Annotated in this window: 84 protein-coding genes, 7 pseudogenes and 1 riboswitch (1 of these 92 running past the window's edge); of the genes and pseudogenes, 20 read left to right on the top strand and 71 right to left on the bottom strand. The window is 41.8% G+C overall.

The genetic code is table 11. From position 1 onward, the window contains the following. From STRCR_RS05695 to rexB, 11 genes are all read right to left on the bottom strand, one after another. Positions 1–474, bottom strand: the beginning of a protein-coding gene (locus STRCR_RS05695; protein ID WP_040804502.1) for a GBS Bsp-like repeat-containing protein. 2,094 nt of this gene lie to the left of the window's left edge; 474 of the gene's 2,568 nt are visible here — the first part of the coding sequence; the start codon lies at positions 472–474; its stop codon lies beyond the left edge, outside the window. Between the two features lie 323 nt (positions 475–797). Further along, the gene (gene lepA, locus STRCR_RS05690; protein ID WP_004229897.1) at positions 798–2,630 is read right to left on the bottom strand and encodes a translation elongation factor 4; all 1,833 of its coding nucleotides are present in this window, start codon (positions 2,628–2,630) and stop codon (positions 798–800) included. Positions 2,631–2,955: 325 nt separating this feature from the next. Then, the gene (gene ndk / locus STRCR_RS05685; protein WP_004229878.1) at positions 2,956–3,372 is read right to left on the bottom strand and encodes a nucleoside-diphosphate kinase; all 417 of its coding nucleotides are present in this window, start codon (positions 3,370–3,372) and stop codon (positions 2,956–2,958) included. Positions 3,373–3,517: 145 nt separating this feature from the next. Further along, positions 3,518–4,180 carry a TIGR01906 family membrane protein gene (locus tag STRCR_RS05680; RefSeq protein ID WP_004228935.1) on the bottom strand — a complete coding sequence of 221 codons (663 nt, stop codon included), beginning with the start codon at positions 4,178–4,180 and terminating at the stop codon, positions 3,518–3,520. Next, complete coding sequence (locus STRCR_RS05675) at positions 4,181–4,945, bottom strand: TIGR01457 family HAD-type hydrolase (RefSeq protein ID WP_004226992.1); 765 nt, start codon at positions 4,943–4,945, stop codon at positions 4,181–4,183. It abuts the gene before it with no gap. Positions 4,946–5,226: 281 nt separating this feature from the next. After that, positions 5,227–5,964, bottom strand: a complete 738-nt coding sequence (locus STRCR_RS05670; protein ID WP_004227045.1) for an acyl-ACP thioesterase domain-containing protein — start codon at positions 5,962–5,964, stop codon at positions 5,227–5,229. A gap of 289 nt (positions 5,965–6,253) precedes the next feature. Continuing rightward, a complete protein-coding gene (hemW, locus tag STRCR_RS05665; protein ID WP_004229312.1) occupies positions 6,254–7,387 on the bottom strand; it encodes a radical SAM family heme chaperone HemW in 1,134 nt (377 codons plus the stop codon). Between the two features lie 286 nt (positions 7,388–7,673). Then, complete coding sequence (gtfB, locus tag STRCR_RS05660; protein WP_004227461.1) at positions 7,674–9,485, bottom strand: accessory Sec system glycosylation chaperone GtfB; 1,812 nt, start codon at positions 9,483–9,485, stop codon at positions 7,674–7,676. Beyond that, positions 9,482–10,990, bottom strand: coding sequence for an accessory Sec system glycosyltransferase GtfA (gene gtfA / locus STRCR_RS05655; RefSeq protein WP_004226152.1), 1,509 nt, complete (start codon positions 10,988–10,990; stop codon positions 9,482–9,484). The genes gtfB and gtfA overlap by 4 nt, the downstream gene beginning before the upstream one ends. A 784-nt stretch (positions 10,991–11,774) precedes the next feature. Next, on the bottom strand, positions 11,775–15,464 hold the full coding sequence (gene addA, locus STRCR_RS05645) for a helicase-exonuclease AddAB subunit AddA (protein ID WP_004227635.1): 3,690 nt from the start codon (positions 15,462–15,464) through the stop codon (positions 11,775–11,777). After that, positions 15,464–18,811, bottom strand: coding sequence for an ATP-dependent nuclease subunit B (gene rexB / locus STRCR_RS05640; protein ID WP_003048820.1), 3,348 nt, complete (start codon positions 18,809–18,811; stop codon positions 15,464–15,466). The genes addA and rexB overlap by 1 nt, the downstream gene beginning before the upstream one ends. 497 nt (positions 18,812–19,308) lie before the next feature. On the opposite strand from rexB, the gene STRCR_RS12520 reads away from it, so the two are divergent. Next, entirely contained in the window at positions 19,309–20,757 is a 1,449-nt protein-coding gene (locus STRCR_RS12520) for a GbpC/Spa domain-containing protein (RefSeq protein ID WP_004229332.1), read from the top strand. Positions 20,758–20,791: 34 nt separating this feature from the next. Beyond that, positions 20,792–23,119, top strand: a pseudogene (locus tag STRCR_RS12515) (SspB-related isopeptide-forming adhesin); the annotation flags it as partial. A 339-nt stretch (positions 23,120–23,458) separates the two neighbouring features. On the opposite strand, the gene STRCR_RS05630 reads toward STRCR_RS12515, so the two are convergent. The 5 genes from STRCR_RS05630 to STRCR_RS05610 form a co-directional block, all read right to left on the bottom strand. Then, positions 23,459–24,217 carry an ABC transporter ATP-binding protein gene (locus STRCR_RS05630; RefSeq protein ID WP_004226802.1) on the bottom strand — a complete coding sequence of 253 codons (759 nt, stop codon included), beginning with the start codon at positions 24,215–24,217 and terminating at the stop codon, positions 23,459–23,461. After that, positions 24,214–25,077: an ABC transporter permease gene (locus tag STRCR_RS05625; RefSeq protein WP_004228498.1), complete on the bottom strand. Its 864-nt coding sequence runs from the start codon at positions 25,075–25,077 to the stop codon at positions 24,214–24,216. The genes STRCR_RS05630 and STRCR_RS05625 overlap by 4 nt, the downstream gene beginning before the upstream one ends. 10 nt (positions 25,078–25,087) lie before the next feature. Next, positions 25,088–26,092: a tryptophan ABC transporter substrate-binding protein gene (gene trpX / locus STRCR_RS05620; RefSeq protein WP_004229004.1), complete on the bottom strand. Its 1,005-nt coding sequence runs from the start codon at positions 26,090–26,092 to the stop codon at positions 25,088–25,090. Positions 26,093–26,652: 560 nt separating this feature from the next. Then, positions 26,653–29,829: an SbcC/MukB-like Walker B domain-containing protein gene (locus tag STRCR_RS05615; RefSeq protein ID WP_003048885.1), complete on the bottom strand. Its 3,177-nt coding sequence runs from the start codon at positions 29,827–29,829 to the stop codon at positions 26,653–26,655. Next, on the bottom strand, positions 29,826–31,010 hold the full coding sequence (locus STRCR_RS05610; RefSeq protein WP_004226318.1) for a metallophosphoesterase family protein: 1,185 nt from the start codon (positions 31,008–31,010) through the stop codon (positions 29,826–29,828). Before STRCR_RS05610 ends, STRCR_RS05615 begins: the two co-directional genes overlap by 4 nt. Positions 31,011–31,170: 160 nt before the next feature. Between STRCR_RS05610 and STRCR_RS05605 the strand changes: the two genes are divergently transcribed. The 3 genes and pseudogenes from STRCR_RS05605 to STRCR_RS12510 form a co-directional block, all read left to right on the top strand. Beyond that, positions 31,171–32,823, top strand: coding sequence for an Rqc2 family fibronectin-binding protein (locus STRCR_RS05605; RefSeq protein ID WP_004227371.1), 1,653 nt, complete (start codon positions 31,171–31,173; stop codon positions 32,821–32,823). A gap of 113 nt (positions 32,824–32,936) precedes the next feature. Continuing rightward, positions 32,937–33,590 (top strand): HAD family hydrolase, encoded by a 654-nt coding sequence (locus STRCR_RS05600; protein WP_004228484.1) that lies wholly within the window; start codon positions 32,937–32,939, stop codon positions 33,588–33,590. 498 nt (positions 33,591–34,088) lie between these two features. Further along, a pseudogene (locus STRCR_RS12510) lies at positions 34,089–34,194 on the top strand (carboxymuconolactone decarboxylase family protein); the annotation flags it as partial. Between the two features lie 907 nt (positions 34,195–35,101). Here the strand turns inward: STRCR_RS12510 and STRCR_RS05590 are convergent. The 4 genes from STRCR_RS05590 to STRCR_RS05580 all read right to left on the bottom strand — a co-directional run bounded on the left by STRCR_RS05590 (position 35,102) and on the right by STRCR_RS05580 (position 40,322). Next, on the bottom strand, positions 35,102–36,958 hold the full coding sequence (locus STRCR_RS05590; protein WP_004229629.1) for an RICIN domain-containing protein: 1,857 nt from the start codon (positions 36,956–36,958) through the stop codon (positions 35,102–35,104). Positions 36,959–37,496: 538 nt separating this feature from the next. Beyond that, positions 37,497–38,621 carry a peptidoglycan DD-metalloendopeptidase family protein gene (locus tag STRCR_RS11345; RefSeq protein ID WP_004227641.1) on the bottom strand — a complete coding sequence of 375 codons (1,125 nt, stop codon included), beginning with the start codon at positions 38,619–38,621 and terminating at the stop codon, positions 37,497–37,499. Positions 38,622–38,654: 33 nt separating this feature from the next. Beyond that, positions 38,655–38,795, bottom strand: a complete 141-nt coding sequence (locus tag STRCR_RS12315) for a hypothetical protein (RefSeq protein WP_004226972.1) — start codon at positions 38,793–38,795, stop codon at positions 38,655–38,657. A 555-nt stretch (positions 38,796–39,350) separates the two neighbouring features. Further along, positions 39,351–40,322 carry a glycosyltransferase family 2 protein gene (locus STRCR_RS05580; RefSeq protein ID WP_004226652.1) on the bottom strand — a complete coding sequence of 324 codons (972 nt, stop codon included), beginning with the start codon at positions 40,320–40,322 and terminating at the stop codon, positions 39,351–39,353. Positions 40,323–40,977: 655 nt separating this feature from the next. On the opposite strand from STRCR_RS05580, the gene STRCR_RS05575 reads away from it, so the two are divergent. Continuing rightward, positions 40,978–41,931 (top strand): IS30 family transposase, encoded by a 954-nt coding sequence (locus STRCR_RS05575; protein ID WP_004225294.1) that lies wholly within the window; start codon positions 40,978–40,980, stop codon positions 41,929–41,931. Here the strand turns inward: STRCR_RS05575 and STRCR_RS05570 are convergent. The 14 genes from STRCR_RS05570 to dnaG all read right to left on the bottom strand — a co-directional run bounded on the left by STRCR_RS05570 (position 41,917) and on the right by dnaG (position 61,084). Beyond that, entirely contained in the window at positions 41,917–43,476 is a 1,560-nt protein-coding gene (locus tag STRCR_RS05570) for a hypothetical protein (protein WP_004225144.1), read from the bottom strand. The genes STRCR_RS05575 and STRCR_RS05570 overlap by 15 nt on opposite strands. Before the next feature lie 109 nt (positions 43,477–43,585). Further along, entirely contained in the window at positions 43,586–44,815 is a 1,230-nt protein-coding gene (locus STRCR_RS05565; RefSeq protein WP_004227400.1) for a hypothetical protein, read from the bottom strand. Position 44,816: 1 nt separating this feature from the next. After that, entirely contained in the window at positions 44,817–47,351 is a 2,535-nt protein-coding gene (locus tag STRCR_RS05560; protein ID WP_004229380.1) for an LTA synthase family protein, read from the bottom strand. 3 nt (positions 47,352–47,354) lie between these two features. Then, complete coding sequence (locus tag STRCR_RS05555) at positions 47,355–49,100, bottom strand: rhamnan synthesis F family protein (RefSeq protein WP_004228609.1); 1,746 nt, start codon at positions 49,098–49,100, stop codon at positions 47,355–47,357. 3 nt (positions 49,101–49,103) lie between these two features. Next, a complete protein-coding gene (locus tag STRCR_RS05550) occupies positions 49,104–50,789 on the bottom strand; it encodes a glycosyltransferase family 4 protein (RefSeq protein ID WP_004226544.1) in 1,686 nt (561 codons plus the stop codon). Between the two features lie 18 nt (positions 50,790–50,807). Next, positions 50,808–52,022, bottom strand: coding sequence for an ABC transporter ATP-binding protein (locus tag STRCR_RS05545; RefSeq protein WP_004225695.1), 1,215 nt, complete (start codon positions 52,020–52,022; stop codon positions 50,808–50,810). Continuing rightward, a complete protein-coding gene (locus STRCR_RS05540) occupies positions 52,022–52,834 on the bottom strand; it encodes an ABC transporter permease (RefSeq protein WP_004229218.1) in 813 nt (270 codons plus the stop codon). The genes STRCR_RS05545 and STRCR_RS05540 overlap by 1 nt, the downstream gene beginning before the upstream one ends. 9 nt (positions 52,835–52,843) lie before the next feature. Next, a complete protein-coding gene (locus tag STRCR_RS05535; RefSeq protein WP_004225426.1) occupies positions 52,844–53,803 on the bottom strand; it encodes a glycosyltransferase family 2 protein in 960 nt (319 codons plus the stop codon). Next, a complete protein-coding gene (gene cps2T, locus STRCR_RS05530) occupies positions 53,793–54,947 on the bottom strand; it encodes a beta 1-4 rhamnosyltransferase Cps2T (protein WP_004229180.1) in 1,155 nt (384 codons plus the stop codon). The genes STRCR_RS05535 and cps2T overlap by 11 nt, the downstream gene beginning before the upstream one ends. A 626-nt stretch (positions 54,948–55,573) precedes the next feature. After that, a complete protein-coding gene (gene rfbD, locus STRCR_RS05525) occupies positions 55,574–56,425 on the bottom strand; it encodes a dTDP-4-dehydrorhamnose reductase (RefSeq protein ID WP_004225502.1) in 852 nt (283 codons plus the stop codon). A gap of 105 nt (positions 56,426–56,530) precedes the next feature. After that, positions 56,531–57,457 (bottom strand): glycosyltransferase family 2 protein, encoded by a 927-nt coding sequence (locus STRCR_RS05520; protein WP_004226929.1) that lies wholly within the window; start codon positions 57,455–57,457, stop codon positions 56,531–56,533. A gap of 14 nt (positions 57,458–57,471) precedes the next feature. Next, the gene (locus STRCR_RS05515) at positions 57,472–57,807 is read right to left on the bottom strand and encodes a metal-sulfur cluster assembly factor (protein ID WP_004228414.1); all 336 of its coding nucleotides are present in this window, start codon (positions 57,805–57,807) and stop codon (positions 57,472–57,474) included. A 362-nt stretch (positions 57,808–58,169) separates the two neighbouring features. After that, positions 58,170–59,279, bottom strand: a complete 1,110-nt coding sequence (rpoD, locus tag STRCR_RS05510; protein ID WP_004229816.1) for an RNA polymerase sigma factor RpoD — start codon at positions 59,277–59,279, stop codon at positions 58,170–58,172. Positions 59,280–59,287: 8 nt separating this feature from the next. Beyond that, on the bottom strand, positions 59,288–61,084 hold the full coding sequence (dnaG, locus tag STRCR_RS05505) for a DNA primase (protein WP_004226170.1): 1,797 nt from the start codon (positions 61,082–61,084) through the stop codon (positions 59,288–59,290). A 226-nt stretch (positions 61,085–61,310) separates the two neighbouring features. Between dnaG and mscL the strand changes: the two genes are divergently transcribed. Then, a complete protein-coding gene (mscL, locus tag STRCR_RS05500) occupies positions 61,311–61,694 on the top strand; it encodes a large conductance mechanosensitive channel protein MscL (RefSeq protein ID WP_040804486.1) in 384 nt (127 codons plus the stop codon). Positions 61,695–61,855: 161 nt separating this feature from the next. On the opposite strand, the gene rpsU is transcribed toward mscL, so the two are convergent. Beyond that, entirely contained in the window at positions 61,856–62,032 is a 177-nt protein-coding gene (gene rpsU / locus STRCR_RS05495) for a 30S ribosomal protein S21 (RefSeq protein WP_002963309.1), read from the bottom strand. A 219-nt stretch (positions 62,033–62,251) separates the two neighbouring features. Here rpsU and STRCR_RS05490 point away from each other — a divergent pair, with 219 nt between their 5' ends. Beyond that, positions 62,252–63,205 (top strand): IS30 family transposase, encoded by a 954-nt coding sequence (locus tag STRCR_RS05490; protein WP_004225294.1) that lies wholly within the window; start codon positions 62,252–62,254, stop codon positions 63,203–63,205. A gap of 106 nt (positions 63,206–63,311) precedes the next feature. Here STRCR_RS05490 and STRCR_RS05485 read toward each other — a convergent pair whose 3' ends face one another. The 3 genes from STRCR_RS05485 to STRCR_RS05475 all read right to left on the bottom strand — a co-directional run bounded on the left by STRCR_RS05485 (position 63,312) and on the right by STRCR_RS05475 (position 65,476). Continuing rightward, positions 63,312–64,133, bottom strand: coding sequence for a transporter substrate-binding domain-containing protein (locus STRCR_RS05485; protein WP_004226394.1), 822 nt, complete (start codon positions 64,131–64,133; stop codon positions 63,312–63,314). A gap of 135 nt (positions 64,134–64,268) precedes the next feature. Next, the gene (locus STRCR_RS05480; protein ID WP_004228231.1) at positions 64,269–64,733 is read right to left on the bottom strand and encodes an 8-oxo-dGTP diphosphatase; all 465 of its coding nucleotides are present in this window, start codon (positions 64,731–64,733) and stop codon (positions 64,269–64,271) included. Between the two features lie 17 nt (positions 64,734–64,750). Next, positions 64,751–65,476, bottom strand: a complete 726-nt coding sequence (locus STRCR_RS05475) for a DUF554 domain-containing protein (RefSeq protein ID WP_004229260.1) — start codon at positions 65,474–65,476, stop codon at positions 64,751–64,753. A 438-nt stretch (positions 65,477–65,914) separates the two neighbouring features. On the opposite strand from STRCR_RS05475, the gene STRCR_RS05470 reads away from it, so the two are divergent. Next, a complete protein-coding gene (locus STRCR_RS05470) occupies positions 65,915–66,517 on the top strand; it encodes a class I SAM-dependent methyltransferase (RefSeq protein ID WP_004225922.1) in 603 nt (200 codons plus the stop codon). A gap of 63 nt (positions 66,518–66,580) precedes the next feature. Here the strand turns inward: STRCR_RS05470 and STRCR_RS12420 are convergent. The 5 genes and pseudogenes from STRCR_RS12420 to uvrB all read right to left on the bottom strand — a co-directional run. Beyond that, positions 66,581–66,664, bottom strand: a pseudogene (locus tag STRCR_RS12420) (UvrB/UvrC motif-containing protein); the annotation flags it as partial. A 76-nt stretch (positions 66,665–66,740) separates the two neighbouring features. Continuing rightward, entirely contained in the window at positions 66,741–67,343 is a 603-nt protein-coding gene (locus tag STRCR_RS05465) for a transglutaminase domain-containing protein (RefSeq protein WP_004227043.1), read from the bottom strand. A gap of 423 nt (positions 67,344–67,766) precedes the next feature. Beyond that, positions 67,767–67,957, bottom strand: a pseudogene (locus STRCR_RS11690) (helix-turn-helix transcriptional regulator); the annotation flags it as partial. 168 nt (positions 67,958–68,125) lie between these two features. After that, a complete protein-coding gene (locus STRCR_RS12105; protein ID WP_004227528.1) occupies positions 68,126–68,734 on the bottom strand; it encodes a CPBP family glutamic-type intramembrane protease in 609 nt (202 codons plus the stop codon). A gap of 33 nt (positions 68,735–68,767) precedes the next feature. Further along, a complete protein-coding gene (uvrB, locus tag STRCR_RS05455; protein ID WP_004225666.1) occupies positions 68,768–70,759 on the bottom strand; it encodes an excinuclease ABC subunit UvrB in 1,992 nt (663 codons plus the stop codon). A gap of 175 nt (positions 70,760–70,934) precedes the next feature. On the opposite strand from uvrB, the gene STRCR_RS05450 reads away from it, so the two are divergent. From STRCR_RS05450 to STRCR_RS05430, 4 genes are all read left to right on the top strand, one after another. Then, positions 70,935–73,130: an ABC transporter substrate-binding protein/permease gene (locus STRCR_RS05450; RefSeq protein ID WP_004226360.1), complete on the top strand. Its 2,196-nt coding sequence runs from the start codon at positions 70,935–70,937 to the stop codon at positions 73,128–73,130. Next, entirely contained in the window at positions 73,130–73,870 is a 741-nt protein-coding gene (locus STRCR_RS05445) for an amino acid ABC transporter ATP-binding protein (RefSeq protein WP_004226286.1), read from the top strand. The genes STRCR_RS05450 and STRCR_RS05445 overlap by 1 nt, the downstream gene beginning before the upstream one ends. 118 nt (positions 73,871–73,988) lie before the next feature. Then, a protein-coding gene (locus tag STRCR_RS11685; protein ID WP_076612110.1) for an IS630-like element ISStso1 family transposase occupies positions 73,989–75,042 on the top strand; the annotation gives its coding sequence in 2 pieces (ribosomal slippage) (positions 73,989–74,426 and positions 74,428–75,042; 1,053 coding nt in all). A 312-nt stretch (positions 75,043–75,354) separates the two neighbouring features. Next, the gene (locus tag STRCR_RS05430; protein ID WP_004226661.1) at positions 75,355–76,860 is read left to right on the top strand and encodes an ATP-binding cassette domain-containing protein; all 1,506 of its coding nucleotides are present in this window, start codon (positions 75,355–75,357) and stop codon (positions 76,858–76,860) included. Positions 76,861–77,591: 731 nt separating this feature from the next. Here the strand turns inward: STRCR_RS05430 and STRCR_RS05425 are convergent. The 7 genes and pseudogenes from STRCR_RS05425 to cdaA all read right to left on the bottom strand — a co-directional run bounded on the left by STRCR_RS05425 (position 77,592) and on the right by cdaA (position 83,800). Beyond that, positions 77,592–77,774 carry a hypothetical protein gene (locus STRCR_RS05425; RefSeq protein ID WP_004229200.1) on the bottom strand — a complete coding sequence of 61 codons (183 nt, stop codon included), beginning with the start codon at positions 77,772–77,774 and terminating at the stop codon, positions 77,592–77,594. Positions 77,775–77,917: 143 nt separating this feature from the next. Further along, positions 77,918–79,231, bottom strand: coding sequence for a GTPase ObgE (gene obgE, locus STRCR_RS05420; RefSeq protein ID WP_004229973.1), 1,314 nt, complete (start codon positions 79,229–79,231; stop codon positions 77,918–77,920). Between the two features lie 315 nt (positions 79,232–79,546). Continuing rightward, entirely contained in the window at positions 79,547–79,675 is a 129-nt protein-coding gene (locus STRCR_RS11675; RefSeq protein WP_004228901.1) for a DUF4044 domain-containing protein, read from the bottom strand. Positions 79,676–79,726: 51 nt separating this feature from the next. Continuing rightward, positions 79,727–80,455, bottom strand: a complete 729-nt coding sequence (locus STRCR_RS05415) for a pseudouridine synthase (protein WP_004227044.1) — start codon at positions 80,453–80,455, stop codon at positions 79,727–79,729. Positions 80,456–80,561: 106 nt separating this feature from the next. Next, the gene (gene glmM, locus STRCR_RS05410) at positions 80,562–81,914 is read right to left on the bottom strand and encodes a phosphoglucosamine mutase (RefSeq protein WP_004225892.1); all 1,353 of its coding nucleotides are present in this window, start codon (positions 81,912–81,914) and stop codon (positions 80,562–80,564) included. 6 nt (positions 81,915–81,920) lie between these two features. Beyond that, positions 81,921–82,953 (bottom strand): annotated as a pseudogene (locus tag STRCR_RS05405) (CdaR family protein). After that, on the bottom strand, positions 82,943–83,800 hold the full coding sequence (cdaA, locus tag STRCR_RS05400; protein ID WP_004225876.1) for a diadenylate cyclase CdaA: 858 nt from the start codon (positions 83,798–83,800) through the stop codon (positions 82,943–82,945). Before cdaA ends, STRCR_RS05405 begins: the two are co-directional and overlap by 11 nt. Before the next feature lie 285 nt (positions 83,801–84,085). Between cdaA and STRCR_RS05395 the strand changes: the two genes are divergently transcribed. From STRCR_RS05395 to gatD, 3 genes are all read left to right on the top strand, one after another. Next, positions 84,086–84,316, top strand: a complete 231-nt coding sequence (locus STRCR_RS05395; protein WP_004225329.1) for a GlsB/YeaQ/YmgE family stress response membrane protein — start codon at positions 84,086–84,088, stop codon at positions 84,314–84,316. A gap of 769 nt (positions 84,317–85,085) precedes the next feature. Next, positions 85,086–86,429, top strand: a complete 1,344-nt coding sequence (gene murT / locus STRCR_RS05385) for a lipid II isoglutaminyl synthase subunit MurT (RefSeq protein WP_004227235.1) — start codon at positions 85,086–85,088, stop codon at positions 86,427–86,429. Further along, positions 86,429–87,217, top strand: coding sequence for a lipid II isoglutaminyl synthase subunit GatD (gene gatD / locus STRCR_RS05380; protein ID WP_004225284.1), 789 nt, complete (start codon positions 86,429–86,431; stop codon positions 87,215–87,217). The genes murT and gatD overlap by 1 nt, the downstream gene beginning before the upstream one ends. Positions 87,218–87,645: 428 nt before the next feature. Here gatD and STRCR_RS05375 read toward each other — a convergent pair whose 3' ends face one another. The 17 genes and pseudogenes from STRCR_RS05375 to STRCR_RS05300 form a co-directional block, all read right to left on the bottom strand. Further along, on the bottom strand, positions 87,646–89,559 hold the full coding sequence (locus STRCR_RS05375) for a GbpC/Spa domain-containing protein (RefSeq protein WP_004229733.1): 1,914 nt from the start codon (positions 89,557–89,559) through the stop codon (positions 87,646–87,648). A gap of 324 nt (positions 89,560–89,883) precedes the next feature. Further along, positions 89,884–90,117, bottom strand: a complete 234-nt coding sequence (locus tag STRCR_RS05370) for a hypothetical protein (RefSeq protein ID WP_004227542.1) — start codon at positions 90,115–90,117, stop codon at positions 89,884–89,886. A 372-nt stretch (positions 90,118–90,489) separates the two neighbouring features. Continuing rightward, positions 90,490–91,104: an SGNH/GDSL hydrolase family protein gene (locus STRCR_RS05365; protein WP_234944257.1), complete on the bottom strand. Its 615-nt coding sequence runs from the start codon at positions 91,102–91,104 to the stop codon at positions 90,490–90,492. A 245-nt stretch (positions 91,105–91,349) separates the two neighbouring features. Beyond that, entirely contained in the window at positions 91,350–93,197 is a 1,848-nt protein-coding gene (locus STRCR_RS05360; protein ID WP_004229295.1) for a GbpC/Spa domain-containing protein, read from the bottom strand. 199 nt (positions 93,198–93,396) lie between these two features. Beyond that, positions 93,397–94,386, bottom strand: coding sequence for a lipoate--protein ligase (locus STRCR_RS05355; RefSeq protein WP_004225874.1), 990 nt, complete (start codon positions 94,384–94,386; stop codon positions 93,397–93,399). A 130-nt stretch (positions 94,387–94,516) separates the two neighbouring features. Then, the gene (lpdA, locus tag STRCR_RS05350; RefSeq protein WP_040804883.1) at positions 94,517–96,283 is read right to left on the bottom strand and encodes a dihydrolipoyl dehydrogenase; all 1,767 of its coding nucleotides are present in this window, start codon (positions 96,281–96,283) and stop codon (positions 94,517–94,519) included. Positions 96,284–96,472: 189 nt separating this feature from the next. Then, positions 96,473–97,510: pseudogene (locus tag STRCR_RS05345) on the bottom strand (dihydrolipoamide acetyltransferase); the annotation flags it as partial. Positions 97,511–97,714: 204 nt separating this feature from the next. Beyond that, positions 97,715–97,843, bottom strand: a pseudogene (locus tag STRCR_RS12505) (biotin/lipoyl-containing protein); the annotation flags it as partial. Between the two features lie 115 nt (positions 97,844–97,958). Continuing rightward, positions 97,959–98,957, bottom strand: coding sequence for an alpha-ketoacid dehydrogenase subunit beta (locus STRCR_RS05340; RefSeq protein ID WP_004229834.1), 999 nt, complete (start codon positions 98,955–98,957; stop codon positions 97,959–97,961). A gap of 47 nt (positions 98,958–99,004) precedes the next feature. Further along, the gene (locus tag STRCR_RS05335; RefSeq protein WP_004227570.1) at positions 99,005–99,973 is read right to left on the bottom strand and encodes a thiamine pyrophosphate-dependent dehydrogenase E1 component subunit alpha; all 969 of its coding nucleotides are present in this window, start codon (positions 99,971–99,973) and stop codon (positions 99,005–99,007) included. Between the two features lie 181 nt (positions 99,974–100,154). Further along, positions 100,155–102,080 (bottom strand): ABC-F family ATP-binding cassette domain-containing protein, encoded by a 1,926-nt coding sequence (locus STRCR_RS05330; RefSeq protein ID WP_004227713.1) that lies wholly within the window; start codon positions 102,078–102,080, stop codon positions 100,155–100,157. A gap of 178 nt (positions 102,081–102,258) precedes the next feature. Continuing rightward, the gene (locus STRCR_RS05325) at positions 102,259–102,627 is read right to left on the bottom strand and encodes a hypothetical protein (RefSeq protein ID WP_004229177.1); all 369 of its coding nucleotides are present in this window, start codon (positions 102,625–102,627) and stop codon (positions 102,259–102,261) included. Between the two features lie 8 nt (positions 102,628–102,635). Next, positions 102,636–103,352, bottom strand: coding sequence for a matrixin family metalloprotease (locus tag STRCR_RS05320; protein WP_004225779.1), 717 nt, complete (start codon positions 103,350–103,352; stop codon positions 102,636–102,638). A 112-nt stretch (positions 103,353–103,464) separates the two neighbouring features. Next, positions 103,465–104,250 carry an alpha/beta hydrolase gene (locus STRCR_RS05315; RefSeq protein WP_004228400.1) on the bottom strand — a complete coding sequence of 262 codons (786 nt, stop codon included), beginning with the start codon at positions 104,248–104,250 and terminating at the stop codon, positions 103,465–103,467. A 17-nt stretch (positions 104,251–104,267) separates the two neighbouring features. Then, a complete protein-coding gene (locus STRCR_RS05310; RefSeq protein WP_004227603.1) occupies positions 104,268–105,269 on the bottom strand; it encodes a hypothetical protein in 1,002 nt (333 codons plus the stop codon). Positions 105,270–105,282: 13 nt separating this feature from the next. Further along, positions 105,283–105,984 (bottom strand): hypothetical protein, encoded by a 702-nt coding sequence (locus STRCR_RS05305; RefSeq protein WP_004226186.1) that lies wholly within the window; start codon positions 105,982–105,984, stop codon positions 105,283–105,285. A gap of 64 nt (positions 105,985–106,048) precedes the next feature. Further along, a complete protein-coding gene (locus tag STRCR_RS05300; protein ID WP_004225589.1) occupies positions 106,049–107,710 on the bottom strand; it encodes a ribonuclease J in 1,662 nt (553 codons plus the stop codon). Positions 107,711–108,140: 430 nt separating this feature from the next. Here STRCR_RS05300 and STRCR_RS05295 point away from each other — a divergent pair, with 430 nt between their 5' ends. Together STRCR_RS05295 and STRCR_RS05290 are read left to right on the top strand one after the other, a co-directional pair. Continuing rightward, a complete protein-coding gene (locus tag STRCR_RS05295) occupies positions 108,141–108,356 on the top strand; it encodes a bacteriocin (RefSeq protein WP_040804474.1) in 216 nt (71 codons plus the stop codon). Positions 108,357–108,398: 42 nt separating this feature from the next. Next, on the top strand, positions 108,399–108,692 hold the full coding sequence (locus STRCR_RS05290) for a hypothetical protein (RefSeq protein ID WP_004227807.1): 294 nt from the start codon (positions 108,399–108,401) through the stop codon (positions 108,690–108,692). Between the two features lie 625 nt (positions 108,693–109,317). Here STRCR_RS05290 and STRCR_RS05285 read toward each other — a convergent pair. Beyond that, a complete protein-coding gene (locus STRCR_RS05285) occupies positions 109,318–109,899 on the bottom strand; it encodes a DNA-3-methyladenine glycosylase (protein ID WP_004230008.1) in 582 nt (193 codons plus the stop codon). Positions 109,900–110,423: 524 nt separating this feature from the next. Here STRCR_RS05285 and STRCR_RS05280 point away from each other — a divergent pair. Next, complete coding sequence (locus STRCR_RS05280; protein ID WP_004228617.1) at positions 110,424–110,717, top strand: hypothetical protein; 294 nt, start codon at positions 110,424–110,426, stop codon at positions 110,715–110,717. Between the two features lie 480 nt (positions 110,718–111,197). On the opposite strand, the gene STRCR_RS05275 is transcribed toward STRCR_RS05280, so the two are convergent. Together STRCR_RS05275 and STRCR_RS05270 are read right to left on the bottom strand one after the other, a co-directional pair. Next, the gene (locus STRCR_RS05275) at positions 111,198–111,890 is read right to left on the bottom strand and encodes a YwaF family protein (protein ID WP_004228575.1); all 693 of its coding nucleotides are present in this window, start codon (positions 111,888–111,890) and stop codon (positions 111,198–111,200) included. Between the two features lie 125 nt (positions 111,891–112,015). Beyond that, positions 112,016–113,380, bottom strand: a complete 1,365-nt coding sequence (locus STRCR_RS05270) for a UDP-N-acetylmuramoyl-tripeptide--D-alanyl-D-alanine ligase (protein WP_004228065.1) — start codon at positions 113,378–113,380, stop codon at positions 112,016–112,018. Positions 113,381–113,559: 179 nt separating this feature from the next. Beyond that, a riboswitch (THF riboswitch) is annotated at positions 113,560–113,649 on the top strand. 95 nt (positions 113,650–113,744) lie between these two features. On the opposite strand from STRCR_RS05270, the gene STRCR_RS05265 reads away from it, so the two are divergent. After that, positions 113,745–114,311, top strand: a complete 567-nt coding sequence (locus STRCR_RS05265; protein WP_004229534.1) for a folate family ECF transporter S component — start codon at positions 113,745–113,747, stop codon at positions 114,309–114,311. A gap of 148 nt (positions 114,312–114,459) precedes the next feature. Here the strand turns inward: STRCR_RS05265 and STRCR_RS05260 are convergent, their stop codons facing one another. Beyond that, positions 114,460–115,230, bottom strand: a complete 771-nt coding sequence (locus STRCR_RS05260; protein ID WP_004225169.1) for a class II aldolase/adducin family protein — start codon at positions 115,228–115,230, stop codon at positions 114,460–114,462. Between the last annotated feature and the right edge of the window lie 113 nt (positions 115,231–115,343).

Genomic DNA, 115,343 nt, shown 5'->3' with positions numbered 1-115,343 from the left:
AGACGAAGCTTGATTGGCGGCGCTAGCCCGACTGACTGTTGTAGAAACGCTCGCTCGAACAACTGTTGTATCAGTCGCCGGTTCTGAAACAGGTTGAATTTGATCAGCCTGAACAGTACCTGCCTCTGAAGCAAGCTGATTAGTGGATACTTCTGATGTCGCTTGGCTTTCTGAATTAGCTTGACTTGAATCTATCTCAGACGTAGACTGCTGATTGGTCGGAACTGCTTCTGAAACTCTGGTTGCCTCAGAATTGGCCAGAGCTGCTTGATGAGCTTGGTTGGCTTGTTCTTGCTGGCTAGCATCAGTATCGGTTGTCACGGATTGATCCACTGGAGCAACCTCTCTTGCCGAACCAGCTGGAACATCACTGGTTTCATCAGCAGAGACTAAACCACTTGTCCCCAACACAGTCAGGGCAGCCGCACTGGCAATTACCCAATGTTTCTTAGCTTTGTACATTTTTTTCCGCATTCGTCCTAATTCCTTTTTTAATTTGATTAATGAAGTTAGTTTACCATAATCGCCTAATATCAACAATAGATAGGGCTTCCAAGGCTTTTGGAATTAGTTTAAGAGGGGTCCCCTAATATTCCATAAAAAGAAAATTGATACGCCAAAGGCGTCTCTGTAAAACTATAATTCAAATAGCTGCTCCCCTTTTATAACGCTTTTCATTCGAATCTTATTCGCCAAAGCATTCTCTGCCTTAACTGTCCGACTAACTATTGATAAAGAGTTCAAATTATTGTCCGTAAAAAAGAAGCTGGGCAAACACTTGTCCAGCCTCGACAGACTTATTTTTTCTCATCTTCATCCATAGATAGGACTGAGAGGAAGGCCTCTTGTGGAACCTCGACAGATCCGATAGTTTTCATGCGTTTCTTACCAGCTTTTTGCTTTTCAAGTAGTTTACGCTTCCGGGAAACGTCGCCACCGTAACACTTAGCCAGAACATTCTTTCGCAGGGCCTTAATGTCGGACCGTGCCACAATCTTTTGACCGATGGCAGCCTGAATAGGCACTTCAAATTGTTGGCGCGGGATGATTTTCTTGAGTTTTTCAACAATCAGCCTGCCGCGCTCATAGGCAAATTCACTGTGAACAATGAAGCTGAGGGCATCAACTTTTTCACCATTGAGCAGGATATCCATCTTCACCAATTTGGACCTGCGGTATTCGGAAATTTCATAATCAAAGCTAGCATAGCCACGCGTTGAGGACTTCAACTTGTCAAAGAAATCAAAGACGATTTCAGACAACGGAATTTGATAAATAACATTGACTCGATTATCGTCAATATATTCCATAGTGACAAAGTCACCCCGCTTCCGTTGGCAGAGCTCCATAACTGCCCCAACATATTCCTGCGGAACCATGATCTGGGCCTTAACAAAAGGCTCCTCAATACTATCGACTTTGGTTGAGTCAGGAAATTCAGAAGGGTTAGAAACTTCCAACAGCTCTCCATCTGTGGTATTGATATGGTAAACAACGGATGGAGCCGTCATAATCAAATCAATATTGAATTCCCGCTCCAGTCGTTCCTGAATAACATCCATGTGAAGGAGCCCCAAGAAACCAGCCCGAAAACCAAATCCCAAAGCCTGCGAGGTTTCCGGTTCAAATTGTAAGCTTGCATCATTAAGCTGGAGCTTTTCCAAGGCTTCCCGCAGGTCATTATACTTATTGGACTCGACAGGATAGAGACCGGCAAAGACCATGGGATTCATCTGCTTGTAGCCGTGCAAAGCTTGCTCTGCTGGTCGGTCAGCTAGGGTAATGGTATCCCCAACCCGCGTATCAGCCACAGTCTTGATCGAGGCAGCAATATAACCGACATCACCAGTTGCTAGATAGTCTCGGCCAACGGCTTTAGGAGTAAAAATACCAACCTCAGTGACATCAAAGGTCTTACCATTGGACATGAGCTGAATCCTGTCTCCCGGTTTGACCAGACCATTGACAATCCGAACTTGGAGGATAACCCCGCGATAGGCATCATAAACCGAGTCAAAAATCAGAGCCTGCAGGGGGGCTTCCACATCTCCAGTTGGAGCTGGAACCTTCTCAACGATTTGCTCAAGGATTTCTTCGATTCCGATACCAGCCTTGGCTGAAGCCAAAACAGCCTCACTGGCATCCAGACCGATGACATCTTCGATTTCCTGACGAACCCGCTCTGGATCAGCGGCTGGCAAATCGATTTTATTGATAACGGGCAGAATTTCCAGATCGTTATCTAAAGCCAGATAGACATTGGCCAAGGTTTGAGCTTCGATACCTTGGGCAGCATCCACCACCAATATTGCTCCTTCGCAAGCCGCAAGCGAACGCGACACTTCATAAGTGAAATCGACATGTCCTGGTGTGTCAATCAGGTGGAAAATATAGGTTTCGCCATCCTTGTCGGTATAGTTAAGCTGAACAGCATTGAGCTTGATCGTAATACCACGCTCCCGCTCTAAGTCCATGCTGTCAAGCAGCTGGGCCTGCATTTCACGGTCGGAAACTGTCTCAGTTTTCTCCAAAATTCGGTCAGCCAGAGTTGATTTCCCGTGGTCAATATGGGCAATGATAGAGAAATTTCGAATTTTCTCCTGCCGTTTTTTAAGTTCTTGAATATCCATGATTCGTCCTTATCAGTGAAAATTAATCACTCTATTATACCAAAAAAGGGAGTGGGAAAGAAGTCGCAAATTGATGAATTAGCACAACGTTCCTCCCTCTCTCAGTTAGTAAGATGGCTTGCTGTCACTTCCTAAAAGGAAAGTCAACAGAGCCGACACTTTGTCGCAGCTTAAATGCTCGACATTGAAACAACAATCCTTTCATCACAAGCCAATCACTGCGTTAAGAAATAACAACGACAAAACCCTATGATACTACTTTTTAGGTCTGTCAATTAAAAAAGATGGGCATCATGACCCCACCTCTAAAGCTAAATTTCTTCAGTTATTCGTCAAACCAGATAGCAATTTCCCTTTGGGCAGACGCTAAAGAATCGGAACCGTGAGCGATGTTCTTGATGGCCTCACCGGGAAATGATCCTAAAGCATAGTCACCGCGAATGGTGCCGGGCAGAGCCTTGCTAGGATCTGTAGCTCCCAGCATATCCCGCCAAGCTTGAACCGCTCCAACGCCTGTAAAAGTCCCGACAATAACAGGACCGCTAGTCATAAAGTCGGTAATTGCTGGGAAAAAGGGCTTGTCAACTAGGTCAGCATAATGCTCTTCCAAAAGCGACCGATCAATCTGGCGCATTTCCATGCGGTTAATTTTTAGTCCCCTCACTTCTGCCCGCTGCAAGACTTGGCCCACCAGCCCGCGCTCTAGGCAATCCGGCTTTAAGATAAAAAAAGTTTCTTCCATGATAAACTCCTCGAATGAATAGCAAAAATTTTAAAATATAGTTTTATTATAGCAGGATTTTCAGAAAATTCCATGGAATCATTTGCAGAAAGAAGTATGGTAACTGCCAAGCTGTTGACATAAGGCACTCCATCTGCACGTCTGATTATTTAGAGACCACTCCATTCTCCTGCTCCTTGCGATAGGCCTGCAGGCTTCCTTTGCTTAGCCAAAAACAGCCTAACATGACGATTTCATAAAGAACAAAAAAAAGAATAAAACAATGCAGAAAATAATCCTCAGGCAGAACCCAAATGATGGGATCAGTATAGGGATTAAAAAGCCAATTAGTTGCACCGGGAAAAAGCAAATGATGAAAAAGCGTGAAAAATTGATCAAAACCGATGAAAAAAGCTAAAATCCCCAGTAAGACTGGCAGAGTAGCTAGGCCTGAAAAGACTCTGCTGGAGAGCCAGAAAGACTTGATCCGCAACTGTCTCCTGAAATAAAGCCAAGAGGGGACTAACCCCAGCAAGAAAATAGCCTGATCTAAATGAAAGAGGTGCTTAACATCTCGAAAATGAGCCAACCCGTCTGCTGATGATGGAAAGTTGCTCATCTTGAGCTTGGTCACCCAGGGCAGGGTCAGATACCCCATAAGCTGATGGAAATTATGGAGTAGCTGCTGGCTGGACAGTCCTCTGAGGCTGGCCAAGTTCAGCCAATGATTTTCCAAAGGATAGATGGCCCAAGCCAAATAAATAGTCAACAAAATGGCTAAGCTTAAAAGCCAGAGGGCAAAGCCAACCAATTTTAGTTTATCTTTCATTTAGAGCTCCCAGTCGTCCAAGCTGTCCACGACATGGCTAGGTTTAATAGGCAGGCCCGACACTTCCTCCGGCTTAGTGAAACCAGTTAGAACCAACAGAGTATCAACATCGTTTTTGATACCGGCCATAATATCGGTCATATAGTTATCACCAACCATCAGAGCTTGTGAGCGTTCCAGACCCAATCGCTCCAGAGCCTTATTAATAATGACAGCTTCTGGTTTGCCGATAATAACCGGTTTGACTCGGGTAGCTACCTCCAAAAGCTTTTGAATAGCGCCAGCTCCTGGTTCTTGGCCGCGCTCGGTTGGAATATTGAGATCAGGATTGGTCCCGATAAAGAGAGCCCCCTTTTGAATGGCCAGAGTGGCCGTCACCAACATTTCATAGGTCAACCCACGGTCAAGACCGACCACAACGTAGGCAGGATTATCCTTATCCTCGATATAGCCAGCCTCAGCAATGGCTGACTTGAGGCCGACTTCGCCGATAACATAGGCGGTCTTGCCCCGCTTCATATCATTCATGTAATCGACAGTTGCCAAAGTCGCTGTGTAGATAGTCTCCAGCGGCGTTTCCACATTAAAATGCTTAGCCAACATTTCTTGCACCATCTGCGGGGTCCGCATAGTGTTGTTGGTCACCAAGGTATAGGGGATCTTTTGCTCCTGCAGGCGTTTGATAAAGCGCTCACCTGCTGGAATCCGCTCCTTCCCTCGGTAAATGGTTCCGTCTAAATCAATTAAATAACCTTTGTAAGTCATATTTACTCCTATATGCTGATTTCTTTAAAAATAAGGGAGTGGGATCAACCCAAAAATTGAAAATTCTGGTTCTCACCACTTCTTAATTTCTAGGCGATGGCCTGAAACGGTCTCTTCCCAGACCGTTTCACTCCCAACACTGCGCCTAGAATTGATTCTAAAACAGGACTCTGGACGAGTTTTTACCCAGCCTCAGTCTGCTGTCTAAAAGCAAAGCAGCCACTGTTTACTAGAGTTACTATCTTAAGAAAGGACTGAGTCAAAAAATATTCGGCAGCGGCTTAAGCCTCGTTGCGTTCCCGCCACTCAATCTGAGCTTGGGCATGAAGACCCTGATCAGTTTTAATTTCGTGCTGGCTGATCAAGCCATCCTGTTTAATCCGAGTAATAATATCCTTCCCGTAGTGAATTTCCTTGAGGTACTTAAGATGAACTTTCTTGGGCACATGGGTCTTGAGAAAATCAATATCCATCGCCTCATACATCCATTCCAGATATTTGCTGTTGTTGACATGGCCATTCATATCCAAATCCAAATACCGCACATGAAAGAGGGATTCTTCCGCTTCTTTCAGGGGTTTATATTTTGGACCTCGAATCACTTTTTTAATTTTTTCAGAACCATAAGGGGCTACAATTTCATCCTTGACTGTCACAACCTTTCGGGTATCGTAATCCATAAGGACGAAGGTGGAGAAAATCTCAATAATCTGCTGACCATCTTCGCCGTAAATATAGAACTTCCGATAACAAAAAAGTTTGTTGTAGGCAATTGCCTCGGTCTCTACTACAATATTTTCCGCATAGCGAGGCAGGCGCTGGATATCCAGCTCATAGTCAGTAATGACCCAAACCAAATTAAAATTGTCCAAAAGCCAGTCATCAGTATTGCCCAAACTTTCTGACTGCAAGCCCGATACCTGAAGGGCAAAGGACAGCAGATGAGGCACTTTAATCTGATGATTGATATCACTCTCGTAAAATGGAACCTGATAAGCCACCTGAAATTTTTTTCCCATGATTTCTCCTTTTAAATCGGGACACGTCCTGCCCTCACTACTTTTCAATCACTACTTTGACGCAGTTGGTTGGGAGTAAGACTTGTTGACTATACCAACTTCGTCTTATCCCTGCATAGGTCATGAGGCGTTTCATCACCAATGAACCACTGCTGGTTGGATGCCCTATCCTGACAAGCAAGCCATAGGTCAAACAGTCTCCCAGACTATTTGAGAAAACCAGTAGCAACTATGCGAAGTTGAGTCTCCAGAATCGATAGCTTTGCCATACTGATCTTGGACGCACTCCCTAATCAAGTATAAATTTCTCAGCCACGGTGTCACCCAAGAAAAGGCCCCGCTTGGTCATACGCAGCTGATTACCTGTGACTTGAAGCAAACCGTCCGTCAGCAAATCGGCCACAATCCGACCATACCGCTGCTGGAAGTCCTCCTGAAATTTTTCCTCAAAGCGGCTGATAGAGATACCCGCTTTCTTTCGCAGTCCAAGGAAGATTTCTTCTTCCATCTGCTCGGTCTTAGTCAATTCTTCTTCATGCAAACGGGCCTGACCTTCCTCTGAAATAGCTTTTAGGTAGTGCTGGATTGGGCCACGGTTGCGGTAGCGAACGCCGTCCAAATAACCCGAAGCTCCCGCTCCGACTCCGTAATACTCAGCATTATCCCAGTAAACCAGATTGTGCCGGCTCTCATAGCCCGGCTTGGTGAAATTGGAAATCTCGTAATGCTCAAACCCATGCTTTTCCAGCTCATCAATAATATAGGTAAACATATCGCTCTCAACATCCTCATTAGGCAAATGAAGTCGACCCCGTCGCATTTTGTTCATAAAGACCGTATGATTCTCCAAAATCAGACTGTAGAGACTGAGATGGGGAATATTCAGAGATAAAGCCTTTTTAACATTGATTTTAACCTGATCCATAGTCTGATCGGGCAGAGCATAAATCAGGTCGATAGAAATATTATCAAAACCTGCTGCTTTGAGGGCTGAAACCGACTCATAGATCTGTGCTTCATTGTGACTGCGGCCGATTCGTTTGAGCTCCTGATCATCAAAGGTTTGCACGCCAAGTGAGACCCGATTGACCGCTGATTTTTCAAGCACAGCAATCTTATCCGCCGTCAAATCACCGGGGTTGGCCTCGATGGTGAATTCTTCCAGAAGCGATAAATCCAATTGCTCCTGCAAACCCGACAGCAGGTAATCCAACTGCGAAGCCGAAAGAGCCGTCGGAGTTCCGCCGCCAATATAGAGCGTTCGCAATGTTCTAATATCGTAGAAACGAAACTCCTCCAACAGCTTTTCCAAATAATCATCAACCGGCTGTTTCTTGATAAAGACCTTGGAAAAGTCGCAATAATAGCAAATTTGCGTGCAAAAAGGAATATGCACATAAGCTGAAGTGGGTTTAATAAACATGGCTTTATTATAGCATTTTAGAAAGAAGAAATTAAGGGAGGGGATTGAAAAAAACCTACTTATGATAAGTGAGACAAGAAAAGGCTCTAGGGTTTCTGAAGTAGGTAATGGGTAAATAGTAATTCCATATCAGATTACAAACAAGTCTAGTATTAGTATGAAGCTCTAAAAGGAAATAATAATCCTCTTTAAATGGCTAGTGACGAGTCAAAATACTAAGACTTGAACAAAGTAAAAGCCAGCGGCTTCATTCGCTGGCTAACTTTATCGGTTGTCTTCTTATTTTCTAATCTTGATTTTCTTCTGCGAGTTCATTTGGTTCAAGATGGACCGAAGGTTTCGTATGAGCCTCTGCTTGCTCAGTCTGGAGTAGATCTGGAGCTTTCAAAGCATCCGCTGAGAAATCATTGGCTTCGGTATCGTCTGTCGAAACTGGCACGGTCAAATCGACTGTAAAGCTGGGACCTTCTGCATCGAGCAGGGCTTCCGCTTGGATTTGAGCAGGCTGATAATCCTGGCTTGAAGCTGCTTCAAAAACTTGTGCTGGGTCCGTGAGGGCAGCTCCTGCTTCTTGAAGTGGTTCATCTGCGGGTGTATCTCCAGCTGAGTCATCTACTGGTACGTCCGTCGTTTCTAAGTCCCGAGTAGCTTCTGCAACCTCTTCGTAAACAGTTTCAGCAGCATTAGCTTCTGCTTCCATATTGTCTGCAGGCACTGTGCGGTCTGACTGAGCTGTTAGAGGACTGTCCTCAACTTCTGGCAGCGCTGGTTTCGGCTGCCCCAATTCACGGCGATAATCCTCTGGCATAGCTAGGTTCGCCGCCTTATATTGGGATTGGAGATCCAGAGTGATGGCTGCTCGATTGCCCAAAACATTACGGAGCTTATCGCGGAAGCTGGCATAGTTACCCAAGTCGAAGAAGAACTCAGGAGCTGAGTACCGAGGATTGTGCATCCGCTCCTTGAAACCGAGAATCAACTGACGACTTTCAAAAGCGGTCCGAATGGCCGAAAGAATTTCATTGCCTTGATTAATATCCAAATAGATATCACAGCGGCCAAAAAGCTGCCGGACAGTCAGATTAGTCACATTGGGATAGAGATGGACATTGCTGAAACGGCCCAGACTGAGAAGCTTACTGGACATTTCCGTTAGAGCAGCAATATGCAAGGTCATGTCAGGGAAATCTTCGATAATATTTTCCACATAATCCAACTGGTCAGAATTGGTCAAAATCAGCGCTTCCTTGCGCGCCTGATTATCACGCTGGAATGGATAGAGGAGACCGACATAGGTAAAGGCCTCTCTCTGCTCTGGAGTTACCATCCGCAGGATTTGCTCATAGGTTTTAAAATCCTGAACAATAATCTTAGTCTTTCGCTCTGCTGCTGGATCCAACAGTAACTGCATGTTATAAGGCAGACTATCGCCAATTGGCTCCTGCCAGAAGAGAACATCTTCTCCTTTTTGGTGCAGCTGATATTTTACCAAGAAAGGCATTCCCAGAGAATTAAAGATAATGCGATCCAAATCATAGCCGGAGGCCTGAATATAGTAAGTGACAAAATCAGCCTTGGACTTGAAGATGTAAATCTTACCCTCGTGTTCCAAAATCAAATCGCTCGTTACATAATTTTCCACCAAGACTTCCTTGCCAGACTTGTCATAATAAGACTTCTGAACAGCTTGACTCTCACGGTTATAGATGGTTTGGGCAAAGCGGTAACCGTACTTATTGTAATGGTCGGTTGAGCGAACCTTGCCTGCTTCATCTAACCAGTCAACTGATTGAACAAAGCGGTTGTGACTAGGTTTTGAAAAATGGATATTGGCCCGTTTTTTATTGAGGTCAAAAATTTCACCACTAGAATTGGTCGCCTTGATTTCCCAGAACTTGGGTACCGGGATTTCGTTGAAATGCAGAGGCTTTCCTGTCGCATTGACAAAACCAGTGAAAAAGAGGAAGGGAGAGGTCACATCATCTGGCAGAAAACCATTGTCATTGATGGCAATAGTCGTATTTTGGTAGCCTGACAGAATGAGAGAATAATGCAGGTCCCAGCTATCTTGATTATAATTTTCAAAAAGATTAATCATTGCTCAAGCTCCTTAATCAGTTGATTCCATTTTGCTTCAACCTTATCGGTTAGATAGTCCTTTGCCATATCATAAGAGACTCGATGCATGCTGTCTAAGTTGGCCAGGGTAAAGATCTGGACAATCTTCGTACTCAAGCTTTCAACGATTTCTTGATCGGTATCCAATTCAGAAATGGGAATCAGATAACCGTTTTCCTCGCCCTTGATAAAATTCTGATTACCATAACGGACATCAAACCCAATCAGAGGCATTCCTGAGCCAATGGCCTCCATGAGGGTCAGACCAAAGCCCTCACTCTTGGAAGCTGAGAGGTAAACCTCATGGTGCATATAGGTATGACTCAAATCCTGATGGCCTCGGAGTTGGATATAATCCTTAGCGCCTTTTTCATCAATAATTTGACGCAGTTTGTCTTCTTCGCTGCCAGAACCGTAGATATCAAAATTAATATCTGGCACCAACTCACGAGCTTCGACAACGGCCTCAATCAACCAGTCCACATGCTTTTCAGTTGCCAAGCGCGAGGCCGTCATGACAGAGAAAGGAATCCGTGGGCTCTTAGGCTCTTTAATCTCATCTAAGGAACCGACCGGAATAGTCACAATCTTGGGTTCCTGATGCTTATAAACCGAGAACTGCTGGCTAAGGATTTCTCTTTGGCGGTCAGTTGCCACAATAAAGACATCAACACTGTCTGCATTGGTAAATTGGAAATCGTAGTAATTATTCCAGAGGACTGAATTAGCATTAGTCCCATTTTCACTGTAGTGCTCAGCATGGACAACCACACCTAATTTAGCAGGTTTAACATGGCGAAAGACAGCCTGACCAATACCTGTTGAACGATCCAAAAGGACCAAATCTTCTGAAGTCAGCTCTAGCCTTTCCATAAAGTAAGCAACCAATTCCTCTTTGGAGTAGAGAATCCGATTTGGAAAACGGAAGAAAGGTTGATCCCCATCGGTAATTTCATCGTAGGCAATGCTGCCATCTAAATTGTAGTAGGATCGCTTATAGAGCTTGGCTGCATTGTCTTTAGGGGCATAGTACTCGGTAAAGGAAAGATGCTTACCATTGTTATAGAAGTCCTTACGAACCAGATTCCCATTAGAAACAAATTCAATCCGATGAATAATTTCCCTGCTGTGGCGGCAATAATAGGCAGTTGCAAAATCGCGGTCGCCAAAATAGAAACGCACCAACTTGTCTTCTCGGTCAGTCTTGGTAATATCCCTTGTAAATTGGGCCTTGAGATCGGCTTCAGTCAAGGTCGTTGGAGCGGGCGTCTGGTCAGTAAAATAGGTATACATCCAGATAATCTGGTCATCACTAAAACCGACATTGCGGGCCATATCAACAATATTATCCTGACTGAAAAAGTCGGTAAAAACAAACTTGGCAGCTATCCCAAGTTTTTTAAAAACTTTAGAACGGTAGGCTTGGGCGTATTCAACACCGCTGGAAGCCCAACCAATTCCTAGATTGATATTATAAACTGTCATAGTGACCTTTCTAAATCAATAATTATCTAACTAGACTGACTAGTTGGAAAGCTGGCTGAGAGTGGGACTCAATCAGTAGAGGATGGGCAAAAAATCGTCCAGTATTCCTGTTTTGGAATAAACTCTTGGCACAGTGGTTGGCTGGTTTTCCTTTTGCCACAAGGCCAAAGCGGAAAGCCTAGCCAACTGTGCGGGGGTGGGAATACGAACCAAAATTTTCAATTTTTGGGTTCTTTCCCACTCCCTTGATTTTCCTCGCTCTCTTATTTTAAGGCTCAGGCCTCTGCCACTTTCCTGTTTTTAGGTGGCAGGCTTTGGCAGCCTATTCCCAGACTGCCAGAGTCCGCTGGAGCATTTCAATCCCACCTCCGCACAGCTGATCTTGGTTTTCTCAAACAGTCTCCCAGACTGTTTGACCCTATCACTTGCGTGGTAGTTAAACAATCCAGTGGACTGTTTAAGGGGCGCCTGAAAATGGGAGTGCATCCCAAGATAAAGGCCGCCAATCAGCAGTGGTTCATTCATTGGTGCTAAACACCCAATGAACTGTGCAGGGGTAAGACTTCTTGGCATAAGCCAACTAGTCTTACTCCCAACCACTGCGTCAATCTAGTAAATCTAGAACAATGTTAACGAGTCTGGACTTTTGTCCCAGACTCTTAATAACCAATTGAAATCAGCACTAAGAGCTTTTTTTCTGTACCCTTCATCATACCATAATTCTGGTCATTTCGCCTCCCTTTTAGAGAAAAGCTAACCGAAAAACTGGATAAAACTGAACCAACTAAAGGGCTTGGACCACTACCTCTTTGCCGCCTAAGCAGACTAAGTATTTGTCAACCTGCTGAATTCTGAAAGAATCTCTGAGAGCCTTGGCATAGAGGTCCATTTGGCCTTGATACCGATGGACGAGGTCCGTGGGGTTTTGGTAGGAATCCGTCTTGTAGTCAAAGAGGACAATGTGGTCCTCATAGCGAATAAAGCCATCAACAATTCCCCGAATAACCATCTCTTCTTGAGAATCTCTGTCTTTGTAGAGCATAGCAAAAGGAGCTTCCCGTACAACCTTATCACTCTCGGCGATGATTTCCTGACCCAGAGCTTCTTGCTGGAAGAAATGAGCAATTTTTTTCAGGTCAATTCTCTTTTTTACAGCTGGTTCAGCTTGAACTTGGGCTAGAGCAACCTGTAAATCCGTTAAGGACAAGGTCTCTTTCAGAGGGATTCGCTGCATGAGCTCATGGGTCGCTGAGCCAATAGCGGCTCCTGTAACTTGGTTCTGCTTACCAAAGCTAGGCAGATCAAATTTAGGTGTGATAGTCCGTTTTTCCATAATATCCATGCCCTCTTCATCCATCAAGGGTTGGTAAAACTTCTTAATTTGACTCGGAGTACGGACAGTCGGAAGATTGATGGCTGCTGCATACTGTTGATTGAGTTTTTCAACATTTTCCAGAGCTTCCAGAGCTTGGCTGATTGTCTCCGATTGGCGGTTATGGGTCTGATCATCTACATCCATGGGCAGATTAGGTTCTAAGCTGCCCATCTCCTCTAAGTCTTGATCAGAAATAAAAGAGAGGTCAAAACCCAAGTCATCTTCTGGGAAATTTTGTTTGAGGGCTAGGAACCAATCCTGAAAACTGGTCCACGTCTCACGCCCTGCAATACTCAAGCGCTCTTGGTCCCGATTTCCCTGATACCTGTCGGCTAACTTTTCTTGACTGCCTTTACCGACCAGATAGAGCTTGGTTTCAGCCCGAGTCATGGCCACATAGAGAAGCCGCATCTGTTCCGACAGCATAGCACGATGGAGCTGCCGCTGATTAATCTGATAAGGCAGGGTCTCCATAGCCACCTTGACGTGGTCAAATTTAGCTTCTGGAAACCGCTCAGCCAGATCAGCAACATACTGGATGCCAACACCATTGTGCCGACTGAGAATCACCCTGCTTCTTTGATCTTGCTGGTTAAAGGTCTTGTCCAAATTGAGCAGGAAGACATAAGGAAATTCCAATCCCTTACTCTTATGAGCTGTCATCAGCTGAACAGCATTCTTGGGCAGGGCCACCTCAACATCAGCCAAATCATTATCGGTTGCGATAATTTGGTCAATCATATTGATAAAGCGGGGCAGACCTTTGAAACCAGTTTTTTCAAACTGGTGAGCTCGCAGGGTTAAAGTGTAAAGATTGGCCTGTCGCTGTTGACCATTGGCCAGAGCCCCTACATAATCATAATAGAATTTGTCATTGTAAATCTTCCAGATGAGGTCGTGCAGACTATTGGTCCGAGCAAAGGTCCTCCAAGACTTCAAGACCTGATTGAAGGTCTCCACTTGCTCATAAAGTTTGGGCGTTAGCAAGTCAGGATGGTCACCTGTACGATTCAAGGATAAAAGCAGTTTATCGTAAAAATTACCCCTCTTAGCCTGAAGGGAAATCCTTGTCAGCAGATCCTCACCAAAATGAAACATAGGAGATTTGAGCAAGGCCAGTAAAGATTGATCTTGCAAAGGATTATTGATGGTCCGCAGGGTATCCAGCATAACCAGAATTTCTAGGGATTTGAGGTAGTGCCCTGTGCCTGATTCAGCCACTAGAGGCACGCCGTATTGCTCAAAGGTCGCAAGAATTTGATCATTTCTGGTTCGAGTAGGCACCAAGAGGGTAATGTCATCAAAAGGCACGCCTTCTTCCTGATGGAGGCGAATAATTTCCTTAACCACCAGCTTAACCTCGCCAACCGATAATTCAGGAAGGGTCGACTCACCACCAAGAGAACTCTCTTGCTCTTCTTTTTGGCCTTGGTCGTAGATAAACACCTGAGTACGGTTGGCTGGAGCAGGCTGGGCTTTTTGAGCATGGCCCGCCACTAAAAAGTGACTCTGATCATAGGTAATCTCGCCGACCGCTTGATCCATCAGGCGAGCAAAGACAGCATTGGTCGCTGCCAAGACTTCCAAATGACTGCGGAAATTTTCCTTGAGGATAATCAAGAGCCCCTGACTTTTACCGATCTGAAAGTCCTCAGACCTATCATAGACTTGAAACTTGGCCTGAAAAATCATAGGGTCGGCCTGACGAAAGCGATAGATAGACTGCTTAATATCACCTACCATAAAGCGGTTGTGACCATTGGAAAGCAAGTCCAGCAGCCGCTCCTGCATGTGGTTGTTATCCTGATACTCATCGACCATAACCTCATGGTACTTGTCCTGATAGAGCTGACGAATCGGCTCATCAGTCTCTAAAATCTCAATGGCTAAATGAGCAATGTCGCTGAATTCAAAGGCATTTTCCTGTTTTTTTCGCTCCAGATATTGGGCAGAGAAGTCCAGCACAAAAGCTTGCAGGACTTTTAGCAGGGGCAGGGCCTGAGGCTGATAAATCCGCAGAGCTTCAACCGTTGACAATGCCCGCTCCAAGTCCAAGATAGGAGCCAAATAGTTGGGCCGCTCCTGATTGTAGTCAGTCGCAAAAGCCTTGAGAGACTCATCCTTGCAGGAGCCGATACTCATGGTCAGCCCTCGACTTATGGATGTAATAGCCTTAACCGCCTGCAACTGTTCCTGCAGTTGGTCTAAGGGAGCTTGAAGGTTAACATTAGCCAAGGCTTCCAAAAGATTTTCGACATTGGCCAAATATTTATAAGACTTTTTAAATTGACCACGAACAGCACTCAGATGATCGCGGAAAAAGCCTTGAGCTTGGTCAAGAATCTTTCCAAAATCCTGCTCCTGCAGAAAAGGTGCCAGATAAGCATCCACCTGCTGATCAAAATCAACTTGATAAGACTTGAGGAAGGTCTCCTCCAACCAAGCCTTAGGATCTGCTGTCGATTGACTGAATGCATGGACCGCATAAACCACCTGACGAAAGCCCGTCGAATCTTTCCCCTGACCTGTAAAATTACGAACTGTTTGTTTAAAAATATGGCTATCAGGACCAGTCATATAACTGGTAAAGAGATCACCATAGACTTCATTTTTAAGAATGTCTTGTTCACTTTTGTCCTGCATAATCCGAAAATTAGGAGATACGCCCAGACTATAGCCATAGGTATTGACCAGCTTCTGGGCAAAGGCATCCATAGTTCCAATATCAGCGTTTTGAATATCTCCTAACTGAGCGGATAAATGTTGTTTGAGGGCTTGATCCTGAGTTTTAGCAATTTCCTTAATCAGTTTGTCTTCAATCCGCTCCTTAAGTTCACCAGCTGCCTTGACAGTAAATGTTGAGATGAAAAGCTGGCTGATGTTGACGCCCCGTTTGAGCATGTCAATAATTCGCTCAACCATAACGAAGGTTTTCCCTGAACCAGCCGAAGCCGAGACTAAGACGTTAGTACCATTGCTATAGATGGCTTCAATCTGTTCGGGCGTACGAGGCAAACGCTCTTCTGCTTGACTCAATGTCATCTCTTGGGCCTTAAGCTCTTCAATTTCTTGGGGACTTAAAAATCTATCTCGGACCATTAGTTGGCACCTCCTTTCTCATTAAGTTTCCGCATGCTGGCTAGATAGTCTTCCCGCTTGGCCTTGATGAGACGGCGGGCATATTTCATATGGCGGTCTGCCTCAAAACCTGTAATACTCTTAAGCTGATCTCCCTGAACTGAGCGACCGTCTTTGGTATATGGATTGATAGCAAAACGCCCTGAAAGAATAGTCTGAGCCGCCTTACGATAAAGCGCCTTAGTATAAGTCAAAAGCAAGTCCAGCTCTTCCTGACTGAATTTATTAGCCTTGCTAGTATTGTAATACCGAGCTAAATGACTAGCCTGTTGAGCATCATAGAGCCCTTGATACTTAAAGGTTTTAGCCAAAACACCGGCTGCATCATCTAAATTTTTCAGATCCTTGAACCTGATCTCAGGATCCTGCATGTGAAGATAAGTAGCGCCAAAAATGGGAGCCTGATAATCGCTCGGCATCTGCTCCTTAAGCGCCAAAATATAGGTTAAGAGCTGAGGGGTTAGACCATTATAAAAGTCAGCCAGATTAAATTTCTTGTCACCCGATTTATAGTCAACAATCCCCAAACTATCGGACGAACTTAGCTGATCCAGCCGGTCAATCTGACCGCGAATTTCTAACTGACGCTGATGTGCTGTAATCGGTAGTTGGTAATTAAAGTTAACTTCCAAGGCTTTAAGGGCTTGAGGCGTTTTTTGCCAATCTTTATCACCTAGGTAATGCTGGGCCTCAGCTCGGCCAAGAACTTGAACAGCTGAATTATCCCGCAAAATAGGAGCCGTGCTGTGAGCAATATCCAGGAGAATGTCTTGGGTCAGCCGTCCTTCTTGATCGGTCTCATAGAGAATGCGGTAAGTCTCTTCCTGACTAACCTGATTAATCACCTGATTCAAAAGGGCGTCAAAATCTTCTGAGCCCTCAGTCTGGGCCATAACCCGCTCAAAAATTTTATGCAGATAGACCCCATGGTGACGAAAATCTGGATGGATGGACTCTTCTTCTTCCAGTCGCAAAACATGATTTAAGAAATAGGCATACTGGTTATTGTAAAAGGTTGTGAGACTGGAAGCTGACAGACGCAAAGGCTGATCACTAGGATAGAGAATGTCCAGAACCTCTTGAGAAATCGGCTCTACTGTCAAATCATCCGTAATAGTTGGAATAGCAATATCCTGCTGAGCTAATTTCTGCCGCAGCCGTCGAACCATAACTGACCAAAAAGTTGCCTGATCCTTACTTAAATCTTCTGTCTGACTGAGCTGATTAGCCTCAATCACTCTGGATAGGAGAGCCTTGTAGGTTCCTAAATCGGTATCCTCTTCAAAAGAAACTGCCGACTTACTGATAAGGGGCACTCCCATATCCAACAAGTCTTGCAGATATGGTGAGAATTTATCTTCATTTTCATTAAAAATTTGCGGAGCAGACAGTACCAGTTTCTGAGTCGCTGAATTAAGCAAAGAAATCATGGCTGAATGGTTCTTTTTTATATTTTCCTGATTAGGAAGATCAAAATGGCCCTGACGCTCACTGGCAGCTAGTCGGTCATTGAGCGCCAGCCTATCCTCATCCGTAATCAAACTGCTATTCTTGTGAATTCTTGGAAAATTGCCAGCCGTCAAACCTAAGGCAAAGACATAGGGACTGGTATGAGGCTCAATCAGTTCGTAATCCTTAACAGTCACCACATCTAAGGTAGCAGGAACGGTCCGATAGCTGCTTGCCTGCATACCAGCTTGAAGGAGAGCCAGAAAATCGTCTATCTTTAGTTTCTCCTGACCAAAAATAGCAGCCATTTCAGCCAATAGATCAGTCAAGGTCTTCCAAACTTCTTCTTCCTTTTCTAGCTCTTGTTCTGATTTTCCATGCGCTAATTTGGCCATATTGGCTGGGAGATCTATAGCCTGCAAAAAAGGCAGAAATTTCTTGTTTAGGAGATTTTCCCCCAGTAAGGCTCGGCTGGAAAAGAGCTCTAGTAAGGGTTCAAGGAGAACTCGACGAGTCTGATTAAGAGCATCCAAATCATATTTATAAAGGGCTTGCCCATCGTCATCAAATCCTTGCTGGACATTAGCAGTGAAGGCTTTTTTAAATTGTGCCTGACCCTTGATATCAGCATATTTGAGATACTGATCAAACTTATCAATATCGGTATCCTTAAAATCTTTGAAGAGGCCTGATTTTAAAAGATTAAGGACATCTTCTGCCCGAAAATTATAACGTTTAATGCGTTCCAAACTTTCAATAAAATTAGCCAGAGGGTGATGACTCATAGGCTCAGCTTTGCCAAAATAGAAAGGAATGTCATACTTCTTAAAAATCTTGCCAATCTGTAGCTGGTAAGACTCGGGGTCTCCTAATAAAACAAGAATATCCTTATAGCGAACACCGTCATTGAGCAAGTGACGAATTTCTCTGGCCACCTGTTCCACTTCTTCTTTCTGACTAACCACATCCCAGATAGTCAAAGCCTGCTTATCCTGATCGGTCAGTCTAGGCAAATCAACCGAAAAATCATGGCGAGCTTCCAAATAATCAGAGAGATGGGCTAGATTATCTCCTGAGGAGTGACCGATATATTCGGCCTGAAGGCCAAATTTTTGTCCTAAATCCAAGAGAAATTCGACATTGGCTTGATAAAGATTGCCGCCTAAAAAACTTGACTTATAAGCCTTCTGACTAGCATAGGTCCCTATAATAATGTCCACCCCTTTTTCGTGCAAAGCACTCACCAATGCTTCTTCTTCTGCCGAAAAGCGACTAAAACCATCGACAATGACAACGAGATTTTTTAATACCTGATCCAACTCGCCACTGCTGACATGCTCCAAAAACTGAGCAATCTTAGTCTGAGCTTCAAAATTTTCTTCCTCCAAGACTTGATAAAAGGCAGAAAAAATAGCAGTCAAATCCTGATACTTAAGATCCGATGCTAACTCGTCCAAGTCAAAAATCGTCAGATTAGAGCGCTGCAATTCCTTATAGAGGTCAACCAGCTGCTGAATAAAATTGATGTCCTTTCTCAAACTGCCATAAATTTTTAGATCGCCTTCCTCAAATTGCGAAAGAATGCGAAAGAAAATCATGGCCAGCCCCGTATCGGTCACAGGCTTTTTATCTGATACATCATTGAGGACAAAATAGCGGGCCATCTGAGCAAAACGCGTAATAGTAATATTGAAAGAAGCCTTTTCTTTCAGAGTTTCCAAAACTCGCCGCTCCTTCTCAAAGGAGAGAGAATTGGGAGCAATATAAAAGACCCGACGGCCAGATAGGGCCTGCTCATGCGCCAGTTGGGCCAGCTGATCCGTTAAATTATCACGAATAGCCGTATAAAGTAATCTCATTGACCATCCTCCAATACTACTGAACTTAGCTTCTATTATAGCATAGAAAATCTAACAAAAAGAGGCTTAAACATGGCATTTACCCCTATTTTTCGCAAGGCCGCTATTAAGCAGAGGATTGGGAGGAAACTGACAGAATAAAGATCATGACAGACCCAAAGGGACTTAGGAATAGCGTAGAATCTAACAGTAGCTATCTACTTCTACAGAAGTGTAGCGTGTTCAATAACAGTAATGTAACGCTTGCTTTCAGATTAATATTGCCAGCAGCAGAAAATGATAAAAAATAGGCTCAATGTCTAACGTCAAAAGTCCATAGTCTTTTATGAGTAAGAACTATTATAACAACTAACAGCAAAAGATTATAATAATCAAAAAAATATATTTTGGATTTCCTTAAGATTAAAAACATGACAATTGTATTTCGTATAAAGCGCTTTTATGTTACAATAAAATTGGCAAATGATCATTTGCTAAAAAATATTGGGAGAAAACAAATGAAAGTCAAACAAATTTACGGTTTTCGAAAAAGTAAGGCTGTGAAGTCTCTATGCGGTGCTGTGCTGGGAGCTACAGCATTGATGGCATTGACAGGCCATAGAGCCGCAGCCGAAGAAGTTACGGGACCCACCTCAACCAGCGGTGTTGATACTCAAGTTGTCAGGACAGACAACCCAGCCACTAATCTGCCGGAAGCCCAAGGGCCAGCCAGTGACGCCGCTAATCAGAGCCAAGCACAGGCAGGGCAAAGTGAAGGTGAGCTAATAGTCGATGTCCCATCGCCGGAGTTGGAACAGACCATTAAAGATGCCTATCAAGCAGGCGTGAAAGTTCAGCGCGATGATGTGGTTGATCAAGGGGCAGCTCAGACCCCTGATGAAGCCGCTGCCAAGCAAGCCGATATTGAAGCGGACTATGCCCAGCAAGTTAAGCAATCTAAGGAAATAATAGCCAACTATTCATCTTCTAAGGCAATTTATGATGCCAAAAAAGAGGTATATGATAATGCTAAATTCCAGTACGATCAAGATAAAGCGGCTTACGATATAGCTAAGTCACAATATGATCAAGATAAGGCAGCTTACGATATTGCCAAAGTCAAGTATGATCAAGATAAGGCAACCTACGATACTGCCAAGCTCAAATACAATCAAGATAAGGCAGTCTACGATACTGCCAAAAACAAATATGATCAGGATAAAGTAGCCTACGGTATCGCTAAAGCAGAATATGATCGCGCCAAGGCAGCTTATGATACTGCTAAAGCTAAATATGATCAAGATAAGGCAGCCTACAACACTGCTAAAAACAAATACGATCAGGATAAGGCGGTCTATGACACTGCCAAAGCCAAATATGATCAAGACAAGGCGGCCTATGATACTGCCAAAGCCAAATATGATCAAGATAAGGCAGCTTACGACACTGCCAAGGCCAAGTACGATCAAGATAAGCATACTTACGATCTTGACAAAGAATTATATGACCAAGATATCATTAAATATCAGGAAGCGCTAAAAAAGGCTGAAGAAAAGAAAAACGAAGAGGGTTATCTATCCCAAGCAATGGCTCAGCCTTTAATTTTTAGTCGGGAAGATAATGCCATCACTAGCTTAGAGCCTTCTGTAAAACAGTACACTAAGGACGAACTAACAGATTACATTGCAGCCTTACCAATCGACACTCCTTCTAAAGAAATCATTGATATTATCAATAATATGGAAGATTTAGCAGATGGTACCAGGGTTGTTCTAAAAAAAGGTGTCCCGCTTACTGTTACCTATACAAATCTGGAAAATTCAACTTTTGATGGTAAAAAGATCTCAAAAGTAACTTACACCTATACTCTGAAAGACGCTAGTATTACTGACCAAGAACTGCCTATAGTCCTATATAAGGATCCAACTAAAACCCTTTGGTATCCCGCTATGGGGGGGAAGTGTTAAGATTAACATGGCCGCAAAATTTTATGATGCTGATGGTCAATTAATCGATTTGACAGGCGGCTTGTTCAGCTTCTCTTCCCTGAACGCAGATTCCAAATCAGTGGAGTGGGTCTCTGGCTTTAATGGTGACATGATTCCAATTTCAGGATCTGCTATTGTCCCCCATCCAAACGGTGATGTTCATGCTGATCACTCTACAGATTCTATAGCTGAAGGCTCACGCTTTGACTATGCTGAGTGGGATACAGAACTCAGTTCACTTAAGTGGTATGGTGCTATTGTCGGTAAGGCTAATGACAGTGATGTCAATTTCGATATTGCATCAAGAGGTCGCTACCTAGTTTGGTTTGCCTTTAACTCTGATATTAAAGCAGTTGGTGTTCCGATTAAGCCAATAGAACCGGTTGCGCCAACACCTCCAACAGAGCCAACCGTACCAGTTGCACCGACACTTCCAACAGAGCCAGCAAGCCCAATAGAACCAATTGCACCGACACCCCCAACAGAGCCGGTCGTGCCGACACCTCCAATAGAACCTACTGAACCAGTAGAGCCCGTAGCACCGACACCGCCGACTGAACCGGTTGCGCCAGTTCCGCCAGCTGCACTGCTAGAACCAGCAGTTCCGACGGTTCGCTACCACTATGCGAGATATGCCATCCAGCCTCAGATTAACAAGGCCATCACCAATAACGTAGGAGTCGATATCGACAAGACTCTGGTCGCTAAGCAGTCAATCGTCAAGTTCCAACTGAGAACGGCTGAACTGCCAGCTAACCGTGAGGAAACCACCTCCTTCGTCTTGGTCGATCCCCTGCCAAGTGGCTATCAGTTCAATCTGGAAGCGACCAAGGTGGCCAGCCCAGACTTTGACGTTGCTTATGACCCAGCCACGCATACGGTGACCTTCACCGCCACCGCGGAAACACTAGCTCTGCTCAATCAGGACTTCACTAAGGGCATCACAGCCCCAGTCCCAACTGTTGTCGGTCAGGTCATGAACGATGGGGCCACTTATGAAAATAACTTTACCCTAACGGTCAATGATGCTTATGGGGTCAAATCCAATATCGTTCGGGTCACCACCCCAGGGAAACCAGGAGACCCAGACAATCCAGGGAACAACTATATCAAACCGCACAAGGTCAATAAAAATGAAAAGGGTATCGTCATTGATGGCAAGACCGTCCTAGCTGGAACCATCAATTACTATGAATTGACGTGGGATCTGGATCAATACAAGGGCGATAAGTCTTCCCCAGATACTATCCAAAAAGGCTTCTTCTACTTGGATGATTACCCAGAAGAAGCACTGGATCTGAAGTCAGACCGCGTTAAAATCGTCGACGCTAATGGCAAGGCTGTTGAAGGGATCAGTATCACTGATTATGTCAGCCTTGAGGCGGCCCCATAGGACGTTCGGACCATGCTCCAAAAGGCTAACATCACACCAAAAGGGGCCTTCCAGCTCTTCACAGCCGATAATCCGCAGGCCTTCTACGAGGCTTATGTGGTTAAAGGGATTAACCTGACCATTGTGAGTCCCATGACGGTTAAGGCTGAGATGGGCAAGACTGGCGGTTCTTATGCGAACAAGGCCTACCAAATTGATTTTGGCAATGGCTATGAGTCCAATATCGTGGTCAATAACGTGCCTAAGGTGGATCCTAAGAAGGACGTCACCTTGACCCTAGATCCAGCCGATACCAGCAACATCGACGGTCAGACCGTAGCGCTTAACCAAGTCTTCAACTACCGTTTGATCGGTGGGATCATCCCAGGCAACCGCTCAGATGAGCTGTTTGAGTACAACTTCTACGATGACTATGACCAGACAGGCGATCAGTACACCGGTCAGTATAAGGTCTATGCCAAGTCTGACATCACCCTCAATAATGGAACTGTAATCGCAGCGGGAACTGATATGACTGGTTATACGACGGCAGACGTCAATGAAGCTGAGGGTCTCATTGTCATCAGATTCCAGGAAGGCTTCTTGCGTTCGGTTTCGCTGGACTCTAGTTTCCAAGCCGAAAGCTATATTCAGATGAAACGGATAGCTGTCGGCACCTTTGAGAACACCTATATCAATACGATTAACGGTGTGACCTACAGTTCCAATACGGTTAAGACGACAACGCCGGAGGATCCAGCTGATCCTACGCCGCCGGCACCAAATCGCGACCGGATGCCGCTAACGGTGACCTATCACTTTGAGAATGCGGCACCGCAGCCAGCAAAAGCCAGCCTTCTGCCGCAGACTGGCAGCAAGGACAGTGCTTATCTGCCGCTCTTAGGCGTGAGTGCGATTCTGGCTGGTCTTGGTTTACTAGGCAGTCAACGCCGCAGAAAAGAAGATTAATTCCTGATAAGAAGCAGACAACCATCTGCTTCTTTTTTGAATTCTCCTTGCTTAAAAGCATGTCTAACATTCACTTTTCTTGTTACCTCCAAATGAGAACTGTTTATCATATTATCATAGCCGATGACTGGTATCACTAATTGCATTTGGACATACAAAACCTCCTCTCGCAGCATTTAGTGACTGTTTGTTTTTTTCACTGTTCACTATGTGAGGAGGGTATCATAAATAGGTCGCCATGGCAGGTACTGCTACCAATCAAGTTTATTCTAAATTTTCAGAGTTACTTCCCCAACTACAACAAAAAAAGCCAGCTCATTGTCTGAACTGGCTGCTAATCTATTCAAAAAAAGCATAATAGTCACTGAGGGCCATCTGGCTCTTGGCATCTTGGTCAAGATCCTGAATAACTTTGCCATCCTTCATGACAATCAGACGATTGCCATACTTGAGGGCATCTTCCATGTGGTGGGTAATCATAAGACCGGTCAATTGATCCCGCTTCATAATTTTGTCAGTCAACACCATCAGAGATTGGCTGGTCTTGGGATCCAAGGCCGCTGTATGTTCATCCAAAAGTAGTAAATCAGGTCGCTTAACTGTTGCCATAAGCAAACTGAGAGCCTGACGCTGCCCACCCGATAAAAAACCTGTCGGTGTATCCAAGTGCTTGTCCAAGCCATTACCAATCTGGGCAATCAGCATTTGAAAATCATCACGAAAAGTATGGATTTTTCGAGGGACCAGTCCCCTACTCTCACCGCGATACTTGGCTACCAGAAGATTCTCAGCTACCGTCATCCGTGGAGCCGTTCCCATTTTAGGGTCTTGAAAAACTCGAGATAAATACTTGGCCCGCTTTTGAGCCGGCAAATGGGTTACATCCTCACCCATAATATGGATGGAGCCAGAAGTCAGCATAAGTGTTCCAGCAATCACATTAAAGAGAGTGGATTTACCAGCCCCATTCCCGCCCAAAATAGTAATAAAATCATGCTCATAAATATCTAGGCTGACCTGGTCTAAAATCGTTTTAACATCATCATAACCATTACTGACAGTGACAGTAGCATCTTTTAATTCTACAATTTTTGTCATCGCGATAACCTAACCTCCTTGAAGAATTTTTCCTTGAATCTTGGCACAATCAGGAAAATAGCCAAAATCAGTGCACTAAAGAGCTTGAGGTAGTTGGTATTGAAACCAAGTGCCACCACTGCCCAGATCAAAATTTGATAGAGGACAGAGCCAATCATAATGGCAATGAAGCGCTCCAGCATAGTCAGATTGGCAAACATAACTTCCCCAATAATAATACTAGCTAAACCAATAACGATAACCCCAATACCCTTAGAGACATCAGCGTAACCGTCCTGTTGGCTGACTAGGGCACCAGACAGGGCAATGATACCATTAGAGACGACCAATCCCATTAGCTCCATATTATCTGTATTGATGCCAAAACTGCGAGCCATCTCACGATTATCCCCTGTAGCAATATAGGCCTGCCCCAAACGGGTATTGAGGAAAAAGATAATTAAGAAAATGACTAGAATAACGACAATAGTTCCTAAAATCAAGAGATTGAGTTCTTTGCTGAAAGGCAGGAAGTCTTGTAAAAGTTTTTGATTGAGCAATCCTAGATTGGAGCGGCCCATGACCATCAGCATAATCGAGTTACAAGAAGTCATGACCAGAATCCCAGCCAAAATTGTCGGAATCTTACCTCGAGTATAGAGCAGTCCTGTCGCGAAACCAGCCAAACAGCCAGCACCGACCGCTGCTAGAGTCGCTAAAAGCGGGTTGACTCCCTGAGTAATGAGGGTAACCGCCACTGCTCCGCCCAGAGGAAAACTCCCTTCTGTTGTCATATCTGGAAAATCAAGAATCCTAAAAGTCAGGTAAATCCCGATCCCTAGGACAGCCCACAAAAGACCTTGTGAAATTGTTGAAACCATATATCTTCTCCTATTTAAGCACTAGACCAGATTTCTTAGCATCCCTAAGAACGGAATCCGGAATATCAATACCCAACTGCTGGGCAACCTTAAGATTAACAGCTGGACTGCCAGTATCCACAACCTTGACCGGAATATCAGCTACCTTCTTGCCCTTAAGAATTTGCACGGCAATCTTACCAGTTTCCACGCCCAATTGATGCTGGCTCTGATAAACCGAAGCCAAACCGCCTTGCTTGAGCATGGTATCAACGCTTGGATAAACCGGCAACTTATTACTATTGGCAATAGAAACAACTGTCGTAAAGGCTGAAGCAATCGTATTGTCCTGAGGAATCCAGAGGGCATCCACTTCCTTGCTGATGACATTCATAGTTGTAGTAATTTCGTTGGTCGATGGGACAGCGTAGGTCTTAACCTTAAGACCTTTCTTCTGAGCTTCCTTGCTGAAACTATTTACCTGCGAGACCGAATTGTCTTCACTGCTGGCATAGAGAATCCCAACAGTCTTGGTTTGCGGGGTCACCGTTTGAATCAGTTTAACCGTATCAGCGATTGGCACCTGATTAGATGTCCCCGTGACATTGCCAGTCGGATGCTTCATATTGGTCACCAGCTTGGCACCGATAGGATCGCTGATAGCTCCCATCACAACAGGAGTATCCTTACTAGCATTAGCCAAACCTTGAGCTGCTGGAGTGGCAATCCCAATTAGGACATCATTATGACCATCGGCCAATTGCTTGCTCATGGTCGCAATCTTGGATTGGTCTCCTTCTGCATTAAGAAATTGAATCTTAACCCGGTCACCAGAATAGCCTTCCTTAGCTAATTCATCCTTGATTCCATCATAGATATCGTCCAGAGCTTCGTGGGTAACGTACTGAAGAACGCCAACTTTAACCACACGATTGCTTTTACCTGCCTGCCCCAAGTGCCACTCATCCCGAATAACCAGAGCTAGGGTAAAGATGATTAAGAGGGACAAAACTGCCCACAAACGCTTGTTTTTCATAGAAATCCTCCTCAAACCACCAAGTCTAAGATAACCTAGGTGACATCCTAAAAACCACATTTTAGGAATTAATCACATATCTAGCACTCGGAGTACTATACACTTGCTTCAACACCTAAAGGGTATCAGCTCATCCAGAAAAGTAGGGCTTAAGATTGAGAAAACTAAAACGCCCCCACACTCCCTAAGGAATGTGAGGGCGTAGTCCACGCGGTGCCACCTCAATTGAAAAGACTAAAATAAAGTGAGGTCTTTTCATCTCTAGATCGTCTAACAACGATTAGCAGGATACAGTGTGCTAAACCCGAGGACTATGTGTTATCCTCATATCTCTCACCCATCAGTTAAACCGATGAGTCACTTACAACAGCCCAATTTCAGAAACCACAACTGCTTGTTCACAATAACCACAAGCTCCCTGAAAATCATGACAACTTACTTTTCTGTTTAGTCTTATTATACACAATTTGAAAAAGGTGTCAAGTGGAATTTTCAGAAAATTTAGCAAGCCAAGGGGGCAGTTGGTCCCACCCCTTGCCAAACTGCATCGACCTAAAAAACTAGCCCGCTTTCACCTTGATCCGGCTGGAACCATCAAGCCCCTTGTCAATGAGGACCTGCTGTTGAATGGTGTCCTTCATTTCCTTAACATGGCTGATGACACCGACCATCCGATTTTGTCCGATTTGTTCCAAAACAGCGATAGCTTTATCTAAAGTATCCTCATCGAGAGAACCAAAACCTTCGTCAATAAAGAGGGTTTCAACCAAGGCCCCATTGCTAGTATTTTGTACGACCTCTGACATAGACAAAGCAATAGCCAGCGAAGCAATAAAGGTTTCACCACCAGACAGGGAAGCAGCCGGCAGTTCCTTGTTATTGGTTCGATCGTAGATATTGATTTCCAGACCCGATTGACTGTTACCAGACCCTTCCTTACCAATCAAAAATTCAAACTGCTGGTTACTGAGCAAGCCGATGTAATGGTCATTCGCATAAGTTAGAATTTCCTCCAAGTAGGCTCGGATAACATAGGTTTCCAGCTTAAGTCGCTGACTACCTGTTTCAGTTCCGCTGATGATATTTTTAAGCTGGGTCAGCTGGCTAAATTCTTCCAAATGATGGCCAGCTTTGGCCACTAGATTCTCAATCTCAGCCACTAACTGGACAACTTGGTCCCGATGGTGCTGACTGAGGGCTAGTTGACTAGCAGCCTGATTAAGAGCAGATTCTGCCTCTTCTTTTTGCTGAGCCAGAGCTGACAAATCAGGTTCGCTCTGATTCGCTAGAGATTGGTTGAGATCCGCTAAACTGGCCTCCAAACCTTGGCGACGTTGCTGATACTCAGTCAACCAAGCTTGCAGGGTCAATTGCTGACCTGCTGCTAGGTCTGTCAACCATCCTTGAAGCTCAGAGCGTTCATGAGTCAGGGATTTGGAATCTGCTAACTGACTCTCTAGCTGTTCAGTCAGGGCTTTAAGATCTGCTTGGTTAGTCTGCAAACTCTCAGTCAAACTAGCCAGTCGACCTTGGAGGCTGGACAAGGCTTCTTTCTGACTAGCCACTTTCTTCTGACAAGCTTCAAGTTCTTTGCGAAATTGTCGATAAGCTCCTCTGCGATTAGCAATCTCTTGTTGATAATAGTCCGGTGTTTTAAGTTCTGGGTATGCCCCATTGAGTTGGTTTTGGCTCTGCTTCAACGTTTTAATCTGACCCGACAGACCAGCGCTTTCTTGCTGGAGTTTTTGCTTGATTTGATCCAAGCTCGCTAAATCCTGAATCAGTTGCTCTAGCTGTCGATCTTGCTTGGTTTTCTTGGCAGAACTATCTTGGTACTGTTGATCAAGATAATCTTTAAGCGCCTGACCAAAACGGTCAGAATAGGTGGCTTCCCAAATAAAATCGCTCAAATAGCTGGATACTCTCTCTTGCAAGATTTGGTAGCTGGATGATAAGTTTTCTTGCAAATCTTTCCTTGTTCTTCGATTATCACTCAGTTGACTCTTTAGCTGGCCGGCTTCAAACTGTTTAACTTGCAGGGCCTTCTGCTTATTAACTAATTGTGCTTCTAAATCCTCCACTTTTTGAGAGAGATCGACTAAAGTCTCTTCATCAACCGACCCAACTTGGATACCTGGATGATCAAATGAACCACAGACCGGGCAAGGACTGCCGTCCTCTAATTCTGTCTGAAGCTTGGCTACCATCAGTTTGAGTTGGGCTTGCTTCATGGCCTTAAGCTGAGACCGTAAATCAGCCAATTCACTTTCCAGCCTATCTTGAGCTTGGCCAGTAGCCGTCTGACGGTCAGAGAGGGACTCGCTCTCTTTTTGCAGCTGAGCTAATTTTTGTAAGCTATCTGACAAGTCGCCATCTATCAAATACTGAGCCTCCTGCCGAATCTCCTTCAAAGCCTGCAGCTCTTGCTCAGAGATCAAACTTGCTTCAAGATCAGCCTTGCTCTGGCTAAGTTCTTGCTCTTGGTTAACCAATTTTTTCTGGTCATCCACTAATTTTTTCAATCCTAACTCAGCTGCTGTCAACTCAGCAGTTTGTTTGGCCAGCGTCTGGGCACCACTCAAAGCCAAACTCAGATTTTCAATTTCTGCCTGACTTTCTTCTGCCTCAACTTCCTGTTCTTGCAACGTCGCCAGTTGCTTTTCTAACGGTTCTAGCTCCTCCCTTTTTTTAGCGAGATCTTCCTGTAAATTGGTCAGTGAACGGTCTAGCTCTTGGACTCTTCTTTGTTTACTGTTTTCTTCCTTGACTAAATCGGACAAACCTGCCGCAAAATTCAGCTGGTTTAATTTGGCTTGTTTTTCTTGATAATCTTCAGCCTGATCCACAATCTGCTCTTGGTACTGGGCTTGCTTGCTCTGACGGTCCTGAAATTGGGCGGATAGACCTTGGGCAGCTTGGTAAGCCAAATCCGCCTCCCTAGCACTTTTTTCAGCCACTGCTTTTTTCTGCCTAGCTGCTGTCAGCTCCTCTTGATAGTCCTTTAACAGTTTCTGGATCTGAGAAAGTCGTTGCTCATTAGTCAATTCAGCAAATGTCGCCCGTTCTTCTGGTGTCCAAATCTGACTGGCAAAATGAGCCTCTAAATTCGTTTGAAACTGCCTTTGCTCCTGTCTGGCCAGAGACCATTTCTGGGCCAAATCTTCCTCAAATTTGGCGAAGACCTGAGTCCCAAAAATTTGCCGCAAAATAGGAATCTTCTCACTGGTTGGTGACTTGAGAAACTGGCTGAATTGGTATTGGGGCAGGAGAATAATCTGTTTGAACTGTTCACTAGTCAGCCCCAGCAAATCAACAACAGCCTGATTAGTATCCTTAGGTTTGCCAGCCAATTTATCCAGCTCCAAACCACCGACACCATCAACAACCGCCAAGTTAGCTTTGCTAGTACCGATTCCCTTGCCTCGATCAAGCCCCTTTCGAGGTTTTAAATCCAGCTCCCGCTCTAAACGATAGAGCTGATTATGATGCTCAAAGTAGAAAACTACCTTGGTTCTAGGATCCTTGAACCCTGCAAAGCTTGAGCGCAGTTCATTAACAGGACGGTCGCCCGATGTCTTGTCATAGAGAGCGTAGACCATAGCATCGAAAATACTGGACTTACCAGCTCCTGTTCGGCCACTGATAAGAAAGAGACTATTTTCGTCAAGAGAAGAGAAATCAAGAACTTCTCGACGATAGGGACCAAAGTTAGTCATTTCAATGCGAATCGGCTTCATTTCTCTTCACCCCTTCCTAATAACTCCTGAACCAAGGCTTGTTGATAGGCTGAGAGCTGATCGCCTCCGGTCATCTCCGAAAAAAACGTTGCAATTAGCTGATCCTCAGACAATTTTGACTTGGTGGGATTAAAACCAGCCCGGCTAGATCTGACTCTGGCCTTGGTCTCCTTGATTCGCAAGTCAATGATTTCTTCTCCGTAAATCTCTTCCAGCTGGGCTCGGACGTTGATCCCTTCCAACTCTTTCCTGTCTTCCGCCAGGATGTCAAAGGCAAAGCGAGCCACTTTCCTTGGATAGGCTTCATAAAAGTCCTGATTCAGCAAATCATGATAAGGAGCCTCCAAAACCAAAAAGTCCTTATAAGGTTTGAGCGGATGGAAGGTCTTGCTGACGCTGTCATTAGAAATCTCAACCAGATAGACTCCTTTAATATCCTTGCGCTTAGCTTCATCCTTGTTGAAAATCAAAGGGCTGCCGCTATAGGCAACCGTCTCAGACGGCGAGGCGAAGCGGGTATGGATATGTCCCAAAGCCACATAGGCAAAATCATCAAAAAGATCACTAGTCAAGGTTGTCAGCCCACCAACAGTTCTGGTCGTTTCTGAAAGCATCTGTTCCCGCAAAGCACTATCATCTGCCCCTTGGCTGACTGCAAAATGAGTTACCAAAATCTGCTTTTTAGCTGGATTAAAAAGCTTTTTCATATCAGTCACAATCCGGCTGATTGCCTGATTCATAGTCGAAATCTCAGAATCTTGGTAGTAGATTTTAGCATCAATAGGGTCGATAAAGGGCAAAAGAAAAATCTGAACCCCTTCCAGCTCAATCGGCTGAAAACTATCGGCCAAATTGGAAACCAGATAAAATCCTTGGCGCTTAAAAAATTCCTGACCAAACTCCAAGCGTTTGGCCGAATCATGATTGCCCGTAATAGCATAGACAGGAATCTTAGCTTCAAAAAGGAAACGATTGAGAATTTGGTTAAAGAGATTGACCGCCTCAACCGGAGGCAGTCCCCTATCATAGAGGTCTCCTGCAATGATAACCCCATCAACCGCTTCTTTCTTAGCCAAATCCAGAATTTGCTGTAAGACATAAGCCTGATCGTCCAAAAGGCTGAGGCCGTTATTATTGAGCTGACGGCCAATATGCCAATCAGCAGTGTGTAGTAGTTTCATACCTGTACTCCATTTTTTATTTAAATTCATTATAGCAGAAAGATGAAAGTTTTTAAACTAACAACCATTTTATATCTAATCTTTACTGACAGCTTAAGGTTAATTTTCTGTGCTATAATAAGAGAAGTACATTTCAAGAAAAGATGAGGAAATCAACACTATGTCATTCGATGGCTTTTTCTTACATTATCTAACTCAGGAGCTTCGCGATCAAATTCTTTACGGTCGCATCCAAAAGGTCAACCAGCCCTTTGAAAGAGAGTTAGTCCTAACCATTCGCAACAATCGGCAAAATTACAAATTACTGCTATCAGCCCATCCTGTCTTTGGTCGGGTTCAGGTGACCAAGACTGATTTTCAGAATCCGAAAAATCCCAATACCTATACTATGATTATGCGAAAATACCTGCAGGGAGCGGTCATTGAAGACCTGCAGCAACTAGAGAATGACCGAGTTTTGGAGCTGACCATTTCTAACAAAAATGAAATCGGTGACCAAGTCAGGGTAACCTTGATGGTTGAAATCATGGGCAAGCACAGCAATATCATTCTCTTGGACAAGGCCGAGGGCAAGATTATTGAAGCTATCAAACACATTGGCTTTTCGCAGAATAGCTATCGGACCATTCTGCCAGGATCAACCTATATCACCCCACCCAAGACCGATGCTCTCAATCCCTTCACGGTCAAGGAAGATCGGCTCTTTGAAATTTTACAGACTGAGGATTTGAGTCCCAAGAGTCTACAAAGACGCTTTCAGGGTTTGGGAGGCGATACCGCTCAGGAATTGGCCAAGCAATTGGAGTCAGATAAACTTAAAAACTTTCGGACCTTCTTTAATCAATCCTGCCAACCTACTCTGACTGAAAAGAGCTTTGCTCCTGTAGCTTTTAGTGATAATCAAATGGACTTTCCCAGTTTATCCGAACTGATGGACTACTACTATCAGGACAAAGCTGAGCGAGACCGTGTGGCCCAACAGGCCAGCGACCTCATTCATCGGGTGCAAAATGATTTGGAAAAAAATAAAAAGAAACTAATTAAGCAAAAGAAGGAGCTAGCAGCCACAGAAAAAGCTGAAAGTTTCCGTCAAAAAGGTGAACTCTTAACCACCTATCTCAATCTGGTCCCCAATAATAAGGATAAGGTTGAGCTGGACAACTACTACACAGGTGAGAAGATCACCATTGCCCTAGACCTCAGCCTCAGCCCCAGCCAGAACGCTCAGAAGTATTTCAAAAAATATCAGAAACTCAAGGAAGCTGTTAAACACCTCAAGGGTCTAATTGAAGAGACCAAACAGACCATCTCCTACTTGGAATCCGTTGAACTAGCTCTGTCCCAAGCCTCATTGGACGAAATTGCAGAAATCCGTGAAGAACTGGTAGAAACTGGCTTTATTCGCCGCCGCAAACACGATAAACAGCAGAAACGTAAAAAACCTGAACAATACTTAGCCAGCGATGGCAAGACCATTATCATGGTCGGCCGTAACAACCTGCAAAATGAAGAGCTAACCTTCAAAATGGCCAAAAAAGGTGAACTGTGGTTCCACGCCAAAGATATTCCCGGCAGCCATGTCATCATCAGGGACAATCTGGAGCCTTCTGATGAAGTCAAGACTGACGCTGCCGAACTAGCTGCCTACTACTCTAAGGCTCGCCTCTCTAATCTCGTTCAGGTCGATATGATTGACAACAAGAAGCTCCATAAACCAAGTGGAGCCAAACCCGGCTTTGTCACCTATACTGGCCAAAAGACCTTACGGGTCACACCAAATGAAGAAAAAATCCAAGCTATGAAAATTAGATAAATTTTTATTCGACGCCTCTCAATTAAAGAGAATCGAAACTGGACAACTTAGCAACTAACACCATCACAAGCCCATCGCATCTACATCCCCAACCCCACTATAGACGTAAACCTATGACAAACTATCAAACCATTATTTTTGACCTAGACGGGACCCTAACGGATTCCCAGACAGGCATTATCAACAGTCTGGCTTATGCCTTTAAAAAGTTAGGCCTTGCCCTCCCCCCTAAAAGTGACCTAATGACATTTATCGGGCCACCTTTGAGTCAATCCTTTCAAGACTTCTGTGGTCTTTCTGAGTCAGAAACCCAAGAAGCGATTAGCTACTATCGCCAGTATTTTTCGGACAATGGCTGGAAGGAAAACCGACTTCTACCAGGGACTAAAGAACTTCTCCACGACCTCAAGGATGCTGGTAAGACTCTCTTAGTCGCCTCTTCTAAACCGGAAGTTTTCGTCAAACAGATCCTCGACTATTTCGATATCAGCTCCTACTTCACCGTCATTGCTGGTGCTACTCTAAATGACAGCCGTAGTCAAAAGTCTGAAGTCATTGCCTATGTTCTCAAGAAAGCTGGCATACAAAACACCAATCGGGCCATCATGGTTGGCGACCGCAAGTACGATGTCGAAGGAGCTAGAGCCAACAGTTTATCTGCTATCGGACTCCTATTGGGTTTTGGTAGCAAAGAAGAACTGGAGGAAGCCGGCGCTACTGCTATTGCCAAAGATTTTAAAGATTTGAAAAAAATCCTCTTGAACTAAAAAGACTCCCTTTTCAACTTGTGAAAGGGGAGTTTCCTTATCTAAACCTACCTTTTACGGTCTTTATAACCACAAAAAGGAAGAAGCTGATTAGGTCAATGCTTTTGGACTGGGGGCAGCAATGGTAACTACATCCGACTCTTTAATAATCAGCCCTACCTCAAAATTTTAGGTACCACACTTCTATAGTGTCACTCTCAACTCGAATATGAATACCGCCATTCACAAGGCTAGTTAGAGTAGCAATCAAGTCCTCATCACCAACTAGAAAAATTGATATTAGAAAGAGAACAAGGAGCCGTTGAACTAAAAGCAGGATTCGTCATCATTCCTATACAAACCTAAACAAGTCTAACTCTTGGTTTAGCCACCTTCCCTTAAGGGGGCTGGCAAGGGCTTAAACATGTTCGATTGGAAGAAGTTCCTGACAGCAACTATCAAGCTCTTAGGGATTAAGAGGCGAATATGACTATTAAAACAAGCCGCTAAGCTGACCAACTGGGAGACTCCGCTCCTGATTTTGCCCATTTTAGCGATGACATTCTTTTTGGTGAATATTGGAATTGAGGACATTGTTTTGAAAACATATTATCTCTTGACCGTTCCACTTCGAACATTATTGTCCTTTCTTTAGCTTACTCTGTAAAATTCAAGATGATCACAGACGACACCACTGCTAGCCTGACAAACATTACTCTTCACACCAGCTAGTCTAAAGCTTAAACACCCTCCACCCGACTCTGAAAGTCTGGGATAATAATACTGATTTAAATTCAAAACTTTCACTTTAAAAAATTTAATATCATTAAAAGACTAAAAATACAGTGAAACTAAAACGCTTCTTTCGTTTTAGTGGTATTCGAGAGTGGGACAAAAATCGGTAAATCGTCATAAAATAGCAATTTCGATTTTCTTCGCCTTCTTATTTTAAGGCTCGGACCTCCCTGCCGCTTCTCTGTTTTAAGGCGGCAGGCTTTAGCAGTCTGTGGATAGACTGCCAAACTCCACTGGAGCATTTCCATCCCACCTCCGCACAGTTGATCTTGATTTTCTTAAACAGTCCAGTGGACTGTTTAAGAGGGGCGCCTGAAAATAGGGATGCGCCCCAAGATAAGGACTCCAATCACTGCGTCAATAGTTTAGTACTGCACGACAGAATCAAGCTTAGGACTTTTGTCCCAAGCCCAACGGACATTTTGAGACTAATTGAACACAAGCTAAAAACTCGGGATTTAGATAAGTTTCCTTGTGTGCAAACACACGGCGTCACCTTCCTAAAATCCTAGTCGTTTTTAACGCCCTTTGTATCTTAGATTAGGCTCAAAATATAGCAATGAAACTCCTTGGATTCCAAGAAATCATCCACTGGATAATTTCTTCTTGCGTCCGCACTTTTTAAGAAAGAAGCGAAAATGAAAGTTTTGATTTTAACTGAGTATAAACACAGGATATCTTTCTAAAAAGCCACAAACTAATAACAATTAGCTCGTGACTTTTTCAGTTGATCTGATTTAATCCTTCTTCACCGGAATGAATTTCCAAGCTTGTGCCTTAGTATTGTTGCGAGAATAAAGCTGCACATTTGTCCTTGGATTAGCAACACCTCCAGAAATATCTAAAACTTTATCCTTACGCTTGGAAACTATTTCAAAAAAGCCATTAATAGTACTTGCCTTAATCATCCATTGCTGACTTTCAGAGCCATTAGGTGTGATTATCGAAATATTATTTCCATTAAAAGTTCCATTGCCTGAATCATCAATCATTTTACCTGAGTAGGTATGAGTAATCGTGTAATAGCCATTATTCAGATATTGCACATGAAAGACTTCCTTAGAATTAGTCAGATTAGGGTAAATTTGAATATTAGCACCATCTTCCTTTGATTCATTTTCAACATCTAAAGCCATATTTTCATCTAAAGCAGAGACAATATGGTAATCGCCATCCGCAACTGTGCGTTTTGCATCCTTATCAACAGCTATAAACTTAAACTTCTGAGCTGCCGACTGGTTGGGAATATACACTTGTAGGTTACTATTATTAGCTACCGTGCCATTAGCAACATCTAGAACCAGACCATTTCTACGTGATACTATCTCATACGTATTATTGCCACTACTTTGCTTGATAACCCACTGCTGTGCTTCTGTCCCATTTGATTCCCATAGTTGCACATTAGTTCCATTTTTAGTTGATCCAGCATTTACATCTAAAGCTTTCCCTGTAGCCTTATGAACAAGTTTATAAAAGCCATCTCCTAAGAAAGAAACAGTAAATATCTGATTATCAAATGTAGTATTTCTATAAAGTTGAATATTAGTCCCATTTGCAGAACCTGCTCCAGAAACATCTATTCCAAACTCAGGGTTAGATGCAAGAACAATATGATAATCCCCATCTGATATGGTTCTATCACTTGGCACTAAAGTAGCAATATCATATCGACCATCGGTTGGTTTTGAAGTAACTACCAAATCCTTGAAATGTATATATCCTGTAAAAGCGCTTTTATGGGCTATACGTTTATGATAGTTGTAATTCCAGCCATAATTATATTCCTCAATTTCAACATTATCACCTATCACATTTGAAATCCATGCAACATGTCCGTAAGAACCATCTTCTAACCAACCAACCGAACCAATAGCAGGACTATTATCAACGCGATAACCTTCACGACGAGCACGGTAGCCCCATTGCCCACCGTGACCATAGGCGCCAGGAATGGTGAAACCATTAACAGAGCTTAAACGCCAAGCTGTAAAAGAAGTACATTCCCGATTATATAGCCTCCAAGGATCAATCACACTATCGGGTACTGCATTTTTAAGATAAGCTGGGTAATCATCTCCTCTTGCAGCTGATACTGTATTAACTGACTTTCTTTCTACGACAGCAGCAACCGAAGCTCTTTTGATAACTGGACCCCCTTCTTTTTGACTTTCTTGAGCTGGCTCATTACTCATTTCTGGATTTCCTGAGACAGCCTGAACAGGGGCATCTTCAACCTCGACTTGAACATTTTGTTTAGATACCTTTTCTGATTCAATTGTTACTTGACTTTCATTTACTGCTAAATTTTGGCTATTTTGATTAGTTGTATCTTGAATTAGTTGCTGATCCTCAGAATTAGCATGATTACTTGCAGTTTCTGGACTTGCTTGATTTTGAGCTTGTTCCTGATTTCCCTCTTGTTTCGTAATTAAGCTTACTGTATCTGAGGAATTACTAGTTACTGTTTGCTCATCAGCATGGACAAATCCTGACGACAGTGCCACTGCTCCTACAACCATTGTCGTAAGACCAGCCAAATAAGCCTGCTTTTTGAGTTCATGCTTACGTGTTTTCATTTTGTTTCGTGTCATAAGAAACCTCCTCGCATATGCATTACTTTTTGCAAAACCATTACAATCTTTGAAGTAACTTTTGAAATTATAGTTAGCTGCTAAAAACAACAGTGAGATTTCAAATTATTCAAAAGCGCACCAATGGCTTCACTTATTTATTCGTAAGACGATTAAAAATTCTCTAAAATTTGGAGTAACTCATGGATTTATACTGTAAATAAAGGATAAAGCTCTCTATATTGATTTAAATCCGTTCCCAATAAACAATTGGTTTTAAAGCAAATCTGTATAATTCTTGAATAATTTCCTAAAGTTTATTCATCACCTCTTCCAGTGTTCTGTAGGTAAATATCGTTAGATACTTAATCAATCAACACATCATTTTCTACTTCCTTTGGAGAACTTAATAGCTTTGTGACTTATTGTAACTGAACACAGGCTAAACAGACTTAAGACAAAGGCATCATACTACAAAAATCTGACATTCCTATAAGAAGGTCGGATTTTCTAAGAGCTATCTTAACGATTCGTTAGCAGTTCCCATTTCGTAATTATATTAATCATTCCTCACCGGAACAAATTTCCAAGCTTGTGATTTACTGCCATTACGGAAGTAGAGCTGAACATTAGTCCCTGAAGCAGAAGAGCCACCAGCTACATCCAGAGCCTTCCCTGTAGTCTTATGAATCAGTTTATAATAGCCACCACCTAAGTAAGAAACAGTAAATACCTGATTATCAAATGTAGTATTTCTATAGAGTTGAATATTAGTCCCATTTGCAGAGCCTGCTCCAGAAACATCTATTCCAAACTCAGGGTTAGATGCAAGAACTATATGATAATCACCATCAGAGATAGTTTTATCAGTTTGAGCAGCAAGTTCTGCCACATTGTAACGATTAACACTTGGAGTCGGTGAAGCTTGAAATAATGCATTAGAAATATAAGGTGTTGGATCAATACGACCAGAATAACCATTTCTAAAGTTTGGGTTAGTTGATAGCATTTCGAAATGAAGATGAGGCCCAGTAACCAAACCAGTGCTACCAGAATAACCAATTACCTGACCTTGACTGACTTGTTGGCCAACCGAGACAATAATTCGTGACAAATGAGCATAACCTGTATGCATGCCATCTGGATGCTGAATTAGAACAGCATTTCCTCCTTGCCAGCCCATCCAAGGATGATTGGCACCTGCAACTTTTACTACACCATCTCGTGCAGCATGCACAGGGGTTCCTTCAGGAACAGCATAATCAATACCACCATGACCAGGATAGCCATTAAATCCAGCCGATATTGGTCCTTGAACAGGCAAAGTATAAGTAGAATCCGTTGCTGCTGTAACAGGTTTCACAACAGTTGCAGCAACTGAAGCTCTTTTGACACTCAAATTTTCTTCCTGATTATTTTGACTTGTCTCCTGACCAACTTCTGGTTTTACTGAAACATCTTTTGCAGGACTAACTTCAGACTTTGTTTGAACATTTTCTTCAGTAATTTCTGAAACTTTTTCTGATTCGATTCCTGTTTGACTTTCAATTGCGGAATCTTGAGTAACTTGATTTGCTGCAACCTGAACTTGCCGATAATTTTCGGAATCAATCTGACTTTCTGCAGTCATCTGATTTGTTTGATCTTGAACCTGTCCTTGATTTGTATCCTGCTTGCTAATCAAGTTAATACTATCCGATGATCCACCAGTTACCGTTTATTCGTCAGCATGAACAAAGCCTGATGACAGAGTTACAGCTCCAACTGCTACAGTTGTTAAACCTGCTACGGCTAAGCGATTGAAATAAGCCGACCTCTTTAATTGATGCTTACGCTGTTTCTTCTGATAACTTGTCATAGTATCTACTTTTGAATATTAAAATAAAATTTCTGAATTAATTTCGTCATTGTCATAAGTCCAGTCTTTTATAAAACAACTCTTTATAGAACTTAAATATTCTACCAATAAAATAGGTTACGACGTAGTCATTTTAATTCTTACCACAGATTACAGCAGTATTTTTCAGTCACATAAAATTAATTTATGCCCATTAGAAATCTTCTTGGTCATAGTCTATTACTAAAAAATTTTCGCCTATAAATTACTCTCTTACTTAAATCATTGAGTAATTTGTAAATCAGTAATAAAACAAATTATAAAAGAATCTAGCTGCAATATTGAGTCTTAAAAAAGCCGTATTAGTACTGCGCAGTACTAATATAGTATACCCCCCCCTCTGCTTAAAAAAAACTTAATAATCCTTGAGATATCAGAAAATTATCATGAACTTAAAAAATTCAGGAATTTTCTACAAGTATAAAATTCCGACCTACCTACACGACGGAAAGCAAAAAAAGAGCTTCAACTAAAGAAACTCTAATTATAATATTAAGTTTTAACACTTAACAACTACTAACCTTTTTTACTATCTTTATCGCCCACTCTATCAGAAATAATATACTTAGGCCGTTCTTTGACTTCCAAGTAAATTTTTCCAATATACTCACCAATGACCCCCAAGCTAACCAATTGTATACCAGAAACCATCATCACTAAAGCTAAATTACTCGCCCATCCACTGACAGTATGTCCCAAAAAGTATTGAACTAAGATCCAAACGATCGCTAAAAAACTAAAGCCCGCTACAATCAAACCTAGAGCGGCAATTAAACGGATAGGCTTCACACTCAAGCTTGTAATACCATCAATAGCAAGATTTATCATTTTACTTAAAGGATATTTAGACTCGCCAGCAAGACGCTCATGGCGTTTATAAAAAACACTCGTACTCTTAAAACCGACAAGCGGAAACATCCCTCTTAAGAAGAGATTTACTTCTTTAAAGTTTGCAAATTCTTTCAAAACCTTACTGGAAACTAAGCGATAATCAGCATGATTATAGACTGACTCAACACCCATTAAATTTAAGACTTTGTAAAAGCCTTGAGCAGTCGCCTTTTTAAAAAAAGTATCAGTATCACGATTATCCCGAACACCATAGACTATTTCAGAGCCGTCTAAATACTCATTTACCATCTGATCCATTGCATTAATGTCATCTTGACCATCACAATCAATAGAAATAGTAATATCAAACTTATCTTTGGACTCCATAAGCCCTGCATAAACAGCATTTTGATGTCCACGATTCCTGCTTTGAGAAATTCCAGTGATATGCTCAGACTCATTAGCATAGCTCTCAATTAACGCCCAAGTCTTATCTTTACTACCATCATTTACAAATAAAATTCTACTATCTTCTGAAATTTTTTCCTTATCAATTAACTCAAGCAATTTTTTTACAAAGATTGGCTCTGTAATAGGAAGGACTTTTTCCTCATTATAACAAGGGATAACAATACATAACCTAGGTTTTATAGTCATTTCAATTCCTCTCTCTAACCTTCACTGCCAAACAACAAAATAGCCATTTAAAATGCTGCTCACTCTTTAATAGTGTAAAAGGACTGATGTTTAATCTCGACAAAAATTAGCAAAGAACGAATGATAGGGGCCACATTCCAATCTTGTCCACCTCGCCCAATGACACATGACACGCCTCTCTTGATCTTCTTGTACATCTCAGATGGGAGCTCAGAGGGAGGTGGGCAACATCTATAACAATAATATGATCACCACACACCTTTCCAGGGCTCGCTAAAAGTTCAGCTCCTTTTTCAAAATTATGAAAATAAGACAAACTAAACATCAGGATAACTGACCACTTCTCCTAGGATCTAAAATGTACAACCTCTTGGAGCTATCGATTAAGAAGGTAAAATCATGCTTCGTTGTAACGGTGTATAACAACAGGTGACTTTTATGCTTTCTTATTCCTGTTACACTAATTAAACTAACTCTTGTTTAGTATAACATACCAATAATCCTATTAGCAAAACTAGGCCTATCTTCTTGAAAAAAAGTACCTTTTAAAATTGACGGAAAGTTCTAAAATGAAGTTAGCCACCTAAGAGTATCAAAAAACATCTCAGAGAGATATAATTGTAATCACCACAATAACAATTAGAAAGACTCTGAGATGCAAAACTATTATACACCAAAAAGTAAACATTTGACACTAACTGAACGTAGAATAATTGAACGTTGGCTTCAAGAAGGGCTCTCAAATCGTGAAATCGCTAGGAGATTGGCTAAAGCTCCTCAAACCATTCACAACGAAGTCAAACGTGGTCAGGTTAGACAACAAGTGCGTAAAGGAAAATTTGAGGTGATCTACTCAGCTGACTTCGCCCAAAAAGCCTATCAAAACAATCGTAAACGTTCTGTTAAACAAGTCTCCCTGACCAAGGGACTCAAAGAAAAGATAACTCACTACATCAAACAGAAATATTCTCCTGAGATGATAGTAAAGGCAAAAGGATTACCTGTTCCCATCTCCACTATTTACTACTGGATTCATCATGGACACTTAGGATTGACTAAAGCTGACATGCTTTATCCTCGCAAGGAGAAAACTAAGAAAAAGCATGCCAGTCCCAACTTTAAGCCAGCTGGAAAGTCTATCGAGGAACGACCAGAAAGCATTAACAAGCGTGAGAATGTTGGTGATTTTGAAATTGATACGGTTATTCAAACTCGGGCAAAAAACGAGTGCCTGTTGACTCTAACGGATAGAAAGAGTCGTTATCAAATCATTCGACTCATTCCCGATAAGTCCACGTCTTCAGTCAATCAAGCTCTGAAAGCAATCCTCAGGGATTATCAAATTAACTCTATCACAGCTGATAACGGGGCTGAATTCAGTCGTTTAGCAGAAGTTTTTGACCCTGCTCATATCTACTATGCCCACCCCTATTCTTCTTGGGAGCGTGGAACTAATGAGAATCATAATAGACTCATCCGGCGCTGGTTGCCTAAGGGAAGCAAAAATGCGACTCAACAACAAGTCGCATTTATTGAAAACTGGATTAACAACTATCCAAAGAAACTATTCAATTATAAATCTCCTAAAGAGTTTTTACAGACTGGCTAACTTGAACTTGAAATTTAGTCTTTTAAAATTGACTTCTACCTTATTATACAGGGAATAAAGTCCAAATGCTGACAGAGGAAGCAACAAATAAACATAAGGATAAACGTATTGACTCTTGGTTTCCCATAATAAATGAAAAATCAGACCGCCTGATAGATAAACAAGAGGAACCAATAAGAATAATCTATTCTCTCTTTCTTTTATTATTTTCCACTGATTATGTAAAAACGGTAAAACTGCTGAATAGATAATAACTAATAGTAAAGCAGAAAAATAATAAATTAAACGAAAAATTAGACCACCTTCATAAATGCTAGACATCAGCTGTCCTGAAATTTTCTGATTTTCTACTGGCATTTTAGTCACTGGCCCAGACCAAATAGATTCAAATAGGCTATCCGTCCATGTTGATAAAAACTTATTTTTGAAAAATGTAAATCCATAATCAGGATTATCCTGCATAATTTTTAAACGTCTTGCAATTAACCTATGACTATCCTTTTTAATTTCATCAGGGTCGCCTTTGTATTTGACGTAAACATCTTCAAGGTAAGCATTATACCATCCTGGAATACGGTGGTAAATATTAGACTTATCATCTAATCCCATCGCTACCCACGCAATTTTAGGCTCTCCTTCAATTTTTGATGTGTTATAATGCCACCCAATAACTTTATTCGCTACTACTACGAATAAAATCAAAGCGAGAACTAATATCACACTCTTTTTCAAATGGTTACTTAAAATATCCAAGATAGCCACAATCAAAACTGTTAAAATTAGGATGCTATTATTACTGCGAATCAGATTAGATAGGCTTAAAAATATCATTGTCAATCCTAAGTTTAACCAAGTTCTCTTTTGAAGATAAAGTTGAAAATTATATAGTCCTAGCATGGCAAAAAAGAGACCATACGTTAAGCCATAAACAAATAGAATAAAGAACAGGTGGGGCAAGAAGATAAAAGATAAAATAATAGTAATTTTTGTCACCTTGGAATTATGAAAGGCATTCTCAGCCATTTGCCATAATAAAAAGTTGTCAGCAATAGCCATGAGCAAATTAATAACAAAAAAGATTTTGACATTATTATTTCCAAAAAATATAAGTATTAAACGCTCAAATGACACTAAACCTAATTGATGAGGAAACCTATGCAGGTAACCTGTTAAATCAGTTAATTGCGAAAAATCTCCTCTATTCATGGCTTTAGCACTTTCCAAAACCTGAAGAGAATCATGCCTAAACATATCATTTTGGTGGAATATCAAATAGGCTCCTAACAAGAGATACAGAGCACTTCCCAGCAAAAATAAATGTGACCGCTTCAAATATTGAGATAAGTATATAAGAAACAGAAATAAGCCCACAAAAATAACCAACATTATAAAAAAGACTATATTGGTATGCCAAATCTTGGACATTTCAGAGCCATCCATTGGCATTATTGTCCTAATCAATAAACTCGACAGACTAAATAAAATAGAAACAAGCAAAGACCACAAGAGAATTGCTCTCTGTCCTAATATAGATAGAAATTTCATATGACTCTCCTAAAAAACAAAAAGGCGATCGAAAATAACTCTCGAAAACACCCTTTTATATGATGTTTTACCTCTACTACATCAACTATTGGGGAAGACTACGGCCCTTTCATTTCCTTTGCAAACTGATCGTATCAATAAATTCGCAACATATCATCATAATAATAATAAGTCCAGAAAAAATAAGCGGTGTGTAGGTTCGCAGCCCTGAAGCATAGATTGTCGGTGATAGAGATACTGTCATCCGAGCAACATAGCCAACTGCTAAAACAACTATAGCCGTTCCCGCCTGCCATCGATTTTCAAATATCAAGAAAACAGAAATAGCAATCACTGCTAACAAAATAGTATACAGAGACAATGGATAAAGATTTGCCTTAAAGCTAAATTTGGTAATTGGCTGCTGGCTTTGAAAATCATTAACCCTTTGCACAGCCGTTAATAGACTTGTACTTCCCAGACGATTCGTTAAAATTGTATAAAGAACGGCGCCTGACATAACTGATGAAACATACCGCCGCTTAAGCAAAGCCAAAACGAGAGCAGCTATGAGCAGTAAGTAAATAATCGTTAGCTCTGAGGTAACAAATAAAACACGATTAGTTTCCATATACCCCTTAGCTACCTTAACGACTAAAGATAACTTGTCAAAACCAGGATACCAAGTCTTAGACTCAATCATTGTACGATGAGCAGAACCTGGTGCTACTAAAGCGGAGATTGTCCCTACAAGAGCAATTACTATCGCTGATAGATAATAAACACTCACCTGTTTATTAATAAACCAATTTTTAAGCAACAGAAAGGCAAAAATTATCAGAGCAAAGATCGTAAACTGCTCTTGCATACAAGCGAAAATCATAAAAGGAAAAGATGTAAGCAACCACTTAACCTTTTTTTGCTCCAGACAATACCAAGCTATCACAAAAGCAATCATCGGAAAAAGATAATTGGTTACTGTTGCAATCAACCCTGCACTAGTAAAAAAGATACTTGGGAATACCAATAAAAACAGGGCTGGAATAATAAAACGAAGTCCCCAATATTTATCATCCTTTAGGAAGATACCATTAAAGCAATAAAAGAATACCGCCACAGCCACCAACAGAGTGAGATCAAAAATCAGATAATGAGCTGACATAAACATGGTAACAGATTCGATGAGGAGACGACTAGACCATACTTGGTAGCGGTGGATAGCAAACTCAAAGAAACCATAACGTTTAGATAAGCGAGCAAAACTAACCTGATCCCCTACATCATTGATATAAACAATGGATTGCACTGTAAAGAGTAAACTCATAAAGCAATAATATACCGGCAAATAAAATTTTTTCACGCTACTTTTCTCCCTTTACTTTAAAGAAATCGTCATTTGAAGCTATATAGCCCTTACCAGAAATCAAATCATATTCGATCAACTTTAGATCATGTGCTACTTTTTTCTGTTTCTTAGTTGTATGCTTTTTATCAATGCTGGCATTATCCATCACTTCTGTTAACAAGGCCTGATAAGGAGATACCTTTGTTGACGTTGTCAACAACAACTCTGCTGAAAAATCACTGGAATTAATATAAGGGTGGTTTTGTTTAGGAGTGGGATAATTACTCCAGATAAAGTAATCTGTCTGATACTGAGTTTCTGGTTTATCTTTAAACGTACTATCCGGATAGAAACCTGGCAGGTGATCCCCATAAAAGACAACTGTTACCTTTTTATCTAATTTGGATAACTCACTCAAAAACTCTTTCGTTGCATCATCAGTTTGTTTTAACTCTTTTGCATAATTATTGGTATAACTATTCTCAGCCGGATCAAATCCTTTACCAGAACCACCGTATGGTGTTTTATCTGTATAATTCCAAGGTGCATGGTTTTGATAGGTAATAACCGAGAAAAATTGATTCTGCGAAGGATTGATATTATCTGTAACAGTCTGATAGGTATTAGCATCACTTGGATAAACTCCTAGAGTTCCCAAATGTTTAGATTTTTTTGTCCCACCATCAGCTGCTATAAATTCATTAAATCCAAGACGTCGATAAATTGATTTGCGTGAATACATGTAAGCATCACCCAAATGGATGGCAATCTTATTTTGTGACTCAAAAGAATCACTAATTGAAGGCATTCGCTTCATTTCAGGAGCAACTTCAGTATAAAGCGTCGAAATAGATGATGATAAATTATACATCGGCAATCCAGTCAATGATTGAAACTCCATATTGGCTGTACCACCACCGTAAGAATCAGCCTTCATTAGACCGCTTGTATAATTCTTTTTAACTGACTTAATATACGGAATAGGGTCACGATTAAGGCTAACATCTGATAAACGACTAGGATCTGCAAAACTCTCGCTCAAAACAAAGATGACCGTCTGATCCGAAATACTACCTTTTCGGCCTTTGTTGATAACATCAGCCTTTTGAGTATATTCTTGAGCAAGTTTCTCTATAGTATTTTTGCTGTAACCTGAGGGTCTTTCCATCTTAGAGGAAGTCAGCTGCTTAGTCCAAACGAACATTAAAGAACGCTCCCTCGCCACCACAGACTGTCCCATCCACTCAATATTTTCTGTATTGTTGAGACTAGATAAAATCGGAATATTATTTGCAATCTTCCCGTTCTCCTGCTGCCCAAAAATCGTAACCACTGTGGTAAACAGTACTAAGATAGGGATTGATACTGCCACCCTTAGACGCCAGTCCGAATGGATAATATCTTTAAATGATAAGAGTTTCCATAAAAAATAGGTCAGGCCTGCTAAGGCCACAATAGCTAGAACAGCAATTAAAATTGCTGTCGCATTGACATAGGAGAGCAAGAGTCCAACATCTTTGAGCCAGCTTAAATCGCTGAATAAAACTGGTTCATTACGCATACTGAATTTAATACTATTAGCAACAGATAGCAAGGAACCCACAGCAATCAAGGTTGTTGTCGCAATCAGGTAGCGGTTAACCACCATATAAAAGACAACATTGACCAGAGCTAAAACCAAAATTTGATAGACACTGGCCCCTGGGAAAATATACCGACCTAGTATGGGGCCATCTGCCTTGATAGTCGCCTGAAAAATATAGTTAAAGATAATCGCTAGTAAAAAACTTGTTGCTACTGCTAATGAGATGGACGCCTGTTTTTTCATAGCATCGGCGATCCCCCTAGCAACTACAAAACACAAGGCCGAATACAATACCAAGCAGATAGCCAAACTTGCTCCCATAGCCCAAGCATAGTCAGAAAGATCTGCTTTTTTAATAAGACTTAAAAGAGACGGTTTCATAGCAGCGATAGCTAAATGATCATTGACAATAGCCATCCCCAGAAAAGCAAATACAGGCAGCTGATAACTCTTATAATGTTTCAAGGGTTTGTCTAGACTAAGCAGACTATCTTCTAATTTTGAATGTTTAGATTGATTCTTCTTATGGTTCTCACGCAGTTTATCCGACAAAAACTGAATGACTCCCGCTAGGACTAAGATACCTAAAACAGTCAACAGAGTTTTAGACTGAAAGAAATCATTATGACCGAGGTGCTCCCACCTAAATTTAGCATTATTTAAATTTCGTGTTACTAGCAGGAAATAAGAGACAAAGAGGTAAGTGAGGTAACCTAGACCATACTGTAACCAAAGTTCCCATTTTAGTCCTCGGCTGACATAAATAGCCAATCCAACCACTGAAATTCCGTACAGAGTACCATTAAGGGTACCAGACGATTTAAAGACCTTCAACAGCTTGTGAGCACGATGACCCTGCAACAACTGCTGATTGACTAAGAAGAAACTGATGCAAAAGACAAAAAGGCAAATAAGCACGATCTGCAAAATTTTGTACCAATCTATATCTTTGATAATTTTTCTCATAGTTTACTTTTTTAAAAGCCTCTTCACAATATACTTCACCGCCCGGGCTGGTCCGATGATAATATACTTCAAAGCTCCCTTAATTCCTCCCATATAGGTAAAATCAACATAAGTATTTGGACTACTGTTGGCACGTGTATTGAGCATCTTGTTCTCAATAAAAGGTGTCATAGTAATCGGATTTTGTGAAATACGATAATCATAGTGGCCAGCCCAAGCGATGTAAATCAATAGGCGCTCAATAGCATGGAGAATCGAATTTTGCGGCAAAGGCTCTGCCGGAACATCTTCATCTGTTAAATCCAAATCAAAGAGGGGCTTAAGAGCATCGTATCTAAACCAAGCATAAGTACCGTAACTCATAACAAAGGTATCCATGGACTCGAAATTAATAGACTTTTTCAAAGCCATCTTTTCCCAGAGTTCTTCCATTTCTGGAGCAATGAGATTTTCATTCCAGGCCACGACAATTTTATTGAAACGAAAGAAGGTTGGCATATCGGCAATGACAATCCCAAGTCTGTCATTACTAGCCATCTGAGTCAGAATTTTATCCGCTGGCTTAACCAGCATAGCAATCAATTCCTGCCGCCATGATTGACCAGCCCAATAGTCTGCTTCCTTGGATTTCTTGGTGTGGAAATGACCAATATAATCATACTTCTTGAGCTGTTCCTTCAATTTTAACATAGGCAGAACATCACGGCCAATATTCCCAGTCACAAAGATTTGGGCTAGAACTCGATTCTGCTCTAATATTGTCTGGATTTCGGACTGCTTCTCTTCCCTATCCGTTGTAATAAAGAGATCATAGGTAAAATGGAAAGACTTGAAGGCATCCAAAAATTCTTGCAAAAGATCCACATAGAAAACATGGAGGTGAACAGCAACCTTACAAGTCACTGGTAGCTCTGTTTCAGATGTCTTACCCAGATATTTACGAGCTAAAAGATAAGGTAGATCAGGCTGACTGATACTGGTCATATGGCTGATAATTAAATCCACAGGGTAGTCCGAACTCACTTCAATCTGATTAAGGATATAAGGGGCAATAGACTGGTTAGCATCCATGGTCTTAACCTTAATAAAAGGCACACGAGCATCAAGGATAGCTGTCGGATTGTAATAACTAAAATCAGGATGTAGCATTCCTTCTGTGGAAGTCTTAAGCGTGTTAAAAACTGCATCATACTTGAAGCCTACATCGGTCAAAGCTGTTGTTACTCGGGTTTCATACTGCCCAATAACCTCTTGGACATCCGTAAAATCTTCAATCCCTTGCCAGAAATCAAGAAAAGCTGATGAAGCAACTACCTTTTGACTAAAACTGATAAAGTAGCTCTGTATATGTTCAGGAAAGCTCTTAGTCTTTCGATGATTGGTCAGTCCCCAGAAGTCAACATTAGGGTCAGTCTCAAACTTCTGATAGCTCAGTTCCAAATCCCACAGGGGGCCAAAACAGGTATCGTTCATAGTTGTAACAGAGTCATAACCTGCTAAGTTCTCCCACCCGACTTGAACCATACCATCACGCCATGCTGCAAAGTCAAAACCACTATTCTCACGCTGGATGAAATCATCAATTAAACCTTGCTCTTTGAGCATAGTTTGGTCCACTGTTTTAAAGGAACTATTAGAAATGAAGACGACCTTGCTAAAGAGCGGCCGTATTTTCTCCAATTGATAATGAACATGCGAACTCAAGCGATTAAATTTATTAAAATGAACATACAAAAGCAAACGCTTCATGTTTTATTTTCTCCTAAAGAAATTGATGATTTTAGTTGTAAGGGTCCAACGGCGAGAATGGACGACCGAACTGTATTCACGTTCTAAGTTCTGATATTTAGCTTCAATATCCGACAAGCGAGCAAGCTCCAATTTATCATCTATGTATTCTTGAACATTCTCAGTTAACTCGCTAAACTCACCTTTTACATACGAAAAGGTTAACTTGTGATGATGCAACATTGATGTATCATAAACCAGTTGAGGATCTCTATCTAGAAACAAAAACCTATCCCCTAGTCTAAAAGCATTAGAATGAACAGGTTCCAATACTTTACCAGTCACCTGATCGACCATTATTGCTTCATCATAAAAACCAGCTTCCTCTGTCAAATCAATCCTGATAAAGTCAGCTAGGCCAACTTCAATGACCAATTCATCCTTAGTCTTAATTTCATAAGACTCCTTCTTATAATAAGGCTGTTCATTACTGTGATATACAGTTACCTTTTGATTAGAAATACTCTCTAATAGAGGGAGAGCCAAATCCCAACCAATAAAATAATTTAAGGCTTTAAAAGCTTCTCTCGATTCGGGGTGAGCACCCTCCATTTTATCGAGGAAAATTTGAGACGTTTTTTCCAGAGTATAAACTTCTCTAGCTCTGTGGCTTAACTTCAAAGCAAGCCGTTTTTCACTATCAAAATTTTCAAGCAACCAGTTAATTTTTTCAACCAGAGCCTCAACATTCCCTAAGGGATATTCATTTCTCGTACCAAAATATTCACTGACCGTTTTATGCCCTAAATTATCTGAAACAACCGCTGGAACAGCCGATAGAATAGATTCAACATAAACCAACCCAAATGTTTCTATTTTAGAAGGTAATACCAGTATATCTTTGTCTGTCAACAACCTAAAAGGTGACTTTTGATATCCAAGAAAAGTGATATTTGTAAGACCTTTTTCAAAAATGTAATTATCCAGCTCTTCCTTATATTCCGGTTCCCAACTACCAATAAAAACAAGTTCGATCTCGGAAATGGCTATTTTTTCATAGGCTTGAACTAATTCTAGTTGATTTTTCCATTGGCTAATACCACCGATTGAAACTATTCTATTTTTTTCAACATTTTTTAGAGGAAATTCATCAAGCTGTGAATAAGGGATAAAAGGAAAAAGTTTTTCTTCCGGAAAATATTTACCAAGTTCTCGATAAAGTTCCCCTGTAACAACAAATATTTTATCCGATAAGCGATTAATCAGGTCAATTTTTTTCCTATAATAGTTAAACTGACCAATTGGAAATTCGTGAATAATCTGATAATGAGCTACAGATTCCAATGCCGCAGCCATGGCACCTTGAAAAACATTAACAGTGTTTGAAATAACTAGGTCAATCTGCTTGTTATTTATTAGCTGGCGAATCTGAAAAATATTTTTATGCTGGTAAGCAAAAACACTGACAAGATCGGTCTCTTCAAGCTGATAAGCTTCTGGCCACCACCACTTATTCGTTTTAAGTTGAAAAAGCTCAATGTGATGGTCTTCCATAAATTTTAGATAGTAATCATCAGCATGTTCACCATTATCAGGAATGACATTATAAACTTGATGCCCCTGCATTTGCAAATAACGCATCAAGTTCCCAGCTGCCACCTCTGCTCCACTAAAGAAAGCCCCGACAGGTGAAATAAATAGTACTCGCATATCCTAACCCCGTTGTTATTATTTGACCCAGTCACCTTGTCTCTCCAACAAGCCAGTTGAAGAATCTTTCAAAGAAAAATTATTTTCATCAATTTCTCTTCGCACCGTAAATACTGGGGGTCTCGTCATTGATAAGACAGTTATATCACGGTTATTTTCATCACGAACATTCGCTTGAACTCGTAATTTTACAGTATTAAAATAAGGTAACTTACACTTATAAATTATCCTATGGTGACCTACACCTGTTAATTTATAATTCCATGAATTATCATTATAGAGGCCAATGCCATCAGAAATATCCACAAATGACAGGGCAATGTAAGTATCCAAATCTTCTTTTAGAATATCATAAGAAAACTCAATTTCGATATCTTCATCAGGTGATACGACTTCCTTAGTTAGAAGCTTAGCACTAAAATTGTCAATAACTTTAGCTTCTTTAACTTCCTCAGCATCAACCTCATCAGTTTCTGGGATTTCTACACTAAAATTGTCCAAGCTATATTGATTGGCAACAGCAAAAGGTTCACCATAGGCTTTAATCAAACCATCATCAATCAGGACTGCCTTATTACAATACTTATTAACAGCTGCCATATCATGGGTAACAAGGATTGTAGTCTTACCGCTTTCTTTACGCTCCATGAAATAATCATTACATTTACGCTGGAAAGATTCATCACCGACAGCTAAAACTTCATCAAGAATGAGAATATCACCTTGCGCTTTAATAGCAACTGAGAAGGCTAGGCGAACCTGCATACCGCTTGAATAATTCTTGAGTTTTTGATTCATGAACTCTTTGAGCTCAGCGAATTCAACAATATCATCATACATGGCATCAACTTCTTCAGTTGAGAAGCCTAGCATGGCCCCATTCATATAAACATTCTCACGACCTGTCAATTCAGGATTGAAACCAACCCCTAACTCAATGAAAGAGACCAGTTTCCCATCAATAGTCACAGAACCCTTTTCTGGTACATAAATCTGCGAAATAATTTTTAAAAGTGTAGATTTCCCTGAACCATTACGGCCAACAATTCCAAAGAAATCACCCTTTTCCACCTCGAAATTGATGTCACGCAGAACATGCTGCTCCTTGTAACCTTTCACACCTTTAAAACGATTGACCACTGTCGTCCGCAGACTGTTAGAAGCTTCAACAGGTAATTTAAAATATTTGCTGACGTGGTCAACTTTTACTGCAATATTATTTTCTGTTGTCATTATAGAATCTCCGCAAATCTCTTAGAACTACGATTAAAGACTGTTAAGCCAATGGCAAAAATGATAAATGGCAAAACATAAGGAATAGCATAGTACCACCAGTGATTGATCAAATTCCAGATAGTCAAATTGGCTTTATCAATCAGGAGATAACGCAGGTCCTGAATCATTTGCGCCAAAGGATTAAGCATGATAATTTTACCGGCCAAGACCCCCTTAGCACCTTGATTGGTAATAAAGGTCAAAGGATAAATAATTGGGGTTGCGTACATCCCAGCTTGCAGGAAGACTTCCCAAATTTGGCCAATATCACGGAATTTGACATAGAGCGTTGCCAGTAAGAGAGCCACACCCCAAGCCATGATAAAGAGCTCAAAGAAGAGCGGAATGGCAAAAACAGCGTCCCAGCCAATATGAACGCCATTGACTAAGGCAAAAATCAACACAACAATCAAATTAATTCCAAAATTAATCAAAGCTCCACAGACTGCTGATAGGACAATGATCGATTTGGAAAAATTCAGCTTACGCAGCAGATCACCACGAGTAACGATAGAAACCATCCCCATGCTAGTTGCTTCCATAAAAAAGGACCAGATAACATTGGCCAAAAGCAAGGCTACTGCGAAGTGAGGTACATCTCCCCCTAAGCGTAAGAAACGAATGAAGACCAGATACATAATCATAAAGAGCATGAGAGGCTTTAAAATTGACCAGAGATAGCCGATGACACTGCCCTGATAACGCAGCTTAAAGTCTGTTTTTATGAGTTCTTTTAGTAGGATACGATTCTTCTTACTAAGTAAATCCATGATATTCTCCTATGCTTGATAGCCATATTTTTGATAATGACTATAGCCGATTTTTGTTACAATTAATGCTTTAAAAACCAAGCTGTGAAAGGCTCGATTTTTAGCAAATCTAAAAGTTTTCAAGGTCTGGCATCTTTGTGAGCAGGAACCATCTAGTAGTCCGACATAAGCTTGAACCACTTTTTTGGGGCCCTGCTCCAATTCTAAATCCAGAAGTAGGCTGGCCTGCCTTTGGCTGGCATCAATCAACCACCAGTATTTGGCAATTAGCTTATGTGGCCGCAGCCAATTTTTTATACGCTTTGACCATGTCCGTGCCCCTAGAACATTGTTATCATGTTGACGATAAAGCTCAGTGGCCTGATCCAAATAGACCAGAGTTCCTTTAGCAGCCGCCACCAGAGCCAAGTACCAGTCATGCATGATAACTTTATCCAAGTCTTTCTCTCTCCAATTTTTGGCAGTTGCTTGATTAATCATAGCAACGCCGCCAGTAACAGTATTCTCGGTCAACTCCTGCAAAAGGCTAGTATTAGCATGATCGGACTGAGTCCTGATCATACTCTCACGTAGCACTGCTAAGTTCTGATTGACAATCTTAAGATCAGTATACACCAAGAGTGGAGCATTCTGAGAATACTTCTGGCCTTCTTCAAGGCAAACTTCCAACTTTTCTGGCAACCAGACATCATCTTGGTCGCAGAAAAAATAAAAGTCAGCCTCTTGATACTTAAGGAGGGTATAAAAGTTTTTGACAACTCCAAGATTTTCCCGCTTATCTGGATTGATAAAGTGAATTCGAGGATCCCGACTAGCATAATCTGCGATAATCTCAGGCGTCCGATCACTAGAACCATCATCCCTAATCAAGAGGGTCCAATCTTTGTAAGTCTGATTCAAGACACTGTCCAATTGCTGAGCTAAGAAGCGCTGACCATTGTAGGTAGACATGAGTATATTAACTTTCATCTAAAAATAACTCCTCATACTCCCTAACAATTTTTGACCAAGTATAGTTGTCAGCCATTTGCTGATTGGCTGCCTGTCCAAGCTGACTAAAATCCGTTTGACTATCCACCTGATTAATCAAGTCTGCTAAGTCACCAGCTTCCTTAGTCCAGTAACAAGCCGTCCGGCCAGCCACCTTCCGATTAAAATCAACACCCAGAACCAGATTTAAATCTGTATGAGCTAGAGCTTCTAGGAGACCTGGGTTGGTCCCACCAACCTCGTGACCATGAACATAGGCAAAAGCCGCCTGACGCAAATAAGTCAAAAGCTCACGATTATAAACCGTCCCAACGAACTTGATGCGAGGGTCTTGATCGAAACCAGTCTTTTGTCGCAACTCCTCAAAATAAGGATTGCCTTCCTGATTACAAATGATAACCAAGTCCCTCTTGGTACCAGATGCCATAAACTCCCGGATAGCCGTTTCATAATTATTTTCAGGAACAAAGCGGCCTACAATCAGGTAGTAGCCTTTTTCTTCGGTCTGCCACCTGGTAAAAAAGTTTCTAACCTCGCTCGATCCAGCCGTCAAACTAGAAGGTGTCAGGTCAGTTCCATAAGCAATAAAAGTTGTCTTAGACCAAGGATAGCTAGTTTGAATATAATCTTCAATACCTTGGTTATCCGAAATAATCAAATCAGCCTTCTTAGTCATAACTTTCTCAGCATATTTGAGATAAGTCTGCACTGGCTTCGACCACTTAGACCGTTTCCATTCCAGCCCATCCGGATTGACAAAGAGCTGGCCACCCAGTTTGTGAATCTTACGAGCAAAAGGAGCAATAAAGGCTCCAATAGTATTGCCCAAGATATAAAAGATAGGCTTTTTGATAGCATGCTGCTTAATCAATTTCAAAGCATAGTTGATGGCCTGCATATCATAAGCAATCACTCGGGCGGGACCCAACTGGGGCGGATTGACCGTATAACAGTCAGCCCCCATGTATGTAGAATGATGACCCGTTTCCTTATCAGAAAGGCAGGCAACATGATAAATTAAGTCATCAGATTGACGATTCTTGACCAGCTCTTGAACGAAGGTCTCAAACCCTCCATACTTCGCAGGCAAGCCCCGACTTCCAATGATAAAAACGTGTTGCATACACAAGTTCTCCATTCTAGCAATACAATCACTCTATTATACCATAAAACAAGTTATCATTTCAGTGATTAAGCTAAATTATTAAGATACTAAACTTTTAATGGCTTCACTAAATTTTAAGATGGGACCACTTGCAATGGCCCTAACTCCCTATGCTCCCCTTATCTTACTAGCCTAGTGAACAATGACCGCATCTACACTGACAACCTAAAAAGGGAGTGGGAAAGAACCCAAAAATTAAAAATTTTGGTTCTCACCACTCCCTGATTTTAAGACGGTGACCTGCTCCTAGACCGTTTTTGACACTTGCTTTCAAGCTTCATTCCCCGATTAAAAAGGTCTCCCAGACCTTTTTAACCCACCCCCGCACAGCTCACAAGGTCTGAGGAACCTTTGACGTTGGAAATAAGATGAACGATGGTCATCACACTTGTTTAGTTTTTCCACTTTGGCCTTGTAGAAAAAGGAAAACCGGCCGCAGTGGTTCATTGATGCTAAAACACCTAATGAACTGTGGGAGTAAGACTTCTTGGCTTAGCCAACCAGTCTTACTCCCAACCACTGCGCCAAGAGTTTATTCCAAAACAGGAAGACTGGACGAGTTTTCGCCCAGCCTCCTCATGTGATTACTTCTTTTCTTGCTTATAAAATTCTTGCAGAGCTTCTTGCCACGTTGGAATAACAAATCCGGTTGCTTTGGCCTTGGTCAAACTCATGGTTGAGTTCAAAGGACGTTTGGCTTTAGCAGGAAATTGACTGGAATCAACTGGTGCCACTTCGACATCGGTATCCTTGAGGATCTCCTTAGCAAAATCATACCACGTAGTGTCTTCGGTCGCATCGTTGGACAGATGATAATATCCATAGTCCTTCTGATTTTCGGTGACATAGGTCATAAATTCAGCCAAGGTACGGGTCCAAGTCGGACGACCGTGTTGATCATTGACAACTGTCAAACGAGAATGAGTTTTAGCCAAATTTTGCATAGTAAAGACAAAATTTTTCCCGTAGTTACCGAAAACCCAAGCTGTCCGAATAATATAGTAGTGATCCAAGTATTTTTCAACCGCTTCTTCACCTAGACGTTTCGTACGACCATATTCAGTTTGTGGGTCAGGTTGGTCAGTTTCCAACCACTCTTCTCCAACAGGCTTTTGCCCATCAAAAACATAGTCGGTTGAAATATAGGCCAAAGTAGCTTCGTACTTAGCAGCAGCCTTAGCAATATTTTCGGTTCCAATAACGTTGATGGCATAATCTAACTCTTTTCCCTCATCTTCTGCCGCATCCACCGCAGTATAGGCTGCGCAGTGATACACTAGACTTGGCTTAACCTGTGCAAAGACCTCATCAACCTTGGCAGCATTCGTAATATCCATTTCTGCCACATCTACAGCTACATATTCTTCATTTCTTTCATCCAGCAAATAGCGCAATTCTGTTCCCAATTGTCCATTGCTTCCAGTAATTAAAATCATTGAATTCTCCTTTGCACAAACAGGGCTTACAAGTAGGTTAGAAGCCAAACATCAGCCCTGCTAAACTTTATTGCTTCCTTATTCTAACAAAAAAAGGGGGTAATTTCACCCTTTTTCTTTAACAATATAGACAGGTCGTTTTTTGGTTTCTAGGAAAATTTTAGCAACATACTTGCCAATAATTCCTAAAGCCAAGAGCTGGAGACCACCTAGAAACATAATAATCGAGATAGTAGATGCCCAGCCACTAACAGGATCGCCAAAAATCAGTCGCCGAATAACCACAAATAAAATAGCAACTACTGATAAAATAAAGCTAGCCAACCCAGCCCAGGTTGCCAGATTAAGCGGAGCTTCTGAAAAATTAACAAAACCGTCAATCGAGTACTTCAATAAGGACCAAAAATTCCAAGAGGTATCACCTGCCACCCGCTCACGATTTTCATAAGGCAGGTAGGTGACATCATAGCCAACCCAAGAGAAGAGTCCCTTGGAGAAGCGATTGACTTCCCCTAGTTCCAAGATACTATCAACAACCTGACGCGTCATGAGACGAAAATCCCGTGCCCCATCAACCATCTCAGTATCAGAAATCTTATTGACCAACCAGTAAAAAGCACGCGCAAAGAATGATCGAATGACGGGTTCCCCTTTACGATCAGCCCGACGCGTTCCGACCACGTCAAATCCTTCTTGAACCTTTTGATACATGTCCTCTAAGAGCTCGGGGGGATCTTGTAAATCCGCATCCATTACAGTTATCAAATCGCCATCAGCAGCCTCTAAACCAGCTAATAGCGCAGCTTCCTTGCCGAAATTACGAGAGAAAGACAGATAATGAACATTCGCAAACTTTTGACTCACCTCACGTAGGACCTGCAGCGTTTGGTCTTTTGAGCCATCATTGACAAAGAAATAATCAAAGATCAACTCCTCAGCCATAGTCTGCTCTACTTTTTGTGTCTCAGCTAAAAACGGATGGATGGTTGCTTCTTCATTATAACAAGGTACGACGATACTCAACTTTTTCATACTTCTAATCCTATCTAGCGAATTCCCAAAGCAATACGAGCGTAGCGACTCATGCGTTCAACAGTCCAAGCCGGTGTCCAAACCAGTTTGACTTCAACCTTGGTCACTTCCTTGACTTCTCGAATGACATCATAAATCTGGTCAGTCAAAAGATCAGCCAGAGGACAGCCCATGGTTGTCAAGGTCATATCAATCTCGGTATAACCGCTATCTTCAAAACGAATCTCATAAACTAGCCCAAGATTGACAATATCAATGCCTAATTCTGGGTCAATCACCATTTCCAGAACCTCAAGAATATGGTCTTTGATTTTTTCAACTTCTTGTTCTGTATATTTTTTCTCTGACATCAAAACTATCCTTTCTGTCAAGGGATAAGAGTCTGACACCTTATCTAAGCAATAGGTAGGCTATTAAACGAATAGAGAGCACTTGCAAACCTTAAGAAGCAATCATTTTTTCACTGGACCTGTCTCAGTCTCTAACTGCTAGTCTCAAGAGTGAGTTACAATAATCGCCAGAACGGCTTTCCGATCTCCCATACTGTCTCCGTTTGATTAGCACTATTAACTAGTCAAACTACGTGTCACAGTTAAAATCTTCCACTGGGTATGGGTCACTTTCTAATTTTTAGGTGACATCAAAAGCACCCACTGGACAGGCGTCGCCTCCCCATTTTTAGGCGGCAGTTAAAAACCTCCACTAGAGGTTTTTAATCCTCCATAAAGTCTTTAAGTTGCTTACTGCGGCTTGGGTGGCGAAGCTTTCGGAGAGCCTTAGCTTCAATTTGCCGAATTCGCTCACGGGTTACGTTAAAGACTTTACCAACATCTTCTAGGGTCCGCATCTTACCATCATCAAGACCAAAACGCAAACGTAGCACATTCTCTTCACGGTCGGTCAAAGTATCCAAAACATCATTGAGTTGCTCCCGCAGGACAATCCGAGTCGTGTAGTCAACGGGATTTTCAATAACTTCATCTTCGATAAAATCTCCCAGATGGCTATCATCTTCTTCTCCAATAGGAGTTTCCAGAGAAACTGGTTCCTGAGCAATCTTGAGGATTTCCCGAACCTTATCAGGGGTCATATCCATGCGTTCTGCAATTTGTTCCGGAGTTGGGTCTTGTCCCAATTCTTGCAGGAGATTGCGCTGTTCACGGACCAATTTATTGATGGTTTCAACCATGTGAACAGGTATCCGAATAGTTCTGGCTTGGTCAGCGATAGCCCGAGTGATGGCCTGACGGATCCACCAAGTAGCATAGGTTGAGAATTTGAAACCTTTGGAATAGTCAAATTTATCCACAGCCTTCATCAGTCCCATATTACCTTCCTGAATTAAGTCAAGGAACTGCATTCCACGTCCAACATAGCGTTTAGCAATAGAAACAACCAAACGCAAGTTAGCTTCAGCCAGCCGCTGTTTAGCCATCAAATCACCTTCAGCAGCAGCAATGGCCAATTCTTTTTCTTCATCATTAGTCAAGAGGGGCACAACCCCGATTTCCTTCAGATACATGCGGACGGGATCGTTAACTTTGGCAGAATTGCTGCCAATAAGCTCTTCATCCGTCAGCTCTTCTGGTTCAGGAGCTTCAATGACGTACTTACTAGATGGATTACCATCTTTATCAGTAATTGAAATACCACCATCAGTCAAGCGCTCCAGCAAATCATCAATCTGGTCAGCATCAAGAACAAAAGGAATAACCAATTTTTCAGTGACTTCGTCATCAATAGCTGTCCCTTCCTTCTTATGATTGCGAATAAAATCAGCAACTTGTACATTAAAGGTTGCATTTGTTTTTTTACTTGCCATAGTTTCCTCTATTCCATATTTTTCTTTTGAGCGACGAGAGCCTGAAACTCTAACAAGGCCCTTTCATCATCCCCATGACTACTGCTGTCACGGATAATTTTACTGCGTTTGCGTAAATCTTGTTCTTGGCGGTATTTTTCTATCCGCTGTTCTAATCCAGTTATCTCACCATCAGCTAATTCCCTAGGCAACTCTTCTTCTTGGACACTATAATAGGCCTGCCGTAAATCATCCGCCATCTGAGCCAAATCTAAATCAGAAATTTCCCCCTTCTGACATAAAATTTGATAAAGGCTTTCAAGTTGCGGACTTTCAAAAACAAAATCGTCTCGATTGCGAAACTCATTGAGAAGATAATCGTATTGAAGCAGACGATAGAATAGCTGGTTTTCAGCCCGCTGAATAGCTGTCAAGGTCTTACTGACTGGCAACTCAGTTAGAAGCGGACCCGAACTTGTTCTAGGCTCATTAAGCTGATTGCCTCCTGCACCAGCCCGCATTTTCAACCGTTCATTATTAACCGACTGCTCCACCTGAAAATAATCAAAGTCTGGCAAACTCTCAGCCACCATATTGATATAGGTATTCTGAGCAGTAATGGAAGTTACCCCAGCGATAATTTTAGCAATTCTCTCAACATAGGCAATCTCCGCTTGTAGATTATCAACATTTTCCGGTCTGAGGTATTGAATCCAAAACTCTGTACTGGAAATTCTCGACTGACTCAGGAGTTTGGCTAGCTCTTGAGCCGAGTTGGCCTTGATAAATTCATCAGGATCCATCTGATTGGGCATTCGAACGATTTCAACTGTCAAATCCTGCAAAATGGCCAGCGACTTGGCAATAGCATTTTGACCAGCGTTATCACCATCATAGGTCAAGATGACCTTTTTGGTGAATTTTTTCAGGTGACTGACATGCTCAGGTGTCAGAGCTGTACCCATAGAGGCTACCGCATTTTTAATACCAGCTCGGTAAGCAGCAATAACATCCATGAATCCTTCCATCAGGTAAACTTCATGACTCTTAGTCATCACCGGCTTAGCCTTATCCAGATGGTACAATTCATAGGATTTATTAAAGAGGGTCGTTGCTCTAGTATTCTTATATTTAGCTTCTTTGCGATCTTGATCAGCCTGAGTCCAAATCCGACCCGAAAAGCCTATCACATGCCCATTCTCATCCGTCAGTGGAAAGATAATCCGATTGCGAAAACTATCAAAGATCGAACCAGCTTCTGATAAATTGAAAAGGCCAGAATTGAGGATAGTATCTTCATCGTAACGAGGGGACAAACTTTGATAGAGATAATTCGATTCATCAGGAGCCAGACCGATATTGAAGTAATCAATCAGCCGGTCATCTAGCCCCCGATCATAAAGGTATTGCTTAGCTGCTTCTCCGATCTTAGTCGTCTTCAAAACGGCCTGATAAAACTTGCTAGCATCCTGATTGATATCAAAGAGCTTCTGATGAGGGTTCTGACGGATCTTAGTCTGTTGATGCGATGGTTCAATGGCTAAATCCATGCCAATTCTTTCAGAGAGAATCTTGACACTTTCCATGAAAGTAATTTGGCGATACTCTTCTAGAAATTTGAAGACATCCCCTGACTTGCCACAGCCAAAACAATGAAAGAACTGCTTGTCCTCAATAACATTAAAAGAAGGGGTTTTCTCTTGGTGGAAGGGACAAAGGCCCAAGTAATTTCGACCTGACTTTGTCAGACTGACCACTTCACCAATCACATCAACAATATTGACGTTATGCTTAATCTCAGAAATAACTGATTTATCAAGGGCCATGTCATTACCTCCCTACTAAAAAGATAATTTTAGTTTTACCCCTTATTATAACACGTTTTCCTAAGTCTTGTAAAATATCAAAAGTTCCATCGCACGACACCTAATATAACAAGGAAATTAAATACTTATAACAATCAAAGTTTCTAGGCAATTCCCTTGACTTACCCGTTCTCTTTTCGATATACTGAGCAAGTATTAAATTTTGAAAGGAATTCAATTTTTTAAAATGATTAAAGAATTAAAAGACTTCTTGTTCAAGGGTAATGTCCTTGATCTTGCTGTAGCCGTTGTTATGGGGGCTGCTTTCAATGCCATCATAACTTCATTAGTTGGTGATATCATCACACCACTTATCTTAAATCCAGTTGTCAAGGCCGCTGGTGTTGAAAATCTCTCCAAACTAACTTGGAATGGTATCACGTATGGAAGCTTCTTAAGTGCCGTTCTCAATTTCCTCATCGTCGGAACAACCCTCTTCTTCATCGTTAAAGCTGGCAACAAGGCCATTGCCCTCAACAAGAAGCAAGAAGATGAAGCTGCAGAAGCTGCCGGTCCTTCACAAGAAGAATTGCTTACTGAAATCCGCGATCTTTTGGCTAAAGAAAAATAAGCTAAACAACCTAAGTCTGGCTCTATGAACAGCTAGGCTTTTTTATATCCTTACTGGATACCATAACCAGACTCTAACGCAGGCTGCCCCGCCGGCACTTCTTCAGACAACAAAAATCCTCAGCCACTCCGGCTAAGGATTTTTCTGATTGTTCAGCTCACTTAGAATTTTTTACGTTTGCGAGCTGCTTCTGACTTACGTTTCCGCTTTACAGAAGGTTTTTCATAGTGTTCGCGTTTACGAGCCTCTTGAAGAGTTCCCGCTTTTGTGACTGAACGCTTGAAACGACGAAGAGCGTCGTCAAGTGATTCATTTTTACGTACCACTGTTTTTGCCATGGATTTCACCTCCTCAAGAATAATGTAACGCTTTTTACGTTCCCCACTAGAATAACGAATTTTATCAGGAATGTCAACACTTACAAGTAATTTATGAAAAAATGTTAATTCTCAAAGTAAGGAAAGTTCTAAAATGAAGTTAGCCACCTAAGAGTATCAAAAAACATCTCAGAGAGATATAATTGTAATCACCACAATAACAATTAGAAAGACTCTGAGATGCAAAACTATTATACACCAAAAAGTAAACATTTGACACTAACTGAACGTAGAATAATTGAACGTTGGCTTCAAGAAGGGCTCTCAAATCGTGAAATCGCTAGGAGATTGGCTAAAGCTCCTCAAACCATTCACAACGAAGTCAAACGTGGTCAGGTTAGACAACAAGTGCGTAAAGGAAAATTTGAGGTGATCTACTCAGCTGACTTCGCCCAAAAAGCCTATCAAAACAATCGTAAACGTTCTGTTAAACAAGTCTCCCTGACCAAGGGACTCAAAGAAAAGATAACTCACTACATCAAACAGAAATATTCTCCTGAGATGATAGTAAAGGCAAAAGGATTACCTGTTCCCATCTCCACTATTTACTACTGGATTCATCATGGACACTTAGGATTGACTAAAGCTGACATGCTTTATCCTCGCAAGGAGAAAACTAAGAAAAAGCATGCCAGTCCCAACTTTAAGCCAGCTGGAAAGTCTATCGAGGAACGACCAGAAAGCATTAACAAGCGTGAGAATGTTGGTGATTTTGAAATTGATACGGTTATTCAAACTCGGGCAAAAAACGAGTGCCTGTTGACTCTAACGGATAGAAAGAGTCGTTATCAAATCATTCGACTCATTCCCGATAAGTCCACGTCTTCAGTCAATCAAGCTCTGAAAGCAATCCTCAGGGATTATCAAATTAACTCTATCACAGCTGATAACGGGGCTGAATTCAGTCGTTTAGCAGAAGTTTTTGACCCTGCTCATATCTACTATGCCCACCCCTATTCTTCTTGGGAGCGTGGAACTAATGAGAATCATAATAGACTCATCCGGCGCTGGTTGCCTAAGGGAAGCAAAAATGCGACTCAACAACAAGTCGCATTTATTGAAAACTGGATTAACAACTATCCAAAGAAACTATTCAATTATAAATCTCCTAAAGAGTTTTTACAGACTGGCTAACTTGAACTTGAAATTTAGTAATTCTCAAAGTAAGTTAGCTTTCTGGAAAAAACAGCAGTTCGTCTGACATAGAAAAAAACTGGAAAATTCTCAGCTTCTAGTAATTTTATTTTCCAGCTTCCGATTCTTGATTAGCCTTCTTAACATAATCATCAATCTTGCCTTCCTTTTTCAGTTTCTTGATGATACCGTTGATGCGGTTACGCAGAGCTATTGATCCCTTTGGTAGGGCAATAGCATAGGAAGAACCATCAACTTTTTTGAGAGTAATATTGGCAACAGTAAGATCATCATTGCTGGAAACATACCCTTGAGCAATGGCGCTCTCCATGACGATACCCTCGATTTGACCGCTCTTCAACTCATTAACACCCTCGCTATTTTGAGTAAGAGAGACAGCAGAAGCCTTTGGAATTTGATCAGCTAGCACCCCCTCTTGGATAGTACCCTTTTGCGCAGAAACAGATTTTCCAGCAAAGCTGTCAACCGAAGTATATTTAGCCAAATCAGCCTTGCGAATAATCACCACATTTTTAGACTCAAAATACGGTTCCGTAAATTCAAGAGCTTTTTTACGTTCTTCAGTGACAGAAATCCCTGAGATCCCGTAATCAGCCTTACCAATAGATACACTTCCCAAAACATTCGTGAAAGACACTGTTAAAAAATGAACATCGACACCCAATTCCTTAGCAATTTCCTTAGAAAGCTCAACATCAACGCCAGCCACTGTATCCTTACCGTTGACCAATCGTTTAAACTCAAAAGGCGCAAAATCAGGACTGGTGGCAACAACTAGTGTGCCTCGCTTCTGAACATCCGACAGAGAAGTGTCCTCCTTAGCCGATTTTGATGACTGCGAACAAGCTACCAAACTGACTGACATTAAGGCCAGCAGGGCAACTGTAACTATTTTTTTAATTGACATTGAATTCTCCATTGTTGAAAAGGGTGGACTCAAGTTCTATCGTCCCTAATTTTTATACTATTCTAGCTTATAAAAATACATCTGTCAAGATGAATCTTCGGGTTAGACAGTGGAATTCTGCATAAAATCGCAGGTTTAGTAAAACTTCTTCTGCCACTCGCCATCAATTTTATCGTGATAAAAATATTCCGACAGGTCTGTTTCATCAAAGACCCTGAGCAAAGCCAGCATATCATAAGCCAAGTCCATCTCTGGCAGTTCCTGACGATTCACCCAACGAACTTCTCCCTCATCAGAGGAATGCAGATGGCCGAAATAGGATTCAGCCTTATAGAGGAAAACAATATAGCGAATGCCTTCCTCAGTGTGCCAATTTTTCAAACCAACCAGACGAGGGTTCTCCACAGTCAAACCTGTTTCTTCCCGGATTTCTCGTACTACCGAATCATGAAAAGACTCCTTACCTTCTACATGACCACCAGGCAGGGCAGCTCCTGACCAAGAATAGCGCCTGGGATCACGAATTTGCATGACAATATTGCCCTTGCCATCTTCAATTAGGCACATATTGGTTAAAATAACTTGAGAAGCACGAGACATAAAAAAGTCTTTCCTTTCTACAAAAGAGGCAAAATAAGGGTTATCCAAAACCAACTGATAGGCATGACTAAAACCATGGCCGGGATCATATCAGCGGTCGGGAACATCTTGACCTGAATAATCCGAAACCCTGTCGCTACCATGAGAAAACCACCGCAGGCTGTAAAATCGCCGATAATCGCTGGTGTTGTTAAGGGAACAATGATACCGGCTAAATAAAAGAGAGCAGTGAAAATAACAAACTGAGGCAGAGCGATAGCAGCCACTACATATCCTAAGTTGCAAGCAAAGATTGCTGCTGTGAAAAAATCCAGAATAGATTTAGAAATCAGAATAGAGGCATCTCCTGTCATTCCGTTGACCAAACTCCCATAGATACCAGTCCCGCTGGCACAAAAGAGAACGATGACGGTTACAAGGGCATTGAGAAATTGCTTCCTAGGCATATCGGGTTGTTTGGGAAAAACTTTAGACATGTAGCGTTGCATGATAAATCCACCCTTAAAAAGCAGACGATCAAAATCAAGGAGGAGACCAACGATGGTCCCCAAAACAACCGCAAAAACAACGGCAGGCATATAGGACATTTTGGTGATGGAGGTAATCCCCATCCCCATGGAACATACCCCAAAAATCATATTCATCTTCTCTTTGAAGGTATCATCCAAATGATGACCAAATAAACCGCCTAAAAGACCGCCTAAAATAATGGACAGACTGTTTACAATAACGCCAAGAGGCATGAGAACACTTCCTTTTCATACTCTTCAACAATCAAAATAGCCCTCGTCAACTCAGTTTGCCTTACGCCATTACTGTCTGCAGTTCGTTGCCTTGTCTATTTTGAATTTTCATTGAGTATTACTTTAAATTAGCTATTATTCTATCACGACTAAAAGCAAAATGAAAGGCGGCTGAGGGAAGCCTTATCTCTGGCTAGAGTTGTTTACACCTACCTTATGATGTCACTTTCTAATTTTTCAAATCGTTTTCAGCCATTAAGTTAACCGTTAGCACTTGCTTACTATTCAAGAGCTCTCATCTATTATAATTCTCCCCTTCTTACGTTTTATGAATATACCTGCATTCCCTCCCCCAAAAACAAGAGCCATTCTTGCTTGCAACGATTACCAACCGTTTACGATTGACACGGCTAGGAGAATGGGTATAATGAAACCATCATGTCCACTATTATCAATTATTTAATAGAACAAAGCAAAAGTCCTGCTGGCCTTGGTGGACGTATCCTCACTAAAATCTGGTCAACTTATTTTCAAAAACTGAGCCTTTGGACGCTGAATTTAACGACTATACCACAAAGCGCTAGAATTCTTGATATCGGCTTTGGCGGCGGCATTAACATCCAAAACCTAACTTCAATGACTGAAAAATCAACAATTCATGGCATTGACATTTCTAGAGAAGCCTATAAACAAGCGAGCAAAGTGAATCGGCAACTCATCCAAAAAGGACAAGTTCACCTCAGTCTAGCCGATGTCACTAGACTCCCTTTTCCAGATCAATGTTTTGACCTCATTGTGGCGACACAGACCCACATCTATTGGGATGAACTCGCTAAAGGTCTGGCAGAATGCGCACGCGTTTTAAGAAAAGAGGGGAAACTCCTTATCAGCAGCGAAAAGGACAAAATCAATTATCATTTACCGGCCTACAGTGATCCAAACGACTTTGTTGCTCTACTAAACCAACAAGGTTTTACCAAAATTACCATTAAAGATACCCCATCCTATATCGGTTTTATTTGTCAGAAAAAACAGAGCTAGTTTCAGGCAGTAGCTCTGTTTTTTACCTTTTTAGAGAGGGCAGCCAGTAACCCATTCTCATTTCTAAGCCACCACCTTTAGTTCCAGCACCATATCACGGATCTGGGCGGCCAATTCAAAGTCAATCAGCTCGGCGGCTTCTTGTATTTAATGTAAGTAGAGATCTGGTAATTTCAGCCCCTTCAACAGCTAAGTCACTACGCTTAATTTTCTCCCGCCAATCTTAAATCTTCTCAGGTAGGTGATGTAGATACATGTCAATAGCATCATCGCTATTTTCTAAAACCGCCATCAGATCTGGGAGAGGTTCAGCATAAAGATTAGGATAATCTTTTTCATCATATTCAGGTCTGATGTTAAATGCTAAAATTTCTTTATCTATTGAAAATTCGGCGTGCACGTTTCCTTTATTTCCTCTGGCATCCATACGCACCCATTTGTTAAGCTCTGCTATGTAAACAGCATTTAAAGCATGGACGCAATAGCCACTCTCTGGAGTATCTCCCAACGTAAGTCGTTGGTAACAGATACCAACTGGAATCGAGGCTGCTCGCAACAGTGCTGCTAATAGATTTGATTTTGCGTAGCAGATACCAGCACCTTCTTTAAGCACTTGAGAGGCTGTTACCGTCACTATTTTATCCTTAATATCCCAAGAATGAGCGATTTCATCCCTCACAAAATGATAGGCTCTTCGAATAAAATCAATTTTATCAACAGCTAACTTCTCTAATTCTTGCACCTTTTCCTGTATAAGGATATGATCGCCATTGATATAGTTTGAAAATTTTAGATATTCTTGAAACTCATTAGCTAAAACAAGCATGTTCATCCTCCTTCACTACGTTAATCTTTTTTAGTATCCAATCTTTCTATAGGATCTTCGTACCCAACACTAAAAAAATTTTCACCATTTCTGCAATAATTCCTGAATCGGTAGCTTCCAGACTGAACAATTTATGTCCTTTTTCCCATCAATATCATATTCGGTGCTGCTTTCATAATGAAAATCTTTCGGCTGATGAGAGTGGGACAGAAGTCAATTTATATAAAAAATTGATTTCGTCGTCCCACCTCCGCACAATTGATTAGGATGGCCGTTAACAATTGCGGAGTAGTTAAACAGCCCAGTGGACTGTTTAAGGGGGTGCCTGAAATGGGAACGTCACCCCAAGATAAGGACTCCCAACCACTGCGTCAAACTGTTATTACTGCAAAAAATAGAAGACTGGAACACTTTTTCCCCAGCCTCATCTATCGAAACTTGAAAGAAATCAAAAAAGAACCTTTAAGTTGGCGATATCTGGTGTCCTAGCCTCTGACTCCCACTTAGTAATAGCTTGTCTGGAAATATGGCGTTCTTCTGCTAATTTTTCCTGCGATAATCCTAACTAACTGTTTACGATAATCACGCAAGCGTGTTTCAAATATTATATGCATCTTCCCCTAAAAATTATTGGTTACTGATGAACAATCCAAGTTTAATCAAAAGAAGCACCACAAACGAGCAATCCTTGATAACATTCACTAACACTGCTGCTACTTTCCGTAGCATTTTTGGAAATTGCCCTATTTTACAGCATTTTTGTATTGACCATGAAGTACATTCTAAGCTGTCACAAAATAAAACATTAAATGAAGAAAAATCAGCCAGTGCAAGGTCTGCGTTTTTTCTCTCAAATAAGTAAAAAGCAGAGCCATCAATGCTGTTAGAGCTAATAAAAAGGGGTTACGCCAAAAGTGAGAAACATAGAATAGATGCGCCAAAATAAACAGTGCTGGCAATAGGATTAAAACTTGTTTAAAAGAGAAGCGCTGTCGCAAATAATTTTGCAAAAGACCAAAGGTAAGGTAATCCTGCCAAACTACAGATACTGTCGTAAAAAGTAAATAGTAGACCGCCGGCAGTCCCGTCCAGTGATAATGCAGCAGAACATTCCCAGCAGCCAGCAGTAAGATGAGATAAAGCAGGTATGTTTTCTTTTGCCTGACCGCTATGAGAGATTCAGTCCATTGGCGGTGACTAAAAGCAAGAACTGCCAGCCCTACACAATTAAGCAGCACACCACCGATAATCACTCCCTTTTCATCCGTATAACGACTGAGAAGATCATGAGACACCCCCACATTAACCGTTAAGCCAAATAAAATAAACCAAACAGCAATGGCAAAAATCCCTTGAAATAAGTATTTATGCTTTGTAACAGGCTCTTGCATAGCAGTCCTCTTTCTACTTTATTTCTTGAACAACTAATCCATCGCCTTCAGCTCCAACACCATATCACGGATCTGGGCAGCCAGTTCAAAGTCAAGCAGCTCGGCGGCTTCTTGCATTTCCTTTTGGAGCTTCTTGACAGTCTCTTGACGCTCCTTCTTGGACATGGTTGACACATCCATCTCCTCTGCTACTTGTGCTTCCTCGTTGGTCTTGGTAATAGCAATGAGGTCACGGATTTCCTTCTTGATCGTTTGCGGAACGATACCGTGCTCTTTATTATAAGCCATTTGAATTTGACGACGACGGGCTGTTTCATCCATAGCTTTTTGCATAGACTCTGTCACCGTATCTGCATACATGATTACGTGACCCTCGCTATTACGGGCAGCACGGCCTATGGTCTGTATGAGGCCTCGTTCATTGCGCAGGAATCCTTCTTTATCAGCGTCCAGAATGGCAATCAAACTGACCTCAGGCACATCAATTCCTTCTCGCAGGAGATTGATCCCAATGAGAACATCAAAGACCCCAAGCCGCAAATCACGAATAATCTCCGTCCGCTCCAGAGTCTTAATGTCGCTGTGCATATACTTAACCTTAACCCCCATCTCTTTGAGATAGTCGGTCAGGTCCTCTGCCATTTTCTTAGTCAGGGTTGTGATAAAAGTACGCTCACCCTTTTCAACGCGGTCATTGATTTCACCCAGTAAATCATCCATCTGCCCCATGGTCGGCCGCACTTCAACTTCTGGATCAAGCAAGCCAGTCGGACGAATAATCTGCTCAATCACCGTGTCAGTCTGTTCCATTTCATAGTCACCTGGCGTGGCAGAAACATAGACAATCTGGTGAACATGACTTTCAAACTCCTCACGGCGTAAGGGGCGATTGTCCAGAGCGCTAGGCAGGCGGAAACCATAATTAACCAGCATCTCTTTCCGAGAGCGGTCGCCATTATACATGCCCTTGATCTGTCCCATAGTCATGTGGCTTTCATCAATCATGATAAGGAAATCTTCTGGGAAGAAATCAAGCAGGGTATAGGGTGGTTCTCCTTCAGAACGCCCATCCATGTGACGGGAATAGTTTTCGACACCATTGGTGTAACCCATCTCACGCAGCATCTCAATATCATAGTCTGTCCGTTGTTTGAGGCGCTGAGCTTCCAAAAGCTTGCCTTCGGATTCAAAGAGCTGCAGCTGTTGCTCCAGTTCGGCTTGGATTTTACGGATAGCAGTCTCCATGTGTTCCTCATTGGTCATAAAGTGAGTAGCTGGGAAAATTGCCAGATGGTCTACTTCACCAAGATTATGACCCGTTAAAGCGTCAATCTCACGGATGCGGTCGATCTCATCTCCAAAAAATTCAACCCGAAAGGCATGCTGGTCACGGCTGGCTGGGAAAACCTCAACCACATCGCCCCGAACTCGGAAGCGCCCCCGTTGGAAATCAATGTCATTACGTTCAAATTGAATATCAACCAAATCGTTGAGAAGCTGGTCGCGGGAGATTTCTTGACCTGGCCGTAGACTGACCACACTGTCAGCATATTCCTTAGGCGAACCTAAACCGTAGATACAGCTGACAGAGGCTACAACGATAACATCGTTGCGCTCCAAAAGAGCTGATGTCGCTGAGTGGCGGAGCTTATCAATTTCATCATTAACCGAGCTGTCCTTCTCGATATAAGTATCGGACGAAGGGACATAGGCCTCCGGTTGGTAGTAATCATAGTAAGAGACGAAGTATTCTACAGCATTGTCAGGGAAAAACTCCTTAAATTCCCCATAAAGCTGACCTGCCAAGGTCTTATTATGGGCGATGACCAGGGTTGGCTTGTTGACCTTGCTGATGACTTGGCTCATGGTATAAGTCTTACCTGTCCCTGTCGCCCCCAGCAAAATCTGCGCCTTCTCGCCTCCCTCGATATTATCTACCAGCTGCTCAATGGCTTGCGGTTGGTCGCCAGATGGTTGGTATTTTGATACTAGTTTAAAGGTATTTTGATCTGTTCTATCTATCATAATGGTCTTCTTTTCTACTCCTGTTTTCAACTACTATTTTAACACAGTTTATGGACCTCTTAAAAAAATTTACCCAAATCACGTGTTAGGTTTTCTGACATAAAATCAATAAAAATTTGCCTGAGGCCTTATTTTCTGGTAAAATAGAGAGGAAATTTACCATAAGGAGACAAACATGAAGAAAAAACTTCTGGCGCTTATGTTAAGTGTCTTGTCCGCCCTTCTTATTTTTACAGGAAGGGCTCAGGCTGCTGAAAAGATTTCCATCGTTTCCGACACAGCCTACGCTCCCTTTGAATTTAAGGATAGTGATCAAACCTATAAAGGGATTGATGTTGACATCATTAAGGAAGTCGCCAAACGTTCAGGTTGGGACTATAAACAGACCTATCCCGGCTTTGATGCTGCTGTCAATGCTGTTCAATCTGGTCAGGCTGACGGCCTCATGGCTGGTACAACCGTGACCGAGGCCCGCAAAAAGGTCTTCAAATTTTCTGATACCTACTACGATACTTCAATCGTTGTCTACACCAAATCAGGTACAACCAGCATTACCAGCTACGACCAATTAAAAGGCAAAACTGTTGGGGTTAAAAACGGTACCGCTGCCCAAGACTGGCTGGATCAACATGCTGATCAATATGGCTATACGGTTAAAACCTTCGATACTAGCGACCTGATGAACAACAGCTTAGATCAAGGTGCTGTTGATGCGGCTATGGATGATAAGCCTGTTGTTCAATACGCTATCAAGCAAGGGAAGCCATACGATATGAATATGGATGGCGAATCCGTTGGTAGCTTTGCCTTTGGTGTCAAAAAAGGCAGCAAAAAAGAGTACCTCATCAAAGACTTCAACAAAGCTCTGGCAGCTATGAAGAAGGACGGTACCTATGACAAGATTATGAAAAAATGGCTGGGGGATTCTGTCAATGAAAACTCTAAAACACCGTCAGCTAGCCTGCATTTAACGGGTGACGCCAGCAAGAAAGCAACACCAGTCAAGGGGAGCTATACTATTGTTTTAGACTCCTCATTTGCTCCATTCGAATACCAAAATGGTTCTGGCGGCTATACCGGCATCGATGTTGAATTGATTAAAGCCATTGCGAAGCAACAAGGTTTTAAAGTCAAATTGCAGTTCCCCGGTTTTGACGCTGCTCTCAATGCCGTTCAATCCAGTCAGGCCGACGGCGTTATTGCTGGCATGACCATTACAGATGAACGTAAGAACACCTTTGATTTCTCAGATGCTTACTACTCTGCTAATACGATCATCGCGGTTCCAGCCAATTCAAAAGTGAAAAAATATGCTGACCTCAAAGGAAAGACTGTCGGTGCCAAGAAGGGAACAGCTTCTTACGACTGGTTAACCCAGCATGCAAATCAGTACGGCTATAGCGTGCGTGCCTATGACGATGGTTCAACTCTTTATGATAGCCTGCAAAATGGATCCGTTGATGCTATGATGGACGATGAAGCCGTCCTCAAATATGCCATCAAACAAGGCCGCAAATTCAAGACCCCAATCAAAGGCGAAAAGTCTGGTGATGTTGGCTTCGCGGTTAAGAAAGGGGCTAATCCCGAACTCATTCAAATGTTCAACAACGGCCTAGCTTCCCTCGTTAAATCGGGCAAATACGATAAGATTGTCAATAAATATCTGGCTACTAACAAGGAAAGCAAGAAGAAAACCGCTGATGAAACCACTATTATCGGTCTCATCCAAAACAACTACAAACAACTCTTGCAAGGTCTTGGAATCACAGTTACCCTGACCCTCCTCTCCTTCGCTATTGCCATGGTTATCGGCATTATCTTCGGTATGATGGCTGTCGCTCCTAACAAGCCCCTGCAGACTATCTCTCGCATCTTCGTCGATGTGGTGCGCGGTATCCCGCTGATGATTGTAGCAGCTTTCATCTACTGGGGGATTCCAAACCTGATTGAATCCATCACTGGCCATCAATCACCTATCAACGATTTCGTGGCCGCTACCATCGCCCTTTCCCTCAATGCTGCGGCCTATATCGCAGAAATCGTTCGCGGCGGTATCGAGGCCGTGCCGAAAGGACAAATGGAAGCCAGCCGAAGCTTAGGTATTTCTTACCGCACAACCATGCGTAAGGTTATCCTACCACAAGCTGTCCGTGTGATGTTACCAAATTTCATTAACCAATTCGTTATCTCGCTGAAAGATACAACTATCGTCTCAGCAATCGGTCTGGTTGAACTCTTCCAAACTGGTAAGATTATCATTGCCCGCAACTACCAGTCTTTCCGAATGTACGCGATTCTCGCGATCATCTATCTGGTCATCATTACTCTCTTGACCCGCTTGGCAAAACGATTAGAAAGGAAGCTGAAATAATGGCAGACTTGAAAATTGATGTGCAAGACCTTCATAAATCTTATGGGGACAATGAAGTCTTGAAGGGCATCAATGCCCAATTTAATGAGGGCGATGTCGTTTGTATCATCGGTCCTTCTGGTTCTGGAAAGTCAACCTTCCTGCGGACCCTCAACCTCTTGGAAAGTATTACCAGCGGTCGAGTTTTTGTTGATGGTTATGAACTGTCCAATCCTAAGACCAATGTCGACAAAGTGCGTGAAAACATCGGTATGGTTTTCCAACACTTTAACCTCTTCCCCCACATGTCAGTTTTGGACAATATTACCTTTGCCCCGATTGAACTAGGTAAGTATTCCAAGGAAGAAGCTGAAAAAGTCGGTAGGGATTTACTAGAAGAGGTTGGCCTATCCGATAAGTGCGATGTCAATCCCGAAAGCCTTTCCGGAGGGCAAAAACAACGGGTCGCTATCGCACGGAGTTTAGCCATGAACCCCGATATCATGCTCTTTGACGAGCCAACATCGGCCCTCGACCCCGAAATGGTCGGCGATGTTCTCAATGTTATGCGAGACTTAGCCGGACAAGGTATGACCATGCTGATTGTCACCCACGAAATGGGCTTCGCCCGCAAGGTAGCCAACCGAGTTATTTTTACCGATGGCGGTCAGTTCCTTGAAGACGGTACACCCGAACAAATCTTTGATAATCCTCGGCATCCACGTCTCAAAGAATTCTTGGACAAGGTGCTGAATGCCTAGAAATAAAGGTGCTACAGGTATTATAGAGCCGAAAAATGCCCTGACAATTTGTCAAGGCGTTTTTCGTATTTTCAAAATTATACTTAACAAAAATCAAAAATAGCGATATAATATAGTCATGACACTAGAAATTACACCAGCACAAGCACAAGAACTAAAACAAGCACTCAAAGATAAAGCAAATGATAAACACTATAGAAAACTTCATGCCCTCCTCCTTCGTTCACAAGGAATGAGCTTAACAGCAATCGGCAAAGAAGTTGGGCTCGTTCACCAGTCTGTTCGCAACTTAATTACCCGTTATCAAAAGGGGGGACTAACAGCTCTATTTAAAGAAAATCGCGGTGGTCGTAGACGTGCTTATATGACCGTCGAAGAGGAAGAAAGATTCCTAAACCAACAACTAGAACGGGCATTAAAGGGGGAGCACGTAACTGTTCAAAGCTTGTTTGAAGCCTATCAAGCTGAAGTTGGAAAGTCAACCACTCGTGAGGGATTCTATGCTTTATTAAAACGCCACGGATGGCGAAAGGTAACTCCTCGTCCAAAACATCCTAAAAAAGCAGACGCTAAAACGATTTATGCGTCAAAAAATAAAATCTATATTCAGGAAGACAAGAAAGCGCTTTAAGCATAGCCGACGTTACAAGAAAGTCCGTCTCATGTATCAAGATGAAGCGGGTTTTGGTCGTATCAGTAAGCTAGGAGCTTGTTGGGCACCTAAAGGTTATAGGCCACATGTAGCCAGCCACTACATTCGAGAATACCGTTATTGTTACGGAGCCGTTGATGCCCATACAGGAGAATCTTTTTTCCTCATCGCAGGAGGTTGTAATACTGAATGGATGAACGAATTTTTAAGACAATTAAGTCAAGCTTTTCCTGACGATTACATTGTTTTGGTTATGGATAATGCCATTTGGCATAAATCAAAGGCTTTAGAAGTTCCACATAATATAGACTTTGCTTTTATTCCGCCTTATACTCCTGAAATGAATCCTATTGAACAGGTCTGGGCTGAAATAAGAAAACGTGGGTTTAAAAACAAAGCCTTCAAAACTTTGGAGGAGGTTATTAATCAACTTCAAGAGGTTATTCAAAGTTTTCATTGGAAAGAGTTAAAAACGATTGTCCATAGAAAATGGACTTCGGCTATGCTTGATTTTCATTGAGTATTAATAATCTTCTTCTACTCCTTGTCCTACCAAAACTTTATGTTATAATAAAAACGAATAAATGGAGGTAAAGGTGCATTGAACAATTAATTTTCTTCTCATTTGATTTCAATTCTTTACGGTCATTTGCTTGATGCCGGTTCGTTTAGAATTGAAATCTCCAAAGTGATAGTATCCTTAAACCAGAAGAAAATTTTTTGTGTGCACTGATTCCGATACTTGACTAGTTTCTGGTCTTTTTGTGCAACCAAACAAGTTCTACTGGATAAGGTAGGACTTGTTTTTTTTAATCCCTGTACGGAGGTTTTTATGCTACAAATACAAAATTTAACCATTATCCAAGAAAAAGATTGGCATACTCTGATTGAAAAATTAACGATGACCATCAATGCCGGTGACAAGGTGGCAATTATCGGGGAAGAAGGCACTGGCAAATCAACTCTGCTCCAATACATCTATTCGCCTGAGCTCATTGCAAATTATGCCAACGTATCAGGACAGATCGTCAATCACTTCTGTGCCATGGGCTACTTGCCTCAAACCTTACCTCAGGAAGACAATCAATTATCTATTAGGGACTACCTCTACAAAGACATAAACTATGACTTATTCGACTTCCACCTGCTTTATCAATTCGCGGCAACCCTGCACTTTGACCGTCAGCGTTTTGAGGACGACAAACAGACGGTCGGACAACTTTCAGGTGGTGAAAAAATCAAACTCCAGCTCTTAAAAATTCTAGCCCATCAACCCGACCTTCTTTTGCTCGATGAACCGTCTAGCGATTTAGATATAGAAACCTTTACTTGGTTGGAACATTTTATCGCCCAAAGCCCCTTGACGATTCTTTTTATCTCCCATGATGAACAATTGCTCAGCAAGGTTGCGACCCATATCATTCACTTGGAGCAAATCAAAAAGGGAAGTCAAGCTCAATCGACCAGCTCTGCTATTGATTACAAGACTTACAAAAACAACCGTCAGAAAGCACGGATAAGGCAGAAAAAAACAGCACGGAAAGAGCGCGAGAAGCAACAAGAACGCTTAGAAAAACTCAATCGTGCCAAATCTGCAGTACGACACGACCTAACAGTCACAAAGAATGACGTTCAAGGACGCCTGCTTTCTAAAAAAATGAAAAACTTGCTATCACGGGAAAAACGTTTTAACCGAGAAGCGGAAAACTTCACTGAATTACCTGACAACCCCGATACAATTGGTCTCTTCTTTGCAGATATTGAGCCTCTGCCAGCTCAGAAAGTACTTCTATCCTATCACGCAGAAAAGCTAATCACTGGCCAAGTCATTGATCTAACCATCAAAGGCCAAGAAAAAATCGCTCTCATCGGTCGCAATGGAATTGGCAAGACCATGCTCATCCGAAAAATCTATCAGGATTTGACAGCTAAGACTGGCATTTCTGTTGGCTATCTGCCCCAAGAATACACAGAAACAATCGACCAAAACCAGACAGCCCTAAACTTCCTCAGTCAAAACGGCCGTGAAGAGGAAGCACGCACACTACTAGCCAGTCTCAAATTCAATCGCAAGGAAATTCTCCATCCTATCAGTGAGCTATCAGGCGGACAAAAAGCCAAGCTTTTCTTGGCAAAAATGGTCTTTGAACGCAATAACGTCCTGCTCCTTGATGAACCAACCCGACACTTCTCTCCTACTTCTCAACCAGAAATCAGACGACTTCTTACAGACTATCCAGGTGCTATCGTCAGCATCTCGCATGACCGCACTTTTATTGAGCAAGTAACCCATACGACTTATCAACTAACCAAAGATAAACTTATCCGGCAAAAATAATGGAGAGCATGGGACACAAGCTCAGCCGTAATCAAAAAACGAACAATGTTAGAATTTTAATCATGTGACATTCATCATTGTTCGCTTTATAGCTTATGACTGGTGGAATGAGAGTTGGTCATAAAGAATTTCTAAAATGAAAACCTTTGCTTCCTGCCTCTTTCAGAAAGGAGTGGAATCAACCCCAAAATCGAAAATTTTGGATCTCACCACGTCCTGGTTTTAAGGTGGTGACCTGAAACGGTCTCTCCTAAGACCGTTTTTGACACTTGCTTTGCAAGCTTCATTTCCCGATTAAAAAAAGTCTCCCAGACCTTTTTAACCCACCTCCGAACCTTTTGAGGCTGGAAATAAGAGGAACGATGGTCATCATTTTAGGTTTTCCGCTTTGGCCTTGGCCCTTGCAGCAAAAAGAAAACCAGCCAGCAGTGATTTATTAAGGCTGAAAAAATATTCCAGCCTTCTATTTCTTGCAGTAATGACAGTTTGACGCTGTGGTTGGGAGTAAGACTTGTCGGCCATGCCAAGAAATCTTACCCCTGCACAATTCATTAGGGGCTTTAGCACCAATGAACCACTGCTGTTGGCTTTCTGTAACTGGAGCTTCTTAGTTTTTAAGCAGCCAACTTAAATAGCCACTGGACTGTTTAACTACCATGCAAATGATAGCGGTCAACCACTGTGCCCCAAGAATTTATTTCAAAAGAGAAATACTGGACGCGTTTTTTGCCCTACTCTCTATCTTCTTTATTTTTAGCAGCCCGATCCGCTTCCTTCTTTTCTCGCTCTAAGCGCAGCTTACGGTTGGGGTTAAGCTTGTTAAATAATTCTTCTAACTTTTCAGCATTCCAGACATCAGCTGCGGAAACAAAATTGCCATCCTTGTCTTTAAATGATATTGGTTTATCTCCCATAAAATTACCTCACGTGTTTGAATTAGTAAATAACCAGACTGAAGCGGCCTACTTAGTACACAGTCTTCACCGCACCTCTATCCAAAAGGTTACGGCGTAAGAAAAACGATTCGCTTTTCGAGCTAGCAAGGTCCCTAGAGAAATTAATCCACAAATTCAAATTCAAAATTGCCAATACGAACCAGATCACCATCTTTAGCACCGCGCTCACGCAAAGCCTGGTCAACGCCCATACCGCGCAATTGGCGAGCGAATTTCATAAGAGATTCGTCACGCTCTAAATTGGTCATGACAAAGAGTTTTTCCAGCTTAGCCCCAGACAATACCCAAGTCGCATCATCGTCACGTGAGATTTCAAATGGCTGTTCGTCAGCGTCAAAGCCATAGTAGGCTTCCTCTTGTTCCATATCTTCTTCACTGTAGAGCAAAAACTCATCCGTTTGGTCAAGCAACTCTGCCGTCGCTTCTAATAAATTTTCCAAGCCTTGATGCGCCAAGCTTGAGATTGGGAAAATCATAGGAAGATCTTCAAACTCACCGTAATTAGCAGCAAGTTTTTCCTTAAAAATCTTGAGATTTTCCTGCGCGTCAGGCATATCCATCTTGTTAGCCACAATAATCTGCGGGCGCTCCATAAGGCGAAGATTATAGGTTTCCAACTCATTATTAATAGAAAGGTAATCTTCATAAGGATCACGTCCTTCAGAAGCAGACATATCAATCACATGCAGGATTACGCGGGTACGCTCAATGTGGCGAAGGAACTGAGTTCCAAGTCCAACACCTTGACTGGCCCCCTCAATAAGACCAGGTAGATCCGCCATAGCAAAGCTCTCACCCGATTTGGTACGCACCATCCCAAGATTAGGCACAATAGTTGTAAAGTGATAGGCTCCTATTTTAGGCTTAGCTGCTGTCACTACGCTAAGCAAGGTTGATTTCCCAACCGAAGGAAAACCAACCAAACCAACATCGGCAAGAATTTTCAGCTCTAACTGAAGCTCACGTTCTTCTCCTGGTTCCCCATTTTCAGAGATTTCCGGTGCCGGATTGCGTGGTGTTGCAAAGCGGATATTTCCACGTCCACCGCGGCCACCTCTAGCAACCACGAATTCTTGACCATTCTCAACTAAATCAGTCAAAATCTTGCCAGTTTCAGCATCGCGCACCGTTGTACCGGGTGGAATAGCAACAATGAGGTCCTCAGCACCACGTCCGTGCATCCCCTTAGTCATCCCCTTATCACCATTTTTAGCCTTGAACTTACGGTTATAACGAAAATCCATCAGAGTGCGCAAACCTTCATCGACCTTAAAGATAACCGAGCCACCCTTGCCGCCATCGCCGCCCCACGGTCCACCATTAGGGACATATTTCTCACGGCGAAAGGCCACCATACCATCACCGCCACGACCGGCTTTGACGCTGATCTTAGCTGTATCCAAAAACATACTCATTCAAATTAGTTCCTATCTTGTAAATTCTAAAAAAGGAGTGAGACAGACAGCTGACTCTGCTCCCAATAATCTCTGAACATTGTCCAATTGATTGTTCGAGGTACGCTCAGCGCAAAGGTCTAAATAGACCTTTCCTCTTTTTATTTTCAACCTCAACAAATCCATCGGATTAACTTTATGGATTAACGCTAATTCAACTTTTCAGCAAACCCTAAAGAAAGAATCTCATCACTGTCTTTAGATCGCTACCGCTATTAAGGTATTAGCGCCATACAAAATTTAAGGCCAGAACACCTCTGTCCCAGCCCCCTTACATTAGAAAATAGCAGCCAGCGCTCCCAAAACAATAGCAGCTACCGTTACAATGATCATAATCAGCATAACAAAGCGTGTTAGAAGTTCAAAACCTGTTTTCTTGCGTGGGCCATTATCTCCAAAAGCCATTTTTTCTACCTCTTTATTGCATTTTTCTAACCTATCTTACCATGATTAGGCCTACAAATCAACTTGAAACCCTGATAAATCAGCCAAGTCCTGGCCTGTTAAGCGCTGATAATGACCTGGGGGTAAATCCTTTGGCAAGGTCAAGGGACCCATGCTCAATCGCTTGAGTTCCACTACTTTTTTACCACGACTGGCTACCATGCGTTTAATCTGATGGAACTTCCCTTCTGCAATCCGAATGTGCACCAAGCTAGTTTGGCTAGTCTGGTCTGTTTCCAAAATCTGCAATTCTGCTGGCTGACAGTCCAAGTCTTTCAGCTCAATTCCTTGGGAAAAGGCTTCTACATCTTCAGCCGTCATCAGTCCTGCTACCTTGGCCTGATAAACCTTAAAAACATGCCGTTTAGGTGACAGCATAGCATGAGCTAGGGGGCCATTATTGGTTAAGAGCAAAAGTCCAGTCGTATCTATATCCAACCGCCCAACAGGAAAAACTTGTTTTTGCCTAGCAGTCTCATCCAGTAATTCAAGAACGGTTCGGTGTTGATTGTCCTCGGTTGCCGAAATAAAGCCCTTGGGCTTATTGAGTAGATAATAAACAAAGCTCTCATGTTTGAGAAGCCTCCCTGCAAAAGTAACCAAATCGCTCTGTTCATTAATCTGCCGTTTGGGTGAAACTTCCAACTCTCCATTAACCTGAACCAACTTCTTCTTCAAAAAGTTCTTGACCTGACTGCGGCTGCCAATGCCACAGTCTGCCAGAAATTTATCAAGCCGCATAATTCTCCAACTCCAGCTTACTTAAAATTTATCCCATTATACCATAAAAGGCTTGACCTTAACGGCCAAGCCTACTGTCTTATATTAGCTTTTAATTTCCTTCACTTCAATCTAAGCCAATTTCATCTTGAACGACCTTGACAATGGTATCAACATAATAATCGACTTCCTCAGTAGTCGGTGCTTCCGCCATAACCCGCAAGAGGGGCTCAGTACCACTAGGACGAACCAAGATACGACCGTTGCCTGCCATCTCTGCTTCCATCTTTTCGATGACGTTAGCAATGGCCGGAACGTCCATGGCCTTATCCTTCATACTGTTTTCTACACGGATATTAACTAATTTTTGTGGATAAATGGTTACTTGAGCTGCTAATTCTGACAGGCTCTTACCGGTTTCTTTGAGCACCTTGGTCAACTGGATAGCCGTCAGCTGACCATCTCCAGTCGTGTTATAATCCATGATAATAACATGACCAGACTGCTCACCGCCGAGATTGTAGCCACTCTTACGCATTTCTTCAACCACATAGCGGTCACCGACAGCTGTAACGACTTTGTTAATCCCTTGAGCGTCAAGGGCCTTGTGGAAACCAAGATTGGACATGACGGTGGTCACGATAGTATTTTGAGCCAATTTACCTTGTTCCGACAAGTGCTTCCCAATGATAAACATAATTCGGTCACCATCAACAATTTGACCATTTTCATCAACAGCAATCAAGCGATCGCTATCGCCATCAAAGGCCAGACCAATTTCTGCCCCTGCTTCTTTAACAGCTTTCTGCAGCTGCTCGGGATGGGTTGAACCGACACCATCATTAATATTGAGGCCATCTGGTTTTTCTCCTATAACCGTAATATCAGCACTGAGATCTAGGAAGACATCACGGGCAGAAACGGAAGCCGCACCATTTGCCGTATCAAGGACAATCTTCATACCTTCTAAATCTGTGCCTGAATCAACCAAGAATTTTTCATACTTACGCAGACCTTCTGGATAATCAACCAGAGTCCCCAGCCCTTGGGCTGAGGGACGAGGTAGCTTATCTTCTGGAGCATCTAGCAATGCTTCAATTTCAGCTTCTCTGTCATCATCCAATTTAAAGCCATCCCCGCCAAAAAACTTGATGCCATTATCCTGAGCAGGATTATGACTGGCTGAAATCATGACGCCAGCACTGGCTTTTTCCGTCCTTACCAAATAAGAAACGCCTGGAGTCGCTAAGACACCTAACTTATAGACTTCAATTCCGACTGACAGCAGACCAGCAATCAAGGCAGATTCTAGCATTTCTCCTGAGATGCGGGTATCACGAGCTACAAAAACACTCGGACGATCGGTTTCATGCTGACTGAGGACATATCCTCCAAAACGACCTAGTTTAAAGGCTAATTCCGGTGTCAAGTCAATATTTGCTTCTCCACGGACCCCGTCCGTTCCAAAATATTTTCCCATAAGATGTTAGTGCTGAGCACTTTCCTCCATTCCTAATCTTGCATTTTCTTTCTTCTTTATGGTGGTCAGCTTGCCATCAATTTCAGATGGATCAACTGTTGCACCATTGCCGACAGATTGATGGTTTTGTTGTATTTTCGGTTACATTAGAAATATCCAAAACAGCTGTTAATTCACTAATATTGTTAAGACTAGCTTGATCGCCTTGCATAAGACTGCCAGGCGATTAAGAGTATAACTGATAGGATATAAGGAACTATTCCCATTCCCTGACAATCTGATTCTAATGGATAATAGGTGCCTTCTTTGTCAGAGGAACAACCTCCACAGAGAGGTCAGCTGTCTCTGGCGAAATTGTGGCCCCCAAAACATTACCATTACTATCAACCGCTTGTAGGTTGACCTTACCTTCATAATCTTCAATCAAAGCCGGCTCATCATCAGGCAGAGTTGCTCTGATATGATCAATCTGAGCAATCGTTGCTTCATTACTAGTCACCTTAGCCTCATCAATGTCTAAATCTGTTGATTTTACTGTATAGCCCTTAGCTACCTGTTCATCAGAAATTTCTGTCTTGACCGCAAAAGTCTTACTCTCCTTTTTGCCAATGGTAACTGTCGCTGTATTCGGTGAGATTTTAGCCGTCATACCAGCCGGCAAGTTATGAACATCCAGCTGTACCTTAGATGTTCCTTCTTTTAGATTAGTCAAATCTGCTGTTACCTGAAAATTGCGGGTTGATTTATTAGTCTCTGTTGTTAGATTAACTCGATTAGATGAACTTAACGTAACCGTGACTGTTGAGGCATAACCAGAAATATAGTACTCATTACTGTCATACTTAAAATTGATAGGAACATTTTCAACAGTATCACTAAAATTGGACGAATTAACTCCGCTCGAATTTCCCTTGTTGATGCCATCACCACTGACTACAGTCATAAAGATTAGGATAGCTAAAAACAGAGAGAATATCCCAGTACCAACTTGTCGAATTAATCGGCGCTTTTGGTGCCAGCGCAGTCTCTTATTTTTCATGGCGACGACCTCCTCTCAACTGGCTTAGGAGATTTGGTTTTTTAGGCTCAGCCGTAATCAGTTTATCCCGCAAAAAAGCTTCTAAGTCATCTCGACTCAAATCGTGAAGGAATTCTCCCTTGTAGGTCACCGATAGACCACCTGTTTCTTCAGAAACAACCAGAGTTAGCGAATCAGAGTTTTCTGATAAGCCGATCGCAGCCCGGTGGCGGGTTCCAAATTCTTTAGAAATATTACCAGATTCAGAAAGAGGCAAGTAGGAACAGGCTGTCGCAATCTTATTTCCTTGAATAATAACAGCACCATCATGCAGCGGTGTATTAGGAATGAAAATATTAATCAGCAGTTGGCTGGTCACATTAGCATCCAGAACAATACCAGTTGCGATATATTCCTGCAAGGTCTGTGTCCCCTCAATCGCAATTAAAGCCCCAATTTTTCGCGGGCTCATATAGGCTACAGCCTTCATCAAAGCATCGACCAAACGCTCATCTTCCGTCATATTATTCGTTTGGATAAAAGCCTGAGGTGTTCGTCCGAACTTCTCCAACCCCGTCCGAATTTCTGGTGCAAAGATAACAACCGCTGCAATAACTCCATAAGTGATAACCTGATTCATCAGGTAAGTAACCATCGTCAGACCGACAATCTGCGCTAGAAAACGCAGAAGAACAAAGAGGACAACTCCTTGAACGAGTGACATGACTTTCGTTCCGGCTAGGGCATTGATAAACTTATAGATGAGGTAAGCAACGATTAAAATATCTAAGATATTGACAACAACAGCCCAAGGGGAATCAAAGATGGACCGCCAAAAGTCAGGATCTAAATTGATTAAATCGTTCATGAATTCCTCTCTTCTTATTTTTTACTGTGAAAATCAGCACTTTTTATTATAGCATTTTTTAATAGGTTTTTCCTTATCATTCTGATAAAGAGAGGGACGAGTTCTAATGATGAATTCTCCCCCAAACTTTACCTTTTAGGAAATTTAATTCTGTGGACCAGACTTCCTCCTATGTTACTAAGAATATGAGGGGGCCTAATTTATCCTAATCAGAGGCTAGGCTTTGTCAAACATCAGAAAATTAGTTACAATAACAACAAATTAATTCACTAAAAAGGAGAAATTATGCTTGGTTCAATTATCGTTGGAGCAATTATCGGAATGCTGGCTGGAGCCATTACAAAGAAGAGCGATTCTATGGGCTGTTTAGCCAATATCATTGCTGGTTTGATTGGCTCCTTTGTCGGGCAGTCCCTCTTTGGTTACTGGGGACCATCGCTGGCTGGCATGGCCCTGATTCCCTCCATTGCTGGGGCGGTTATCGTCATTGCCGTTGTCTCCTTTTTCTTGGATTAGGTAACCAACAATGGTTTAACTCTTGTTGAGTTTAAAAGAGTAACCAGAGTACGCTCTACACTAGCAAAGCAGTGGTAGCTGCATCCCTATTTTTGTAGTTTTGTGAATGATAGCAAGAGTGGACCAGACAGCCATGACATCTGTTCTCACCCACAAAGTATTGTAATCTCTGAAAGTTTCATATCAAAGCTCTTTCATGTATTAACTATTTTCGATAAGGCAGTTTAACACAGTGGTTGGGAGTAAGACTCGTTGCTATACCAAGAAGTCTTTACCTCCACACAGATTATTGGAAGCTGAGTAAAAATTCGTCCAGTAGCCCTATTTTAGAATAAACTTTTGGTGGATGTGATGACCATCATTCATCTTATTTCCAAGCTCAAAAGAACCCTCGGACTTTTGAGCTGTGCCAGGATGGGGATACAAACTAAAATTTTCAATTTTGGGGTTAAGCCCACTCCCAGTGAACCACTGCTGATCGAAAGCCCTTATCTTGGGCTGCAATTCCATTTTCAGACGCCCCTTTAAACAATCAACAATCCGCTGGACTGTTTAAGACCATGCACGTATCGCTCAAATGGTCTGGAAGATTGTTTGAGAAGTTTAAAACTTGCAGGAAAAGCAGAAAATCCTCCAACATTTCCTTACCTCGCTTTCTTATTTCCATGCTTCAGGAAAAAATAGTCCACTGGACTTACCTCGCTTTCTTATTTCTATGCTTCGGGAAAAAATAGTCCACTGGACTATTTTTTTATGATAAAATATCCTTATGAAATTACAAACATTACTAGGGATTACGGCGGGAAAGTCAGCGCATTTTATGCTCAGTAAGATGGGACGAGGATCGACTCTGCCTGGTAAACTAGCCCTAAAATTTGATAAGGATATTTTAGATAGCATTGCTAAGGACTACGAAATCGTGGTCATAACGGGAACTAATGGCAAAACTCTAACAACCGCCTTGACTGTCGGTATTCTCAAAGAGGCCTTTGGGGAAGTTGTAACCAATCCAAGCGGTGCTAATATGATTACTGGTATCACTTCAACCTTTTTGACAGCTAAGAAGGCCAAGTCTGGCAAGAAAATTGCCGTGCTGGAAATTGACGAAGCTAGTCTGCCAAAAATCACAGATTACATCACTCCTAGCCTCTTTGTTTTTACGAATATCTTTCGCGATCAGATGGATCGCTACGGAGAGATTTACACAACCTACCAGATGATTTTAGATGGAGCTGCCAAAGCTCCCCAAGCTACTATTTTGGCCAATGGGGACAGCCCTCTCTTTCATTCCAAAAAGGTTGTCAACCCTGTGCAATTCTACGGTTTTGCCACAGACAAAGGGGAGACTAAACAGGCTCACTATAACACCGAAGGCACCCTCTGCCCCAAGTGTCAGCATATTTTGGAATACCGTCTCAATACCTATGCCAATTTAGGAGACTATGTCTGCCCTAACTGTGGCTTTGAACGGCCAAAATTAGACTATGTGCTTACGAAGTTGACTGAAATCACCAATACAACCTCTAAATTCATCATTGATGGTCAGGATTATAAAATCAATGTTGGCGGCCTCTACAATATCTACAACGCCCTAGCTGCCGTGGCTGTAGCCGAATTCTTTGGTGTTGAGTCCAGTCAAATTAAAGCTGGTTTCGATAAAAGCCGAGCAGTCTTTGGGCGTCAAGAAACCTTTAAAATTGGTGATAAGTCCTGTACTCTGGTTCTGATTAAGAACCCTGTTGGTGCCAGCCAAGCCCTAGATATGATTAAATTAGCACCTTATCCCTTCAGTCTCTCCGTTCTTCTCAATGCCAATTATGCCGACGGTATTGATACCAGCTGGATATGGGATGCTAATTTCGAGGCTATCCTAGACATGAATATTCCAGAAATCAATGCCGGTGGTGTCCGCCACTCTGAAATTGCCAGACGTTTGCGGGTCACTGGTTATCCAGAAGATAAAATTACCCAAGCTGAGAGCCTCAAGGACATCATGACCTTGATTAAACAACAAGATGAAGAGCACGCCTATATTCTGGCCACCTACACAGCCATGCTGGAATTCAGAGAAATTTTGGCCAGCCATCACGCTGTTGGAAAGGAGATGCACTAATGGTTTATACCTCCTTACAGTCTCCTAGTTATCGAGACTATGATTTTGAGCTTCATATTGCCCACCTGTACGGAAACCTCATGAATACTTACGGTGATAACGGTAATATCCTTATGCTCAAATACGTGGCTGAAAAGTTGGGAGCCAAGGTCTCTGTCGATATTGTCTCTTTGGATGACGACTTTGACGACAGCTACTACGATCTGGTTTTCTTCGGTGGCGGTCAGGACTACGAGCAATCTATTGTTGCCCAAAACCTCCCTCGCATTAAGGACGCCATCGGTCGCTATATCGAAAACAACGGTGTTCTCTTAGCTATCTGTGGGGGGTTCCAATTATTAGGCCAATACTACGTCCAAGCCAATGGTGAAAAAATCGACGGCATCGGTGTCATGGGTCACTATACCCTCAACCAAGAAAACAACCGCTACATCGGTGACATCAAGATTCACAACGAGGAATTTGATGAAACTTACTATGGTTTTGAGAATCATCAAGGTCGCACCTTCCTTGCCAATAATGAAAAGCCTTTAGGCATCTGCCTCTACGGTAATGGTAACAACAAAGAAGATGGCACCGAGGGGGTTCACTACAAGAATGTCTTCGGCTCCTACTTCCACGGCCCAATCCTCTCCCGCAATGCTAACCTTGCCTATCGCTTAGTTACAACAGCGCTACAAAACAAATACGGTCAAGACGTCAAGCTTGCCAGCTATGACGACATCTTAGCCCAAGAAGTTCCCGAAGAATACGCAGACGTTAAAAGCAAGGCGGAGTTTGAAAAATAAGAAACTGTATTCACAAGTTTAAATTCTTAGCGTCAGCTGGAAAAAGCGACCATAAGGTCGCTCAAAACAGACAGTTGCCGCCGTGATAAAAAGACGATTGCCTCTATTTAAGTTAATCGTCAAGGGGATTTTCAAGACCCTAGGCTTGAAAATGAGCAATGAAACTCTGTTAGGAGGTCACTTGCGTCCCTACCACATAAGGCTAACTGTCAAAAAATGTGAATACAAGTTCTAAGACCGAACCCCTATCACCACTTTTAAATTTAGATATTGAGGAAAGCCCAAGAATTTGCTGGGCTTTTGCTTTGCTATTAAGACTGCTTGTTGAAACTTTTTTGAAAGCAAAAACTTCCACCTTTTATGAGATGGAAGTTTTTATAATCTTAACGTAAGACATCCTCTACTACTACTTCTTAGGCTTACTTAGTCTAGTCTTCATGTTCATCCATTTTACGGCTACCAAGTAGAGTAAGAGCAGCATAGAGAACAATACCAACACCGAAGGCCGCAAGACCATAACCATTTGAATCTCCCGTTTGTGGAAGGGCTGCTTGCTTTTGAACTGGGGCAGCAACAGATTTTGGTTCAGCCATCTTCACTGGAATTGGAGTGGTCGGTGTTTGTGGCTGAGGCTGCGGGTCTGGTGTTTTAACAGTTGTAACGGTTGTCGGAACAATTGGAATAACCGGTATCGGATTCACTGCAGTTTCCTTGACAATATTTTTATGCCAAGTTAATTCCAAAGTTTTGGGAGCTTCAGGCTTCTTAGGATCTTCAACTGGTTCTGGCTTTTCAGGAGCCTGCCCCGGATCTTTCGGTACTGACACAACTGAGTTAGCAGAGAACCAAATAGTTGTTGGCAGGTACTGATCGTTACCTCCGGCAGTAACTGTGAATGGTTGTCCTTTATAAGTCATAGCACCGGCACCGTAGAAAGCTGATTTAGACCGTGGAGTGCCATCATCATTAATAGCATCCCAACCGTTTTCACCGTCACCATTGAAGGCGGAACCATTAGTCTTGTATTGGTTATCTTTCTCTGAATATGCTGAACCATTGTGATTTTGAATAGATGATCCTGGAATTTGGATATATTCATTATCACCCACTTCTACCGCTTCCAAGTGATTACCGTATTCAGTAATCCAGTGGTTAAGGGAAGATAAGCCCATGATCGCCTTGTTGTTAGTCAAATCAACTCGGTTTCCATCAATATCGAAGAAGGTTGGGTGGATAGTGATACTAATCTTATCACCACGGCCTTCCTTAGATGTCTGTGCCCCAATAAAGATTGTCTTTGTTGGATCATGGAAAAGTTTAACCAAGGCATCATTATCGTTATTGGTTGTGCTATTAAGTGTATAGTCGATGACAACCTTGCTCAATTTCTTGCCATCGTAATAAGAATTTTCTAGTCCAGTGTAAGTTGCTGTTATGGTTTGGCCAACCTGAATGCGGAACCAAACATCTTCTTGACCAGTTGTTGGATTTTGGTCGGTAAATTCATCAGCATTATATGTACCGTTAGTTTGGTACTTGTCAGTATTAAATTGATCTAAGATACCATCTGTATGGTGCTTAGCAACAGCTTCTTTAGTCAAGAACTGGCTAACACCTTCCAAGGCAATAGTAGCATTTGGTTCATTTTGGTAAATCAAACCTTGTGCCTTCTCAATACGACCGGCATCAATACCTTCAGCAATTAGCTTTTGGTATTCTTCGTAGGCAGCTTTTTGAGCTTCGTACTCCTTACGATCTTCTTCATACTTAGCTAAGGCTTCTTGATATTTCTTATCCGCTTCTGGTTTACTATCAAGCTCACGCTGATAGTTTTCCATATCAGTTTTATATTGGTCAAGCTTTCCTTTTTGAGCTGCTAACGCGTCTTCAACCGCCTTAGCCTGTGCTTGGTTATCAGCATGTGCTGCTTCTACCGAAGGCTGTTCTTTCATGCCAGTTTCTGAAAGAATTACAGCTGGACTAACAGCAGCCTTATTATCTTCATTAAACTGAGAAACATCTGCCTTCGCTTTTTCCAAATCTTGTGAAGTCACTTCTGACGTCGTAGTTGATGTTCCATCACCATTATCTTGCTTGCCAATTTCTGTAACGGTTGGATCAGTGACAGGCACTGCTTGATTGTTGCTATCAGTTTGAGCCTCTTGGCTTTGACCGCTTTGAACTTGCCCAGATTGTGCTGCTTGCTCCTGTGACACCGCTGACTGATTCGTTTGATCGCTGCCGTTTGCAGCTTCATCAGCAAAAGCTGTATTCGTTGCAAAAACGGTAGCCAAAAGCAGGCTACTAAAGAGCGTGTAGCTCTTGAGTTTTTTTGTTGACATTTCATTATCCTCCCAATGATAATTAAAATTAAAAAAGTTTATTTATTCGATGAGCTCCCATAACTCGTTCAACACTCTCACACATTGAATCGTTATCTCATCTTTCCTATCGTAACATTCCGTAATTGTTTTGTAAACTAATTTGTTTTACAAAATTATTTTATAATAAAAATTTCTTTAACTTTCAAATGATTTTTTGACTTTGTTCGCCTTGCTGAGCATCTTCTTCTCATCATTATTGTCTGCATCTGCCACTCCACCAAGGCTGAATAAAATAAAAAAACCAGTCCCAAACTGAACTGACTTTCAAAGCAAAATAAAGATTTAGAAATTGTGCTTTTTCATCTTAGCTTCAAAGATACCATTGATAATGCTAGACAATTCTTGAGCCAAGTCATCTGGTAATTCCCCAGCTTCCTCTGCTTTAGCATAAAGGTCTGGATGTTCCTGAGCAATCTTTTTTATCGTTGCCTTGGTGGCATGTCCCCGAAACATTTTAGGAATTCTTTCCATATATTCTGGTTTTACCAAAGCTAAAATTTTTTCATCTGCTGTCATCTCTGATTTCCTCCCTTTTTGAAAATTTACACTTCGTTCTGACCTAGTAGTCTACCACTTTTCTCGCAAAAAAGAAATTTAAAAAGCCTCCAGCTAGAAACTGAAAGCTTTGGGCTTGAGAATTATACAGAAGAGGTATTCTCTTTGTATTTAAGACCTGTTAAAATGAGAGACACCAAAGTAAAAGTACTAGCAGCAGACTCAAGATGTTCATAACCAGTATCACTCAAGTCAACTGGTTTGCTAGCATCATCAGAAACAAATAATCTTAGCAGTTAAATAAAACACCTCATTTCAAAAAAGGATTTTAAAAAGTGCCTTTATCCCACCTAGTAATCCCTTACAAGCTTGCCTAACTCAGGCTGATCCTATTTAAAGGTAAGGTTTCAGGGCTTTTGATAGAGCCTTGTAACCTTCTTGGGTTAAATGTAGCCCTTCCTGAGTGTACAGCTCTGCTAGTTGACCTTGCTCATCAAGCAGGGTATCGTAAACATCAATAAACTCAATTGCTGGTATGTTCTGCAGCTCTCGGTTCAAAGCTTGAATAGTTTGATTGCGCCGAATTTTAACTTTAGCTTGATAGCTTTCTGCTTCATTTATCGGCAAAACAGATAGGAGCGAGATAGGACAGCCAACAGCTTCCATTTGCACATGATGGATCAATTCTTCAATTTTTTCAGCAATAGCTGGCACATCATATCCCATACCGATATCATTGGTGCCAATCAGCAAAAAAATTCTATCGGGCTCCTGATGTCCCAAAACTTCTGGAATATGATCAGCCAGCCAATGGGCCGAAATACCAGCAATACCATGGTTAACAAAATTAAAATTATGCCCCAAATATTTTTTCAAAGGGAAAAATTCAACAATGGAATCTCCCATAAACAGGACACTGGCCTCTTTGACCTTCTCAGTCTGAAACTGATGGCACCGTTCCTCTTGATGATTAGTAAGCGCAGGATTATTTCTCGATTCAAACATCATAAGTTTAGTCTAGCAAAAAAATTAGCAATTGACCATTATAAATCAATAAATGGAAGTTAGAAGCCTTATCAGCCACCAGTTTAGCCGGTGGTTTTCTTAGAAAAGCTGGAAGCCCTAATAAAAAGGCTCTTCTCGTGTCTAGCTATAAGTCACCCACTACAAGTTGACAGAGAGTCTATAAAAAAGACCCACCATCCAAATGACGAGCAGATCTTTTAAGTATTTTATCAATATAGAAACTGAGCTTAGTCTTCTTTACGTTTCATACTTCCAAGAAGTGTTAAAGTAGAGAAGGCTAGAATTCCAGCACCGAAGGCAGCAACACCATAGCTGTTAGCATCACCAGTTTGCGGCAGAGCTTGAGCTTTCTGCATCGTTGGAGTAGCTTGGGCACCTTGAGCAGCTGTAACAGGCTTTTCTGGCACTTTAGGAGCTGGCGAAGGTGCTGGTGACTTAGGAGGTTCCGGACTAGTAGGAGGCGTTGGTTCACCTGGTGTTGTTGGTGTTGGCGGCGTTGGTTGTCCTGGAGTTGGCATTTCAGCAACCGCCTTAACAATAGCCTTGTTATACTTAACGCTCACAGCAGATAGCTTAGGTCTCTCTGGTTCTTTTGGAGCTTCACCCGGAGCTTTAACAGCCAAGGAGTTCACAGCAAACCAGATAGCTGTTGGAACTCCAACATTGTTACCAGAAGCTGAAATGGTGAATGGCTCACCATTATAAGTCATTGCTGCGGCACCATAAGCAGATGTTTTGGTCCGTTTTTCTCCATCTGGATTGATCTTATCCCAACCGTCTTCACCGTCACTATTGAGAGCTGCACCATTAGCAACAAATTCATTATCAGATGGTGAATAAATAGCACCATCAGGATTAATCTTAACAGATGAATCTTTAAAGCCAACAAATTTATTCTCACCAATGTTAAGAACTTTCTCAACGTGATCACCGTATTCAGTTGTCCAGTGGTTGAGTGAAGACAAGCTGATAACTGAGTTGTCACCATTGATATTAATCAAATGACCATTTTCATCGTAGAACTTCACTTGCAAATCAGCAGTGATTTCCTTAGAAGGATCATCTGATGTTTGAGCACCAATAAAGATTGTCTTGGTTGGGTCATGATAAAGTTTTACAATAGCAGTGTTATCATTGCTAGTCGTACTGTTCAACTTATAAGTTGCGACAACCTTACCAATCTTAGTACCAAGGTAAGTTGCATTTTCAAGGCCAGTGTAAGTAGCCGTAACGGTATCACCAACATTCATCTTGAACCATGCATCTTCATTATTAGCGTATGGATTTTCTGATGTGAAGTCAGATCCTGGATACTTATCCGTATTAAATTGTTGAAGAATTTCATCTTGAACGTGGTTAGCTTGTGCTTCTTTAGTCACATATTGGCTAACACCGTCAATAGAAACCACTGCGTTTGGTTCATTGTTATAAATAAGTCCCTTAGCAACTGTTGCGTTTTCAGGATTTGATAGGTCTTTTACTTTAGCTTGGTAGTCATTGTAAGCCTTAACTTTTTCATCATAAGCAGCCTTATCAGCAATGTACTTTTCATTTTCTTTGTTGTAATTAGCTAATTTTTCTTTATAATCAGCAACATCTTTTTGATACTGAGTCAAAGTATTTTTAACTTCTTCAGCTTGCGCCTTATTAGCAGCATCTGCTTCTTCAACAGTATCATAAGTCTTAGTTTCACCTTGCGAAATAGTTACAGGCGGAACAACTACATTTGATTGTGTGGTATTAGCATCTTGAGCCCCATCTTTGTTGACATCACCTTTATCAGTATTGCCAGTTGATGGTTTGTTAGCTTCATTGAAGTTATTAACATCATTGACAGCTTGAGTCAACTCAGGTGAAGTAACTTCTGATGTCGTCGTTGTTTTGTTACCTTCAGTTTGTTGATCAACAACTTTAACTTGAGGTCCAGTAGTCGCAACTTGTGACGCTTGATTATCAGCTGCTGTATTAGCAGTTGTATCAGTTGCTTCATCAGCCAATACCTGTTGGCCAGCAGCGATTGAAGTTAAAACTAAACCGCTAAGAAGTGAATACTGAGTCAATTTCTTCTTTCCCATTTTAATAACCCTTCTTGATTATAGAAATTTAGCAATTGTTACAAAATTATTTTATTTGTAAAAGATTTGCTATGTCAAACAGTGTAACAAATTAGTTATTAAAAATCAATCTCAGGAGGCGTTTAAGGATATTTTATAAAAAAACTCAATATTTTCGTATTTCCAAAGTAATATTTGTTATTTTGGTGTAATTTTTCTATCAAACTACAATTGCTTTAGCGACTTCTTCAACACTCATACCAGAGAAATAGCGACTGATATCCACCGTTTTCAAGCGCTCTAAAATATCCATATATTCGTATCGGCACCCCAATAAGATATTCTCTACAGCAGCAACATCCAAGACACCGAAAAAATCACCGTAAATCTTAATCCCTTTAATAATCGAATTTTCAACATTAGCAAATATGTTAATCTTACCGGCAGGATAGCGAACATTACGTTCAATGGTATATTCTGGTGCCTGACCATAAGTCCAATCCCAGGTATTGAATTGTTCTTCATAGGATTTTTGAATTTTGGCTAGCTCATCATCACTGAGGACGTACTCGGTCATATCAGGATACATTTCTTTCATCTTGTCCAAGATTTTATCAGAAAACTCTTGAACTGTAATCTTCTCTGGCAGTTCACTTAGAATATTAGTCACACGGGAACGCACAGATTTGACCCCTTTGGACTCAATCTTATCTTTACTTACTTTCAGAGCATTGCCTAACACGGTCATATCTACATCAAATAGCAAGCAACCATGATGCATCATCCGTCCCTTGTAATAGGCTTGAGCATTCCCGCAAATTTTCTTGCCATTAATTTCAAGATCATTACGACCAGAAAACTCTGCTGTGACCCCCAGATCAGCCAATGTTGCAATTACAGGCTCCGAAAAGGTTTTAAAATCAAAGGCGCCTTCATCAGATTTATTAGAAATAATTGTGTAATTGAGGTTGTTAAGATCGTGGTAGACAGCACCACCACCTGATAAACGACGAACAACATGGATACCATGTGCATCTGTATACTCTTTATTGATCTCCTGAATAGCATTTTGGTGCCTACCGATGATAATAGCGGGTTCATTAATCCAAAGGATAAAAAGCTCATCTTCGTCAACGAGTTCTCGAAAGGCATACGCTTCCAAGGCAATATTATAGGCAGGGTTATTAGATTTATTAACGATATATTTCATTTAGTAAAAACCTCACATCTGAATAAAATTTTATGGATATGGTGATTTCAGCACACTCCAAAACAAAAGAGTTCGAATCAATCAGAACTCTTTCTTCCATTATTATACATAAATGAGCCACAGTAGCCTATTATTTACGTTTTGGTGGATTATGAATGGCTTCACCAAGCACATCAGCAAAAGCTTCGTAAAGTACTTCTGAGAAGGTTGGATGTCCATGAATAGACTGGAGCAATTCATCAACGGTCAGTTCATTCTCCATAATAGTTGAAGCTTCATTGATCATTTCAGCAGCAGCCGGGCCAATAATATGAACACCGAGGATTTCATGATACTTAGTATCAGCGATGACTTTTACAAAACCTTGAGCTTCATTTGAGGCAATAGCACGACCATTGCCAGTAAAGCTAGCCTTACCGATCAAAATATTGCCGTACTGCTGACGGGCATCTTCTTCTGTGATACCGCACATGGCCACTTCCGGATGCGTATAAACGGCGGCCGGTGTATAATCAAGATGAGCCTTACGAACATTACCCCAAATAGCATTTTCAGCAGCAATCTCACCCATGCGGTAGGCAGCATGGGCCAGCATCTTGATACCATTAACATCGCCCGGTGCGTAAATTCCAGAAATAGAAGTTTCTTGGTAATCATTAACCTTAATACGGCCGCGCTCCATTTCTAAATCAAGTTTTTCCAGACCTTTTAACTGTGGTACTCGGCCGATAGATAGAAGAGCCTTTTCAGCCACCACTTCTTCACCATTATTAAGTTTAAGAGTCAGCTGATTGTTAGCTTCCACAATTTCAGAAACACCGACTTGTGTCTTGATCCTCATGCCTTTCTTAGTCAGGATTTTTTCTAGTTCCTTGGATACTTCTCTATCCATGGCAGGAATGATACGGTCAGCCATCTCAATAACAGTAACTTCAACACCATAAGAGGCCCAGACTAGACCTAACTCAATACCAACAACGCCACCACCCATCACGGCTAGAGACTTAGGCATTTCACGCAGGTCTAGAATATCATCAGAGGTCAACACTAACGAAGAATCAATGCCCGGAATATTGATACGAGAGACTGTTGAACCCGTTGCCAAGATAATACTGCGCCCCTTAATCGTCTCAGAGCCAATTGTCACGGTCTTATCAGGATTTACGGTAGCAAAACCGTTGAACATGGTGACTTTGTTAGCCTTGAGGAGACCGCGAACACCACTGGTCAATGTCTTAACCACTGAGTTTTTAAAATCGACAGTCTTATCCATATCAATGCTATAGTTAGTTGATGCCAAATTAATACCACGGCCCGCAGCGATCTTTAAGCCATCCAAAATTTCAGCATTTTTCAGATAAGTCTTGGTCGGAATACAGCCTTTATTGAGGCAAACACCGCCGTACTCTCCTTTTTCAACGATAGCAATCTTTCCGCCTAGCTGGGCACCACGAATAGCAGCATAGTAACCAGCAGGCCCGCCGCCAACCACAACAATATCATACTCATCATCAGCTAAAGCTGCAGAGGCTGGTACAGCATCAGGAACCAGAGCCTTAGGAACTTGCAGACCTGCAGCTTCCAAATTAGCTGTTGCTTCTTCGACGGTTGGCTCTGGGGAAGTAGGGACTGACGCAGCACCAGTATCCACAACTTCACCTTCTGCACCAATATAGCCGATCGCTTCTGTAACAGGCACTGTGTCACCTGCTGGGTGAATGATTTTCAGAAGAACGCCTGAGTCTTCCGCTTCGATTTCCATATTGGTTTTATCGGACATAATTTCAAGGAGGATATCACCTTCTTGGACGGTGTCACCTTCTTGTTTCTTCCACTCGATGATTTCGCCTTCGGCCATGTCAACACCGAGCTTAGGCATAATAATTTCTACTGCCATATTTAAGATACCAAGAGCGAAAAGAAAACGACTGAATCTAGGAAATCGTGGAAAATCCTGATTTCCCAAACGATTTATCTTTTTTCTGAGCTTTCTGCTCGGGTTCAGTTCCTTCTTCCTCTTGCTCTACATCCTTTCTTTATTTTGTTTAACGGTTCTTCTACTGATAACCTATCTCGTTATTTCTAATCAAATCAACAGTTCCATTGGGTTCTCAAGGACGTGCTTGAGGTCTACCATGAATTTAGCGCCATTCATACCATCGACAATCCGGTGGTCAATGGTCAAGCAGAGCTGCATGATTGGACGGATAACAATCTCACCATCAATGACAACAGGTGTCTGCACTGTTGCTGCCACACCCAAGATAGCTGAGTTTGGCTGATTGATGATTGGATTAAAGGACTTGGTTCCAAACATTCCCAAATTAGTGATAGAGAAGGTTGAACCAGACATTTCGGCTGCCTTAAGCTTACCAGCCTGAGCTTTCTTGATAACATCTTTTGAAGCAACGACAAATTCAGACAGACTCATCCTATCCGCACCGTGAACGACTGGTACAATGAGACCATCATCGAGACCAACAGCAATGCCTAGGTTGACAAAGCGGTGCAGCTCGATATCCTTGGCATCATTAATTAGAGAAGCATTGAGGTATTCGTGCTCTGGCTTCATAAGCGTACGAACAACAGCTAAACCAATTAGGTCTGTAAAAGTCACTTTTTGTCCAGTTTTTTCCATGATAGGATCGATCACTTGCTTACGAAGAGCCATAAGGTTAGTCATGTCAATATCGTAATTAAGCGTAAAGGTTGGTGCTGTCAGATAAGAATTAGTCATCCCTTTAGCAATAGCCTTACGCATGGCAGACATTGGCTGGATTTCAACACCTTCTGGAAGACTTGCTTTAGGTGCTGCTGGGGCTAGTGTAGCTGCTTGAGCTGGCGCTGTTGCGTGGCTAGCATCTAAAATATCCTTCTTAGTCACCTTACCAAAGATTCCTGTACCAGAAATGCTTGTCAAGTCTATACCTAAATCAGCTGCCATCTTACGAGCTAAAGGTGTTACCTTAGGCTGAACACTCTTAAAGTTTTCCACATCATCCTTGTGAACACGCCCTTGGGGGCCTGTACCTGAAACTTGGCTAAGGTCAATTCCTTGCTTGGCTGCTAATTTACGTGCTGCTGGGGTCGCACGAACGTTGCCAGAACCTTGTGGTTTGGCGGTGGTAATGGGATCTGCTGGCACTTCTGCTTGAGTTTCAGTTGCTTGCGGCGCTTCTTGAGGAACTGTCATCGATGCTGTTTTTTGAGCAGCAGCCGAGGCTGATTGACCTGCTGAACCAGCCTCAACCACTTCACCAGCCTCACCGATATACCCGATAACTTGGGTAACGGGTACAGTATCACCAGCGGGGTGGACAATTTTGACTAAAACACCAGAGTCTTCAGCTTCAATTTCCATATTGGTCTTATCCGACATAATTTCAAGAAGTATATCGCCTTCAGCGACAGTATCACCCTCTTGTTTTTTCCACTCGATAATTTCGCCTTCAGACATATCAACACCGAGCTTGGGCATAATAATTTCTACTGCCATAATCTATCTTTTGCAAGCACGACGCTTTCTGAGCAGGCTTGCTACTATCCTTTCTAATACGGTTAGAGTGATGATCTTAATTTCCTTTATTTGCCATTTTAATAATTTCAGCCTTAATTTTCTCGACATCTGGTAAGATAGCTTGCTCTAAAACACGCGCATAAGGAATCGGTACATCTTCACTAGCCAAACGTACGATCGGGTGATCAAGATAATCAAAGGCTTCGCTCTCAGCAATCATAGCAGCAATTTCACCGATAAAACCACCCGTCTTGTAGGCATCATTGACCAGCATGACCTTACCAGTCTTTTTAACAGAATTGACAATCAATTCTTTGTCAAGTGGCACGAGAGTACGCGGGTCTACAACTTCAACACTGATACCTTGTGCTGCTACCTCGTCAGCAGCCTGCAGGACACGTTCAAGCATACGACCGTAAGTTACGATAGTGATATCAGTTCCCTTTCGCTTGATATCACCTTTCCCAAGCGGGATGTAAAAATCAGGATCGAGACTGACCTCTTCTTTTTTGCCATAGAGGGCTTTTGGTTCCATGAAGACCACAATATTATTGTCTTGAATGGCTGATTTGAGGAGTCCCTTGGCTTCATTGGCGTTACCAGGGGCAATCACCTTGATGCCTGGAATATGGGTCAGCCAAGCTTCCAAAGATTGCGAGTGCTGGGCTGCTGAACCAATACCAGAACCTGACGCCACACGGAAGGTTACAGGGGTCTTGAGACCGCCACCGAACATATAGTTGTTTTTAGCACCGTTATTGACAATCGCATCAAGAGCGATCGTCAAGAAATCCATAAACGTAATATCCACGATGGGACGCAATCCTGTGATGGCGGCACCGATCGCTGATCCAGCGATAGCAGCTTCTGAGATTGGCGTATCTTTGATACGTTTTGGCCCGAACTCTTCGTACATACCGACCGAGGTACCAAAGTCACCGCCGTAGATACCGACATCTTCACCCATCAAAAAAATTTTCTCATCTTTGCGCATTTCCTCGGTCATGGCGAGGTTTACAGCTTCGCGCAAGGCCATAGTTTTTGTTTCTGTCATTGTGTTCTCCATTAATCTATCAACTACATTCGAAAAATGATTACAACTTAATCCACCCAGATATCTTCAAAAGCTACTGAAAGCTCTGGATCCGGACTATTTTGAGCAAATTCATAGGCATCGTCAATTTCTTTAACGACTTGCTCATGGATAGTATCCAGCTCTTCTGCTGTGATATCTGTTTCTTTAGCCGCAAAGTCACGGAATTTCAAAAGCGGGTCTTTCGCCTTCCAGCTATCTACTTCTTCCTTGCTGCGATACTTACCAGCATCGGCTGTTGAATGGCCGAACCAGCGGTAAGACTCAACCTCTATAATAGCTGGGCCATTGCCCCCACGGACATAGTCGACAACTTCTTTCATCTTGTCATAGACAGCCATGACATCATTACCGTCTTCGACATAGTAACCTGGGATACCATAAGCTTCTGCACGGGTATAGAGGTGAGGGGTGTTTGTCGCCTTGTTGATATCCATTGAGATGCCATAGCGATTATTGATGATGAAGAAGATAACCGGGAGCTTCCAGGTTGCTGCCATATTGACAGACTCATGGAAAGACCCTTCGTTGGTCGCTCCATCACCAGAAAAAGCTACGACGATATTGTTAGTGTCATTGTACTGTTGGGTAAGGGCTGCACCGACTGCGAGCGCATAACCACCGCCAACGATGCCGTTTGTCCCATAGTTACCCTTTTCAAAGTCGGCCAAGTGCATAGAACCTCCGCGCCCCTTTGAAACACCTGTAGCCTTACCGGCCAACTCAGCCATCATAGCTTTCAAATCCATATCCTTAGCGATAGACTGACCATGACCACGGTGGTTTGAGAAAATAATATCGTCGTAAGTCAGATGAGCAATAGCACCCACACTGGCTGCTTCTTCACCCACTGAGAAGTGGGTCATCCCTTGAACAAAGCCACGACGAACTAATTTATTAATACGCGTATCGAACTCACGAATGCGTTCCATTTTCAAGTACAAGTCTAATAACTGTTCTTTAGAAAGTTGTGTCATAACGACCTCCCATAATCCTTTATAAGCCTATTCTATCCAAAAATTTCACAAACTGCAAAAAAGACGCTCATTGATATCACAATAAAGAAAGGGATTTCAAAACAAAATTGAATATTTTTTCACAAACTAAAAAATTCCCCGTCCAACCGTAAATCTAAGGACGAGGAATCCGAACCTTTTACTAAATTTTTTCTAACTGTTCATTCAATTCTTCCCACTCTAGCATAAGATTGTCTTGCTGCTGGGTGAGTTTATCGAGCTCTGCCTGCAAATCTACTAAGTCTTGAGCGTCATTTGTTTGCCCCATTTCCTCTGAAATGACTGCAACCCTATGATCAATACTTTCTAAGTCATTTTCCACCTGTTCTATACGGCGATTCAGTTTGCGGGCCTCTTTTTGATTAGCTTTTTGCGCCTGATAATCATTGACAGAACCAGTAGAGACAGGCTGATCGTGCTTAAGATTTCCTTCTTCTGTCTGGTTCAACTGGGCTAAGGTCTCCTCCTCGGCCTTTTTCTCCAGATAGTAGTCATAGTCTCCCAGATAAAGCTTAGAACCAGTTTCCGAAATTTCTAACACCTTGGTGGCCACTCGGTTGATAAAATAACGGTCATGACTGACAAAGAGCAGGGTCCCATCAAAGTCGATCAAGGCATTTTCTAAAACTTCTTTGCTGTCAATATCTAAGTGGTTGGTCGGCTCATCCAAAATCAAAAAATTGTTATTTTCCATGGAAAGCTTGGCCAGAAGCAGACGAGCCCGCTCACCACCAGAAAGCATAGCCACAGACTTCTTGACATCATCGCCTGAGAAAAGAAAAGCCCCCAAGCGATTGCGGATTTCTACCTCCGGTGTGGTCGAAAAATGATTCCAGAGCTCATCGAGAACGGTATTGGCTTGAGTCAGATTAGACTGGGTCTGATCATAATAACCCATTTCAACATTAGCTCCATAGCGTCCCTCCCCCTTAATAAAAGGAATTTGACCAACAATAGACTTAACTAGGGTAGACTTGCCAATACCATTGGGGCCAACGATAGCAATAGCATCAAATTTACGAACATCCAAATTAATGGGCTGGGACAAGATCTGATTATCATAGCCGATAGCAGCCTCCGAAACGGTCAGAACGACATTGCCAGACGGTTTATCCGCATGGAAGGTCATATTGGCTGACTTCTGCTGGGCTTGAGGCTTATCCAGTCGTTGAATCTTCTCCAACTGCTTGCGTCGAGCTTGAGCCCGTTTGGTCGTAGAAGCTCGAACGATATTCCTTTGGACAAAATCTTCCAGCTTAGCAATTTCCTTAGCTTGTTTTTCATAGGCCTTCTCCTGGCTGGCCAATTTCTCAGCCTTAGCATCCATAAATGCGGAATAATTCCCCACATAACGATCCAGCGAATGAGGCGTCAAATCATAAGTCACCGTTGCTACCTTATCCAAGAAATAGCGGTCGTGGCTGACGATAATCAAAGCCCCTTGGTAATTGGCTAAATAATTCTCCAGCCAAGCGATGGTCTCAATATCCAGATGGTTGGTAGGCTCATCTAAAACCAAAAGCTCAGGTTTTTCCAAAAGCATCTTAGCTAGAGCCAAACGAGTGTTTTGACCACCAGATAGTTCCGAAATTGGGGTCTGCCAAGTCGACTCATCAAATTGGAAGCCATTCAAAATGGCCTTAATATCAGCCTCGTAGGTAAAACCGCCTTGTGCTCGAAAGTTTTCAGAGAGACGGTCATAATCCTGCATGAGCTTATCCAGCTCTGCACCAGACAGCTCTCCCATTTTCATTTCCATAGCCCGCAGAGTTTTTTCCTGCTGATATAGGTCCTCAAAGACCCGCAACATGCCATCATAGATGGTATCCTCAGATTCAAAACGACTATCTTGAGCCAGATAGGATAAACTGAGGTCTTTCTTAGTATTAATTTGACCCGCTGTTGGGGCTTCTTCCTTCACTAAAATCTTCAACAGGGTCGATTTTCCAGCCCCGTTGCGGCCGACCAGAGCAATCCGATCCCTCTCTTCAACCTGAATATTAATATTTTCAAAAAGGACCTCTCCTGAAAAAGAGCGTTCAATCTTGTTTCCTTGTAAAATAATCATAGAATCATTATAGCAAAAATCAGCTCTTCAGGCACTCTTGCTAGCGGTAAGAATGAGGAATGCTTTTTTCTGCTTCTATACTGTTATAGCCTTGCTATCTGTTAAACTAGAAAAAAGGCAAACAAAAAAGCAACCCCAGTAGAATAGGAGTTGCAGTCATTTAGCTATTAATCTTATGTTAACCTGGTAACTGTCCCAGAATACTTTGATGGCGATAAACCAAATAAATACCGGCTGCGACAATAGCCAGAAAAAGTAAGAATTTAATCAAACCTTTGATAAAATGCAGCAACAAGGTCAAAATCATAGACACAATCAGCCAAGTGATAGCCGTATGACCAAAGAAGCCTTGCAAGCCAGCCTGACTATGTTGACTCAAATTAACCAACCAATTGGGCAAATGAGCCAGATGATCCCAACCTAAAGCCAGCTTATTCGAAATCGCTAACCCAGCCAGCCGCAGCCAGACAAAGACCCCGCTATTAAAAACTAGTAGAAAGGCTTGTTCGGGATAACGGCCAGCCCAATTTTTCAACACAGAAAACATAAGCACTCCTAGTTCGCATAAAGTTTTTGCAGAGCATCAATGTCAACCGTCTGAATAGAGTAATAAGAACCTGCAGACTGCATAACTGAGGCCTGACTGTCATTATGATCCAGTCCCATGGCATGGCCCAATTCGTGCTCTGCTGTATTGACAATTCTTTCCTGACTGTAGCCATAAGCATCATTGAGCAGATAATAAGAATTGAGATAGACATCAGCATGAGTAATGCGATTCGTTAAAGATTCCGTTGTCGTCTTAGTTTCACCTGCTGCCTGACTGGAACTATCCGACTGATCCGTCAAAACGATATCAGCCGACTCCTTATCCGATACAAGATTGAGGGTAAAAGCACCGGTATCGTTCCAAGCTGTGATGGCTTCTTTATAGGCTGAGACAAAGGTTGAATCTGTTGAATCAAGATAGACTGTCGCTGAGTTGGTCTCCCAACGAGCCCCTTGGTTTTGGTGATCAGACGCTGCATCAGTCGCCAAATTTTGAAGATTTTGTTTAAAATTAGCCTTAGGTGAAAAATGGCTAGTGACGTTAGTCAAGCCAGTCTGTACGGTTTGCGCAAGTTGAGACTGACTATGATTAGCATACCAAGCCAAACCAAAAACAATGATGGCAAAGATGGCCAAAGTTCTGATAAAGCCCCAGAAAAAATGCCAAATGAAGCTGAGAGCTGCCTTAGGAATGGCCCATAAAATTTTGAAAAAACTTTTCATAACTATTCTCTCCCTCTTCATTAATCTTTTAAGTGACCCCAAGTATAGCAGGCTCAGCCTAAAAACACAAGCCACAGCCCGGCTGTCACTGTTTTGTTAGGGGAGTGTAAACTTAGGATAAGCGTTCCTCTTCATGGTAATCCAACGGTAACCAGCGTAAAAAGACCTCTAGCTGCTTTTCCCAATAGTACCATTCATGCCTACCAGGCGCTGTGCTGTAAGTGATATCCAAGCCCAACTTTTTAAAATCGGATACAGCCCTTTCATTAGCCTGATAAAGAAAATCTTCCTGTCCGCACCAAGCGTAGAATTTCGTTTTCATATCGTGAGAGGCTACCATATTAGCCAAATAATGTCGGTCAATATCCGCAGCAGACAGATGACCAAAAATTCCTTGCCAGTAATCTAGATTCTCATCAACATCATTCTGCAGACTATCCATATCCAGACTGAGAGCACCTGAAAAAGAACCAGCATAACCAAATCGATTGGTTAAAAGAGCAATCTTATAAGCCCCATAACCGCCCATGGAGAGACCAGCAATATAGGTTTTCTCTCTCTTAGTCGTCATATTTGGGAAAAAGCGCTGCATAACCTGAGGAAGTTCCTTAGCGATTGCATCAAAATACTTGAGACCATAAGCCGTATTAGTGTACCAAGCTAGGTCCGTTGAGGGCATAACGACAATCAGATTGGTATGACGCAGAAGGCGTTCAATATTGGTCCGCTTCTGCCAAGAATTCTGATTTCCCCCCATACCATGCAAGAGATAGAGAACGGGAACATCTTTACTGTCTGCTTCTTCCTGAGTCAGCTCAAAACTATCTGGATAAATAACATTGACTTGACGCTCAAAGCCAAGAACCTTTGAATGATATTCGATTTGAAAAAATGCCATAATTGACTCCTTAGTATTTATGAAAATGATTTTAGATCTTTAATGGATGTTGGGATTTTTCGATTAGTCCGATACAGATGCACGGTTGTATCTTCCCACTCATAACTCTCTGGATCAGGGAAGGTCCAAAAGCCCGACTTTTGTTTTAATAGTTTAGATTTATCGTAACTAGTATTCAAACGGATTTTCTTAGATGTCAGTTTCTTATTTTTATAGTCCCTCTGACCAACAATAGACTGAGCACCATAGCCAATATGAATGCCATCACTGGTTTTTCGATAGAGACCCATTTCCATCTGAAATCCTTCAGCTAAGTCATCCTGATAATCCTGATCATCATTGTAGAGGTAGGTGGTTTTGTAAATAATATAGTGGGAATCCTTCAGAAATGTAATAAAAGTCGGCTCCTTGCCAATCTGATAGACCTGATCATATTTGACGGTTTTAACCCTCTTTGACTTGTCTTGGGGCAATCGCCAACCTGTATTATAATCATCATCCAGACTTGCTTTAGTCATTAGATCCTTCCTTCTTGCCAAAGTTTTTCCCCAACTTCCTTTAGCTTCTAGAGTCAGATAGAGGTTTTGCCCGTCAAATCGGTCCACCTTGGCAACAATCTTCTTAAGGCCGAAAACTTTTTTCTTAAAGTCAAACCACTTGGCAAAGGAAGCCAGCTGATCACCTTTAAAAACCATTTCCTTACTACGTGCCTTATAGCTTAGACCAATACTAGCTTTCTTAGTCGGTCTGGGAGTCTCATCGTATTCATATTCATCGATATCAATCAACTCATGTGCCAATTTCTTTTTAGACCAGGTAAATGAACTCTCCAGATAATCTTTGGCATAAGGGTCGTTTTTCACGACTAGAGACCAATCTCCCTTAAACAAGTCCTTGTATTCTTTTTCAAATTGTTTTTGCGAATGAATACCATCAAAATAACTAAAGCCTAGCAAACCTAAAGACAGCGCAAAGAAACTTAAAACAAAGATGGAAAGCATAATTTTCCATTTTCTCATTGCTCGACCTCCTCTAGTAAATCCGAATAGACGTATAAGAAATCACAATATCCCCCTCTTTAAGGTTGAGATAGCGTCCCAAATCCTTGCCGGACTGATCAAAAATATGAATTTCTTCATTCCAAGTATTTTTATTGACAAATTTCGTCATATATGTCTTTTTCTGACCGCCAGAGATCAGCCAAAACTTATCCTCAGTTCCTTCAAAATGTGCAGTATTTTTGAGGTTCAGAATCATAGTTTTCGAGTCATCAATCATCACATCCTTGCCAACTTCGTAGCAACCAGCTGGCACTCCTCCAGATAATTTAGCAGCTGACTTATCATAGCGACTAAAAAGGAGTTGCCTAGCAGAAGTTTTAATCCGATCTCCCCTTTTCAAACGAATCAAGAAGCGATTAGTATCTGCATAACGAATATCATCTTCAGCTACTAATTCTAAACCATCTACCAGATTTTTTCCATCGCGGGTAATCTGAATATGATCTGACTCATTCTTAGCTAAATTCCGGATTTCATAGAAACCTTCTGGTAAATTTGTATTTTTCCCAACCTCAACTTCTGATGTTTTCGCTAAATAAGTCCCCTTACTATTGCTAATTTCAACCTTTTCAGGCATTTTTTGAGAAACTCTTACTGAAACTGCCTTTTCACCTTTCAATAAGAGAAGAGAGCTAAGCACTACTAATGCCCCTAGGGCAAGTCTCTTTTTCATTAATCGACCTCCTAAATTTTTAGTAGGACAGAAAAAGGCGAGAAAACTCGCCCTTTACCTATCTTCATCGCACTTCCATAATCACTGGTAAAATAGCTGGACGACGTTTGGTTTGATCGAAGAGGAACTTGCCCAGCTCATCACGAACAGAACCCTTGAGCTCACTCCAATCAAAACCATCGGTTGCCAAATAGTCTTCCACCGTCTTATTGACCAAATCTGCACTTTCCCGCAAAATATCACGGCTCTTACGCACATAGACAAAACCACGGGTGTGGACTTTGGCTTTGGAAACGATGGTCTTTTTCTTCTTGTTGACCGTAATAACAACAATAAAAATACCATCCTCAGAAAGAATCTTGCGATCCCGCAGAACAATATTACCAACATCACCGATGGCATTCCCATCAATCATAACATCGCTGGCAGGAACACCACCTTCATGCACGAAGCCTTGATTACCCAGAGCCATAATATCTCCTCGCTTCATGATATAGATGTCTTCAGGCAGCATACCGATTTCTTCAGCCAAATCTGCATGGGCTTGTAATTCCCGATATTCCCCTTGAATAGGGAAGAGGTATTTCGGACGTAAAATATTCATCAAAAGCTGTAAATCACGGCCATTAGCATGACCAGACACGCGCAGATTCTGTGTAATTAACTTCACAGAACCGCCAGCCTTATAGATCATATTTTCCACACGTGCCACAACTGCTTCCTTAGCAACACTAGGGGTGGTAACGATGTAAACCAAGTCACCATCTTTGATTTCCACATACCGGTGGCGACCAATAGCCATCTTGCGGAGCCCCTCGATTGGTTCCCCCATCCGACCAGCTTCCAAGATAATCAGCTCATGGTCTTCATACTTATGCATGTCCTTAGGCTTTACAATCAGCTTTTCATCAGCAATACTTAGTTTTTTCAAACGAATAGCTGTACGAACAATATTTTCCACATCAAATCCTGTCAGGACAACGCGGCGGCCGTACTCGGCAGCTGCATCAAAGACCTGCTGAATCCGAGATAAGTTGCTGGCAACAGCAGCAACAATAATGCGTCCTTGAACATCCGAAATGACATCATCCATTTCTTCGCCAACTTCTGCTTCACTGGCTACCTGCACCTTGCTGTCGGCATTGGCTGAGTCCGCCAAGAGAGCCAGAACACCTTCGCGACCAATTTCAGCCAAACGGCCGTAGTCAGTCTGATAACCCGGACTAGCTGCTTGATCAAATTTGAAGTCCCCAGTGTAGACAATGTTTCCTTGATCAGTCCCCAAGACAATTCCCAAACTTTCAGGAATAGAGTGAGTAGTGCTAAAGAAAGAAACAAGCGCATCCTTGAATTCAATTTCCGTCCCAGCATCAACCACATGAAAGTTGTTGAACTTCTTGACCTGAGAATTATTCTTAACCACTAATTTAGCTAATTCAATGGTCAACTCAGAACCAAAGACAGGAACCCGCACATCTTGCAAAAGATAAGGCAGGGCACCGATGGCATCCGCATGCCCGTGAGTCAGGAAGACCCCTTGCACGCGTTTCCTATTTTCAACCAAATAATCCATGTTAGGGATGATCACATCAACCCCCAGCTGTTCATTTTCAGGATACTTGAGCCCAGCATCCAAAACAAAAATGGACTCATTAACCTCCGCTAGATAGAGGTTTTTACCATTTTCACGCACCCCACCTAGGGCAATAATTTTAATATCACTCATGGTGATAAACTCCTTTAAAATATTTTATTCTTGCTGATGACCAAACTATCATCTTATTCTTTACCAACGGTCCTTAACTGATCCAATTTCTATGACTGGCCTAGCTAAGTCGAATTACAGTCCCTTGTATTATAGCATAAATAGAAGCAAACCGTCGGGGGAAGGAGATGGTCAAGTTGGATTCTAGTATAGAAAAACATAATTAAAAACCACAGATTATTCTAATAAAATCCCGTTCACGACTTATTTTAGCCTTTTCATGACATTTGTATGTTGGCGCTTTCATTTTATGCTACAATAACCGTGTCAGATATATCAGACAGATAGATTTCTTTAGATACTAAGCATGCTAAGCTAAAAAAGTCATCGTTGCTTACCTTAACTCAGAAATCATAATGTTGAACTTTTATTGGAAATAGGAGGTTCTGTAATGAAAACACAAGCGATTAAAAAATTTGAAGTCATTAACGACGAAGGCTTAGCACAAGTGAAGGGAGGATATTTCGGAGCACTCCTTGCCGGACTTGCTCAAGCATACGATGGGAGTGTTACTTTGGATCAGTTAAACGGACGAGTGATAGGACATTCAAGTAATACCTGCTCTCCGTATGGTAATGGTGGAACCCCAAATAGTTGCATTCCTTAGCTTCCTTTTATCACAATTACTTAAGTAAGAGGCAGAGTTATTATGAAGGTCTTATACAAAGGAAAAACTGCTCAAGTTTGGAAAATTAGTCAAACAGAACCCTACCCTGATTGGGTTACTTCTGCGTTTGCCAAAAGGCAACTATTATGGAAGGATAATAAAAAACTTCAGGTTATGGTTCCTAGCCTTTTTCCTCATTGGGCAAGAAACGATCACTACTGGGGATACGGCATTTACGCTATTGCCTATATCGGAGATATCATTGACCTAACCAACGAGAGGATTATTAGCCCAAATAAATTCAAAAAAGATTATAGTGTGATTGATGGAGACTAGTAAAAATAGTAGCTAATTGATTTGTTCTTGGTAACTAATAAAAGAGGACAAAAGGAACCATCTGGTTATTCTGGCTGTATACCTGCTCATACTTGCCTGAGCCATCATCCATTTTACCAGAACCAAGGAAAAATAGAAAAATCTCTCATTTCAAGGAAAGAGTGAACTTATCCGAAGATGAGAGATTTTTTAATTAATTTTTATGGCATCCTACTTAAATCATCTAAAACCAAGTCCAGTCAAGACCAAAGCCAGACTCAGAATGTTTGAAACAATAAGGACTTGAACCAGATATTCCTATTTATCAAGAAAGGGGATATCTAGCAGAATACCGTAATTTCCTCTCATCAGATGATTCACCCCCACCAAGAAGAAATACAACACAAAAGTGTAAACCACAATCACAATCCCAGTCAGGCTAATATTATCCCTTTTAAAGTGATTGAACAGATAGGGCAAAGTAATCAACCAATAAAGAAAGCCTTGTAATATGCGAAAACTATAGGGATCTCTGACTGGTTAACCCATAATTTAATCCCTGTGAGCTTGAAATATTATGAAACTGCTAACTTCATGCAAGAATGGCAAATAAGATACTGATAAAACTGCTCTTCCACATAAGCCTTTAATCACTGGGCAACCAAGTATCATTGTCCATCAATAGGCCTTTCTTTTTTATCCTCGAAACATGTCTATTGCCTCGAACATAAAAGCAAAGCGGCTCTGTCTTCCAATGATCTGTACAGGTTACACCTATTCTAGCACGGCTATCAATACATACAGGTTTTACACCCTCCTTTAGTGATAAAGCACAATTATCAATAGGTTGACCATCAAAGCCTTGAGTAATGTGAGCAAAGCGAGTTAGTTTCCCTGGCCCATTGGCAACTGATTGCTCCTCTTCAACTTCTAACGCACGAATCAGTACAGCCTCGGCAGTACCGCTTTCTTTGGTAACCAAATTAAGCATGTGATGTCCATACATTTGATACACATACCAATGACCAGCAGAAAGATACATAGATTCATTTTTCTTACTCCGCTTACCACCTGCACTATGAGAGGCACTATCTTTAGCGCCTAGATAAGCCTCTGTTTCTACGATTCTTCCAATCAGTTTATCTTCTAAATAGAGCTCCATGCCAAGCAAAGCCTTAGCCGTAGCTACAGTATCACTAAACATCAAATGCTCAAAACTATTTTCCATGTCATATCTACCTCAATACCTCAGATTCATACTTAGCCTTATAAAAGTCACAAAGTGGTCGCAAAGGACATAAAGAACAAATCGGTTGTTTTTTGCAAAAGTTACCTCCCAGCTCATCAATCATCGCATGAAACTGCTGCAATTGATTGACCGATAATTTTTCACAGCTTAAAACTGTCTCAGTTAAGCTTTAGCGTTCTTCGTATACGGTTGTCATGAGGTTAGTATACCACTTTTGGTTACCGAACAAATCTATAAAAAATAGAGGTCCTGTAATGAAAACACAAACGATTAAAAATTTGAAGTAATTAGCGACAAAAGCTTAGCACAAGTGAAAGATGGATATCTTGGAGCACTCCTTGCTGGACTTGCTCAAGCATAGGATGGGAGTGTTACTTTAAAACGGACGAGTGATAAGACATCTAAGTAATACCTGTTCTCCATGTGGCAATGGTGGCACTCCAAATAGTTGTATTCCTTAGCTTTCTGTTATCACAATTACTTAAGTAAGAGGCACATTTTTTATGAAGGTCTTAATAAAGGAAAAACCGCCCAAATTTGGAGAATTAGCCGAACAGAAGCCTACCCTGATTGGGTTACTTCGGCATTTGCCAAAAAGCAACTGCTATGGAAGGATAATAAAAGACTTCAGATTATGGTTCCCAGTCTTTTTCTACCTTGAGCAAGAAACAACTACTAACTGGGGATATAGCATTTACGCCATTGCCTATATCGGAGATATCATCGACCTAACCAACGAAAGAATTATTAGTCCAAATAAATTCAAAAAAGATTATAGTGTGATTGAGGGAGACTAGTAAAAATTAGTAATTCCTAAATGAGGTTAAATAAATATCCTACTCACTTTAACTACTTGTCTATAATTGTAGTGAGTGTTAGACAGTCAACAAATTTTTAACTTCCTACCTGAGACAATCACCATGAAAACGATAGCTTTTCTCCAAAGCCCTTACGTTTAGTAGGGATTGGAACCGCTACACTGGGACTGGACTTTTTATATTTTTGACTATTTTTCAAGGACAGCAGGCTTTATTCCCAGTGGTCAGAGTAACTTATAAGACTTATCACTATCAGCCTGCCCTGTAACCTTTATTAGCTATTCAACTACTGAGATAAAGACTGATAGCAAAAGCTATTTTAATCAGGATTAGAGCAAACTCTCAGTGCTATCGCCTGCCCATACTTGCCTGAGCCATCATCCATTTACCAGAACCAAGGAAAATAGAAAACCCCCCTCATTTCAAGGAAAGTGAACTGATCCGAAGACGAGAGATTTTTTAATGGATTTTTATAGCGTCCTTCTTAAATCGTCTAAAGCCAAGTTCTGTCAAGACCAAAGCCAGACTCAGAATACTTGAAACAACAAGGTAATTGAACCAGACATTACTATTATCAATAAAAGGGGGTTCTCGCAGAATGCCGTAATTTCCTCCTGTCAGATGATTCACTCCCACCAAGAAGAGATTCAGCACAAAAGTATAGGCCACAATCCCAGTCAGACTGAGATTATCCCTGTTAAAGTAATTGAGCAGATAGGTCAAGCTATTGGCAAAGAGAGCAAAGTGACCAACCAAGAAGGAAATTCCTGTAATATGCGGAAAGGTATAAGGATCCATGACTGGATAACCCAAGGCAAAAATTGCCCCGCTAAATCCCATCAGACCGATGTACTGTTTAAACGGCCATCTATCTGGCAAAAAAACGAGCCCAATCATCGCTAGGCGGCAATGATAGAGAGGCAGACTGTAGTCCAGCGGAATACGGCAAACTAGATACCAACCATAGAGTGCTAATAATTGAGCCAATTGGATCCCCTTAAAAAGGCGGATATAAGTGACATTTTGATGATAACGATAGGACAGCCAAATCAAAAAAGCCATCCCCAAAATAATCATGCCATACCAGAAGCCCGAAATGATCGGTACGGTTGTTTGCTGAGTCGTAAAAAAATTCTGCCAAAATTCTGTCACAATAGCTATCTCCTCTATCTAAGATACAAAGGGCCTCCGTGGACACAGTTAAAATAGGAGATTCGACGCAGAGTCCTAAAGAATCCATCTTTTTAGCCAAGTCCGCAGCCCGTGTTCAATTAACTCTATGCTTCCAAAGCCTTGACAACCTTGTCTAAGTGCATGGAGTTCGATCCTTTAAGTAAAATTTGATCGGCCGGTTGCAAGAGAGTCTTAACCTGCTTAACCAAGTCCTCAAACTGATCCTCTTGGCCTGTTTTCTTGAAATAATAGACCTTGCCAAGCGGGAACATCTGGCTGGCTAATTGAGCCAGCTCCGCAATATCTTCTCCATAGCAAATTAGATAATCCAAATCCTCCGGGTTGATGGCCATAATCATATCACTGTGCATCTGAACCGAGTTTTCTCCCAGCTCTTTCATATCAGCCAAAAGAGCAATCTTCCTTCCGCCCTCATTAGCCGGAATGGCTAGGAAGGTTTCTAAGATCAATTTCATGGCTGTCGGATTGGCATTATAAACATCAGCTAAAATGTCAGCTCCGTTACTGGCCTTCTTCCACTCCGTTCGGTTTTTAGTCAGCTTCAAATGCTTCAAGGCCGAAGCAATAACCTCATCTGCTACTCCTTCAAGCTGGCCAACATAGGCCGCCAGCATAGCATTAGTGGCATTATACTTACCTGTAACAGGCAGTTCAATCAGACCATCCATAAAGTTGACTGCAAACTGCAGGCTGTCCTTACGTTCGACTAACGTTGTCAAGAAAATATCTTGGTCTGGACCAAAGCGGACAATCTTTTGTTTGCTGGGTAGGAAAGCATTGATGATTTTGTCCGCTGGGGCAATCAAAGTCCCATCTGCTGCCATACCATTGACAATCTGCATCTTCCCTTGAGCAATCTTCTCACGACTGCCAAAAAATTCCAGATGAGCTTCACCGATTAAAGTCACTATGCCAATCTTAGGCTGAGCAATCTTGGACAGCAAGTCAATATCACCCAGATGGTCCTGCCCCATCTCAAGGACAATTTTCTGGGTATCATCTGGCATATGGAGAACAGTATAAGGCAGACCAATTTCATTATTGTAATTGCCTTGAGTCTTATAGGTCTTATAAGTCGTCGCCAAAACATCATGAATCATATCCTTGGTCGTCGTCTTACCATTTGAACCCGTCACTGCAATCACATCAACTGCCATCTTTTCCAAGTAATATTTGGCTAGGGCCTGAAAGGCAGACAAGGGATCCTTAACCAAGATATAGGGCACTTCATCCAGTTCAATGCGGGAAAAAGTTGCTACAGCTCCATTTTCAAAGGCTGTCGGAATGAATTCGTGACCATCACGAGTCCCCTTGAGAGGTAAAAAGAGGTCGCCAGAAGTAATCTTGCGACTGTCAAATTCAATAGCATGGATTGGAGAATCCTCAAACTGGGAAACATCATTGCGTGCCCCGACTACCTCAGCAATTTCATATAAACTTAATTTCATTAGTATTCCTTATTCTTACAGTATAAAAGTAATTGTCTTTGAAATTATACCACAAAAATCTGGCTCAAAGTAGGCCTTGTCATTGAAAGCAACTGAGAAAAGACGAACAATAGTGGTGAAATTCTCCGAAAATCTAGGAAAACTCCTGAAAACGTGTTAGACTAGGGCTGTATTCAAAATACAGAGTAAGTGATTTGCGTTAAGTGTATGTGAATGGGATGTTGTCACATAACGAAGCAAGAGCGCGGTAAATCACTGCATCCGCTGTTTTTAATTAAAGACGCCCAATCCTGATTCTCTCGCTTTTAGGACTGGATTGTCTCCATTTTAAACAGCTCCACTTAATTTAGAATAGGAGCTTTTTATGTTTTCTAAACCCTTTTTTCCAAAATTATCAACCAAGCACTTGGTTAGCTTGGCCATGCTCATGGCTCTGTCTATAGTGGTAGGGAAACTGTCCATTCCCATCATTCCCCAGCAATTGGTCATCAGCTTGACCTTCATCGTCTCAACTATGATCGGTGCTATCGGCGGTCCAGCCTATGGATTTATTATCCTAGCCTTGATTGATCTGATTGATATGATGACAGCCGGAACAGCTAACTTCATTATCTGGTGGACCCTGCTGGAAGCCGTCCAAGGTGCCCTCTACGGCTTCTTTTTCTATAGAAAACCACTAAGCTGGACCTCTAAAAAAGACTGGGTCTATGTCAGTGTAGCAACGCTCATCATTATGGGTATTGGAAGCTTTATTTTTACACCCCTTTTGATTCAGATCTATTACAAGGTGCCTATCGCTGCCCAATTCATCTCAGGCCGCTGGCTAAAAATCTTTGAAATACCAATCCGAGTCATTCTAACCATGCTGGTCATGACCCAGTTGCAAAAGTTAAGAGACTGGCGGCAATTAACTGATATTAACCCCAAATAATCATTATAAAATCTCAGTCTTTAATAAATTTCATTAGAAAAGCACCCTAGCCGTTCACATTATTAGGCTAGGATGCTTTTCATTTTCGAATTTTTATTTTTTAGTGTTCACTTTAAAAGAAATCTAGCACTCTGATAATTTCTGATGATTAATCCCCATTTTTATTGTGAAGAGCCACAGTATTGTATAAAGCTTTACCAGCTTTAACATCTTCCCATGTTCCAATTTTAACACCTTCTGAATAGTAACCGTCTAGTGCACCTTCACGTTGTAAAATGGTTTGTTCATAGGCCACTTTAGAATTCCACTCTGTGATATCAACATCTGCTAATGATTTATGTAGAGCCGTAATTGGATCCATACCTTTCCCACCAGATGTGAACAAGGTCCCATGAGAATTCAATAAGAAGCCATTTCGTAAAGCTTTATCGCCAATTTTTCTAATTTCTTCAGCAACATATTCTGCTAGTTCTTCCGAACACATAGGGTGCCAGTCTAGCGTTCGAATTTCTTTCAATTTTTGAGTTGCTTCTGTCAAGTTTGGCATACTTAGTCCAATAGTAGCCCAAAACATCGATTGATCAGCGTGTGAATGGAATACACATTTAATATCTGGATTAACATCATAAATCGCTTCATGCATATTAATTTCGCGCGTCACCTTACCATTACCTGAAAGGACCTTTCGCGTATGTGGTTCAATGACCAAAATTTGATCAGCCGTTAAATGGCCCAAATAAGCTTCAGACATCATTGTCGGAGTCATTACATAGTATTCTTTTCCTTTTTCATCTGTCACACGAATACTAATATTTCCTCCAACAATATTGGTATCACGGCGATCCATAACTGTTTTTACAACTTTTGCCAAATCTTCGCGTTCGTATTCAAATGGAATACGGCCTGATGGATATTTCATAACTAATCGACCTTTCTATTTTCTTTTAGATTCCCGTATTATATTCCTTCTTTCCCGTGCGATCTTTTTCTTTTCCAAATATTTAGGAAACAAAGTAGATGCTCCTTGTTTAT

It is taken from the genome of Streptococcus criceti HS-6 (assembly GCF_000187975.2).
GTDB lineage: Bacteria > Bacillota > Bacilli > Lactobacillales > Streptococcaceae > Streptococcus > Streptococcus criceti.
The sequence above is the reverse complement of the archived record's forward strand: the minus strand, read 5'-3'. Positions and strand labels throughout refer to the sequence as shown.

Bases quoted from the DNA above. Each gene is read 5' to 3' on its own strand.
- STRCR_RS05450 (WP_004226360.1), top strand. From the start codon at position 70,935: ATGAAGAAAAAACTTCTGGCGCTTATGTTAAGTGTCTTGTCCGCCCTT.
- STRCR_RS05575 (WP_004225294.1), top strand. From the start codon at position 40,978: ATGCAAAACTATTATACACCAAAAAGTAAACATTTGACACTAACTGAA.
- STRCR_RS05425 (WP_004229200.1), bottom strand. From the start codon at position 77,774: ATGGGAGATAAACCAATATCATTTAAAGACAAGGATGGCAATTTTGTT.
- STRCR_RS05570 (WP_004225144.1), bottom strand. From the start codon at position 43,476: ATGAAATTTCTATCTATATTAGGACAGAGAGCAATTCTCTTGTGGTCT.
- hemW (WP_004229312.1), bottom strand. From the start codon at position 7,387: ATGTTTATTAAACCCACTTCAGCTTATGTGCATATTCCTTTTTGCACG.
- STRCR_RS05465 (WP_004227043.1), bottom strand. From the start codon at position 67,343: ATGCTTGTTTTAGCTAATGAGTTTCAAGAATATCTAAAATTTTCAAAC.
- glmM (WP_004225892.1), bottom strand. From the start codon at position 81,914: ATGGGAAAATATTTTGGAACGGACGGGGTCCGTGGAGAAGCAAATATT.
- STRCR_RS05310 (WP_004227603.1), bottom strand. From the start codon at position 105,269: ATGAGAAAATGGAAAATTATGCTTTCCATCTTTGTTTTAAGTTTCTTT.
- STRCR_RS05540 (WP_004229218.1), bottom strand. From the start codon at position 52,834: ATGGATTTACTTAGTAAGAAGAATCGTATCCTACTAAAAGAACTCATA.
- STRCR_RS11675 (WP_004228901.1), bottom strand. From the start codon at position 79,675: ATGGCTTTTGGAGATAATGGCCCACGCAAGAAAACAGGTTTTGAACTT.
- STRCR_RS05490 (WP_004225294.1), top strand. From the start codon at position 62,252: ATGCAAAACTATTATACACCAAAAAGTAAACATTTGACACTAACTGAA.
- STRCR_RS05600 (WP_004228484.1), top strand. From the start codon at position 32,937: ATGACAAACTATCAAACCATTATTTTTGACCTAGACGGGACCCTAACG.
- STRCR_RS05515 (WP_004228414.1), bottom strand. From the start codon at position 57,807: ATGTCAGAGAAAAAATATACAGAACAAGAAGTTGAAAAAATCAAAGAC.
- STRCR_RS12520 (WP_004229332.1), top strand. From the start codon at position 19,309: ATGAAAGTCAAACAAATTTACGGTTTTCGAAAAAGTAAGGCTGTGAAG.
- STRCR_RS05305 (WP_004226186.1), bottom strand. From the start codon at position 105,984: ATGAAAAAGAGACTTGCCCTAGGGGCATTAGTAGTGCTTAGCTCTCTT.
- dnaG (WP_004226170.1), bottom strand. From the start codon at position 61,084: ATGGCCCTTGATAAATCAGTTATTTCTGAGATTAAGCATAACGTCAAT.
- STRCR_RS05290 (WP_004227807.1), top strand. From the start codon at position 108,399: ATGAAGGTCTTATACAAAGGAAAAACTGCTCAAGTTTGGAAAATTAGT.
- STRCR_RS05485 (WP_004226394.1), bottom strand. From the start codon at position 64,133: ATGTCAATTAAAAAAATAGTTACAGTTGCCCTGCTGGCCTTAATGTCA.
- STRCR_RS12105 (WP_004227528.1), bottom strand. From the start codon at position 68,734: ATGCAAGAGCCTGTTACAAAGCATAAATACTTATTTCAAGGGATTTTT.
- STRCR_RS05365 (WP_234944257.1), bottom strand. From the start codon at position 91,104: ATGATGTTTGAATCGAGAAATAATCCTGCGCTTACTAATCATCAAGAG.
- STRCR_RS05370 (WP_004227542.1), bottom strand. From the start codon at position 90,117: ATGACAGCAGATGAAAAAATTTTAGCTTTGGTAAAACCAGAATATATG.
- addA (WP_004227635.1), bottom strand. From the start codon at position 15,464: ATGGTCCGAGATAGATTTTTAAGTCCCCAAGAAATTGAAGAGCTTAAG.
- STRCR_RS05325 (WP_004229177.1), bottom strand. From the start codon at position 102,627: ATGTTTTCTGTGTTGAAAAATTGGGCTGGCCGTTATCCCGAACAAGCC.
- STRCR_RS05555 (WP_004228609.1), bottom strand. From the start codon at position 49,100: ATGAAGCGTTTGCTTTTGTATGTTCATTTTAATAAATTTAATCGCTTG.
- rpsU (WP_002963309.1), bottom strand. From the start codon at position 62,032: ATGGCAAAAACAGTGGTACGTAAAAATGAATCACTTGACGACGCTCTT.
- lpdA (WP_040804883.1), bottom strand. From the start codon at position 96,283: ATGGCAGTAGAAATTATTATGCCTAAGCTCGGTGTTGACATGGCCGAA.
- STRCR_RS05590 (WP_004229629.1), bottom strand. From the start codon at position 36,958: ATGACACGAAACAAAATGAAAACACGTAAGCATGAACTCAAAAAGCAG.
- STRCR_RS05475 (WP_004229260.1), bottom strand. From the start codon at position 65,476: ATGCCTCTTGGCGTTATTGTAAACAGTCTGTCCATTATTTTAGGCGGT.
- STRCR_RS05270 (WP_004228065.1), bottom strand. From the start codon at position 113,380: ATGAAATTAAGTTTATATGAAATTGCTGAGGTAGTCGGGGCACGCAAT.
- mscL (WP_040804486.1), top strand. From the start codon at position 61,311: ATGATTAAAGAATTAAAAGACTTCTTGTTCAAGGGTAATGTCCTTGAT.
- rexB (WP_003048820.1), bottom strand. From the start codon at position 18,811: ATGAGATTACTTTATACGGCTATTCGTGATAATTTAACGGATCAGCTG.
- STRCR_RS12315 (WP_004226972.1), bottom strand. From the start codon at position 38,795: ATGACAAGTTATCAGAAGAAACAGCGTAAGCATCAATTAAAGAGGTCG.
- STRCR_RS05280 (WP_004228617.1), top strand. From the start codon at position 110,424: ATGAAGGTCTTAATAAAGGAAAAACCGCCCAAATTTGGAGAATTAGCC.
- STRCR_RS05520 (WP_004226929.1), bottom strand. From the start codon at position 57,457: ATGAAAAAGTTGAGTATCGTCGTACCTTGTTATAATGAAGAAGCAACC.
- STRCR_RS05675 (WP_004226992.1), bottom strand. From the start codon at position 4,945: ATGACTTACAAAGGTTATTTAATTGATTTAGACGGAACCATTTACCGA.
- STRCR_RS05535 (WP_004225426.1), bottom strand. From the start codon at position 53,803: ATGAAAGTTAATATACTCATGTCTACCTACAATGGTCAGCGCTTCTTA.
- STRCR_RS05260 (WP_004225169.1), bottom strand. From the start codon at position 115,230: ATGAAATATCCATCAGGCCGTATTCCATTTGAATACGAACGCGAAGAT.
- STRCR_RS05330 (WP_004227713.1), bottom strand. From the start codon at position 102,080: ATGATTATTTTACAAGGAAACAAGATTGAACGCTCTTTTTCAGGAGAG.
- STRCR_RS05285 (WP_004230008.1), bottom strand. From the start codon at position 109,899: ATGGAAAATAGTTTTGAGCATTTGATGTTTAGTGATACTGTAGCTACG.
- cps2T (WP_004229180.1), bottom strand. From the start codon at position 54,947: ATGCAACACGTTTTTATCATTGGAAGTCGGGGCTTGCCTGCGAAGTAT.
- STRCR_RS05360 (WP_004229295.1), bottom strand. From the start codon at position 93,197: ATGGGAAAGAAGAAATTGACTCAGTATTCACTTCTTAGCGGTTTAGTT.
- STRCR_RS05630 (WP_004226802.1), bottom strand. From the start codon at position 24,217: ATGACAAAAATTGTAGAATTAAAAGATGCTACTGTCACTGTCAGTAAT.
- STRCR_RS05625 (WP_004228498.1), bottom strand. From the start codon at position 25,077: ATGGTTTCAACAATTTCACAAGGTCTTTTGTGGGCTGTCCTAGGGATC.
- STRCR_RS05300 (WP_004225589.1), bottom strand. From the start codon at position 107,710: ATGAGTGATATTAAAATTATTGCCCTAGGTGGGGTGCGTGAAAATGGT.
- lepA (WP_004229897.1), bottom strand. From the start codon at position 2,630: ATGGATATTCAAGAACTTAAAAAACGGCAGGAGAAAATTCGAAATTTC.
- STRCR_RS05340 (WP_004229834.1), bottom strand. From the start codon at position 98,957: ATGACAGAAACAAAAACTATGGCCTTGCGCGAAGCTGTAAACCTCGCC.
- rpoD (WP_004229816.1), bottom strand. From the start codon at position 59,279: ATGGCAAGTAAAAAAACAAATGCAACCTTTAATGTACAAGTTGCTGAT.
- STRCR_RS05680 (WP_004228935.1), bottom strand. From the start codon at position 4,180: ATGAAAGATAAACTAAAATTGGTTGGCTTTGCCCTCTGGCTTTTAAGC.
- gtfA (WP_004226152.1), bottom strand. From the start codon at position 10,990: ATGACAGTTTATAATATCAATCTAGGAATTGGTTGGGCTTCCAGCGGT.
- cdaA (WP_004225876.1), bottom strand. From the start codon at position 83,800: ATGAACGATTTAATCAATTTAGATCCTGACTTTTGGCGGTCCATCTTT.
- ndk (WP_004229878.1), bottom strand. From the start codon at position 3,372: ATGGAAGAAACTTTTTTTATCTTAAAGCCGGATTGCCTAGAGCGCGGG.
- STRCR_RS05670 (WP_004227045.1), bottom strand. From the start codon at position 5,964: ATGGGAAAAAAATTTCAGGTGGCTTATCAGGTTCCATTTTACGAGAGT.
- STRCR_RS05265 (WP_004229534.1), top strand. From the start codon at position 113,745: ATGTTTTCTAAACCCTTTTTTCCAAAATTATCAACCAAGCACTTGGTT.
- uvrB (WP_004225666.1), bottom strand. From the start codon at position 70,759: ATGATAGATAGAACAGATCAAAATACCTTTAAACTAGTATCAAAATAC.
- STRCR_RS05335 (WP_004227570.1), bottom strand. From the start codon at position 99,973: ATGACACAACTTTCTAAAGAACAGTTATTAGACTTGTACTTGAAAATG.
- STRCR_RS05480 (WP_004228231.1), bottom strand. From the start codon at position 64,733: ATGTCTCGTGCTTCTCAAGTTATTTTAACCAATATGTGCCTAATTGAA.
- murT (WP_004227235.1), top strand. From the start codon at position 85,086: ATGAAATTACAAACATTACTAGGGATTACGGCGGGAAAGTCAGCGCAT.
- rfbD (WP_004225502.1), bottom strand. From the start codon at position 56,425: ATGATTTTAATTACTGGAAGCAATGGACAATTGGGAACAGAATTGCGC.
- gatD (WP_004225284.1), top strand. From the start codon at position 86,429: ATGGTTTATACCTCCTTACAGTCTCCTAGTTATCGAGACTATGATTTT.
- STRCR_RS05610 (WP_004226318.1), bottom strand. From the start codon at position 31,010: ATGAAACTACTACACACTGCTGATTGGCATATTGGCCGTCAGCTCAAT.
- STRCR_RS05560 (WP_004229380.1), bottom strand. From the start codon at position 47,351: ATGAGAAAAATTATCAAAGATATAGATTGGTACAAAATTTTGCAGATC.
- STRCR_RS05375 (WP_004229733.1), bottom strand. From the start codon at position 89,559: ATGTCAACAAAAAAACTCAAGAGCTACACGCTCTTTAGTAGCCTGCTT.
- STRCR_RS05550 (WP_004226544.1), bottom strand. From the start codon at position 50,789: ATGCGAGTACTATTTATTTCACCTGTCGGGGCTTTCTTTAGTGGAGCA.
- STRCR_RS05545 (WP_004225695.1), bottom strand. From the start codon at position 52,022: ATGACAACAGAAAATAATATTGCAGTAAAAGTTGACCACGTCAGCAAA.
- STRCR_RS05430 (WP_004226661.1), top strand. From the start codon at position 75,355: ATGCTACAAATACAAAATTTAACCATTATCCAAGAAAAAGATTGGCAT.
- STRCR_RS05295 (WP_040804474.1), top strand. From the start codon at position 108,141: ATGAAAACACAAGCGATTAAAAAATTTGAAGTCATTAACGACGAAGGC.
- STRCR_RS05580 (WP_004226652.1), bottom strand. From the start codon at position 40,322: ATGACTATAAAACCTAGGTTATGTATTGTTATCCCTTGTTATAATGAG.
- STRCR_RS05470 (WP_004225922.1), top strand. From the start codon at position 65,915: ATGTCCACTATTATCAATTATTTAATAGAACAAAGCAAAAGTCCTGCT.
- obgE (WP_004229973.1), bottom strand. From the start codon at position 79,231: ATGAGTATGTTTTTGGATACAGCTAAGATCAGCGTCAAAGCCGGTCGT.
- STRCR_RS05605 (WP_004227371.1), top strand. From the start codon at position 31,171: ATGTCATTCGATGGCTTTTTCTTACATTATCTAACTCAGGAGCTTCGC.
- STRCR_RS05615 (WP_003048885.1), bottom strand. From the start codon at position 29,829: ATGAAGCCGATTCGCATTGAAATGACTAACTTTGGTCCCTATCGTCGA.
- STRCR_RS05445 (WP_004226286.1), top strand. From the start codon at position 73,130: ATGGCAGACTTGAAAATTGATGTGCAAGACCTTCATAAATCTTATGGG.
- STRCR_RS05415 (WP_004227044.1), bottom strand. From the start codon at position 80,455: ATGCGGCTTGATAAATTTCTGGCAGACTGTGGCATTGGCAGCCGCAGT.
- STRCR_RS05395 (WP_004225329.1), top strand. From the start codon at position 84,086: ATGCTTGGTTCAATTATCGTTGGAGCAATTATCGGAATGCTGGCTGGA.
- STRCR_RS05315 (WP_004228400.1), bottom strand. From the start codon at position 104,250: ATGGCATTTTTTCAAATCGAATATCATTCAAAGGTTCTTGGCTTTGAG.
- gtfB (WP_004227461.1), bottom strand. From the start codon at position 9,485: ATGATTAATCTTTTTGAAAATTATAATCAAGATAGCTGGGACCTGCAT.
- STRCR_RS05355 (WP_004225874.1), bottom strand. From the start codon at position 94,386: ATGAAATATATCGTTAATAAATCTAATAACCCTGCCTATAATATTGCC.
- STRCR_RS05320 (WP_004225779.1), bottom strand. From the start codon at position 103,352: ATGAAAAGTTTTTTCAAAATTTTATGGGCCATTCCTAAGGCAGCTCTC.
- trpX (WP_004229004.1), bottom strand. From the start codon at position 26,092: ATGAAAAACAAGCGTTTGTGGGCAGTTTTGTCCCTCTTAATCATCTTT.